Origin of the sequence: Bradyrhizobium sp. UNPF46 (assembly GCF_006658625.1) — a bacterium.
In the GTDB taxonomy this organism is placed as follows: Bacteria; Pseudomonadota; Alphaproteobacteria; order Rhizobiales; family Xanthobacteraceae; genus Bradyrhizobium; species Bradyrhizobium nitroreducens.
The window spans coordinates 1-111,980 of the sequence record NZ_LFJB01000066.1; the positions used below are offsets into that span (position 1 = coordinate 1).

General features: G+C 62.9%; 107 protein-coding genes and 1 tRNA gene (1 of these 108 running past the window's edge). 43 read left to right on the plus strand and 65 right to left on the minus strand.

The window, feature by feature from the left end; genetic code table 11:
• The coding region (locus UNPF46_RS24695) for a GDP-mannose 4,6-dehydratase (protein WP_181770096.1) at positions 1-261 on the plus strand (261 nt) is incomplete at its 5' end.
• Positions 262-351: 90 nt separating this feature from the next.
• Here UNPF46_RS24695 and UNPF46_RS24700 read toward each other — a convergent pair.
• The 4 genes from UNPF46_RS24700 to UNPF46_RS24715 form a co-directional block, all read right to left on the minus strand.
• Positions 352-1,641 (minus strand): WcaI family glycosyltransferase, encoded by a 1,290-nt coding sequence (locus tag UNPF46_RS24700; RefSeq protein ID WP_142251737.1) that lies wholly within the window; start codon positions 1,639-1,641, stop codon positions 352-354.
• Positions 1,642-1,701: 60 nt separating this feature from the next.
• Positions 1,702-2,676: a GDP-L-fucose synthase family protein gene (locus UNPF46_RS24705; protein ID WP_142251807.1), complete on the minus strand. Its 975-nt coding sequence runs from the start codon at positions 2,674-2,676 to the stop codon at positions 1,702-1,704.
• Positions 2,677-2,962: 286 nt separating this feature from the next.
• Complete coding sequence (locus UNPF46_RS24710) at positions 2,963-3,235, minus strand: hypothetical protein (protein WP_246668718.1); 273 nt, start codon at positions 3,233-3,235, stop codon at positions 2,963-2,965.
• Positions 3,236-3,444: 209 nt separating this feature from the next.
• Positions 3,445-4,434 carry an ABC transporter substrate-binding protein gene (locus UNPF46_RS24715; RefSeq protein WP_246668719.1) on the minus strand — a complete coding sequence of 330 codons (990 nt, stop codon included), beginning with the start codon at positions 4,432-4,434 and terminating at the stop codon, positions 3,445-3,447.
• Between the two features lie 393 nt (positions 4,435-4,827).
• On the opposite strand from UNPF46_RS24715, the gene UNPF46_RS24720 reads away from it, so the two are divergent.
• Both UNPF46_RS24720 and UNPF46_RS24725 read left to right on the plus strand, forming a co-directional pair.
• Positions 4,828-6,195 (plus strand): undecaprenyl-phosphate glucose phosphotransferase, encoded by a 1,368-nt coding sequence (locus UNPF46_RS24720; RefSeq protein WP_142251738.1) that lies wholly within the window; start codon positions 4,828-4,830, stop codon positions 6,193-6,195.
• Between the two features lie 7 nt (positions 6,196-6,202).
• A complete protein-coding gene (locus UNPF46_RS24725; protein ID WP_142251739.1) occupies positions 6,203-6,796 on the plus strand; it encodes a putative colanic acid biosynthesis acetyltransferase in 594 nt (197 codons plus the stop codon).
• Here the strand turns inward: UNPF46_RS24725 and UNPF46_RS24730 are convergent.
• Complete coding sequence (locus UNPF46_RS24730; protein WP_142251740.1) at positions 6,785-7,915, minus strand: glycosyltransferase; 1,131 nt, start codon at positions 7,913-7,915, stop codon at positions 6,785-6,787. The genes UNPF46_RS24725 and UNPF46_RS24730 overlap by 12 nt on opposite strands.
• A 106-nt stretch (positions 7,916-8,021) precedes the next feature.
• Here UNPF46_RS24730 and UNPF46_RS24735 point away from each other — a divergent pair, with 106 nt between their 5' ends.
• The 7 genes from UNPF46_RS24735 (at position 8,022) to UNPF46_RS24765 (ending at position 16,641) form a co-directional block, all read left to right on the plus strand.
• Positions 8,022-9,083 (plus strand): glycosyltransferase family 4 protein, encoded by a 1,062-nt coding sequence (locus UNPF46_RS24735; protein ID WP_142251741.1) that lies wholly within the window; start codon positions 8,022-8,024, stop codon positions 9,081-9,083.
• Positions 9,084-9,088: 5 nt separating this feature from the next.
• Positions 9,089-10,366, plus strand: coding sequence for a polysaccharide biosynthesis protein (locus UNPF46_RS24740; RefSeq protein WP_142251742.1), 1,278 nt, complete (start codon positions 9,089-9,091; stop codon positions 10,364-10,366).
• 12 nt (positions 10,367-10,378) lie between these two features.
• Positions 10,379-11,623, plus strand: coding sequence for a glycosyltransferase family 4 protein (locus tag UNPF46_RS24745; protein ID WP_142251743.1), 1,245 nt, complete (start codon positions 10,379-10,381; stop codon positions 11,621-11,623).
• Positions 11,616-12,947, plus strand: coding sequence for an O-antigen polymerase (locus UNPF46_RS24750; RefSeq protein WP_142251744.1), 1,332 nt, complete (start codon positions 11,616-11,618; stop codon positions 12,945-12,947). Before UNPF46_RS24745 ends, UNPF46_RS24750 begins: the two co-directional genes overlap by 8 nt.
• Before the next feature lie 690 nt (positions 12,948-13,637).
• A complete protein-coding gene (locus UNPF46_RS24755) occupies positions 13,638-14,366 on the plus strand; it encodes a class I SAM-dependent methyltransferase (RefSeq protein WP_142251745.1) in 729 nt (242 codons plus the stop codon).
• A complete protein-coding gene (locus UNPF46_RS24760; protein ID WP_142251746.1) occupies positions 14,326-15,717 on the plus strand; it encodes a glycoside hydrolase family 71 protein in 1,392 nt (463 codons plus the stop codon). Before UNPF46_RS24755 ends, UNPF46_RS24760 begins: the two co-directional genes overlap by 41 nt.
• A gap of 177 nt (positions 15,718-15,894) precedes the next feature.
• Entirely contained in the window at positions 15,895-16,641 is a 747-nt protein-coding gene (locus tag UNPF46_RS24765; protein ID WP_181770097.1) for a methyltransferase, read from the plus strand.
• Here the strand turns inward: UNPF46_RS24765 and UNPF46_RS24770 are convergent.
• The 6 genes from UNPF46_RS24770 to UNPF46_RS24795 form a co-directional block, all read right to left on the minus strand.
• The gene (locus tag UNPF46_RS24770) at positions 16,638-17,357 is read right to left on the minus strand and encodes a hypothetical protein (protein ID WP_142251748.1); all 720 of its coding nucleotides are present in this window, start codon (positions 17,355-17,357) and stop codon (positions 16,638-16,640) included. The genes UNPF46_RS24765 and UNPF46_RS24770 overlap by 4 nt on opposite strands.
• A gap of 1 nt (position 17,358) precedes the next feature.
• Complete coding sequence (locus UNPF46_RS24775; RefSeq protein WP_142251749.1) at positions 17,359-19,599, minus strand: polysaccharide biosynthesis tyrosine autokinase; 2,241 nt, start codon at positions 19,597-19,599, stop codon at positions 17,359-17,361.
• A 275-nt stretch (positions 19,600-19,874) separates the two neighbouring features.
• Positions 19,875-20,495, minus strand: a complete 621-nt coding sequence (locus UNPF46_RS24780; protein WP_142251750.1) for a hypothetical protein — start codon at positions 20,493-20,495, stop codon at positions 19,875-19,877.
• A 142-nt stretch (positions 20,496-20,637) separates the two neighbouring features.
• Positions 20,638-22,113: an O-antigen ligase family protein gene (locus UNPF46_RS24785; protein WP_246668720.1), complete on the minus strand. Its 1,476-nt coding sequence runs from the start codon at positions 22,111-22,113 to the stop codon at positions 20,638-20,640.
• A gap of 68 nt (positions 22,114-22,181) precedes the next feature.
• Positions 22,182-22,922: a hypothetical protein gene (locus tag UNPF46_RS24790; RefSeq protein ID WP_246668721.1), complete on the minus strand. Its 741-nt coding sequence runs from the start codon at positions 22,920-22,922 to the stop codon at positions 22,182-22,184.
• 9 nt (positions 22,923-22,931) lie between these two features.
• Complete coding sequence (locus tag UNPF46_RS24795) at positions 22,932-24,134, minus strand: polysaccharide biosynthesis/export family protein (protein ID WP_100180019.1); 1,203 nt, start codon at positions 24,132-24,134, stop codon at positions 22,932-22,934.
• A 277-nt stretch (positions 24,135-24,411) separates the two neighbouring features.
• Between UNPF46_RS24795 and UNPF46_RS24800 the strand changes: the two genes are divergently transcribed.
• The 3 genes from UNPF46_RS24800 to UNPF46_RS24810 all read left to right on the plus strand — a co-directional run bounded on the left by UNPF46_RS24800 (position 24,412) and on the right by UNPF46_RS24810 (position 26,740).
• On the plus strand, positions 24,412-24,975 hold the full coding sequence (locus UNPF46_RS24800) for a hypothetical protein (RefSeq protein ID WP_246668722.1): 564 nt from the start codon (positions 24,412-24,414) through the stop codon (positions 24,973-24,975).
• A gap of 74 nt (positions 24,976-25,049) precedes the next feature.
• Entirely contained in the window at positions 25,050-25,325 is a 276-nt protein-coding gene (locus UNPF46_RS24805; protein WP_100180020.1) for a hypothetical protein, read from the plus strand.
• A gap of 140 nt (positions 25,326-25,465) precedes the next feature.
• Entirely contained in the window at positions 25,466-26,740 is a 1,275-nt protein-coding gene (locus UNPF46_RS24810) for a hypothetical protein (RefSeq protein WP_100180021.1), read from the plus strand.
• 11 nt (positions 26,741-26,751) lie between these two features.
• Here the strand turns inward: UNPF46_RS24810 and UNPF46_RS24815 are convergent, their stop codons facing one another.
• The gene (locus UNPF46_RS24815; RefSeq protein ID WP_142251752.1) at positions 26,752-27,378 is read right to left on the minus strand and encodes a transglutaminase-like cysteine peptidase; all 627 of its coding nucleotides are present in this window, start codon (positions 27,376-27,378) and stop codon (positions 26,752-26,754) included.
• A gap of 194 nt (positions 27,379-27,572) precedes the next feature.
• Between UNPF46_RS24815 and UNPF46_RS24820 the strand changes: the two genes are divergently transcribed.
• Positions 27,573-28,310, plus strand: a complete 738-nt coding sequence (locus UNPF46_RS24820; RefSeq protein WP_142251753.1) for a metallophosphoesterase family protein — start codon at positions 27,573-27,575, stop codon at positions 28,308-28,310.
• Positions 28,311-28,373: 63 nt separating this feature from the next.
• The gene (locus tag UNPF46_RS24825) at positions 28,374-29,036 is read left to right on the plus strand and encodes a hypothetical protein (RefSeq protein WP_142251754.1); all 663 of its coding nucleotides are present in this window, start codon (positions 28,374-28,376) and stop codon (positions 29,034-29,036) included.
• 3 nt (positions 29,037-29,039) lie between these two features.
• On the opposite strand, the gene UNPF46_RS24830 is transcribed toward UNPF46_RS24825, so the two are convergent.
• Positions 29,040-29,489 (minus strand): hypothetical protein, encoded by a 450-nt coding sequence (locus UNPF46_RS24830; protein WP_246668723.1) that lies wholly within the window; start codon positions 29,487-29,489, stop codon positions 29,040-29,042.
• 416 nt (positions 29,490-29,905) lie between these two features.
• Here UNPF46_RS24830 and UNPF46_RS24835 point away from each other — a divergent pair, with 416 nt between their 5' ends.
• Positions 29,906-30,259, plus strand: coding sequence for an Ig-like domain-containing protein (locus UNPF46_RS24835; RefSeq protein WP_246668724.1), 354 nt, complete (start codon positions 29,906-29,908; stop codon positions 30,257-30,259).
• A gap of 31 nt (positions 30,260-30,290) precedes the next feature.
• Here the strand turns inward: UNPF46_RS24835 and UNPF46_RS24840 are convergent, their stop codons facing one another.
• Together UNPF46_RS24840 and UNPF46_RS24845 are read right to left on the minus strand one after the other, a co-directional pair.
• Positions 30,291-30,533 (minus strand): hypothetical protein, encoded by a 243-nt coding sequence (locus tag UNPF46_RS24840; protein ID WP_142251755.1) that lies wholly within the window; start codon positions 30,531-30,533, stop codon positions 30,291-30,293.
• Between the two features lie 69 nt (positions 30,534-30,602).
• Positions 30,603-30,848 carry a hypothetical protein gene (locus UNPF46_RS24845; RefSeq protein WP_100180027.1) on the minus strand — a complete coding sequence of 82 codons (246 nt, stop codon included), beginning with the start codon at positions 30,846-30,848 and terminating at the stop codon, positions 30,603-30,605.
• A gap of 173 nt (positions 30,849-31,021) precedes the next feature.
• Between UNPF46_RS24845 and UNPF46_RS24850 the strand changes: the two genes are divergently transcribed.
• A complete protein-coding gene (locus UNPF46_RS24850; RefSeq protein WP_142251756.1) occupies positions 31,022-32,236 on the plus strand; it encodes a hypothetical protein in 1,215 nt (404 codons plus the stop codon).
• A 15-nt stretch (positions 32,237-32,251) separates the two neighbouring features.
• Here the strand turns inward: UNPF46_RS24850 and UNPF46_RS24855 are convergent, their stop codons facing one another.
• The 3 genes from UNPF46_RS24855 to UNPF46_RS24865 all read right to left on the minus strand — a co-directional run bounded on the left by UNPF46_RS24855 (position 32,252) and on the right by UNPF46_RS24865 (position 33,411).
• The gene (locus UNPF46_RS24855; protein ID WP_246668725.1) at positions 32,252-32,488 is read right to left on the minus strand and encodes a hypothetical protein; all 237 of its coding nucleotides are present in this window, start codon (positions 32,486-32,488) and stop codon (positions 32,252-32,254) included.
• Between the two features lie 176 nt (positions 32,489-32,664).
• Entirely contained in the window at positions 32,665-33,081 is a 417-nt protein-coding gene (locus UNPF46_RS24860; protein WP_100181471.1) for a hypothetical protein, read from the minus strand.
• A gap of 42 nt (positions 33,082-33,123) precedes the next feature.
• Positions 33,124-33,411, minus strand: a complete 288-nt coding sequence (locus tag UNPF46_RS24865; protein WP_142251757.1) for a hypothetical protein — start codon at positions 33,409-33,411, stop codon at positions 33,124-33,126.
• Between the two features lie 964 nt (positions 33,412-34,375).
• Between UNPF46_RS24865 and UNPF46_RS37660 the strand changes: the two genes are divergently transcribed.
• The 3 genes from UNPF46_RS37660 (at position 34,376) to UNPF46_RS24880 (ending at position 37,406) form a co-directional block, all read left to right on the plus strand.
• A complete protein-coding gene (locus tag UNPF46_RS37660; RefSeq protein ID WP_174719187.1) occupies positions 34,376-34,549 on the plus strand; it encodes a hypothetical protein in 174 nt (57 codons plus the stop codon).
• A 737-nt stretch (positions 34,550-35,286) separates the two neighbouring features.
• Positions 35,287-36,873 carry an EAL domain-containing protein gene (locus UNPF46_RS24875; protein WP_142251759.1) on the plus strand — a complete coding sequence of 529 codons (1,587 nt, stop codon included), beginning with the start codon at positions 35,287-35,289 and terminating at the stop codon, positions 36,871-36,873.
• Between the two features lie 167 nt (positions 36,874-37,040).
• Positions 37,041-37,406 (plus strand): VanZ family protein, encoded by a 366-nt coding sequence (locus tag UNPF46_RS24880; protein ID WP_097662768.1) that lies wholly within the window; start codon positions 37,041-37,043, stop codon positions 37,404-37,406.
• A 40-nt stretch (positions 37,407-37,446) separates the two neighbouring features.
• Here UNPF46_RS24880 and UNPF46_RS24885 read toward each other — a convergent pair whose 3' ends face one another.
• The 13 genes from UNPF46_RS24885 to UNPF46_RS24945 form a co-directional block, all read right to left on the minus strand.
• Positions 37,447-37,893: a CHRD domain-containing protein gene (locus tag UNPF46_RS24885; RefSeq protein WP_142251760.1), complete on the minus strand. Its 447-nt coding sequence runs from the start codon at positions 37,891-37,893 to the stop codon at positions 37,447-37,449.
• Between the two features lie 136 nt (positions 37,894-38,029).
• Entirely contained in the window at positions 38,030-38,311 is a 282-nt protein-coding gene (locus tag UNPF46_RS24890; RefSeq protein ID WP_100180033.1) for a hypothetical protein, read from the minus strand.
• A 111-nt stretch (positions 38,312-38,422) separates the two neighbouring features.
• A complete protein-coding gene (locus UNPF46_RS24895) occupies positions 38,423-38,869 on the minus strand; it encodes a hypothetical protein (protein WP_100180034.1) in 447 nt (148 codons plus the stop codon).
• A 138-nt stretch (positions 38,870-39,007) separates the two neighbouring features.
• Positions 39,008-40,732 carry a chemotaxis protein gene (locus UNPF46_RS24900; protein WP_142251761.1) on the minus strand — a complete coding sequence of 575 codons (1,725 nt, stop codon included), beginning with the start codon at positions 40,730-40,732 and terminating at the stop codon, positions 39,008-39,010.
• 5 nt (positions 40,733-40,737) lie between these two features.
• Complete coding sequence (locus UNPF46_RS24905) at positions 40,738-41,829, minus strand: protein-glutamate methylesterase/protein-glutamine glutaminase (protein WP_142251762.1); 1,092 nt, start codon at positions 41,827-41,829, stop codon at positions 40,738-40,740.
• A 17-nt stretch (positions 41,830-41,846) separates the two neighbouring features.
• Entirely contained in the window at positions 41,847-42,701 is an 855-nt protein-coding gene (locus UNPF46_RS24910; RefSeq protein WP_100180036.1) for a CheR family methyltransferase, read from the minus strand.
• Positions 42,702-42,843: 142 nt separating this feature from the next.
• Positions 42,844-44,643 carry a methyl-accepting chemotaxis protein gene (locus UNPF46_RS24915; RefSeq protein WP_100180037.1) on the minus strand — a complete coding sequence of 600 codons (1,800 nt, stop codon included), beginning with the start codon at positions 44,641-44,643 and terminating at the stop codon, positions 42,844-42,846.
• A 54-nt stretch (positions 44,644-44,697) separates the two neighbouring features.
• Positions 44,698-45,186, minus strand: a complete 489-nt coding sequence (locus UNPF46_RS24920) for a chemotaxis protein CheW (RefSeq protein ID WP_142251763.1) — start codon at positions 45,184-45,186, stop codon at positions 44,698-44,700.
• Positions 45,187-45,251: 65 nt separating this feature from the next.
• Entirely contained in the window at positions 45,252-46,952 is a 1,701-nt protein-coding gene (locus UNPF46_RS24925; protein WP_142251764.1) for a methyl-accepting chemotaxis protein, read from the minus strand.
• Between the two features lie 36 nt (positions 46,953-46,988).
• Positions 46,989-47,450, minus strand: a complete 462-nt coding sequence (locus UNPF46_RS24930) for a chemotaxis protein CheW (RefSeq protein ID WP_174719188.1) — start codon at positions 47,448-47,450, stop codon at positions 46,989-46,991.
• Entirely contained in the window at positions 47,450-49,540 is a 2,091-nt protein-coding gene (locus tag UNPF46_RS24935) for a chemotaxis protein CheA (RefSeq protein WP_142251765.1), read from the minus strand. The genes UNPF46_RS24930 and UNPF46_RS24935 overlap by 1 nt, the downstream gene beginning before the upstream one ends.
• Positions 49,537-49,902, minus strand: a complete 366-nt coding sequence (locus UNPF46_RS24940; RefSeq protein ID WP_008142319.1) for a response regulator — start codon at positions 49,900-49,902, stop codon at positions 49,537-49,539. The genes UNPF46_RS24935 and UNPF46_RS24940 overlap by 4 nt, the downstream gene beginning before the upstream one ends.
• Positions 49,902-50,225: an STAS domain-containing protein gene (locus UNPF46_RS24945; RefSeq protein WP_028178231.1), complete on the minus strand. Its 324-nt coding sequence runs from the start codon at positions 50,223-50,225 to the stop codon at positions 49,902-49,904. Before UNPF46_RS24945 ends, UNPF46_RS24940 begins: the two co-directional genes overlap by 1 nt.
• Before the next feature lie 250 nt (positions 50,226-50,475).
• Between UNPF46_RS24945 and UNPF46_RS24950 the strand changes: the two genes are divergently transcribed.
• From UNPF46_RS24950 to UNPF46_RS24960, 3 genes are all read left to right on the plus strand, one after another.
• Entirely contained in the window at positions 50,476-51,606 is a 1,131-nt protein-coding gene (locus UNPF46_RS24950) for an HD domain-containing phosphohydrolase (RefSeq protein ID WP_142251766.1), read from the plus strand.
• Between the two features lie 187 nt (positions 51,607-51,793).
• Positions 51,794-52,462, plus strand: coding sequence for a hypothetical protein (locus tag UNPF46_RS24955; protein WP_174719189.1), 669 nt, complete (start codon positions 51,794-51,796; stop codon positions 52,460-52,462).
• A gap of 20 nt (positions 52,463-52,482) precedes the next feature.
• On the plus strand, positions 52,483-54,633 hold the full coding sequence (locus UNPF46_RS24960) for an adenylate/guanylate cyclase domain-containing protein (protein ID WP_142251767.1): 2,151 nt from the start codon (positions 52,483-52,485) through the stop codon (positions 54,631-54,633).
• A gap of 185 nt (positions 54,634-54,818) precedes the next feature.
• Here the strand turns inward: UNPF46_RS24960 and pobA are convergent, their stop codons facing one another.
• The gene (gene pobA / locus UNPF46_RS24965) at positions 54,819-55,991 is read right to left on the minus strand and encodes a 4-hydroxybenzoate 3-monooxygenase (RefSeq protein WP_142251768.1); all 1,173 of its coding nucleotides are present in this window, start codon (positions 55,989-55,991) and stop codon (positions 54,819-54,821) included.
• Between the two features lie 50 nt (positions 55,992-56,041).
• On the opposite strand from pobA, the gene UNPF46_RS24970 reads away from it, so the two are divergent.
• Positions 56,042-56,941 carry a helix-turn-helix domain-containing protein gene (locus UNPF46_RS24970; RefSeq protein ID WP_142251769.1) on the plus strand — a complete coding sequence of 300 codons (900 nt, stop codon included), beginning with the start codon at positions 56,042-56,044 and terminating at the stop codon, positions 56,939-56,941.
• Positions 56,942-56,946: 5 nt separating this feature from the next.
• Here UNPF46_RS24970 and pcaG read toward each other — a convergent pair whose 3' ends face one another.
• Both pcaG and pcaH read right to left on the minus strand, forming a co-directional pair.
• Positions 56,947-57,573 carry a protocatechuate 3,4-dioxygenase subunit alpha gene (gene pcaG, locus UNPF46_RS24975; RefSeq protein WP_100180047.1) on the minus strand — a complete coding sequence of 209 codons (627 nt, stop codon included), beginning with the start codon at positions 57,571-57,573 and terminating at the stop codon, positions 56,947-56,949.
• Between the two features lie 4 nt (positions 57,574-57,577).
• Positions 57,578-58,366, minus strand: a complete 789-nt coding sequence (pcaH, locus tag UNPF46_RS24980) for a protocatechuate 3,4-dioxygenase subunit beta (protein ID WP_142251770.1) — start codon at positions 58,364-58,366, stop codon at positions 57,578-57,580.
• 98 nt (positions 58,367-58,464) lie between these two features.
• Here pcaH and UNPF46_RS24985 point away from each other — a divergent pair, with 98 nt between their 5' ends.
• From UNPF46_RS24985 to UNPF46_RS24995, 3 genes are all read left to right on the plus strand, one after another.
• Complete coding sequence (locus UNPF46_RS24985; RefSeq protein WP_142251771.1) at positions 58,465-59,385, plus strand: LysR family transcriptional regulator; 921 nt, start codon at positions 58,465-58,467, stop codon at positions 59,383-59,385.
• 77 nt (positions 59,386-59,462) lie between these two features.
• Entirely contained in the window at positions 59,463-60,767 is a 1,305-nt protein-coding gene (pncB, locus tag UNPF46_RS24990; RefSeq protein ID WP_100180050.1) for a nicotinate phosphoribosyltransferase, read from the plus strand.
• A 225-nt stretch (positions 60,768-60,992) separates the two neighbouring features.
• Entirely contained in the window at positions 60,993-62,300 is a 1,308-nt protein-coding gene (locus tag UNPF46_RS24995; protein ID WP_100181473.1) for a GGDEF domain-containing protein, read from the plus strand.
• Between the two features lie 15 nt (positions 62,301-62,315).
• Here UNPF46_RS24995 and UNPF46_RS25000 read toward each other — a convergent pair whose 3' ends face one another.
• On the minus strand, positions 62,316-62,936 hold the full coding sequence (locus UNPF46_RS25000) for a TetR/AcrR family transcriptional regulator (RefSeq protein WP_181770099.1): 621 nt from the start codon (positions 62,934-62,936) through the stop codon (positions 62,316-62,318).
• A 651-nt stretch (positions 62,937-63,587) separates the two neighbouring features.
• On the opposite strand from UNPF46_RS25000, the gene UNPF46_RS25005 reads away from it, so the two are divergent.
• Positions 63,588-66,992 (plus strand): acyl-[ACP]--phospholipid O-acyltransferase, encoded by a 3,405-nt coding sequence (locus tag UNPF46_RS25005; RefSeq protein WP_142251773.1) that lies wholly within the window; start codon positions 63,588-63,590, stop codon positions 66,990-66,992.
• Positions 66,993-66,997: 5 nt separating this feature from the next.
• Positions 66,998-67,705 (plus strand): alpha/beta fold hydrolase, encoded by a 708-nt coding sequence (locus UNPF46_RS25010; RefSeq protein ID WP_142251774.1) that lies wholly within the window; start codon positions 66,998-67,000, stop codon positions 67,703-67,705.
• Here UNPF46_RS25010 and tcuB read toward each other — a convergent pair.
• Together tcuB and tcuA are read right to left on the minus strand one after the other, a co-directional pair.
• Complete coding sequence (tcuB, locus tag UNPF46_RS25015) at positions 67,669-68,775, minus strand: tricarballylate utilization 4Fe-4S protein TcuB (RefSeq protein ID WP_142251775.1); 1,107 nt, start codon at positions 68,773-68,775, stop codon at positions 67,669-67,671. The genes UNPF46_RS25010 and tcuB overlap by 37 nt on opposite strands.
• Entirely contained in the window at positions 68,762-70,153 is a 1,392-nt protein-coding gene (gene tcuA, locus UNPF46_RS25020; RefSeq protein ID WP_100180055.1) for an FAD-dependent tricarballylate dehydrogenase TcuA, read from the minus strand. The genes tcuB and tcuA overlap by 14 nt, the downstream gene beginning before the upstream one ends.
• Positions 70,154-70,310: 157 nt before the next feature.
• Between tcuA and UNPF46_RS25025 the strand changes: the two genes are divergently transcribed.
• Positions 70,311-70,994, plus strand: a complete 684-nt coding sequence (locus tag UNPF46_RS25025; protein ID WP_142251776.1) for a GntR family transcriptional regulator — start codon at positions 70,311-70,313, stop codon at positions 70,992-70,994.
• Position 70,995: 1 nt separating this feature from the next.
• Here the strand turns inward: UNPF46_RS25025 and UNPF46_RS25030 are convergent, their stop codons facing one another.
• From UNPF46_RS25030 to mobB, 17 genes are all read right to left on the minus strand, one after another.
• Positions 70,996-71,751: an IclR family transcriptional regulator gene (locus tag UNPF46_RS25030; protein ID WP_100180057.1), complete on the minus strand. Its 756-nt coding sequence runs from the start codon at positions 71,749-71,751 to the stop codon at positions 70,996-70,998.
• Between the two features lie 8 nt (positions 71,752-71,759).
• Positions 71,760-72,641 carry an NAD(P)-dependent oxidoreductase gene (locus UNPF46_RS25035; protein ID WP_100180058.1) on the minus strand — a complete coding sequence of 294 codons (882 nt, stop codon included), beginning with the start codon at positions 72,639-72,641 and terminating at the stop codon, positions 71,760-71,762.
• Between the two features lie 59 nt (positions 72,642-72,700).
• Positions 72,701-73,897, minus strand: a complete 1,197-nt coding sequence (locus UNPF46_RS25040) for an ABC transporter substrate-binding protein (protein WP_142251777.1) — start codon at positions 73,895-73,897, stop codon at positions 72,701-72,703.
• A 16-nt stretch (positions 73,898-73,913) separates the two neighbouring features.
• A complete protein-coding gene (locus tag UNPF46_RS25045) occupies positions 73,914-74,771 on the minus strand; it encodes an alpha/beta fold hydrolase (RefSeq protein ID WP_142251778.1) in 858 nt (285 codons plus the stop codon).
• The gene (locus tag UNPF46_RS25050; RefSeq protein ID WP_142251779.1) at positions 74,768-75,211 is read right to left on the minus strand and encodes a hypothetical protein; all 444 of its coding nucleotides are present in this window, start codon (positions 75,209-75,211) and stop codon (positions 74,768-74,770) included. Before UNPF46_RS25050 ends, UNPF46_RS25045 begins: the two co-directional genes overlap by 4 nt.
• A 182-nt stretch (positions 75,212-75,393) precedes the next feature.
• Positions 75,394-76,017 carry a HupE/UreJ family protein gene (locus tag UNPF46_RS38345; RefSeq protein WP_246668727.1) on the minus strand — a complete coding sequence of 208 codons (624 nt, stop codon included), beginning with the start codon at positions 76,015-76,017 and terminating at the stop codon, positions 75,394-75,396.
• 29 nt (positions 76,018-76,046) lie between these two features.
• Complete coding sequence (locus UNPF46_RS38350) at positions 76,047-76,472, minus strand: hypothetical protein (protein WP_246668728.1); 426 nt, start codon at positions 76,470-76,472, stop codon at positions 76,047-76,049.
• Between the two features lie 18 nt (positions 76,473-76,490).
• Positions 76,491-76,964, minus strand: a complete 474-nt coding sequence (gene ybaK, locus UNPF46_RS25060) for a Cys-tRNA(Pro) deacylase (protein WP_142251780.1) — start codon at positions 76,962-76,964, stop codon at positions 76,491-76,493.
• A gap of 296 nt (positions 76,965-77,260) precedes the next feature.
• On the minus strand, positions 77,261-80,029 hold the full coding sequence (gene fdhF / locus UNPF46_RS25065; protein WP_142251781.1) for a formate dehydrogenase subunit alpha: 2,769 nt from the start codon (positions 80,027-80,029) through the stop codon (positions 77,261-77,263).
• Positions 80,026-81,729: an NADH-ubiquinone oxidoreductase-F iron-sulfur binding region domain-containing protein gene (locus UNPF46_RS25070; protein WP_142251782.1), complete on the minus strand. Its 1,704-nt coding sequence runs from the start codon at positions 81,727-81,729 to the stop codon at positions 80,026-80,028. The genes fdhF and UNPF46_RS25070 overlap by 4 nt, the downstream gene beginning before the upstream one ends.
• Positions 81,730-82,013: 284 nt before the next feature.
• On the minus strand, positions 82,014-82,295 hold the full coding sequence (locus UNPF46_RS25075; RefSeq protein WP_100180065.1) for a hypothetical protein: 282 nt from the start codon (positions 82,293-82,295) through the stop codon (positions 82,014-82,016).
• 90 nt (positions 82,296-82,385) lie between these two features.
• Positions 82,386-84,038: an OFA family MFS transporter gene (locus UNPF46_RS25080; RefSeq protein WP_142251783.1), complete on the minus strand. Its 1,653-nt coding sequence runs from the start codon at positions 84,036-84,038 to the stop codon at positions 82,386-82,388.
• Positions 84,039-84,385: 347 nt separating this feature from the next.
• On the minus strand, positions 84,386-86,410 hold the full coding sequence (locus tag UNPF46_RS25085) for a sensor histidine kinase (protein ID WP_142251784.1): 2,025 nt from the start codon (positions 86,408-86,410) through the stop codon (positions 84,386-84,388).
• Complete coding sequence (locus UNPF46_RS25090; RefSeq protein ID WP_100180067.1) at positions 86,403-87,836, minus strand: sigma-54-dependent transcriptional regulator; 1,434 nt, start codon at positions 87,834-87,836, stop codon at positions 86,403-86,405. Before UNPF46_RS25090 ends, UNPF46_RS25085 begins: the two co-directional genes overlap by 8 nt.
• 140 nt (positions 87,837-87,976) lie before the next feature.
• The gene (locus UNPF46_RS25095) at positions 87,977-88,210 is read right to left on the minus strand and encodes a sulfurtransferase TusA family protein (protein ID WP_100180068.1); all 234 of its coding nucleotides are present in this window, start codon (positions 88,208-88,210) and stop codon (positions 87,977-87,979) included.
• A 47-nt stretch (positions 88,211-88,257) separates the two neighbouring features.
• The gene (locus UNPF46_RS25100; RefSeq protein WP_142251785.1) at positions 88,258-89,514 is read right to left on the minus strand and encodes a molybdopterin molybdotransferase MoeA; all 1,257 of its coding nucleotides are present in this window, start codon (positions 89,512-89,514) and stop codon (positions 88,258-88,260) included.
• Between the two features lie 9 nt (positions 89,515-89,523).
• Positions 89,524-90,051 (minus strand): molybdopterin-guanine dinucleotide biosynthesis protein B, encoded by a 528-nt coding sequence (gene mobB / locus UNPF46_RS25105; protein ID WP_100180070.1) that lies wholly within the window; start codon positions 90,049-90,051, stop codon positions 89,524-89,526.
• Between the two features lie 243 nt (positions 90,052-90,294).
• Between mobB and fdhD the strand changes: the two genes are divergently transcribed.
• From fdhD to UNPF46_RS25120, 3 genes are read left to right on the plus strand one after another with little or no spacing between them, the layout of a single operon-like run.
• Entirely contained in the window at positions 90,295-91,185 is an 891-nt protein-coding gene (gene fdhD, locus UNPF46_RS25110; protein WP_100180071.1) for a formate dehydrogenase accessory sulfurtransferase FdhD, read from the plus strand.
• Entirely contained in the window at positions 91,166-91,822 is a 657-nt protein-coding gene (mobA, locus tag UNPF46_RS25115) for a molybdenum cofactor guanylyltransferase MobA (RefSeq protein ID WP_142251786.1), read from the plus strand. Before fdhD ends, mobA begins: the two co-directional genes overlap by 20 nt.
• A 39-nt stretch (positions 91,823-91,861) precedes the next feature.
• A complete protein-coding gene (locus UNPF46_RS25120; protein ID WP_246668729.1) occupies positions 91,862-92,686 on the plus strand; it encodes a P-loop NTPase family protein in 825 nt (274 codons plus the stop codon).
• Positions 92,687-92,822: 136 nt separating this feature from the next.
• Here UNPF46_RS25120 and UNPF46_RS25125 read toward each other — a convergent pair whose 3' ends face one another.
• Entirely contained in the window at positions 92,823-93,122 is a 300-nt protein-coding gene (locus tag UNPF46_RS25125) for a hypothetical protein (RefSeq protein ID WP_246668730.1), read from the minus strand.
• 110 nt (positions 93,123-93,232) lie between these two features.
• Between UNPF46_RS25125 and UNPF46_RS25130 the strand changes: the two genes are divergently transcribed.
• Positions 93,233-93,463: a hypothetical protein gene (locus tag UNPF46_RS25130; RefSeq protein WP_142251788.1), complete on the plus strand. Its 231-nt coding sequence runs from the start codon at positions 93,233-93,235 to the stop codon at positions 93,461-93,463.
• On the opposite strand, the gene UNPF46_RS25135 is transcribed toward UNPF46_RS25130, so the two are convergent.
• Genes UNPF46_RS25135 through UNPF46_RS25150 form a run of 4 tightly spaced genes read right to left on the minus strand, consistent with a single transcriptional unit; the run spans position 93,430 to position 98,555 of the window.
• Positions 93,430-94,560, minus strand: coding sequence for an FAD-dependent monooxygenase (locus tag UNPF46_RS25135; RefSeq protein ID WP_142251789.1), 1,131 nt, complete (start codon positions 94,558-94,560; stop codon positions 93,430-93,432). The genes UNPF46_RS25130 and UNPF46_RS25135 overlap by 34 nt on opposite strands.
• Before the next feature lie 44 nt (positions 94,561-94,604).
• Positions 94,605-96,554 carry a molybdopterin biosynthesis protein gene (locus UNPF46_RS25140; protein WP_142251790.1) on the minus strand — a complete coding sequence of 650 codons (1,950 nt, stop codon included), beginning with the start codon at positions 96,552-96,554 and terminating at the stop codon, positions 94,605-94,607.
• Between the two features lie 12 nt (positions 96,555-96,566).
• Entirely contained in the window at positions 96,567-97,673 is a 1,107-nt protein-coding gene (locus tag UNPF46_RS25145; RefSeq protein ID WP_142251791.1) for a molybdopterin-binding protein, read from the minus strand.
• 54 nt (positions 97,674-97,727) lie between these two features.
• Positions 97,728-98,555 carry an ABC transporter substrate-binding protein gene (locus UNPF46_RS25150; protein ID WP_502705501.1) on the minus strand — a complete coding sequence of 276 codons (828 nt, stop codon included), beginning with the start codon at positions 98,553-98,555 and terminating at the stop codon, positions 97,728-97,730.
• A 273-nt stretch (positions 98,556-98,828) separates the two neighbouring features.
• Between UNPF46_RS25150 and UNPF46_RS25155 the strand changes: the two genes are divergently transcribed.
• Complete coding sequence (locus UNPF46_RS25155; protein WP_142251792.1) at positions 98,829-99,722, plus strand: substrate-binding domain-containing protein; 894 nt, start codon at positions 98,829-98,831, stop codon at positions 99,720-99,722.
• A 100-nt stretch (positions 99,723-99,822) separates the two neighbouring features.
• Positions 99,823-101,037, plus strand: coding sequence for an ABC transporter substrate-binding protein (locus UNPF46_RS25160; protein WP_100180078.1), 1,215 nt, complete (start codon positions 99,823-99,825; stop codon positions 101,035-101,037).
• Between the two features lie 137 nt (positions 101,038-101,174).
• Here UNPF46_RS25160 and UNPF46_RS25165 read toward each other — a convergent pair whose 3' ends face one another.
• The gene (locus tag UNPF46_RS25165) at positions 101,175-102,137 is read right to left on the minus strand and encodes a TAXI family TRAP transporter solute-binding subunit (protein ID WP_142251815.1); all 963 of its coding nucleotides are present in this window, start codon (positions 102,135-102,137) and stop codon (positions 101,175-101,177) included.
• Between the two features lie 106 nt (positions 102,138-102,243).
• Here UNPF46_RS25165 and UNPF46_RS25170 point away from each other — a divergent pair, with 106 nt between their 5' ends.
• The 4 genes from UNPF46_RS25170 (at position 102,244) to UNPF46_RS25185 (ending at position 106,119) form a co-directional block, all read left to right on the plus strand.
• Positions 102,244-103,218, plus strand: coding sequence for a Bug family tripartite tricarboxylate transporter substrate binding protein (locus UNPF46_RS25170; RefSeq protein ID WP_142251793.1), 975 nt, complete (start codon positions 102,244-102,246; stop codon positions 103,216-103,218).
• Positions 103,219-103,568: 350 nt separating this feature from the next.
• A tRNA-Ile gene (locus tag UNPF46_RS25175) sits at positions 103,569-103,644 on the plus strand.
• Between the two features lie 185 nt (positions 103,645-103,829).
• The gene (locus UNPF46_RS25180; RefSeq protein ID WP_142251794.1) at positions 103,830-105,017 is read left to right on the plus strand and encodes a hypothetical protein; all 1,188 of its coding nucleotides are present in this window, start codon (positions 103,830-103,832) and stop codon (positions 105,015-105,017) included.
• Positions 105,018-105,111: 94 nt separating this feature from the next.
• A complete protein-coding gene (locus UNPF46_RS25185) occupies positions 105,112-106,119 on the plus strand; it encodes a hypothetical protein (protein WP_142251795.1) in 1,008 nt (335 codons plus the stop codon).
• Between the two features lie 128 nt (positions 106,120-106,247).
• Here the strand turns inward: UNPF46_RS25185 and UNPF46_RS25190 are convergent, their stop codons facing one another.
• Together UNPF46_RS25190 and UNPF46_RS25195 are read right to left on the minus strand one after the other, a co-directional pair.
• Positions 106,248-106,580 (minus strand): helix-turn-helix domain-containing protein, encoded by a 333-nt coding sequence (locus tag UNPF46_RS25190; RefSeq protein WP_246668731.1) that lies wholly within the window; start codon positions 106,578-106,580, stop codon positions 106,248-106,250.
• Positions 106,577-106,897 (minus strand): type II toxin-antitoxin system RelE/ParE family toxin, encoded by a 321-nt coding sequence (locus tag UNPF46_RS25195; RefSeq protein WP_246668732.1) that lies wholly within the window; start codon positions 106,895-106,897, stop codon positions 106,577-106,579. The genes UNPF46_RS25190 and UNPF46_RS25195 overlap by 4 nt, the downstream gene beginning before the upstream one ends.
• Positions 106,898-107,140: 243 nt before the next feature.
• Between UNPF46_RS25195 and UNPF46_RS25200 the strand changes: the two genes are divergently transcribed.
• On the plus strand, positions 107,141-107,410 hold the full coding sequence (locus UNPF46_RS25200; protein ID WP_142251797.1) for a hypothetical protein: 270 nt from the start codon (positions 107,141-107,143) through the stop codon (positions 107,408-107,410).
• Between the two features lie 34 nt (positions 107,411-107,444).
• Here UNPF46_RS25200 and UNPF46_RS25205 read toward each other — a convergent pair whose 3' ends face one another.
• Positions 107,445-107,783 (minus strand): hypothetical protein, encoded by a 339-nt coding sequence (locus UNPF46_RS25205; RefSeq protein ID WP_142251798.1) that lies wholly within the window; start codon positions 107,781-107,783, stop codon positions 107,445-107,447.
• Positions 107,780-108,718, minus strand: coding sequence for a non-homologous end joining protein Ku (gene ku / locus UNPF46_RS25210; RefSeq protein WP_142251799.1), 939 nt, complete (start codon positions 108,716-108,718; stop codon positions 107,780-107,782). Before ku ends, UNPF46_RS25205 begins: the two co-directional genes overlap by 4 nt.
• A gap of 169 nt (positions 108,719-108,887) precedes the next feature.
• Here ku and UNPF46_RS38565 point away from each other — a divergent pair, with 169 nt between their 5' ends.
• The gene (locus tag UNPF46_RS38565) at positions 108,888-109,016 is read left to right on the plus strand and encodes a hypothetical protein (protein WP_007600646.1); all 129 of its coding nucleotides are present in this window, start codon (positions 108,888-108,890) and stop codon (positions 109,014-109,016) included.
• 27 nt (positions 109,017-109,043) lie between these two features.
• Here UNPF46_RS38565 and UNPF46_RS25215 read toward each other — a convergent pair whose 3' ends face one another.
• Positions 109,044-110,456 carry an NAD(P)/FAD-dependent oxidoreductase gene (locus UNPF46_RS25215; protein WP_181770098.1) on the minus strand — a complete coding sequence of 471 codons (1,413 nt, stop codon included), beginning with the start codon at positions 110,454-110,456 and terminating at the stop codon, positions 109,044-109,046.
• A 428-nt stretch (positions 110,457-110,884) separates the two neighbouring features.
• Between UNPF46_RS25215 and UNPF46_RS25220 the strand changes: the two genes are divergently transcribed.
• A protein-coding gene (locus tag UNPF46_RS25220; RefSeq protein ID WP_142251801.1) for a hypothetical protein crosses the window boundary here: on the plus strand, positions 110,885-111,980 show its 5' portion. 23 nt of this gene lie beyond the right edge of the window; the window shows 1,096 of its 1,119 coding nt (coding positions 1-1,096); the start codon lies at positions 110,885-110,887; its stop codon lies off the right edge, out of view.

Genomic DNA, 111,980 nt, shown 5'->3' on the forward strand with positions numbered 1-111,980 from the left:
GAGGGAAGCGGCGTCGACGAAAAGGGATATGACGCCAAGTCCGGGAAGTGCATCGTTTCGGTCGATCCGCGCTATTTCCGCCCCACCGAAGTCGCGACGCTTCTTGGTGATCCGTCGAAGGCCAAGCAGAAGCTCGGCTGGGAGCCCAAGACATCGTTCGAAAGCCTGGTTCGAGAAATGATGAAAGAAGATCTCGAATCCGCAAAACGGGATGAGCTCATCAAGCAGCACGGCTTCAGATATTATCCGCGCCATGAGTGACCGGCGGCGAGCGTAAGAACAGGAGGGCGGGAAGCAGAAATGCTCTCCTGCCCTTTTCAATTTACGACGTGTTGCGCCGACTGCTGATCATCACGGCTGGGGAACGACATCCTTCACTGGAATTGAGACGGGTGTGGGCGACAAAGCGGGCTTTGGCACCTTCAGGGCTGCCATGTCTTCAATCCAACGCCGGACGATCGTTCGACGATCCCAACGCTCGACGGAGCGCCTTCGCCCCTCAGCTCCCAGCTTTTCGCAAAGCGCGGGGTCCTTACTTAGGCTCTCAATTGCTGCGGCGAGCGCCGGTGTATCGCCTGGGGGAATGACCAGCCCAGCACCTTCGACTTCAGCGGCAAGGCCGGTGCCTTGGCTCGCCATGGCAATGACCGGTCGCCCGGATGCGAGAACCGCCCCGAGCTTTGAGGGCAGCACCAGATCGGCGGCCTCTGCCTTCTGAGGAATGAGATGAAAATCGGCCGTCGCCATCAATTCATTGAAGCTCTCGGCAGGCTGCAAGCCCAGGAAATGGACTCTCGAACGGCCGGCCGCCATTTCGATCAGCTTTGACTTGTGAGGGCCCTCTCCCGCGAGGATGAAATGAATGTCGGGGCGCCTCTCTTCCAAGGCGGCAGCCGCATCGATTGCAAGGTCCAGCCCCTGCTTGTTCGACATCGTGCCTGAGTAGAGCCCGACAATCGCGGTGTCGGGAATGCCGAGCTGCTGGCGATATGTGGTCTGCCTGGAGGCAGGATAGATCGCGGCCGTATCGATCCAGTTTCTCACCTCGGTTATGCGCTCTGCGTCCAGCCCCTTGCCGCGCAGGCGATCGACCATCTGCGGGGAGATTGATGAAACCCTGTCAAAGGAGCGAAGAATAGCCGCTTCCGTCTTCAGCATCACCGTCCGCAGCTTCTCGTTCTGGAGCAAGCCCAGATCGAAAGCCGCATCGACTTCGAAGTCCTGCACATGGAGCCAAGACTGCGCGCCAATCCGCCGCGCAACGAAGGAGACCAATGCAGCGGACGTCAACGAAGGGGCGACTGAGAGCATGATGTCGGGACGCCAGCTGAGGGCCTCCTTCACGACTGGCAGCATGCTGCTCAATGCAAAGGATGCGTGATGAACCAAACGCTTCCCGCCCGATGGCTGCGCAGGCACATAGATCGGCGTGCGCGTAACGCGGACGCCATTGATACCCGTTGCCCTGAAATAAGACGCACTAAATCCATGCGGAATCTTCCAGGCGGGATAATAGGGCGGCGCGGTGATCACCCGCACTTCGTGACCTTCGTCGACGAGGCTCTCGCACAGCTCCGTATTGTACTTCGCTACGCCAATGAGATCGGGCGCATAATTGATGCCGACCAGCAGAATACGCATCAATGGAATCCAAGTTGCTATTCAAGATCAAAAATTTGTTCAATCGAAGTAGTGAGCAGCTCAGCTCGCCCGGCTAACCTCCAGATGACGGCCATGGCCCTGAAGGAAGTCGTCATACGCCGAGGCGAGTCCTGCCCGGAGCGAGGTGGTAGCACGCCAGCCGAGCGCTCGAAGACGCGAACTATCCAGCAGCTTGCGCGGCGTCCCATCCGGCTTGGACGTGTCGAAGATCAACTTGCCTTCGTACCCGACAACATCCGCCACGGCCGCAGCGAAGTCTGCGATCGAAACCTCATCGCCACTGCCGACGTTTATCGGCAGATCGCTCGAATAATTCTTCAGAAGAAAAACGCAGGCGTCCGCAAAATCCTCGACGCTGAGAAATTCGCGGAGCGGCGTGCCCGTGCCCCACACGGTGACTGTCGGCGCCTTGGCAAGCTTGGCTTCGTGGAAGCGACGGATCAGTGCAGCCGGCACATGACTATGGTCCGGATGATAATTGTCACCGCGGCCGTAGAGATTGGTGGGCATGGCCGAGATGAAATCATCGCCGTATTGCCGGCGATACGCCTGGCACATCTTGAGGCCGGCAATCTTGGCGATGGCGTACCATTCGTTGGTGGGCTCAAGCGGCCCCGTCAGCAATTCGCTTTCGGCCATCGGCTGCTTGGCGTGCTTGGGATAGATGCAGGACGAGCCGAGAAACAGCAGACGCTGCACGCCAACTGCGTGACTTGCGCGGATCACGCTCAATTCCAACGCAAGGTTGTCGCAGAGAAAGTCGACCGGGAAATTGTTGTTGGCTGCAATGCCGCCGACCTTTGCAGCGGCGTGAACCACGACCTCGGGACGATTGGCCTCGAGCCATTTCAGCGTGGGCTCTTCTTTCGTGAGGTCCACCTCGCGCCGATCGGCCGTCAGCACGGTGCAATTCTCTGACGCAAGCCTACGGACGACAGCCGATCCGACCATGCCCCGGTGCCCCGCGACAAAGACACGCTTGCCCGTGAGATCGTAGGTTGAAGCCCCTGTCATCGCATCCTCTACAAGCATCGGTTCGCGGGGATCATCACCTCTGTGAGTTCCAGCCACCGCTGCGTCACGCAATCACGCTGCCGATGCAGCCCCACCAAACAGCTAACACAATCTTCACCATGCGACAGCCTGTTCCGACCAGGCAAAGATATTCATGGTGAACCTGCGCCGCGCGCACAAATGGTCGGCACACGATGAAACAAAAACGAGCAAGGCAGCCGCATCGGCCGTGCGGCTGCCCTGGAAGATCGTTGAAAGCGGCAGCCGCCGCTTGGTTAGCTCAAGCTCAGTATGCCCGGCGCAGGACGGGACCGACAGGCGCGCAGACCCGGTCCATGTACCAGCCATAGGGCGTCTCGACCCGCACCAGCGGGCAACGGCGCCACGGCGCGTAGCGGTAGGGATAGGGCTGCGCCCAGAACGTCACCGGCGTCGCCTGGCTTTCGCCCGTGAGCAGGGCAGCCGGAGCGGGCATCTGCATCGCGGCGTTCGCTCCGCTCGCTGCGCAGAACGTAGCAGTCGCGGCCAAAAGGCCTGCTCGCATCAACGTCTTAAACATCCAAAATAGCTCCTTGCCCCTTGCGGAGTTGATCCCCGACCGTGCGCGTCAGATCCCAGCCGACCGACGTCACCGGATCGCAAGACCACTCCGCGACCAGCCCAAATAGTGAACCGAACTTTACCAAGGCCACCGGCGCGAATGCAACCGATGCAGGGGTCCCCGAAGGGCCTTGGGACGATATGGCGCGCAAGTGTGGCTTCTTGGTCCTATTTTTCCTCGCTCCAGGCGCCTGGGGCGGCGAGATCGGGCGATCGTCGGTAAACGTCCCGGAGGAACTGGTAGTTGACGGACTGAGCCAGGGGCACGTCTTCCTCACCGAGCTTGGCAAAGAGCAGGATATCCCGGAGCGTCCGCCAGCGACTCTCGTCATAGTCGCCGATCCGCCCGCCCGTCGGAAGCACCAGCGGGCGCTGCTGCTGCAGTTCGAATCTCAGTCGCTCAGGGTTTAGCCTGGCAGGTCCCGTACCAGCGAGGACAGGCACGCTCCGTGCATAGTCCGCGTAGGTGAATTGCCATCCCCGAATGAGGCCCTGAAGGGCATCGGCGATCATGGATGGCTGTTCATGGACGAGAGCGTTGCTCGCGAAGTAAACCAAGCCAGGCACATGGATACCGTAGTCTTGCGGTTTAATGACATTCAGCTTCACGAAAGCGGAACTGGCGGGATCCGGTTGCTCGTCGATTGCCGCGATGATGGCATCGACTTCACCGGCGCGCAGGGCTTCGAAGCTGTCACGGTCTGGGACTTTGGTGATCTGGCTTCGAGGAAGTCCGAGCTGCGCCATCATGGCATCGAAAACGACGTCGCCCTCGCTCGCCCGGCGGTACCCGACCCGCTTTCCGACCAGATCAGCCGGCCGCCGCAAACCCGAGCTTTCGAGCGTGAAGATCGCGACAAAAGTATCGAGGAAGCTTGCGGCAAAGGCCGTGACGGGAACGCCGCGCCAGGTCGCCAGCAGGAACTTGTGGCCGCTCGTCACGCCGATGGCATGTTGGCGTGCAACAGTTTGGACGAAGTCCGGGTCGGGTTGGGCGGCCAACTCAATGCGGGAGGAGAAATAGTTCTGCCTGGATGCAGAGAGCTCGCCGGCGAACCGCGCCGCGTATGGCCCGTCCAACAGGAGCTTGACCGCGGCCGCAGACGGAGCCGTCGAAGTTCGTACGGATACCGCATCAGGGCGAAGCAGGAGAAGCATAGTTCCCACCAATGCCGCAGCAGCAAGGCCAAAAGCGAGGGTGCGCTTCCCCTTCGGCCGGGGCCGCCGCCGGGACTGGGTTCGAGACAAAGAGGACTTCCTAACGGGTTGTGAAATTTAACATATCAGTCGAGGCGAGATGGGCTACAATGCAGCGCGTGGGGTAAGGTTAATTTTTCCTTCGCCTTGTTTTAACAGCGATTTTGACCGATAGCACGGCTTGTTCGGGTAAATGAATTTTGCGTCAATGGGCTTGGCAGGATGACCATTCTTTCCACTCGACCGGTGCCCGTCGCTGATACTACGACGGAAATCACCGTGGTCGCGCAAGATACGGAGACCTCCACAGGTTTTGCGTCACGCTGGCTGCGGCCTGTGGTTGTCGAACGGGCGATGGCTGTGGCCGACGCGGCGCTGATCATGGTCAGCGGGATCGGCTGCGCGGTCGGCTATCACATCGCGACAGCGGGCACGCTCGGCAAGGCGGACGTCTATGCGGCGGCGAGCGTGATGGTGGCCGTCAACTTCGTCCTGCTGACGGTCGTGCAGCATGGCTATCGCCTGAAGAACATCACCAACCTGCCCCGCACGTTCCGGATGACGCTGACGACGTGGACCGGGCTGTTCGGGGCGCTGCTGGCGATCGCCTTCACGATGAAGGTCAGCGACGAGTTCTCCCGCGGCACCACGATCTCGTTCTATCTGGTCGGCCTTGCCGTCCTGCTCGCCTGGAAGACGCTGGCGGCGCGCTGGACCGCGCACGCCTTGCGCACCGGCGCCTTCGCCAACGGCCGCGCGATCATGATCGCCGAGTTCGGCCTTGCCAGCTCCTCCAACGCGGTCGACGACCTCGGCCAGCACGGCTACCGCCTGATGCGGGTGATGGAAATCCGACCCAAGGACCTCGCTTCGCCGCTGCTGCTCTCATCGTTGGCGCCGCGCTTCGAGGAGCTGATCGCTTACGCGCGCGAGAACCGGGTCGAGCACGTCTTCCTGCTGATGAACTGGGGCCGGCAGCACGCGATCGACAGCATTCTGGACGTGCTGAAGATCCTCCCCATCCCGGTGCACCTGGTGCCGGACCCCCACGCGGCGCGGTTCCTGCGCTATCCGCTGGTCTCCACCGGCAACACCTTCACCGCCGAGCTGCGCCGCGCGCCCTTGTCCTGGAAGGAGCGCGCGCTGAAGCGGGCGCTCGACCTCGTCGGCGCCAGCGTTGCGCTTCTCGTGTTCGCACCGGTGATGCTGGTGACCGCAGCTCTGATCAAGCTGAGCTCGAAGGGCCCGGTGTTCTTCCGCCAGACCCGCCACGGCTTTGGCGGGCGCGCCTTCAAGATCTTCAAGTTCCGCACCATGCGCGTGCTGGAGGACGGCCCGAAGATCAAGCAGGCTGAGAAGAACGACCCGCGCGTCACGCCGATCGGCAAATGGCTGCGCAAGACCTCGATCGACGAGCTGCCGCAGCTCTTCAACGTGCTCAAGGGCGACATGTCGCTGGTCGGCCCCCGCCCGCACGCGGCCGCCCACAACACCGAATATGAGCAGATCATCGGCAACTACGCCTTCCGCCACCACGTCAAGCCCGGCATCACCGGCTGGGCCCAAGTTAATGGTTACCGCGGAGAAACCCGCACGCTCGACCTGATGCAGAAGCGCGTGGAGTATGATCTGTGGTACATTAATAATTGGAGCTTGTGGTTGGACCTGAAGATAATGCTGGGCACGGCGATGGTGACCTTCACACGACCAACCGCTTATTGATGTAGTCATGAAAAGCGATGAGCGACCCAGGTTTCAGGACCTCTCCCGATCAAAAGCGCCGCCGGGTTTTAGGGGCCGCTCAGGTCTGATTGTCCTGCTTTGGCAGAGTGTCCAACAAACGCTGTTCGCCTTGTCACCTCAGCCCGCCTATGCTTGGCGAAGGTGGCTGCTACGGCTGTTTGGCGCCGAAGTCGGCCAAGGGGTGCTCGTGCGCCCCACGGTCCGGGTAACCTATCCTTGGAAGGTGAAGCTGGGAAACCACTGTTGGATCGGAGACAATGCCGAGCTGTACAGTCTTGGGCCTATAACCATCGGCAACAATGCAGTTGTGTCTCAAAGATCTTACTTGTGCGCCGCTACACATGATTACAAAGATATAATATTTCCGCTCACCGCTCAACCGATCCTAATCGAACACGAAGCGTGGGTGGCTGCCGATTGTTTTGTTGCCCCAGGCGTTACGATTGGCGCTGGCGCAATTGTTGGCGCGCGAAGTACTGTTCTTCGGGACGTTGCGCCCGGAACAATCGTTGCCGGTTACCCTGCCGTTTTTAAGGCTAAACGGATGCCGAACTGCGCTTCGACACAATTAGAGCAATAAGTAATTTTCGCCGGCTGTATCACTTTGCAGATAGCGAAACAGTCGCGCTTCAGCGAGCTGCGAACTCTCGTACAATTCAGCAAACCGACTGGCGGTTATGCGCCGGAGCAAGTCGGCTTCACCTTTTTCATAGCGAAGCATCAAGGATTCGATATGCTGAGCGGCCTCGTCAATAAATACTTCTCGCGATGGAGCAACGAAAGAGTTCGATAACAGCATATCATCCGAGATACAGCCTTTAGCGATGGAAACCACCGGCACGCCGTGAGAAAGCGATTCGAAAAGGACATTTGGTTGGGCCTCATTTATGTAGTTCGTCGGAAAAGCGAACGCGGATAAGGATGAAAAGAATGCCTCCTTCTCGTCGCCGTACAAGGGCCCGACCCAAATGATCGGATGCCGACACCGGGATATGCGCTCGTTGACAAAGTTCGCGACCTCTTCAGAAATGGCCGGTCCAGCTATCTTCGCTTCGAACGTTAGGTTCCGTGCGGCAAGTTCATCAAGCAGTCCAAAGAATTCAGCGATTCCTTTCTCAAAGGAAATATTGCTCAGATACCCAATTGTAAAAACCCGAGGGGCGGGCGCGAGAGGCGAAACCGCCAAGTTTGAACGCCTCGCGTTGCTTAAGACGTAGCCATTCACGATGCCGTAGCGGTCACCGAATAAGGCTTTCATCCGATCGCAAAGGAAGGCATGAATGGCCAATCTTCCTGTAACGACCACAACCAGCCGCATCAAAAGCGAATTCTGGTCGATATATGCAAACGAGTGATGGGAAAGAATGATCTTCTTTACTCCTCTCAACCTAAGCGCGAGAAGGAATAGAAGGTCAAAGAGGAGACCCACGCCTCCATCTAGCACGATGAATATGCGCCTCCGCCTACGCCCCAACAAAAGGCGCAAAAGGACCCCCATACTGGCTCGTACTTTTCGCCAGTATCCTATCATTCCGTCACGATCGTCTCGGCCGGGAAGAAACAAGCATTCAAGCCAGCCCCCCCCCAATGCTTTCGATAAATACACCGAGTAGGCCGACTGCCCAGTGACGGGCGGCGGAAATGGAGCTATCAAAGTAATTGACTCAGCCACGCTGTGACTGCGCTGCTCAGGATTCATGCTAAATCTTGATAAATGCGAGGAGTAGCAGTGGTAGGTCTAAGCAATTGAGGTATATCCCGTTATACGAATGGGCTGTCAATCTCGCTCGTAGGCACGAACCGCCATGTTCGCGCTGGCCTCGAATAGTCTCGAAAACTCAATGAAGATAGCGATCTTTTCAAGCTCGTTCAGCCCAGCCGTCGGCGGCATGGAAACTCTGTCCGAAACCCTTGCCGTAGAATTCGTCCGAGCCGGCCATGGGGTCAAGCTCATTACAGACACCGCGGGGGAAGAAGGCGATCGATATCCGTTTCCTGTTCTCCGTCAAATCACATCTGGCCGACGATTTTCCATCTATCGCCAAAGCGACGTAATTCTCTCCCTGCCTCTCAGCCTGCGGCGCGTTACGGAGCAATTGCTCTCACACCGCCCTATCGTTGTGCATCATCCGAACCCTTTAGTGGGTCGCAACGGACGCCCTGGGCTAAACCACCTTGTGAAGCAGATCATAAGAAGGCGAATGATAAACGTCGTTCCTGGACAATACATGGCGCGCTCTATTCAACGCTCGATCATCATTCCAAATCCTTACAACCATCACCTTTTTGAATACCACGGCGAAGACAAGCCTGGCGACGTTCTCTTTGTTGGCCGCTTGGCGACTGTTAAAGGAGTGGATACGCTTCTTCGCGCGATCCGAAAAGCTTTGGAAGCCGTTCCAAACTTTCGAACAACCATAGTCGGAGAAGGACCGGAGCGCGAGCGCTTCCTCTCTCTCTCTCAACAGCTCCAACTGGGCAATTTTGTAACGTTCGTCGGCGCGATGCGCGGACAAGAGCTTGCCAGTACGATGCGGCAGCATCGAGTCATGGTTGTACCCTCTCTTTACCAGGAGCCGTTTGGTATCGTTGCGCTTGAAGGTCTCGCAAGCGGCTGCCTCATGATCGTCTCCCAACGTGGCGGCCTAGTTGATGCGGTGGGTCCACACGCCCTAACCTTCGAAAACGGAAATGCGGAGCAGCTGGCAGATCGCCTTATACGCGCCTTGCGAGATCCCGGTCTTACTGAAACGCTCCTGAAAGGCTCACAGCACCATCTACACCTTCACCGCGCTGATACCATCGCAGCCCGCTACTTGGAAGCCATGAAGTCAACCGCGACTAACACGGCAAATTCGTTGCAATGAGGTATGTGAACACGACAGCACCCATCCGACGCTTTCTTGGCCAGTTCAATCTTCTGAGTTGGAATTTAGTTGGGTTCGGAGCAGGCGGGACCGTGGCACGGGTTCTCGACCTCGGCACAGGTATCATCATCGTCCGCTCAATTCCTCCAGAAAGCTACGCTTCCTATGGGCTTATGGTAGCCACAGTACCCGTTTTTTCGATGGTACTGACATCGGGCGTCCTACCAACACTATGGAGTTATGCAGCCAGGCGCGACTGCACTGAAGCATACCTAACTGCCATCCGAACGAATGCCGCAACCAGCCTTCATCAGGAAAACCGCTGGCTTTATTGCGTCTTTTTGTTCATTTCGCTTTTGCTGATGATGCAGGTAGCCGAAGGATTGTTCCAGATCGCCTTCGGCGCATTTGTAATTGTCGCGCTGTCAATTGTCGGCGCCCACCAAACAGTCAACGATGCAGTGCTACAGCTCGGTCATAGACAGATGGCGGTAGTTGGCGGCGCACTTATCCAGTCCTGTGTGCGCCTCGCTGCACTCCCGTTACTCTCTATACAATATCAAGCTGCCAATCTGATGATGGCCACGGCGACCATCGCAGTTCTGCTGAACTACGCATTCTGCCGACGACGGCTGCGGTCTGCGGTCGAGTCTCGCTCCGATATGGCTCTTGACTTTAGTTCGGAGGTGAGAAGCATTCGCCGGCGAAGTATTCCGACGGATATCTTTCAGGCTGCGTCAGGCCAGTTCTACTACTGGGCCCTCGCGTTTTTTGCAGGCCCTGTAGCCGTCGCTGGCTTTGCAGCAATAACGAGGTTAGGTCAGCTAATGTTTCCGCTAACGCTATTGTTCCGCGGGTTCTTTGTACCTGGCTTTGCAAAACTTAAGAACGTCACTTCGCTCCAGAGGTATTTCTTTGCCTTACTATTTTTGACTGCGATAGCCACAGCTCCAATAGTCTCAATCCCGCTGCTGTGGCCTGAATACGTCCTTAAGGTGCTGGGACCGCACTATATCCACCTTGCTGATGCGCTCGTCGTTTACTCGGCAGGAGTGCTCTTTTGGGTAGTGGGCGACCTTGCAGATCAACTCCTGCGCAGTCGAGGGCTCATGCAGCCTCCCATCTGGAGTGTTACCCTCGATTCTATTGCTTTCCTATTCCCCTTGATCTTGGCGGGTGAAGTTACTGTTCTCCTGACATTCTGGTCATTTCTGTGCATTGCTTCAGTGCGATTGACGCGCATCGTTTGCTTCGCACTGCTATCTCTTAGGCGCGGGAAATAACGGCAGAGAACAATGGACAATGTGAAGTTACCAATCGGAGTTTTTCATCCGGGCACTCAGCACTCGTGGCAGACCGCACGGGCGCTCCAAGAGATCGACGATCTTGGATGGTATGCAACCGCGATCTTCTGGGCCAAAGACAGATTGCCGTACAATTTGATTCCTTGGCTTCCTACTGGCATCAGAGAACGTGTAACCGCCGAACTGCGCAGGTTTCATCATCCGATGCTGGATCTGGAGCGCGTAGAGACCTTCGCGGGTACGGAGTGGGCGATGAGACTCAGCGCTAGGCTCGGATTTCGTCGGTTGGCGCGACGGCTACAACTGGCTAGCAACCGAGCATTCGCTCGGCCGGTCGAGCGATTAATCGACAAGAAACCAGTTCGTGCCGTTTGGGGATACGATCAATCTTCTCTTGAAGTTTTCCGCGCCGCTCGGAATTGTGGCGTGAAGACGATCCTCGACCGGACCATCGGTCATCCTATCGTACACAATCGCATTCTGAGCGAAATATACAACGACTACCCCGAGTTTTTTACTTCCGCACCTCATTTGATGAGCCGACAGTTCATTGAGCGAGCGGAAGAAGAGCACTCGCTGGCCGACACTATACTTGTCGGCTCACAATTCTGCTCTGACACGCTTACGTCCGGAGAGGGTGCACCAGTCGACCCACGAAAAGTACGGATACTTCCTTACTGTTACGACGAGATTTTTTTTCCAATCAAGAGGCCACGCTCAAGATTTAGGCATCCGATACGATTTCTTTTTACTGGTTTGGCGGGTCCACGTAAGGGAATTCATCTCATTCTGAAGGTGTTTGAACGAATTCCAGAAACTGCCGCTACACTTACTATCGTCGGCGACCTCCAAATCCCTCGCGACACTTTCGCGAAATATTCAGACCGCGTGACAGTCCGTCACACCGTACCGCGACCCGATGTAGCTGCGCTCATGGAGAGCGCAGACTGTCTGCTGTTTCCAAGCTATTTTGAAGGTGCAGGTATTGTGCTGTACGAAGCGATGGCCAGTGGGCTGAGCATAATCCAATCGAAACACGCGGATGTCGTATTGTCGGACAATTCCGAGTTGTTGATGACGGATGTGACGGAGGAAGAGCTTCATCGATGTGTACTGGCAGTTATTGATCGACCTGAACTTCTCGAACAGCAAAGCTTAGCCGGCCTCGCTTCCGTTCGAAAGTTCTCCTATCGCGCTTACCGTGAGCGCGTAGCTGAGGTAGCTCGCCTTGTATGACTTGCATCTCTTATTCTCACTCGCGCTTTGGCTCTTTCTTTTTGCGATATTTTTAGCGAGTCGATTCGCATCAATATTCCATCCTCTTGCTTTCTATCTGGCCTTCCACGGACTTGTTTTTGTCATTCGTCCGTTTTTTCAATACTATCTTGAGTTAAACCATGTGTATGAACTGTACGGATTCTGGCCAGACATCTCGGTAAAGCATACGGCGCTCTTTGTCGCGAACCTTGGGTTGGCATGCTTCTTCTGCAGCTCAGCTCTGGTCGGCAATGCACCAATGAGATTCTGGGATACCAGCCGGCTTGCGCTGCAAAATCGACATGGGCCTTCTCTTGTGCTAGGGTTAATCCTCGTATCGCCACTTATCGCTCTATCAATCCGCTATGCCCTTAGTATCAATTTTGGCACACAAGACTTGCGGAATTTGACCCGCGATGCAGCAAGTTTCCATACAATTTATACTGATACATCCGCCTATCTTGTTGATTCCAATCTTATGCTCGGGGCCTTTGGTGTTGCCATAGCTTGGGCGTATCGATTTAGGCCGATTTGGCTACTGCCATTTTTTTCCTTCGTTCTGCTGCGCCTCTCAGTCGGCTGGTCACGATACACCTTCATCATGACGACTATGGGTCTCGGATTACTGTTTCTCTTCAACGAGCGAAAGAAGTGGCTCAAGAAGTGGATGTTCGTCGCGGGCTTCGGCGTCCTCATTGTCTTCAGCGCGCTCTCCTCACAACGGGCGTTAATCGCTAACTGGATAAAGGGAGAAGACTCGAAAGGGCTACAATACAATCAAACTAGGCGGAATTTTTTTGACAGTCTGGACTTCGCAAATTTGGAGTTCGTGGAGTATTTAGTAAATGTGGTTCCGGAGCAAACTGGAACGTTCAACTATTTCTCTAACAGCCTCGAGGTTTTCACAGCTCCGATTCCGCGAGTATTTTGGCCTGAAAAGCCGGTGGGTCCACCAGTTCGGTTCTTTAACATTAACAACTACGGATTTCCTGTTGGCATTACCTACACCTTGATAGGTGAAGGTTGGCAGTCATTGGGGTACGTCGGCGTTATGGTCTGGTGCTCACTGGCAGGATTGCTTTGGGGATGGATCTATCGCTGGTTCGTTCGTCACAATCAATCTACGTTTGTAACGCTCTACTACTGCCTGTGTCTTCCACTTTCCCTACAATGGTTTCGAGATGGACTTTTACTCTCTCTTGTAAAATTTCCTCTGTTTTTCGTGTTGCCAATAGCTATCGCCCAGATATTGAGTAGGTTTGAGATCCCTACTCGCATCAAGCGAATTGGCGCGAATACATGATGACCTTCATTCGACTCGCGACCCAGGTCGCCATCTGGCCGCTTCCCTGGTGGTTTCGCAGACTTGTCCTGAAATTTCTGTTTAGATACGACCTTTCAGACACGTGCAAAGTCGGGTGGTCCATTCTCTTGGTAGATAAGCTGTCGCTTGGACCTAGCACCCGCATTGGTCATTTTTGTATTATAAGAAACATCGCTTCACTCACCTTGTCTGAAGGCGCTTCGATCGGCAACTTCAACAAGATCGCCGGTGTCCCGCTAAGCGAAACAAGATCATTTCGAGAGGAGTGGGATCGTCGGCCGGAACTAGTGCTTGAACGACATGCAGCCATTACTAACTCACACATCCTTGACTGCACCAATAAGGTGACAATTGGTGAGTTCGCTACTTTCGCAGGCTGGAGGAGTCAAATACTGACTCATTCGATTGATTTGTCGACGTCAACCCAGCGATCTGCACCCGTTCATATTGGCGCGTACAGCTTTGTGGGGACAGGGTGTATTGTACTGAAGGGCGCAGCACTTCCAGCTCGATCGCTCTTATCGGCGGGCTCTGTGTTAGCGACGGCGGAATCTGAGACGTGTGCTCTTTACTCTGGGGTGCCCGCATCGAAGGTGAGAGATCTCAATCCCAATTCTCGATACTTCGTTCGAGAGCAAGCCCGAGTACTTTAAAGCCTAAGGATGCAACATGACCACTGAAGTCAATTTTGACAAATATCAGACGTTGGGTGCGTATCATTGGACTTTGGGCAGCAAACTAGGTCTAAGATACAACGCCCCCCTTATGGCTCGATATGAAGTTGCTATCTCAAAAGTGCCAACGTCGGCAAAATCTGTGCTCGATTTTGGTTCTGGTGATGGCTTTCTGTCGTATCTTCTCGGTGCGAGACTGCCAAATGCGACGATCGTCGGCATCGAGTATGAAGAGTCTGGCATCGCCCTAGCGAGAGCAAAGATTGCTGAGAAGAGAATACCCAACGTTTCCTTCGTTTTAAATCAGGACTCTAGACTCCCATTTCCCAACGAACATTTTGACGCGATCGTTATGGCTGATGTGATTGAACATCTACCGAATGTCGGTGAAGTCTTGCAAGAACTGGAGCGCGTACTCCGAAAAGACGGAAGAATTGTCGTCACGACACCGCAACGACAGGAGGGATCAAAATGGGATAAACGACACATCTTTGAATTCGATACGGCTGATCTTTCTCGCGAGATGCAAAAATTCTTCACGAATGTCCGGGTGTTTGGATGCTCGCGAATGAATATCGTCCGAGCTTGGCAGAAGAAACGGCTAATGCGCGCGGTCCTTGAGGTCGTAACCCGAAGCGGGCTGAATGTCTTCACCAATGAGGTAGAGAATCCCGATCGGAGTTATGGGCAGCTTACTGCAATCGGCGAAAAGACCGGGTCTTAAGTTGGCGCTACAACGGCTCTGCTCAAGTTTACTGCTGGCGCTCGCTCTCTTGGGCATGAGCATCGCTTCTTCTAAGGCGGAGGAAGCTCCTGCGAAGCTGGTTCTTGCACACTACATGGCTTGCTGCCCTCGGGCTGGGTTGGACGCTTCGGTTGAGGACTATGCCCGCGAAATTGAACTCGCGAGCGCAAGCAAAATCGACGGTTTCGCGATAAATTTTGGTTCGCCCACCCGTCACCCATCCCATCTGAAGGTAATCGAGCGACTGTTCCAAGCTTCGGAACGCTTTCCGCATTTCAACTTGGTACTATCATTTGATCAGACAGATGCTGAAGAGGCTGTACAGCTAATCGCCCGCTATGCATCGCACCCAAATTCACTGCGTAAAAGCGGCAAACTGGTTGTATCCGGCTGGGGCCAAACGCCGAACTGGGCAAGTGAGCTTAGAAATAGGATGAGTGAGCGCGGTATCGACATTTTTCTTGTTCCTCACATGAACTACCCTTTGCTTCGGCGAGGAATTCACTTGGGATCTGAAGCCCTCGATACTTACGTTGCAAGAACGGTCCTGCAAGAGTCCCCTGATATTGACGGCTTTTTTACGTTTGCCGCTGGAGGACCGTATTCACAAATGGCGCAGTCCATCCGCGAAATCGCACCTCTCGTACACTCAAGAGGCAAAATCTTCATGGCAGGAATTGCACCCTTTTATCGAGGCTTGACGATAAACTCTCGAGTATTTGAGAGCGATGGCTTCAAAGGAATGCAGCAACGGTGGCTATCAGCGATCGAAGCTGGCGCCGACTGGATACAGTTGGCGACTTGGAATGATTGGAACGAGGCCACCTATCTGGAGCCTTTTGAAGCTCCACTGCATAACATATGGGCGGTGCCCGCATGGCAGCATCTTCCCGACCACGGCGGCTTTCTTCAAGCAAGCCGATTTTATATTGATTGGTTTAAGACGGGAAGCCGTCCGGACATCTCGAAGGACGAACTCTTCTACTTCTACCAGCTCCATCCTAAGGAGTCCCTTGGAGTTGTCGACTTCGCTCCGGTGGTACGAGGGCGGCCAAAGTTTGCTGATCAACTTACGGACCGTATACACTTCGTCACGTTCCTCAGCGCGCCGGCTGTTCTGGACGTAGAAGTCGGAGGCAGCCGCTACAAGATCCAACTACCTTCGGGTGACCACATTTCTTCCGTCCCAATGGCCTTGGGCAACATAGTGCTCGCTCTGAAGCGGAACCAGCAACTCGTGACCGGAGGCACTCTTTCTCTACCAGTTACCTCAGATGCCACTACTGGAAACTTCAACTACTTTAGTGGACAGCTCAAGATAGAACGCTGACTGCTTGATTAGGGGATCTTTATGAGCGATCTAAAAAGAGCGTTCTTAGAACTGCGACGCTCGCCTACCGTCACCGAGCGGATTTATCTAATATCGCCGTTGTTGCTAGCGCTACTTAAAGACCTTGCTCGTTCAACGGGCATCTCGGCGGATCGAGATCGGCGGCTGAGAGAGCGCATGGCGACACAAGTCGCTAGCGAAAACCGATTCTTCTCTAACAACGGTGAACACTTAGAAGACAGTGCTGTGGTCGCGCAAGGTCCCTTCGCCGGGTTGCGATATGGTATGTTCTCGGCAGGAAGCCTGCTAGGAGCCAAAATCTTAGGCTGCTATGAACATGAAATCGCACCTTGGTTCCAAGAAGCAATCTCAGAGGCACGCTACGACTGCTTTGTGGATGTTGGCTGCGCCGAAGGATACTATGCAGTCGGGATGGCAGTACGATGTCCAAACATCCAGGTGCATGCGTTTGATATTGACAGCAAAGCTCTGGAGCTCGTTGATCGTTTGGCAGAGCTCAACGGAGTCAGAGCATCGATCTCAGTCGCAGGTGAATGTAATGAAACTCTATTGAACGATCTACTCGAGCGGGCTAGGTCAGCTCTTGTGCTGTTGGACATTGAGGGCGCTGAGGATAAGTTACTTGACCCAATTGCTGTGCCAGCACTGACTCGATCTGACATTATCGTCGAGTTGCACGAACATAAGGCCCCCGGCTCAACGTATCGTATATTGCAGCGATTCTCTCATACCCACAAAATAGATGCGATTGCTGCAATGCCTGATGAAAAGAAACTTGCAGTGTTGGACGAAAAGAGTAGGCCAAAAGATATTAGTATTCTGCGCGAGGGCCGGAGGTTGCCCCAGTTGTGGTTGAGGATGAGAGCCTACAGATCAGAGGCTGATGTACGCGCAAAATGCTAGTACCACGACCTCTTACGCACCTCTACCCCGGGCAGTGAAATCTTTATCCCTTCATCTGCCAGTCGCTGCGCAAGCCGTTCCCGCGCCGAGATGTCTGCACACTCCAAACCGGCGACCAGTTGATCACGATGCGGCCATCCCACTCCCACAAGGGACGTGAAAGCCTCATCAATGAACTCAGAATCTACAATGTTACAAAATTCGGAGATTGCCGACTTAGCCATGCGACTTTCCAGAAGCGGAAACGCGACTAGGGCTAATCGATTGCGCCGTAGCGCAATCCATCCCTCCCGCGGACCCGTGGCGTATGATTGCTCTAGAAAGGTTAGGTTGTTCTGGCCAACACCTTCTCGACTGACGCTTCCTGAGTAGAGCGTCAGCCATAGAAATGAATCCATCGGATTTGATGAAATGGAATTTCTGACGTATTGCTCAGCGATGGCAGTCTGTTTATCCGCCTCTTGTCCGACTTGCCCTTCCGCGATGCCGAGGTGGACAAAAGCAAGAGCGCGAAGCTTTGATGACTTTACCACCGTCCGTATTGGCTCGGCTTCTAGGTGCGCCAGCACGTTAGCCAGAATGCCGGGCCGGAATCGTTCACCAGCAATGATGTGGTCCACGATCTCGTGTGTCGCCGAAGCAGAGTGGAAGATGGGCAATACGGTAGTTGACCACCAGAATCCGGCGAGGCCGAGCACTAGAAGCGCGGATCGCATGCTACTCCACGTACCCATACCGAGCGTAATATTTCTGATAGTAATAACGGCCGTGATAAGATTCGTAGCGCGCCAGCAGCTTTGTATCTGCCTTGTTGAGAACCACTCCAAGTAGCTTATCTTGAATTGCAGGTGCGTTGCGTAGGTTGTGCCGCACCACGTCAGTCTTTGTTTTTCCCCATTCCACCACGAATACGTAAGTATCAACCAGGGTCGATGTAACGCGTACGTCCACCACAGGCGCCATCGGCGGCATATCGAGCACTACGTATTCATATTGCGATCGCAATAAAGTCACCACCGCTTGCATCGCTTGAGAGGCCAAGACCTCGTTTGTGTGCAGAAGCTTGGACGTCGAGCCCGCGGGCAACACCGCAAGTCCGGTCTGGGGATCCACGCTAATTACATCCTGAAGCTGCGCCTTCTGAGCTATCAGATCAACCAAGCCAATACTGGCGTCGGGCCTTAGGGCTCGCGATAGCGAGGGATTACGAAGATCGGCATCGACCAAAATGACTTTATGACCTGAATGCGCCATAAGCTGTGCGAGGTTTGTGGAGAGTGTGCTTTTGCCCTCGTTGGGCAAAGTTGAGGTCACAGCAAGCACGCGATGTTCCCGCACGACGGAGTTGAGATCGAGCGCCACCTTCAGCGACCGTACCGCCTCAGCAAAGCGAGAGAGAGGCTGGTCGACGACATAACGCAGTAAATTTGGCTGCGCGTCTTCCTTTTGCTTGGTGAAGCGAGTCGACCCAGCTGCATTGATCTTTGGTAGGATAGCAATGCAGTTGGTACCAAGTACCTCCTCCACCTGACCGGTGGTGCGGAACACCCTGTCCGTCAGTTCGCGCGCAATTGCCACCCCAAGGCTCAGAATGAGCCCTCCAATAAACGCAACTCCCAGCAGAAATGGGGTTTTCGGATAACTCTTGGCCAGCGGTGTGGTCGCCGCGCTGATCACACGCGCTTCTGTAATTGGAAATGATTGCTGCTGTACGCTTTCCATGTAGCGCTGCAGGAAATTGTCGTACATCGCTTGGTAGGACTGCGCGTTGCTCTCAAGCTCGCGAAGCTGTACCTGCGCCTGGTTGGTGAGCTGCGATTCCGAGACAACATTGTTCAGGCTGGATTTGATCGCCTCCTCGCGGGTCACCGCGATGTCGTAATCGCTCTTGTAAGACTCCTGGATGCGCTTGAGCTCATCCAGGATATTCTTCTTGATCTCCGCCATCTGCCGGCGCAGGTTGACGGCGGCGAGGTGATCTGAGCCGTATTTCATCGACCAGATCGATTCCTTCGAAGCCAGGTCGACATATTGCCCGCGCAGCTTGACGATTGTGTCGTTCTTCAGCGCGTCAGCGACGCTCGCGTCCGGAATCTCCTGCTTAAAGATGTCGTTCAAGCGGTCGAGCCTTGCCTTGGCTTCGGCGGTCGCCGCATGCGCCATGATCAGCTGACTGTTTACCTCGGCAAGTTGCTGCTCGTTTATCAGCCCCTTGCCGGTGGCGATGATGTTGTTGGCAGTCTTGAAATCGACCACTGCTTTCTGTGCCGCGGAGGCCTGGGTGCGCAGCTCCTTGATGCGATCCTGGAGCCAGACGCTGGCGCGGCGAGTTGCCTGATACTTCGCCTCGAGTTGATCGACGATATAGGCGTCGGCGATCGCGTTGGCGATCCGCGCCGCTTTCTGCGGGTCTTTCGAGGTGAAGCCAATCTCCATCACATAGGTGAGTCCGAGCCGCTTGATTGTACGATTTTTCTCGAATAGCCCCAGCGCCTTGCGCGTCAGCTCAAACTCTGACGAGACGGGCCTGGACGAGAACAGACTGGTTGCCGCTCCAATGATTGTGCCGACTACTCCGCCGCCGGAGCCGACAAATTCAGGATCATCGATCAAGTGCAAGTCCCGAATCACAGCAAGACTGATGTTCTCGGATTTCAGAATCTCGACCTGAGTCTCCACCGTTGCGGAATCAATTGCGATATCGCCCAGCACGGATTGCTGCTGGAACAGCTGCACCTTGCGCGTGTCGATCACCATCGACGCCGTGGAGGTGAATTGCGGCGCGGCGGTGAAGAGATAGAGCAGCGCCAGGATCACGCAAGCCGAGACGATCGCGACTATGGTCGGGAACTGGCGGCGGACGATGTCGAGATAGGAGGTCAGCGTCTGCGACGGGGAGCCGTCGGCCTCGGCGAAATCACGGTTGATCTCCGAGGTCGGCTTGTTCACCTGCAACATCTAGCAATTCCTGAAAATGGATCGATTTTTCGTCTTGGGATCAATGCTGGCCTAAAGCCTGTCGGCAATCCGGAGCAAACCGGATGCCAAGGGTAGCGCGCTGCGAGCCACACTAGCACAAGCCGGCCTGCAATTGAACGCGTTCGATGCAGTGCAATGCGCGCTTTGCGGGACACTTTGCCAGAAGCTTAACGGCGCAAAAAGCAAAGCGGCGCCCGCTGGCGCCGCTGCAGTAAGGTGTCACGCAGCACCGGCCGCGAGGGCCGGTTCCGGTCTCAGCGCCGCGGACTTGTGCTGTTGGTGGTGCCGCCGACGCCACCGCTACCGCCGTTGGGCGCGTTGTTGTTGGTCGTGTTGTTGCCGAATCGGACAAGGCCGCCGCCACCACCGCCGGTAGCGAATCCGCTCGTCCCCGTCGGTCCACCCGCGCCGGTGCCGCCGCCGCCCGCACCGCCGCCGGTCGCGGCGATTGCGACGTCGCCGGTCGCGGCCTGGTAGGCGGCGATCACGTCGGCGTTGCCGGTGCCGGCGATCGCGGCCTGGATCTCATTCGCGTAGGCCTGGTCGGTCTGCGCGGCCATGCGGGCGACCTGGGCGAGGCCGGCGACGATGCCGCGCATCTGGTCCTTGGTGGTCGCGGGATCCTTCAGCAGCGCGATCAGGCCGGGAAGCGTGGTCGGATCGGAAGCGCCGAGGTCGCGCACGCGCGAGATCAGCTGCGGGCCGCCGGTCGGATATTGCTGCAGCAGGCTGCTGGGCGCGGCCTTGAAGTCGGAAATGACGGTGGCCGGCAGCTGGCGCTGCGGCGGGTAAACGGCGGCGCTGGCGGCCGACTGAAGCGTCACGGCGAGGGCCGCGGCGGCAGCCATGCGAAGCGCAATCCTGATAACGCTCATAAACAAACCTCCAAAAATCAGCTGCCCCGAATTGCTTCCTCGGCCCGGGCAAATGGCTGTGCTCGTTGCAGGAACGTAGCGGAAGAGGAAAGGGCTGTCCACTTATTCTAAAGACTTCGTAAACGGCGCAACTGCTTCAAATCTAGACACTTTTATGAAGCTGAGGCACCCGGCTCGGGGCTGCGTCCACGGTTGCCGGACGGCCCTCGCCTCGCCGGCTGGTGGGGTCCGCCCCCGCCGCCGGCCGGCCTTCCTGCGTGCGGAAGGACTGCGAAAGGCCCGCGCCGAAAAGCGCAAAGAACGGAATGCTGTAGCCGGGCACCTGCAGGGTGAAATCCAGGCACGAATGCAGCAGCGACAGCGTCGCGGTCGCCGCTGCCGCGAGCGGGATGATGGCGTCGCGCCGCCGGGTGAACACGCCCCGCGCCAGCACCAGCAGCATGATTGCCCAGCCGAGCGCCACCAGCAGCGCCATGGGGATGCCCACCTCGGAGGCAAGCTCCAGCGGCGTCGAATGCGCGGCGTCCCAGACGCCGCGAATCGAGATGTTGGGGCTGCGGTACGGCGGGAACGCCCATTGGAAGGTGCCCATGCCGGTGCCGAACCAGGGATTGTCGCCGATGATCCGAAGTGTCGATTTCCAGGCCTCGATGCGGCCCTCGTCGACCAGGCCCTGGCTGTCGAAGCGGCTGGAGACGCGGCCGCCCAGGAGTTGCAACAGGCCGAGTGCGACGGCGATGCCGGAGCCCAGCGAGATCCAGATGCCGGTGCGCGGCGGCAGGTCCTTCCGCAGGAACAGCGTGAACGAGACGATCATCGCGAGCAGCGACAGGCCGACGCCGGCGCGCGAGGTCGTCATGAACATCGCCATCAGGCAGATCAGGAGGCAACCGAGCTGCGGCAGGATCTGTTTTGGCGGGATCGTGCGCAGATCGAGCGACAGGCGCCGCCACTCGATGTGCCGCTCCGGCAAGCGGCGGCGGACGTCCTCCAGGATCAGCAGCATCCAGATCACCGCAGCCGAGCCGAAATAGGCCGCCGCGGTGTTGCGGTTGATGAAGGTGCCGGTGACGCTGCCGAGATACGCCGTCTTGTCCCGCCACAGGATCATGGTGGGCTCGATCAGGAACGAGAGCACGCCGTAGAGCGCATAAGCCGCCCCCGAGATCGCGATCACCCACAGCATGCGGCGCGCGCGCTCGCGGTTCGCGCCGACGGTGATGCCGAGCACGACGGCGAGGATGTTGGCGAGCGGCGCACCAAGCGCGAAGAACGCCTCGTTCTTCACGATCGAAGCAGAGGGCGCGATCGGCACGCCGAGGAGATCCGAGGCCTGCTTCCAGATCGGCTGAAACGGCGCGAGGAAGGGATGGTCGGAGAGCTGCTCGTGCAGCACGAAGGCGTAAGCGGCGACGATCACGCCGATGCCGGCGAGCAGCCACAGATGGGGCGCGCGCAGATCGCGCGTCGGCGCGAAGATCACCGCGATGCCGAGACAGAGGCACCAGAACGCGATGGACAGATCATTGGTCGAGCCGAACGGGAACGGCGCGCCAGCCACCACTGAGAACAGGATGAAGGTCGCGGGCAGGCTCCACGACCAACGAATCCTGGACAAGCTGATGTCGGGAGGCCAAAGGCGCATCGTGGTGTCTTGCGAGCTTTCTTGCGAGCTTTGCTCTGAGCTTAGAGGAAGCAATCGATCGGATAGATCTTCAGATCGACGTTGAGGCGGCTGTTCCGGGTCTGCGCCCGGAAAGCATAGAATAGCCCAAAGCTATCACTCCCCTGATCGAGTTTTATTCCAGGGGTTAATTCGTCAGGCGGGACCAGCACGCCGATGTGCCGGTTGATGGCCGAAATCTCGATCCGCCCGTCCCCCTCGCCAAAATGCCCGCCGAGCTGCGTCACCGTGACCTTGGGCAGGCCGCGGCGCTGGTGGCAGACCTCCTCCTCCCAGAGCTTGGTCTGCTGGACCAGCGGTCTGCCCGCGCCGTCGGGGATGACGATGTCAGGGAAAGACGGACGCAGCATTCCGAAGAATTTGCTCTCCTTGGAGTTCGCCGACAGCCGGACCGTGAAGGACAGCTCGCCCTTGCTTCCCTTCAGGCGCGACAAGATCGGAGCATCGGGCTCGGCCGAGACCATCACGTCGATGCGGTGGCGAACGCCCAGCTCCGCGGCCGCGCCGAGCGCCGTCCCGGCCGGTGCGAGCCCGAAAGCGAGCAAGACGAGGGCCGGAATTCGCCCAACTGTTCGAAAGCGCATACAGCCCCTTGCAACACAGCGGGGTGACGGATGACCGGCGCCTGCTGAGTGGCGCCGCGATCCCAGCAGGGATCCCGCAAGCCCGACAATATTGATCAGATCGCTAAACGAAAATGGCACCGGGACAAGGCCCCGGTGCCATCGCTGTTGGTCGATCAAGTCGGCGTCTTACGGCGCCAGCTTGATGTTGTTGCGGAAGATCAGCGCATCGTTGCTGAGGTTCACGGCATCGCTGCCGGTCGCCATGATCACCCGCATGTAGTTCAGGAACTTGGCAACTTCGACGTTGCGCGAGTTCGAGACGTAGATGATGTCGCCGTTCTTCATCATGACCTTGGTGGCCAGGAAGAAGCCGCCCGGATCGCGGAAGTTGACGTTGAAGATGACCGGGATCGTCTCCGACGTGTACTTGCTCACGTCGATGCCGAGTTGGGCCGCAACCTCGCGCGGCTCGCGGCGATAGAGATACACGGCAGCGGGATCGGCCTGACCATCGAGGAGACCACCAGCCTTGCCGACGGCTTCGCCGAGGTTGATGCGCCAGGCATCGAAGTTGAACTCGCCGCTCTGGCCGCTGGCGCCGAACGCCATGAACTTCTGCTGCTCGCGATAGACGTAGATGCTGTCATCGGGACGCACATAGACGTTGTTCTCGGGCGCCATCACGAGATTCTCGAACGGCACGGTGGCCCGCCGTCCGCCACGCTCCAGCATGACCCAGGTCTCGAAGCCCTGACCCTTGATGCCGCCGGCGCGGGTGATCGCATCGAGCACCTTATCCTTGGCGCCCGCCGCGCTCGCGGGGTAACGCGCCGGCGAATTGACTTCGCCGAGCACGCTGATGAGCTGGGTGCGCTGTGACGACATCGAAACCACCGCCTGCGGCTCGATGGCGCGGTTACCGATTTTCTCGATGATCGAGCGCTGGATCTCCACCGCCGTGCGGCCCGCGGCCTTGATCTGGCCGGCATAGGGCACCGTGATGAAACCGTCATTGTCGACCGACTGATCCGGGATCGTCACATAGTTGCCGGGACGGACGCCGGCTTCCGCCGGGATGAACAGACCGCCTGCCGCCGCTTCGAAGATGGTGACGCTGACGACATCGCCGATGCCGAACACGATGCTGGCGGGCGGACGGCGATCGGTGAACACGCCGGCAAGCCCCTTGGGCTCATGCGTGTGCAGGATCTTCACCGTGGCCGGATTGAGCGGCACCAGCTCATAGGCCGGCGCGCTTTCCGTCTGAATCTTGTTGTTAACGTCGTCCGTCAGCGGACCGGAGCCGGGATTGGTCGAGCAGGCTCCGAGCGCCAAAGCGGCGGCCAGAAATGCCGGCGTGAATACATAAGCTTTGGCAAATGAATGCATGAATCGCGCCCCAGGAGACCCCAATTACCTTGAAGTGGTACGGCGACGCGGGCAGTGCGACAAGGGTTCGTGAATGGTTAACGGACGATCGGTCACCGACTGTTGCGTGCGGGCCACGTTTTGGATCTTGGTTTAACCCTTTGTGACCATTTGTTGTATTTCGTGTGCCTGGTCGGCGAGCACTCCGCCCAAGCGAAGGGCTCGGCGCGTCGGCGCCGGCCTTCTTGACCTCGCCGCCGTCTGCTAAAGGCTGGAACCCGCAAGATAGGATTTCCTCGTGCCTGGCCTCCTTCTGTTCACCCTCCTGGCAGGATCGTTCCTTGGCGGCGCAGACCGCCCCTTCGGCGCGGCGGGTCCCTGCGCGCGGTCCTCGTGCACGGGTATCCCCCTCGTGGAAGTGGCCGCACCTGCCCCCTCCTCCGTCTGGAAGTTCAGCCGCACGCAAGGAGTTAAGGAGGGCGAAAGCTTCGCGGCCATCACGAAGACCGCGGACACCACCCAGTCCGATCCGGACTTTGCCGGCCTCATCGTCCGCTGCGCGCCCAAGGGCAAGATCGACGTGCTGGTGGCCTTGATCAGGCCCTTTCCGCCGCGGAGCCATCCCAAGGTCACCATCGCCACGAGCGGCGGCGGCACCCTGACCGTCGAGGCCAGCATGACGGCCGCTGGCGCTGCGGTGCTGCTGCCCGACGAGATCTCGGCCTTTGCCGGCGGCAAGTGGCAGACGACCGCCTCGCTGTCCCTGATCGTCAAAGAAAGCGACAGCGAGATCAAAGGCGTGGTCGCCCTGAACGGGCTACGGGAGGCCTATCACTCGCTGCTGGCAAATTGCGGTCAATAGGCCAAATTTAGCCATACAGCTTAAGGGTCTTTTTAGGGTGGGGAACCTAGGGTCCGAGACACGGAGTGTTTCGGATGACCGCGCTTTTGATTTTCAGCTTTCTGGTAGGTGCCGTGCTGGGCCAACGCTTTCGCGTCCTGGTGCTGCTGCCGGTCACATTCGCCCTGGTGCTCACGGTGCTGCCGGTCAGCCTGATGACCAGTCTTGGCGTCCTCGAAGGCCTGAAGGCTGCGGCCTTCGCCGCCATGGCGCTCCAGGCCGGCTACCTCTTCGGCTCGGCCGCCCGCTTCAGCCTTGCCGCCGCCCGCGCCGCACGCGTGTTTGCCCGGCCGGTCAAGAGCGCGCGCTGATCTCTCTTTGCGATCGACCTTTCGCGCGCATACGAAGGGTTGGCAGGCAAGTTGTTGGCCCGAACCGAGCTTCGCTTGAAAAGCCCCCGCTCGCTTGTATGGTGACCTGACCGTTTCAGGATTCCCTTCGAGCGCGCCGTTTGTCCCTCGCTTATTTTGCCCTCATCGTTTCCATCGTTTCCGCTTCCGCTCTCGAAATCGCCGGCGCCAAGTTCGGTGCGCAGCTCGGGACGATGGCTGCCGCGCTCAGCCTGCTGGCGGCCACGCTAAGTGCGCGAAAGGCCGATTACGACCACTATATGCGCGCGACTTCCTGGGGGCGCTGGATCCTGATCGCGATCCCCGTTCTTGTCGCCGCCCAGCTCGCCCCGCTTCCATTGAGCTTGGCGCACCCGATCTGGGCGAGCGCTCGCGACGTCCTTGGTGGCCTCTCGCTCGGGCCGATCACCGCCGATCTCGGCTTGACCCTGAATGCATTGATGCTGGCGCTGGCCGCGACCGCGCTGCTCGGCGTGACCATCGTGGTCGTCCGCGATCGCGGCCGCGCCGAGCTGGTCCTGTTCGTCCTCGGTGGCGTCACCGCGGTCTCCGCCTTGACCCTGGATCTGCATCGTCTCTCGCCCGCAGTTGCAGGAACTGCCGCAACGTCCGAGTTCGCGACGACCCTGGCCGGTTTCGGCCTCGTCCTGAATCTGGCGATCATGCAGCTTGCCGCCGAGCGGGCCGAAACGCGTCATTCGCTGGTCCGCTCGATCGTGCTTGGTCTGCTCGGCCTTGCGGGAGCCTTGATCAGCGCGGCTGCGGTGTTTGGCTTGTCCGGAACCAACAATGCGGTCGCGGCAGGCTTCGGCATTGTGTTGATCCTGCTGATCCTCGTCATCCGCCGGCTCGATCTGTCGCCATTGGCCGCCAGCGCGCTGGCGGCCGCCGCGCTGATCGGGGCCGCCATTGTCCTGACCTTCATGTTCGAACAGAGCTCCGGGCCGATCCTCATGCGGCTCACACCCGATATGGGGGCGGAGACGCGCGCGGCGCTGGAGCGGATGTTGGCGGATACGCGCTGGTTCGGCGCGGGCGCAGGAACCTTCTCGGCCATCGCCAGGATCTATCAGAGCGATGCCGGCGCGGCCCTGACGGCGCCGTCGACGGCGACAGCGATCTTCGCCGGCATGGGAGCGATCGGTCTCGTTGTCTCGCTGGTGGCAGGCCTGATCGCGCTGGTGCGCCTGTTCTTCGGCGCCTTGCAGCGCGGACGCGACTCGTTCTTCCCTGCGGCCGCCGCGGCCTGTCTTCTCTTTGCGCTGGTCCAGAGCTTCGCAGGGCCAGGATTGCTGCGGCCCGCGGCAATCCTGTGTCTTTCGGTGATCGTGGGATTGGGGCTGTCGCAGAGCGTCAGCCAATCCTCGTCACGATAGAGCGCCGATCATCAGACCGCGCGGTCGCCAAGTGAAGCCCAGTAGTTCGGGTTCTTGGGCGACTGGATGCGAACCCAGCGATAGGGCTTCTTCGACCACGGCAGGATGTGGCCGGAGAGATTGTCCAGCACGAGATCGCCGGAGAAGGTCCGCACCACGACGACGAGATGATGCTCGCCCCAGGTGGTCACGACCTCGCTGAGCAGCACCGAACGCGCCGGAAAGCCCTTGGCGATCAGCTCGTGGCGTTTTGTCACAGCGTAGTCGTTGCAGTCGCCGCTCACCGGATGCAGCAGCCATTTCTCGCCGCGCAGCCCTTCCAGATTGGCCTCGGGACGGATGGCGGTATTGACCTGCTGATTGACCTCTTGCATCTGCGCCAACCGCTCGGCCGTAAGCTTCAGGCGACCGCCCCGGAAGACGATCTGCTGCGGACGCGGCTTGCACTCGTCCTTGTACTTCAGGCAAAATAGCGTGAACGCCATCGGCGCCAGCGTCGGCTGATCGAACTTGATGTACTGGATGGCCCCGCGCAGCCCCATCGGCGCACCGACGAAAGCGGCTTCAGCGCGCTGCTGCACCCCCGCAGCAACGACGATGGCGGCCACGCCCGCCAGGAACTTCACAACTTTGCGCATGTCGCGCTCCCCATTTCTTGTTGGGAAGACGCTACGCGAGACGTCTTGAAATACGGCTCAAAGGCCGCGCGATCCTTTAATCAAAATGCGGGCACCTTTGTCGGAAACAATTAAGAATACCGATGTGTGACTTGTTCTGCTAAGAGCGGTCACGACGTTCCGCTCGTGACGCTGGATGCGATTCGACCGACCTGATGGGCCTTTCCTCACGCTTTCGAAAGAAGACCAAGCCGCGGCTTCCCGACGGCATTCGCGTCTATGCCATCGGGGACGTGCATGGCCGCGCCGATCTGCTTCAATCCCTGTTAACCGTGATCGACGCGGATCTTGCCCGCTCGGCTCCCGAACGCGCCATCCAGGTCTTCCTCGGCGACTATGTCGATCGCGGCCCGGACTCACGCGCCGTTCTTGATCTCTTGATCGCACGCTCGAAATCGCACGAGACGGTTTGCCTCAAGGGCAACCACGAGATCTTCCTGCTCGAGGTCCTCAAGGACCCCGCCCGCCTGCAGGAGTGGCGCCACTATGGCGGCCTGCTGACGCTGGTCTCCTACGGCATCACGCCGACCATGAACCCGACCGCGGAACAACAGGTCGAGCTGATCGAAGGATTGAAGCGCGCGCTTCCCCCCGAGCACCTGGCCTTCCTGCAGCAATTGCCTTCGTCGTTCACCTGCGGCGACTTCTTCTTCGTGCATGCCGGCGTCAAGCCTGGCGTCCCGCTCGAGCGGCAGAAGGACGAGGACCTGCTCTGGATCCGCGAGGAGTTCCTCGCCTCCGAGGAACGCTTCGGCAAATATATCGTCCACGGTCATACGCCGGTCAGCGTGCCCGATATTCGCCCGAACCGCATCAATATCGACACCGGCGCCTACGCGACCGGAAACTTGACGCTGCTGACGATCCAAGGCGATAGTCTGATGGCAATTTAAGAGCTTCGGCTGCCCTTCGAATCCCCTATTCGCTCCGCCCTCACAGGCCTCGTCGATTTCACCATGAACCGCATGATCCCGCTTCGCGTCATCGGCATCTGCACCGCGGTCTTGCTGGCGCTTCATGCCGCCATGGCGTTCTACGGCGATGTCGTCCGACCGGATTTTCGCGCGAGTGATTTGTTCTCGGGCGAGATCCCGCCCGAGAAGGCCAAGCTGGCGGCCGGCGGGGTCCTGGCTTCGGTTTCGCTGGATGGCGACCTGCTCGCGAATTACGCGGCGGCGAGGGCCGCCGACGTTCTTCACCACCCAGCAATCGATGCCGGTGGAAGGGCCGGCGAGAACAAGGCCGCCCAGGCCGCCATCGTCACGGCCTTGAATATCTCGCCGATCAGGCCCGCGCTCTGGCTCACGCTCGGCACGCTGCAGGCCCAGGCCGGCGAAGCGGCGACGCCTGCGGTGAAGATGTCCTATCTGACCGGATCGGTGCCGATCGACGTCGCCTTCGCGCGCGTGCGGACAGTGACCTCCAGCGCGGCCGCAACGGACGAGGAGATCAAGCTGCTGGCGCAATCCGACATCCGCGCCGCACTGGCCAATCGCTCCCGTTACGAGCCGCTGCTGATCGCGGCCTATGTGCAGGCGACGCCGCAGGGCAAGTCGCTGCTGCTCGAGACCACGAAAGTGACCGATCCCAAGTTCAACGAGATCCTGCGGCGGTACTGAGCCTCAGCGCACCGATTTCGGATTGACCGGCACGAAGTCCTGATCGCGGCGCGGCTGGTCGGATCGCCCCTGATAGACGAACATGCCCTTCTTGGTCGTGACGATGTCGCCTCGCTGCAGGCTGTCGTCGCGAAGCAGACGTTCGGTCGCGACGAGGTCCGGGTCTTCCGGGACAGGCTTGTAGAGCTCGGGATGCTCCCGCCGCTCGCGCGAGACCTCCTTGGCGCGGCGGCGCGCGTCCTCGATCCGTTGCCGCCATGCGTCGCGCGTCACTTCCGGCTCGCTTGGCGGAAGATAGTCGCTGAGCGAGGGCTCGGGTTCGCTCTGAGCACGACATGAGAGCGGACCGCTAACATAGACGGCAAGTCCGACAGCGGCGGCCACGATCGCCTTGACCGGCGCATCTCCCGGCATCCGGCGATCTGATACGGACTTGCGGCGCGTGAATTGCACTCCGGTGACTCCAAGGACGACCAACAGCAGTCATAGGCCGCCGCAACTTCAGCTCATCAGGTTCCCAATTGCAAGACGGTGGATCCGCAGTCAGCTGCTTTGGCCCTGAAGCTTCGGGTCCGGCTCACAAAAATCGAAAAACAACCCCATGCACAGTAGACGGCCCGAGCCAAATCAAAGGGTTACCAATTTCCCGAAATCGAAGCCGCCTTCCGAAATTCAACTTGACCCGTCGGACAAAACCGGAGGCAGAATGGTTTGGTTCCAAGCCAGGCCGACGGATCGTTGCTGTATCCGAGATCGCCTCAAATGATCAGAGACAGGCAACCGGCCCCCTTCTAAGACCTCATTAGCTCATTGCTGCTAGCTTTCGGCATCCGCTCGTGGGATCGCCGACAATGCGCGCAGGACCAATATTGTTGCTAGCCGCTGCCGCTTTCGCTGCGTCCTGCCTCGCTGCGCAGGCGAGCCCGCTCTGCATCAAGGAGCGGACGCCGTTCGCGCTGTCGCACGACACGGTGAAATGGACGATGTCGATCGCGCCCGGCGCGGAGTGCATCCAGGGCCTGCGTTGGTCGTACATGCAGATCTTCAACGTCTCGGTCGTGAGCGGACCGTCACGCGGACAGTTGGCCGTGGTTGGCTCCGGCTTCCGCTATTCGGCCGAGAACCAGACGCACGGCACCGACAAGTTCACGCTGCTGATCTCAGGCAAGAACCGACACGATGCAGGGACGTCAACCCTGGAGGTCGAGGTCAACCCGCAATAGCTCAAGACATGCCGAGGGGTGAAAGGCGCGACTAGCGACGGCTCGACCCGCTGCCCCGGGTCCTGTTCCCGTAATAGGGCCGCGCGCGTCCGCCGCCGGTCGTCACGGGCGGCTCGATCCGGCTCGGAATATTGCGCGTCGCGTTGGGGGGCGCGGGCTGCGACGGATTGACGATGGTCACGTTGCGGTTGGGCGTCGATGGATCGTTGACGCCCTGGGCCCAGGCAGCTGCGGGCACAAGCATAGCAATGGCGATCAGAACTGGTCGTTTCATACGATATCTCCCGAGCAAGAACGTCAGGGAGGCGATCACCGTTCCTTCACGGTTCGTTGGGCGGCGGCCTCAGCGGGGAACGGCGACAAGCTTGCCATCGCGCCATACGCCCTGGGCCGACTTTCCAGCAGGCAGGCTGCCCGAGAGGTTCCGAACGGCGGTCGGCCGCGAGGCCGCCTGATTGGTCTGTGCCTTCTTCGTAGGCGTCGTGATGATGCTGGAGCTCGTGGTGTTGGCCTGATCCTTGGTCCCTTGCGCAACGGCAGGCGAAGCCAGGAACGTCAGAACCGAGAGGACTGCTAGAACGCCGCGCATGGTCAAACACCGGAATGAGGAGCTCCGCGAAATGTCACAGGTTTTCCCCTAAAAGCAAGCATCTTCGAACGACACGAGCAGCCTGGGCGTGCCGGGACAGCTGTCTCCGTCGCGACGTCTCGAGCGGAAAATCCTAGCGAAATGGCCTCATCCGGGCTACTTGATCGGCCTTGATGACCGACTCCGGTGAAACCGCGGACAACGCTCCTTCGACGCAGCAGATCAAAGCCGGGTTTATCCGTCTCCTGTCGAGCCGAATCCGCGCCGTATCCGACGATCCCCAGCAGATGCGGGAGATTGTCTACGAGCTGGCGCGCGTCAAGCTGATGGAGCAATTCACGCACGCGGACGCGCGGGAATCGCGCGAGCTTCAGCAGGTCCTCGAACGCGCCATCAAGGAGGTCGAACGTACCTTCGCGCGCAGCGCTGCAGCGGAGGCGCCAAAGGCCGGCGCGACAGCCGCCGTTTCGGTCCCCCCACCGGTCGCCAGCACTCCTCCCCCGCCTATTCCGGCATCACCCGTTTCGGCTGCACCGCCTGTTCCGAAGGATGCGGGAGCCCCGCGCCGTCCCGTGGCACCGCCGCCATCGCTCGATCAGCCCAAACGGAGCGGCACCTTCACCTCTCTTGTTCGACTGGCCGGCATTCTTTTGCTCATGGCCGGAGCAAGCGCCGCGGTGATCTTATGGCCCCGTTTGAAGACGCAGGTGGCCGCACTGACACAATCATCGCGGCCATCCGGGCCGGTGCCGACCAGCCCCGAGCCCCCGCCGGCCGCCACGGCGACCCCAACGGAGAACGAGCCTGTCGAGCGGTCGCCCGACACCACAAAGGAGCCGGCGCCCGCTGCACAACCCTCGATGCCTTTGCCGACGACCTTCGGCGTCTACGCGTTGAACGAGGGGCAATTGCAGGAACTGAAGCCCGTCCCCGGAAAGATTCCTGACCGCCGCGTTGCGATCTCAGCGGCCATAAGCACGCCGAGCGCAACGACACTGACGAGCGGAGACGTCAGATTCATCGTGTTCAGACCGGACGGAAGCATCGAGGCAAGCGTGACCGAAGTCCGCGTCGTCGCCAAGGTGTCGCGGTCAATGGGCGTTGATGCCTCCGGCAAGGCCGCCATGGTCAGCGCGGGCGATTCCTGGGTCATTCGCAGCATGTCCTACCCCTACAAGGTGGGGCCGGTCGAAGATCAGCAGAGGATGCTGCTGCTGCAACCGGAGCAGGACGGCTTCACGCTGTCGCCCGGACGCTACGTCGTCGTCGTCAAAGGCATGGGCTACGATTTCACCGTGGCCGGGACCGTCACCGATCCCAACCAATGCGTCGAACGCATCAATGCGGCGAACGGCGCGTTCTATTCGCCCTGCCCGCCGCCGCGCTAAAGCGATAGCCGACGGCTATTTGCCGGGCTTGCTGTCCTTGGACGGCTCAGCGGGCGCGTCGTCGACCTTGCCGTTGTTCGCCACGCATTTCTGGAAGTATTCACGCTGATCCTTGGCCGTTCCCTTGGCGCTGCCGGCCGCGGGGTTGCCGATCTGCCTCGGAGGGAAGGCCTTGGCCACCGCCGCATCGCAGGCGCGCGCCACTTCGACGGTAATGGCCGACGCCGTCACCGGCGCGGCCAATGTCAGCACACATGCCAATCCAACCAACCTTCGCATATCCCTGATCGGCACCTTGTTGCTCCTTCAAACCATGAGTGCTTGCCGGAACCATAGCAAAAAGGATCGACGCGCCAAACGGCAAAGCGGCGCCGAATTGTCACGCGGTGCGTCTCGAAGGATGGCCGCAGAGCGCGCGGCTGCCTATCCTAGCTGTTGAGCTGCGGCGGCTTGAAATCCGGAAAGCGCGTGAGCATTGCGGTCTTGACGAACTTCAGATGCGCAATGCTGCTTGCCAATTCCTTGAGCCGGCGCTGGCCGTTGGAGATGTCGGCAGCGAACAGATCCTGGTGATGATTGTCCAGCGCCTCGCGCTCGAGATACTCGTCGGTGCCGTTTCCGAAGGTGACGGAAGCACGCGCAAGCGCATCGTCGACACGTCGGTTGAGCCCGACCTGCTCTCTCTCCGCATCTCGTAGTGCCGTGTCGATCGCAGCCATGACGGCGCCGATCCTTGCGCGGTCCGTCTCCGCATCACGCTCGGCGGAGCGGGCCTTGAAGCCCTTGTCTTCACGGCGGGAGCCGAGAAGGTTGTGCGCGCGCGCTCTCAGGAACAGCTGAAACATGTGGGCCATCCCCATTGTCGAGATCTAAGCCGCTACCATCGGTCAGACATAGTTAACAAAGCCTGAATCCTGCGCCCGCCCCGCCTGGCTTTGTGCGATCCAAGCCCGCCAGGCGCCTTCGTGCTTGGAATAGAGCTCAAGCCATCGGACGTCGTCAACCGGGGCGACTTTACCCATGCCGGATTCGGCCATGAGCTGCACTGTCTCCATTGGCGCAATATCCAGGGCTTCGAATTCCGCCGTCTCATCCAGCGAAAGGCCGATCAGAACGCGGTGCCCCTGCGCATCAACGAAATACCTGCGCGGCGCGTTGTGCCGTTGATCAATCATTTGAACGACCCTCGTTCATGATCCAAGGACCTGGAAGGTCTCTCAGATGCCGGCCATAGCTACAAACAAACGCAATCGAAATCATGGCGCAAGTCGCCGCGCCCAGCAACGCAATCAGCCACGTCATCTAACGCCTATCCGCGCGCCCTCGGAAATATCGAGGGCTCAAGCTTGCCATGAACTGATCCGTCTTAAATTGCCTTTCCAAAGCGCTCAAGGACGGCGACAGATTAACCTAACTGCGCATGGTTATCCGAGCCGGCGGCAGGGCAAGGTCGGCGTGCGCTCACATCGCGTCCATGGCAGTGCCACTACGATGGATGCTCGCCCTGCTTGGCTCCCATCGCTGCCCGGCTATATGGCGCATAGAGACGAAATCGTGCCGACCGTTTGCGCGAGCGCCGCGCCCGTAGGCCATAGCCGCAGCCAAAGCCAGCTGCGAAGATCGAAATCAGAACCAGAATTGCAAGCATTTGGAATGTTCTCGATGTTCGGAACGTTCCTCCCGATACATTTCAACGCGATGTTGTGACGGGTTCAAGATCATCGGCGATGAAACTTTTAGCAGATATCTCGCACTATCCGACGGCGAAATCCAGCCGGCGAATATTAAGTCTTGTTTCTCCCGTCGAGCAGCCTCGAACGAAGCGGCTCAGCGCGCAGCGGTCTGGTACCGCCGCGATCTGCACGAGAGGACGATATGTTTCTCGGGCGTTTCCGGCAGCCGTCGCAGACAACAATTCTGACGAAGCACCCGTGGTTATACCGAGCGTCCTGCATCAACATCCTGCCGGTAAGGTTGAGAGGTTAGCTTAATCCGCGTTGTTTGTTGCGAAGTCTCACCAAACGCATATCCATCTTCGCACCAGGCTCCCCCAAGCTTGGCCCCACCCAAGCAAAGCCGTCGAGCGAACATGGGTCGCTTGGCGGCTTTGTCATTGTGTCGAAGAGGATCATTTCGGTTATGGCGCGCAAGCCCTGGTCGTTCAAGGAAGACCGCCGGCTCATGGAGTTGGCCAAGTCTTCGGCTTCGCTGGAAGAGGCGGCGAAAGTTCTCGGACGCTCGCCTGATGCGATCAAGCGCATGGCTCTGCGGCTTGGTCTTTCGTTGAAGTCGAAGCCGGGCAAGAAGAGCTAGTCCGGGAACAGCTCCTCGCGGCCAACAGCTTTCCTTATCCGCCGTTTCGGCAACACTCCAAGCAGAGCACGTGAAGCCTTGCGCCTTGCAGCACGGAACCAGGGCAACCGTGAGGTGTTAACACCAGACGTCGCAGTGAGGTCTGGCAGTGCTCCATTTTGCCATTTCCGCAATGTTGATTTGGCTGGCGATCAACATCGCCTTCGTCGTGCTCCGGCTGCGGGCCGCCCGCGGTCCCGCCGCGGCCCACACCGTTGAGTCCAGCAGACCTTATCCAGAAGCGATCGCGGCCCGCCCACGGTGAACCGGGCTCAGCGCGCTGCCTTCGGTCCCCCGGGGCTGTTGAGCCTAATTGCGCGTCTTCTTCTGTGAACCCATCCCTGGGCTGGTTCCGTAGTTGGGGGTACCCGTCCCCTTGAAAGCTCCACCCATACTGTCCGAGCTGGAATTCGTCGCTGTGCCGCTGCGGGTGGACGAGGTGGGCTGAGTGCCCGACGGCTGGTCTTTGGTTCCCTGTGCCCAGGCCGCGGAGCTTCCGACGACTAACGACAGGAGGAGGCTTAACGTCCTGATCATACTGCTCAACTTTCCATGCGTAGGCCGCGCGACCATTGGCCAGGCAAACCACTCGGAGCCCTTCCGGACCGGTCTGGCCGTTAAACCCTATCTTAGCCCCCTCTGGCTAGGATCATTCGCAAGATCAGTCCCCAGCCTCTCCTGAATTCCGCCCGGACCGGATGAGACTCCAGCGAGCGAACCTTCCATTTGTGGCGCTCGTGCTTGCGAGCACGATTGCTTTTGGGCTGGCAGGCCATTTCGCGGCAGAGGCCGTCATCCGCCACCAGCAGGTGCACCAGCTCAACGAACTGACCGAGGTCGTCCTGCGCCGCTCCGAACTGGCCGTCGATTTTGCCGTGGCCAGCCTCGACGAGCTCGCCAAGCGTGATCTCGCCAGCTGCGCGCCGGCAGCGCTGCAAGCCGTGCGGCTCCATGTCTACCAGCGCTCGGCGATCAAGGACGTCCGCCTCGTCAATCCGGACGGATCGGTGATCTGCTCGGCCTATTCCGAGACGCTCGAGTTCGACAAGGGATGGGCGGATCGCCGCGACATGCTGCCCTCGCACGACAGGAAGCTCTCGCTGTTCCGCGTCGAGCAGTTCGGCGGCGACGCATTGGGCGTGCTCAGGGACGTCAATCGGAGCTCGGCGCTGGTCGCCATTGTCGGCATCAACGCCGGCCTGTTCGATCTCATGCCCGCCGAGCTCCGCGCGCACAGCGAAGTGGTCCTCGCCTTGAGCAACGGCGAGAAGCTCGGCGCATTCCGGCTCGATGCCGACAGGCCGCTGCCAGGGCCGATCAGCTTCGACAGGCATTCCACGCGCTTCCCGCTTCACGCCACCATCCGGCTCGAGCGTGCAGTTCTGTCGAGCTGGAACAGCGAGTCGTATTGGCCGGCGCTCGCGCTCGCCCTTGGACTTGGTGCGCTCTTCGGCATGCTGCTGGCGCGCAGCCGCCGGATGGAAGGGCCGGTCGCCGATCTCGATCGCGCCCTCGCAGCCGGCGAATTCAAGCCGTACTACCAGCCCATCTTCGAGCTCGCCACGGGCCGGATCACGGGCTGCGAGGTTCTGGCGCGCTGGGTTCGTCGGGACGGCACGGTGGTGCCGCCCATGAACTTCATTCCGCTGGCCGAATCCAGCGGGCGCATCCAGGCGATGACTTGGCAGATCCTGAGGTCGGCACTCTCCGACCTGCAGACCGTCTTGAGGGCGGACAAGAGCTTCAAGATGTCCGTGAATGTCGTGCCCAAGCACCTGCTGAGTGCCGGCTTCGTCGAAACGCTGCGCCGCACGGTCCTGGCGTCCAGAATATCCGCGCGCCAGATCGTGGTCGAAGTGACCGAACGCGACGAGCTCGACGATCTCACGCACGCGGCAGCCGTGGTGGCCGAGCTGCGTGACCACGGCTTCCGCGTCGCCATCGACGACGTCGGCGTTGGCCATAGCGGGCTGTCGCGGCTGAAGGGGCTCGGCGCCACCGCGATCAAGATCGACAAGTTCTTCGTCGACACCATCACCGTGGACGCATCGACCACGACGATCGTCGAGATGCTGGTCGCGCTCGCCAAGGACTTCCGGATGACGGTCGTTGCCGAAGGCATCGAGACGGAGGAGCAGCGCCGCGCCCTGATCGCGTCCGGCGTCGAGGAAGGTCAGGGCTATCTCGTCGCCGCACCGCTTCCGTTTGCCAAATTCAGCGAGCTCGTCGAGTCACGCCGCAACGCCTCGGTCGCCGCGCCGTCCGGCGATGTCCTGGTGGCCTGACCGGCTCAGCCGGAGGACCTCTCATCGTGCGCCACGCGCGCTTCCACGGCTCCGATGCCCCGGTGGCGGCTGGCTTTCGACCGTTCGCGCCCGAACGACGGCGGGATGCCTTTAACGATATTCTCGTCTTTCAAAGCGGGATGGCAGCCAAGCGGCTATGGTAGGCCATGCGTCGGAATCACCTCATTGCGGCCGCGGCCATCTGCCTCGCTCTCATCGTCTATGCCACCCTGGCAAGACTGGCGGGACGGCCGGCGCTCATGGGGCATAGCGAGGCCTACTGGATCGTCGTCATCGAACGTTTCAGCGCCTATGGCCTGCTGGGTTTCCTTCTGGCCTTCCTGTTGCCCGGCAGGCTGGTCTTGGCCTGCTCGCTCGTCTTGGCCGTCGCAACGGGGCTCGAAGTCCTGCAGGCGCTGACTCCCGATCGCGATCCGGGCTTTTTGGACGTGCTGCAAAAGGCGGCGGGCGGGACCGTCGGCGTCATCCTCGCCCAGACAATCCTGGCCTTCCTGCCCCGGCCGCCCGCCTGAAGCGCACGGCGCTGACAATCTGTTCAGCGCCGCAGTCCTCCTACTTCATCATCTGCCCGCGCAGCTCGCCGCCCGGATTTGCGGCCGTGTGGATGTTCGCATACCACTTGCCGGCCAGCAGATCGGCCGCCTGCGTGTCCGTCAACGTGGCATTGCCCAGGATCGGGCTTTGCACCGTCTTGAACGGCAGCGCGATGCCGGCGTTCTTGCCCGCTTCGCTCGGACCATGGAAATGAGCGCCCATCGCCGGCCCCGTGAGATCGGCATAGGTGACCGTATAGGTCAGCACTTTCGTCTCCGTGTCGAACGTGGCCTCGGCCTTGCCTGAACCGGTAGAGCTGTTCGGCGGCACCTCATTGCTGCCCTTGAGGTCGGCCCGCAGCTTGACGACGTCCGCACGTGACGGCGCGGCCGTGATGGTCAACAACCCGCCGAGCACCGCCGTTCCCAACAAAGTCACCCCGACCCGATACTTGGCGTTCCTCATGGCATTCTCCTGCGGGCTCCATGACCCGTCTCGGTTGAAACCCCGGTTCCGGCCATATCTTCCGGAGACGAGACTATGCCTGATTCGCGAAAACCTATCGGACGTCCAGGTGCATCCGAGCCTGCGAGGCGAGTGCCTAGGCGGCCCCGCGCTCGCGGAACCCGGTTGGCGCCAGTAGTTCGGCCATGTGCCTGTGCGTGCTCTGGAGCGCGGCGATGGCGCCGTCGAGATCGAAATCCGCTTCGCGGATCGATGCGAAGAACTTGGCGGTCAGCGCGAGGTCGAGCTTGACCCGCGTCGCGCCGTCGCGGCTCTTGCGGCGGTCGAGCGACAAATGCATGGCCCGTAGTCTGGCTTCCGCCGGCGTGCAGCCGCTGAGCGTCGCCAGTTCGTCGTATGTCATCCAGATCTGAGGCATGTTCTCGTCCGTCCCTTTGAAAGCGGCCTCATCCTTAGCCGTCTGCGCCTAAATGCACCGTTGTCGCGCCGCGGTCGCAGCCCGTTTCGCTGCGACAGCGTCAACGCAAGACTAAGATGCGGGAGGCCGCGGAGGTGCCGGGAAATGACGCGGCCGCGAACGGCCGTCGAGACCCTTGGGCAGTTTGTCATTGAGCTTCACGACGGCGCCGCGAGCTTCCGCAGCCGGCGCATCGTCCTGGCTGTAGATCAGCGTCACCTCGAACATCACGTCGGGCGCTTGCCTCGCCGTTCCCGAGCACGTCGCCATCGCACCGCTGCACACGCCCGCGAGGTTGACCTCGACTTCGTCCAGACCGAACACGGTCGGTGGCCCCTCGGCATGGCGCCGCGTCGTCAGGACGGCCGTGAAGCGCTGCTCGTCATCGAACCGATAGGAGCCGCCATAGGTGAAGAAGCTGTCGCTGCCGGAGATGCGTCCTTCGGCCAGATGCACGATGCCCGTGCCCTGGGCGCGCGGGGTCCTGAACCAGGCCGCGTATTTGCCTTCTCTCAGCATGGAAACACCCGTCGTAAAATTTACTGGTATTTGCAACCAACTCTGGGGCGCGACAATGACCGTGGTGGCGAGCATTCCGCCACGGTTAACGCCCTGCAAAGCCGACCCGTCAAATTGCCGCCGCCCGAGGCGGCGCCGTCAGAACAATTCGATGCCGTCGTCCGCGGTCTCGACCGCCTCGACCCGCCGCGCGGCGGCGGTCGACTGAAGTCCGAGCGCCTGCAGGACGTCGCGATGAACGTCACGCTCACGCTCCATCGTGTAGCGTGCGTAGAGATCGTCGAGGATCGCCTGATCCTGCATCTCCGGCTGGAGCCGCTGCGCGCCGCCGCTCGCGGTCTCGAGCCGCGCGGCGACTTCGGGCAGAGCCGCGGAGCTGTCGCCGAGCGTGGTCATCTGGCCCTGGGCCGAATTCATCAGCCTCTCGAACTCCGCGCCTTCGTTCACGAGCCGGGTCATCAGCTTGCCGAGCCGTTCATTGCCGGCCTCGACCTCGCGCAGGGCCAGAAGGATTTGCGGCTCGAGCTTGGCCAGCTGCGTGGGATCACCCTGCACGCGAAGCTCCTTCAGCTCATGGGCCGAGCGCTCGATACCGTCGAGCACGGGTCTCAGGCGCCCGGCTCCCGCCGAGACCTGGTCGGCGGTCGCCTTGAGCTCGTTGGCGATGACGACGAAGGCGCTGCCGCGGCTGCCGAGATGGCTCGCCTTGAGCCCGGCATTCATCCCGATCAGCGTGATGTCGACCGTCGCCTCGGCAAGCCCGGCGATCGCCTGGCGAAATCTTGCCAGCGTGTCCTCGACGATCGCGAGCGCTTCGTCGACCGAGCGGCCCGCACCCTCGCAGGTGGCGATCAGGCTCGACGCATGCGCCAGCGTCTGCTTGATCCGAGTCAGGAACGACGAGCCGTCCTCCTCGCCGCCAAACAGCGTACGGCCGTGTCCGGCGACGCTGCCCGCATCGCGCAGGATGGTGGTCAGCGCGCGGACGATCTGGCCGACATCGCCGCCGAACTCGCGCTGGGCATCCCTGAGCTGGGCCGCCTGCAACTGGCAGATCGCGCGCACGCCGTCATCGCTCGCAACAGGTTCGGGGACGAGGCTCGGCGCGGCGTCCGACGCGAGGCCGAGGCCGCGGGCCACGTGCTCGAGACGCTGACGCGTGCTGTCGCCTGCCTGCAGCGAGATGATCGCGCTGCCGACCGCCTCGGCGATCTTCCTGGTGCTCGAACCTGCGCGGTCGGCCAGATGGCTGCTCTTGCTGCGCTGGTCGCGCAGGCCGGAATAGGCCGCGCCGAGCTCGGCGCTCTCCGACATCAGCTGGGCCCGGTAGCGGCTCTCGAACTCCTTCTGGCGGCCGGAGGCGGTTGCGACCGCCTCGGACAGGCGCTGCTGGTCCCGCGCGCAGCCCTCGATCGAGCGCTGCACGGCCCTGCCGAGATCGTAGGCCTCCTGGGTGAAGGCGAGAAAGCCCTCGCGGTCGCCGTCGAGGGAAGCCGCCTCGATCCGAGCACTGCGCGCGATGATGGTGATCATCCCGATATGCTTGAACAGCGGCTTGAGCAGCGAGGACGCCTCCGCCGTGCTCTTGCCGATCGTCTCCAGCAGCGCGCTCTCCGCCGGCAGCGCCTGCGCCAGCTCGCTCAGCCGCGCGGCAATCTCCTGCAACGCCGTCGCGGCGCCCTCGATCTCGGCACCGGAGAGCTCGCCCGAGAGCGTCGCCAAGCCCTGGTTCAGCTCCTTGAAGATGAGATGGCCGCGTCCGAGCTCGTTGCCGACGCGCGCGAAGACGTCCTCGATCCGCGAGGAGACGTCCTCGATCGCGGCGGTTGCCTCAGCGAGCGTGCTGGCCGGAACGACCGACATGACCATCAACCCGCCACCGCAGCGTGCCCGGCCTGATACCAGTGCATGATCTCGCGCGGGATATGGTGCAGCGAAACGACCTTCTCGACACCGCCATAGGCGATGGCCTCCTTGGGCATGCCGAACACCACGCAGCTCTCTTCGTCCTGCGCCCGCGTCGAGGCGCCGAGCTTGCGCATCTCCAGCATCCCGCGCGCGCCGTCGTCGCCCATTCCGGTCATGATGACGCCGAGCGCATTGGCGCCGGCGTGCTGGGCCGCCGAGCGGAACAGCACGTCGACGGAGGGACGATGCCGCGACACCGGCGGACCGTCCTTGATCGCGATCTGGTAGCGCAGGCCGATACGCTGGAGCAGCATGTGCCGGGCGCCGGGCGCGATATAGGCGCAGCCCGGCAGCACCGGCTCACCATCCTCGGCCTCCTTGACCCTGATCTGGCAGACGCTGTCGAGCCGTTTGGCGAACGCCGCGGTGAATCCGGCCGGCATATGCTGGACGATGAGAAGCGGCGGACAATGCGCCGGCAGCATCTCGAGGACGTCGTTGAGCGCTTCGGTGCCGCCCGTCGAGGCGCCAATGCACACGATGCGTTCCGTCGTCGGCCGGGTCTTGCCCTGCACCGGTGGCGGGATGATGGCGTCGGCCGTCAGCTTCTTCTCGATGACCCGACGCTCCGAACGCGGACGCACCCGCGCGCGCGCCGCCGACTTCACGGCCTCGCGCAGCCGGGTCGAGCATTCGAGCAGCGCCTGCCGCGTGTCGATCTTCGGCTTCGGAACGATGTCGACCGCGCCCGCCTCGAACGCCTCGAACATCACGTTGGAGCCCTCTTCGGTGAGCGAGGAGCAGATGATCACCGGGATCGGACGCTGCGCCATGATCTTGCGCAGGAACGTCATGCCGTCCATGCGCGGCATTTCGAGGTCGAGGATCATGACGTCGGGAATCTCGTCCTGCAGACGCTTCGCTGCCACGAACGGATCCGAGGCCGTTCCCATCACCTCGATATCGCGGTCTTCGGACAGGATCGTCAGAAGGATTTGGCGCACCGACGCCGAATCGTCCACGATCAGCACGCGAACTTTCTGCTTCGGCATTTTGGGCGGCGCTCCGGCTAGACTTGGAAAATGGTTGGCTGAACCTGCTTCAGCCCAGGCACGGCACTGTGAATCATCGATTCCGAATGTCCAACCAGCAAATAGCCGCCCGGGCGCAAATGGCTGCACAACTGCTCCACCACCTTGCGCTGCGTCTCCCGTTCGAAATAAATCAAGACGTTGCGACAGAAAATGATGTCGACGTCGCGGTCGACCGGGTAGGACTTGTCCATGAGGTTCATCCGCATGAAGTGCGTCATGCGCCGAAGCTCCGGCACGACCCGCACCTCACCGCGCGACTTGTCCCGCGACGACGAAAAGTACCGCTTCACGAATTGCTCCGGCACGGGAGCGAGCACGTCGCGGGTGTAAATCGCCGTCTTGGCAAGGCGCAGCACCGCGGTCGAGATGTCGGTCCCGAGAATGCGGTACTGGAAACGCGAGCCGTTCCGCGTCATGTCGTCCAGCACCATCGCGGTGGTGTAGGCCTCCATGCCGGTGGAGCTCGCCGAGCTCCAGATCTTCAGGTTCGCGTTCTTCCGTCCGTGCGACCTCAGCAAGGCAGGAATGGCGATGTCCCGCATGAACGCGAAGTGCTGCGGCTCGCGGAAGAAGTCGGTCTTGTTGGTCGTCACCACATCGATGAGATGGGTGAGCTCGGTGTCGAAATGGTCCGCCTCGAACAGGTTCTCGACATATTCGTTGAGATCGGAGAAATTAAGCGCGCGCACGCGCTTGTGCAGCCGTCCCTCCAGCATCAGCCGCTTACCCTGAGGCAGCTTGATGCCGACCTGGCCTTCGATCAATTCGGCGATGGTCCGGAAGTGGCGGTCGGACAGATGCACGGCCGTGTCCTGTATGGCAGGCATCATGGCCGACGGCCCTCGTCCGGGATGGCCGCCTGCACTGAATGTCGGGCCATCCTGGCCATGTTGAATCCCACGCGTTCACGTAACCACTGAAAGCGAACCGGTCCGCACCGAACGAACCGGTCCGCAGGCGCCCTCGCGGGTCCTAGCGCTGGAAATCGGCGTCCCGATCATCCTCGCCGTCATGCATGTCGAAGGCGAAGCCACCGCCACCGGCGGCCTTCACGGCCCGCGCCGGCTTGGCCTGCACGACCTTCTTGGTCGGACGCTCGACGGCCGCCATGGTGGCAGCCTTGGCCCGCAGCTGACTGACCGCCCGATCGATCGGCGCCGGGCCCCGTCCGCCCTGCTCGATGCGGAAATAGGCAATCGTGGACTGCAACTGCTCGGCCTGCGAGGCGAGCTCCTCCGAGGTCGAGGACACCTGCTCGGAGGCGCTGGCGTTCTGCTGACCGACCTTGTCGAGCTGCTGGATCGCCTGGTTGATCTGAGCCGAGCCGACGTCCTGCTCGCGGCAGGCGGCGGTGATCTCCTCGACGAGTTCGGCGGTCTTCTTGATGTCTGGCACGAGCTTGGCGAGCATCGCGCCGGCCTCCTGCGCGACCTTCACGGTCTCGGACGACAGCGATCCGATCTCTGCCGCGGCGGCCTGGCTGCGCTCGGCGAGCTTGCGCACTTCGGAAGCGACCACCGCAAAACCCTTGCCGTGCTCGCCGGCGCGGGCGGCTTCGACCGCGGCATTGAGCGCCAGCAGGTCGGTCTGCCGGGCAATCTCCTGCACGATCGTGATCTTCTCGGCGATGGTCTGCATCGCGTCGACGGCGCGGCCGACGGCTGCGCCGGAAGCCTCCGCGTCCTTGGCGGACTGCGCGGCGATCTTCTCGGTCTGGTTGGCGTTGTCGGCATTCTGCTTCACGTTCGAGGCCATCTCCTCCATCGAGGAGGACGCTTCCTCGGCGGACGAAGCCTGCTCGGTCGCGCCCTGCGACAGCTGCTCGGCGCTGGCGGAGAGTTCCTGGCTGCCGGCGGAGACGTTCTGGGCCGCGGTGAGCGCTTCCGACACGATCTGGCGGAGCTTCATGACCATGCGTTCCAGTGCGAGGCCCAGCGTGTCCTTGTCCGACAGCGGCTTGGCTTCGACCATCAGGTTGCCCTGCGAGATCTCGTTGGCCAGGGCGGCGGTCTGGTTCAGGTTCACCGTCATCGTATTGAGTGACTTGATGAGATCGCCGATTTCATCATTGCTGGAAGACTCGATCTTCTGGCTGAGATCGCCGATTGCCACGGCGTCAGCGAGGCTCACCGCGCTGGAAAGCGACCGACTGATGTTCAGCGCCATCCAGACCGCGGCACCGACGGCGATCACCAGCGAAGCGAGAATCAGGGAGAGCAGAATGATCGTGGCGCGGCTCCCCTCAACTCTGGCCTGTTCGCTCTCGGCGGCCATCTGCTTCTTGACATAGGTGATGTAATCGCTCGCCGCGTTGAGTGCCGGCGTGGTGGCCTTCAGGCCTTCGGTCATCGAGCGCTCGCCCGCCTTGGCGCGATCGTGCTTTGCCAGCGCGAGTGTTTGATCCTGGACGTTGTTCGCATTTGCATATGCCGCAGCGAACGTCTCGATCATCTTCCTGCCGGTCTCGCTTGCGCTGCCAAAGACCTCGTCCTTCACCTTCATCGCGCGCTCGCGGAGCTGGGTGATCTGGGCGATGAATTTGTCCTGATCGGCATCGGCAGCCAGGATGGTGTTCTTTTCCGCACGCACCTGCAGCAGCACGGCTTCCTGAAGCTCGCCGACTTTCGCCAACCGGCCGGCCCGGGCCGAGAGGTGCTCGGCCGTCGTGACCATCTCGTTCAACTTCAGATACGCGACGCCGCCGGCGATCATGGACAGCAGGATGACGACGCCGAAGGCGCTGGCAAGCTTGGCTTTGACGGTGAATCTCATGTCAGTCTCGTTGGTTTCAAATTGGGGGTGCTTACGCTCACGCGATACAAAAACTCAGGCAGCCCGCGGCGCATCCGCGCCGGCCTCGCGCGCTTCCGGGATCCTGTCGTTCGCCATCAGCTTGGCGAGATCGAAGATCACGACGAACTTCTCGCCCTTGCGGCCGATGCCGGCCGCATAGTCCGACTGCCACTTGCCGCCGACTTCGGGCACCGGCTCGATCGCCTGCTCGTCGATGTCGGTCACCTCGAAGACGCAGTCGGCGACGAAGCCGACGCCGACCAGGCGATCCTTCATCGGCACGTCGAGGATGATGATACGGGTGGCCTCGGTCGCGGCGATGCTGGGCAGGCCCAGCTTGGTCCTGAGATCGACGATCGGATAGCCGCTGCCGCGCACGTCGATCATGCCGAGCAGGAAGTTCGGGGCGTGCGGAAGCCGCGAGATCGGCCGCATGTCGAGGATCTCACGGACATTGCGGATGCTGATGCCGAACGTCTCGCCGGCAAGCCCGAGCGTCAGATATTGCGAGGTTGCGGCCATGATGCAGTCCGGGGTTCCGAGGGTTTGGAAACGAGTGCGGTCCGGCACGAGGCCGGACCGATTGATCAGCGTTGGAACTCGGCGTCGCGATCGTCTTCGCCGTCGTTCATGTCGAAGGCGAAGCCACCGCCGCCACCGGCGACCTTCATCGCACGCGCCGGCTTGCGGGCAGGCATCGGCTTCTTCGCTCCGCGATCGGCGGCCGCCATGTGCGCGGCCTTGGCGCGAAGCTGACCCACGGCGCGATCGATCGGCTCGACCACCGCTTTCCCCTTGCGCGCGCCGTCCTCGATCCGGAAGAACGAGATCGTGGACTGGAGCTGCTCGGCCTGCGAGGCGAGCTCCTCGGACGTCGAGGACACCTGTTCGGACGCGCTGGCGTTCTGCTGGCCGACCTTGTCGAGCTGCTGGATCGCCTGGTTGATCTGGGCCGAGCCGACATCCTGCTCGCGGCAGGCCGCAGTGATCTCCTGCACCAGCTCCGCTGTCTTCTTGATGTCGGGCACGAGCTTGGACAGCATGTCCCCGGCCTCCTGCGCGACCTTCACGGTTTCCGTCGACAGCGTGCCGATGTCGGCGGCTGCCGCCTGGCTACGCTCGGCAAGCTTGCGCACTTCAGAAGCCACCACGGCAAAGCCCTTGCCATGCTCGCCGGCGCGCGCGGCCTCGACTGCCGCGTTGAGGGCGAGCAGGTCGGTCTGACGCGCGATCTCCTGCACGATAGTGATCTTCTCGGCGATGGTCTGCATCGCCTGGACCGCACGGCCGACGGCAACGCCGCTGGCTTCGGCATCCTGGGCAGATCGCGCGGCAATCTTCTCCGTCTGGTTGGCGTTGTCGGCGTTCTGCTTCACGTTCGAAGCCATCTCCTCCATCGAGGAGGAGGCTTCCTCGGCCGACGAAGCCTGTTCCGTCGCACCTTGCGAGAGCTGCTCGGCGCTGGCGGACAGCTCCTGGCTCCCCGCTGAGACGTTGCTCGCCGCGGTGAGAGCCTCCTCAACGACCTGGCGCAGTCTTTCCACCATCGTGTTCAGGGATTTGACGAGATCGCCGATCTCGTCATTGCTCGAGATATTGATTGTTTGGGTAAGATCTCCGGCCGCCACGGCGCCGGCGAGGCCGACCGCACGGCCGAGCCCGCGGGAGACGCTGAGGGAGATCCAGATCGCAGCTATCAGGCCGATCACGAGCGATGCGGCCACCGCCGAGATCAGCATGACGTGGGCGCGATTGCCGTCCTCATGCGCCAAGGCAGCCCGGTCAGCCATGTTCTTCTTGACGTTGTTAACATAGGCGTTGGCGGCGTCCAACGCCTCGCGGACCGCTTTGCGAACCTCGATCGAAGACTGCTCGACGGCTTTCGGCCTGTTCGACCGGGCGGTCTTGAGCGCTTCGTCCTGAACGGCATTCATCCGGGCGTAGGCGGCGCCGAAATTCTCGATCAGCTTCTTGCCTTCCGGGGAGGCCGCGGCGTGAATCTCTTCTTTCAGCTTGAGAAGTGCCTCGCGCTGCTTGCCGATCTCGGCGACAAAACCATCCGCTTCGCTATCGGGCGCCAAGAGCAGATTCTTCTCGGACCGAACCTGGGTCAGGATCCCCTTCTCGATCTCGGCCGCACGGTCCATCCGGCCGGCGCGCGACACGAGATTGTCCGCGGTGTCGATCATATCGCTGAGCTTCACATAAGCGAGGCCGCCCGCCGCCATCGAGAGCAACAGGACCACGCCGAACGCGCTGGCAAGCTTTGCCTTGACCGTAAATCTCATGTTCAGCCCCTACCGATCTCGCCCCGAGATCGCATTTCAATTCAGGATACGTTCCATGTTCGGAACGATGACGAACTCTTCACGCCACTTCGCAATGAAGCGAATGAACTCCGGCTTCCAGTGCATGCCGACCCGCGGCGTCTGCTGCACGTCGGTCTGCGATATCTCGGTGACCTCGTAGACCTTGTCGGCGGTGACGCCGACCAGGACAGGCTCGCCTTCGAGCTCGAGCTCGATGACGACGATGCGCGTGTCGGCGGAATCGTCGAGCTGCGGCATGCCGAAGCGAATGCGCAGGTCGGCTAGCGGAATGACGTTGCCGCGCACGTTGATCACGCTGGGAACGAAGGCCCGCGCACCTGCCACCTTGGTGACGGGAACGGGATCGATGATCTCGCGCACCAGGCCGGCGTCGAGCGCGAATTTCTCTTCGCCGAGGCCGATCATTACGACCTGCATCGCGCCCGACTGCCGCTCGCCAGTCAAACCCTCGTTCATCACGCCGCCTCGCTGATGTGCTGCTTTTCGACCTTCGACTGCGCCAACGCGACGAGCTGCGCCACGTCGAGGATCAGCGCTGCCGTGCCGTCTCCCAGGATCGTTGCGCCGGAGAAGATCGTGACGTCGGAGTGCAGCTTGGAGAGCGACTTGATCACGGTCTGGTGGTTGCCGATGATCTGGTCGGCAACGAGACCGACGTGGGTTTCGCCGGTCGAGATGATGATCGTCTTCTGGTGCCGGTCGGGCGCACCGGATGCGGTCATGATCTCGCGCAACCGGAGGAAGGGCACGAGATTGCCGCGCACGTTGAGGAAGTTGCGGCCGCGGGAGCGCTCGTCCTCGGCGGTCAGCTCGATGCATTCCTCCACCGCGGACAGCGGAATGATGTAGCGGCCCTCGCCGACGCGGATCAGGAGACCTTCGATGATCGCGAGCGTCAGCGGCAGGCGCAGCGTCACGGTGGTGCCCTGGCCCGGCCGGGTCGACAGGTCGATCGTGCCGCGCATGTTCTCGATGGTGCGCTTGACGACGTCCATGCCGACGCCGCGGCCCGACAGCGCCGAGATGGTCTGCGCGGTCGAGAACCCTGGGTGGAACAGGAACTGGTGGATTTCGTGATCGGTCAGCACGGCGCCCGCCGCGATCAGCCCCTGCTCTTCCGCCTTGGCACGGATGCGCGCGGTGTTGAGGCCGCCGCCGTTGTCCTTCACGGTGACGAGCACCTGCGCGCCGGAATGAACGGCGGCGAGCTCGATGCGGCCCTGCTCGGTCTTGCCATTGGCAGTGCGCGTCGCGGTGTCCTCGATGCCGTGGTCGATCGCGTTGCGGATCAGGTGCACCAGCGGATCGGCCAGGCACTCGATCATGGTCTTGTCGAGCTCGGTGTCTTCGCCCGAGGTGACGAATTCGACGGGCTTGGACAGATCCCGTGACAGATCGTGCACGAGGCGGCGGAAGCGGCCGAACAGCGAGCCGATCGGGACCATGCGCGCGCCCATCGTGGTGTCGCGCAAGGACGAGGCGAGACGCTCGATTTCCTCGGCGATCATCTTGATCGAGAGGTCCGAGCCGGACGAAGCGAGCTGGGTCAGGCGCGCCTGCGCGATGACGAGCTCGCCGACGCGGTCCATCAGCTCGTCGAGACGCTCGGCCTGAACGCGGACCGTGGCGATGCCGCGATCGTCGCGCTTGGCCTCGGACTTCGGTTCAGGCTTCGATTCGGATTTCGGTTCCGCCTTGGCGACGGGTTGCTTGGCGACGGGCTGCTCGGCGACGGGCGCGGCAGCAGCCTCGACCACCGGCGCAGGCATTTCGGCCGCGGGAGCCAGTTCCTCGTCGAGCAGCTGGAACAGCGGCGCCGGCGCAGGCGCTTCGGAGTGCTCCAGGCGCGAGAGCGTCAGCTTCATCTCGTCCTGCACGAACATGAAGACGTCGTCGATCGCATCCTTGTCGCAGGCCGCGTGCAGCTTGACGTCCCATTTGAGATAGCAGTCTTCGGGATCCATCTCGTCGAGGAAGGGGATGCCGTCGGTAATCGGCACGACGAAGCAGGGGCCGAGCTTGCAGAGATCTTCCAGCAGGTCGAGCGGGTTCGAGCCGTTGCGCAGGATGTGGGATTCGAATTCCAGATGGAGATGCCAGCCGGCCTGCTTGCTCTCAGCCGGAGCCAGCGCGGGCGCCTCGGCGATCTCGACGACCGGAGCGGCAGGCTGGTCGGCCGAGACGAAGCGCTTGAGGTCGTCGAGGATGGCCTCGCCGATGATGTCATCGGTGGACTGGGGATCTTCGATCAGCGCCCGGATGTAGTCCTTGGCGGCGAGCGCGACCGAGATCAGCTCCTGCGTCGGCCTGATCTCGCCCTTGCGGACGCGGTCGAAAGCGGTCTCGAATTCGTGGGTGAAGGAGGCGACCTTGTCGAAGCCGAACATGGCGCCCGAGCCCTTGATGGTATGCAGGGCGCGGAAGGCGGAATCGACCAGCTCGCGGTCATCGGGACGCTGACCGAGATCGAGCAGGGCTCCCTCAAGAACCTCGAAGAGCTCGCTGGCTTCCTGGCGAAAGACCTCGGTCGGATCCATCCCACTCATGCGCGCACCAGCTTGCCGACCACTGCTAGCAACTGCTCCGGCTTGAAGGGTTTGGTGATCCAACCGGTGGCGCCGGCGCTCTTGGCTTCCTGCTTCACCGTGTCGTTGGATTCGGTCGTCAGGAACACGATGGGCATGCCGACCGCGCTCGGGAGCTTGCGCAACGCGCGGATCAACTCCAGCCCGTTCATCACGGGCATGTTGAGGTCGGTGATCACGAGGTCGAGCTTGCCGGCCTGCGCCTTGGCGAGCCCCTGTGCGCCGTCGCCGGCCTCGATCACGTTGTGACCGGCCGGCTCGAGCACGACCTTGATCATCTGCCGGATGCTTGGGGAATCGTCGACCGTGAGAATCGTGGCCATCAGGTGCCATCTTTCTTTTGCGGGAAATGCTGATCGATCATCGCCTCGCTGGCGAAGCCGGCACGGCGAAGGGTATTGCGAAGGGACTGCGAGAAGGAGGTCAGGACCACCGGACGGCCCTGGGCTTCGCCCGTCTTGGCGGTCGACAGCAGCAGCTGGATCGAAGTCACGTCGGCCTTGTCGACGCTCGAACAGTCGATCTCGAGCCGCTCCTGCCGGCCGAACGCCTCGCGAATGAGCTCGTAGACATTGCGAATGGCCGCGATGCTGCAATCTGCGGGTAACCGCAACGACCACTTCGGCTCCGTGGGATTGAGCGCCATCGCGGTATCCGCCTTTGTAAAAATTCCGATACTCGTTTGACGCGAATCGGGTGAGCAAACCCCTAACGCGGACATCCGTACAACTACGGGTCACATTGTCCTGGAATTCGCGCAGGCATGTGCAGGCGTAAACAGCCTGAAATCTCACCCGCGACGTGGTGGCCGACGCGGCGCATTTGCTTCACGTTAAATTCGCTCGGGTTATGCGTGGAGTCCGTGCCTTTGCCAGCGAAGAGAGCCCCGGCCGCCGATGCTGACCCAAGCGCTGCTGGTTGACGACAGCCGATCCGTCCTCAACTTCCTGAAACGCCACATCGAAACCGAAGGTCTGGTCGAAGCCACCACCTTCCTCGATCCCGTGGAGGCGCTGGCCTGCGCACGCGAGCGCGTCTTCGACCTCGTGCTGGTCGACTACGAGATGCCGCATATGGACGGCATCAGCTTCATCCGCGTCTTTCGTACCTTACCCGGCTGTGCCGACATTCCGATCGCGATGATCACCTCGCGGCAGACCGACGACGTCAAGATGGAAGCGCTGCAGGCCGGTGCAACCGATTTCCTGCCCAAGCAGCCGCAAAGCGTCGAGATGACGGTGCGCCTTCGGAACTTGATTCAGCTCGGTGCAGCCGTGCGCAAGCTCAACGACCGTGCCGCGCATCTGGCCAGCGAAGTCGAGGCCGCGACGCGAAAGCTCGGCGAGCGGGAGGAGGAGATCATCCTGCGGCTCGCGCTCGCGGTCGAATTCCGCGACAACGACACGGGCGAGCACACGCTGCGGGTCGCCCGCTACAGCCGCATCATCGCCGAGCAACTCGGCCTGCCGGCCCGGCTCTGCCGCGACATCTATCTCGCCGCGCCCCTGCACGACGTCGGCAAGGTCGCCATTCCCGACAATATCCTGCTCAAGCCCGGCAAGCTCACCGACGAGGAGATGGCGGTGATCCGGACGCATGCGACGATCGGGGAGCGCATCCTGGCCGATTCCAGCTGCGAGCTGATCCGGCTCGGTGCGCAAATTGCCGCAGGCCACCACGAGCGCTGGGACGGCGCGGGCTATCCGAACGGCCTCAGGGCGGATGAAATCCCGGTCGCCGCGCGCGTGGTTGCGGTCGCCGACGTGTTCGACGCCCTGACGACACGGCGGCCATATAAGGAGCCGATGCCGCTCGAGGTGGCGCGCAATTACCTGGCCGAGAACAAAGGCCGGCAGTTCGATCCAGCCTGCGTCGAGGCCTTTCTGTCGCGCTGGGACGAGGTGATCGAGATCGCCACCGGTCGGCGAACGACGCCCTTTCAAAAAGCGGCGCCCCCTCTCGCTCCCACTTTGGAGAGTGCAGCGGAGAAACGTCCGGTCGACGACCAGCCGATCCCGGCCGCTTGACAGCATCCACCCGCCAACACTTTGCCGCGACTTGATTTTTCTCCGGTCGCCGATTTGAACCTCTTCCTGATAGAGTGCACCAATATCAAAGAGTGATTCCGGTCACACTTGCCCGGGCGATCCGCTGCTAGGCATCGCTCCGGGACGGGGACCAGCAAAGTATCGGTCGAATGGAATGAGAAGACCCATGAGAAGCCTGATCGGCGCTGTCGTCGGCGCGTTGTGTATTGCGGCCCCCGCCTTGGCAGAGACGCCGGCCGCGATCGTCGAGGATGTGCAAGGCAAGGTCGATGGCGTCGAGTTCATGGACTACGTCGCTGCGGGCAAGATCATCAAGCTCGGACCGAAGGCCAGCATCACGCTCAGCTATCTCAAATCGTGCCTGCGCGAGACGATCAGCGAAGGCGTCGTGCTCGTCGGCGCCGAGCAAAGCACCGTGCAGCTCGGCGACGTCCAGCGTGCCAAGGTGCCCTGTGACACCAAGGCGGCGCAGCTCTCCGAGCGCGAGGCGAACCAGAGTGCGGCAACCACGTTCCGGACCATGCGGTCCGACACCAAGGCCGCTCCGTCGAAGCTGCCGACGATCTACGGCGTCGCTCCCATCGTCCAGGCCAAGAGCGGCAGCACGCTGGTGATCGAACGCACCGACGGCAAGGAGCCCACGATCAGCGTACCGCTCAAGAACGACGTCATGACCCGCGGCAAGTTCTATGATTTCGCCAAGGCCGGGAAGTCGCTGACCCCGGGCGGCAGCTATCTCGCGAGCATCGGCAGCAAGCGTTACACCTTCCAGGTCGACGCCAGCGCCACCGCCGCGCCGACCCCGATCATCGGCCGCCTGTTGCGGCTCGAATAAGCAGACCTAGCGACGGGGCGATGCGGCGGATCGGGGGACGGGACATCGTTGCAACGATCCTGATTGCGCTCGTTGCGGGCGCAATCTTCACGTCTCCGCCGCTGCAGACCCTGCAAGGCCTCTCGCTCGACATCCTCACGGCGCTGCGCGGCAAGCTCGTCCGCGATCGCCGCGATCCCGCGACGTCGCCGGTCGTCGTCGTGGCGATCGACGGGGAGACGTACGAGACCCCACCCTTCCAGGGATCGCCGACGCAAACCTGGACGCGCGAGATCGGCCGGGTGCTCGCCAGCATCACCGAAGGCGGCGCCAAGGTCATCGGCTTCGACGTCATCTTCAAGAATTCGATCGAGCAGTCGGAGATTCCCTTCGGCGACACGTCGTTCGGCGCCCGGCTGAAGGGATTTGACCGGGACTATCTGATCGCGCTCCGGCAAATCTCCGACAGCGGCAAACTGGTGCTCGGCGAAATCCTCAGCAACGACCATCCGGACGTGCCCTATCGCGCACAGCAGGTGGCCGTGCGCAACACCGTGCGCGCGCTCAATGTTCACACCGACCCTGACGACGTCATCCGGCGCATGCCGCTGAGCTTTGCCATCGAGGGGCGACCGGTCCCCGCGATGGCGGTCGAGCTCGCCGCCCGCGCGACGGGCGCAAAGCCGGAAATTGCGCCGTCTGGCGCGACCGGATTGTCCGGCTATGCGATTCCGAGTGCGGTGCCGAATACCGTGACGCTCAACTTCCGGGGACTGGGACGCGACATCCCGACCTACTCCTTCGTCGATCTGCGCGCCTGCGTCGAAAAGGGGGACCGCGACTTCTTTCGCCGCGCGTTCGACGGCAAGGTCGTGCTGCTTGGCACGATCCTGAATTTCGAGGACCGCAAGCTCACCTCGATGCGCCTGTCCGGCGGCTACGATGGAACGCCGGCAGAGCGGTGCGCCCTGCCCGCGCCGGCAAGCCCGCCGCAGAAAGCCCGCAGCGACGTCGCGGGTGTCTTCGTGCACGCCACGGTCGTGCGAAACCTGATCGAGCACGACGCGGTCACCGAGCTCGGCCTTCCACTGCGCACCATCCTCACGATCGCGTTTGCCGCGATCATCGCCTGCGCGGCCTGCGCCTTCGCGCCGACCACCGCCGCGATCGTCTGGCTCGCATCGACCGCCGTCTATGCGGCGATTGCCGTCGCTGCCTTCGTCCACGCCCTGGCACTGCCGCTGACCGAGCCGACGCTCGCGAGCCTTGCGGCACTGGCCTCGATGATCGGCTACCGCTTCGTGCTGGCCGACCGCGACGAGCGCTTCCTGCGCAAGAGCTTTGCCCTCTACCTCGCGCCCGAGGTCATCGAGACCATGGTCGCCTCTGGCAAGATGCCCGCACTCGGCGGCGAGATGCGCAACGTCACCATGTTCTTCTCCGACCTCAGCGGCTTCTCGTCCATTGCCGAGACCATGACGCCGGGCGAGCTGGTGACGCTGATGAACGAATATCTGTCCGCCATGACCGACATCATCGAAAGCCATGGCGGCTATGTCGACAAATATATCGGCGATTCCATCGTCGCGATGTTCGGCGCACCGGCCGACGATCCCGCCCACGCACGCAACGCGGTTCGCGCCGCGCTGAAATGCCACGACAAGCTGGCGGAGCTCAATGCCGATCACCCCGCCTTCGCCGGCCATCGTCTGTCGCACCGCATCGGGCTGAACAGCGGCGAAGCCGTGGTCGGCAATATCGGCTCGCGCCGCCGCTTCAACTACACCGTGATGAGCGACACCGTGAACGTCGCCTCGCGGCTCGAGGGCGCCAACAAATATTACGGCACCGCGATCATGGCATCGGAATCCACGATGGCACAGACCGGCGATGCCTTCGCCTGGCGCGAGCTCGACGCGATCAGGGTGCTCGGCCGCGGCGAGGCGGTCAGGGTGTTCGAGCCGTTGGCGGAGAAAGGGGCGGAGAGCGCCGATCAGGCAAAGGCGGCTGCAGCCTATGCGGAGGGGCTCGCCCGCTGGCGCGCGCGGGATTTTGCGAAGGCAGCCGATGCCTTCGGCCAGATGGCGGACGTCGATCCGGCGTCGGCTCTGTTTGCGAAGCGCGCACGTGCGCTCGCTGCAAATCCCCCGCCCCCGGACTGGACACCGGTCAATACGCTGGAAGGGAAGTAACGGCGCTCTTACCCTCCCCTGGAGGGGGAGGGTCGGCTCACATTGAGCGCAGCGAAAATGTGAGACTGGGTGGGGTGACAGTCTCTCCTCATCGAACAGCGGCCGTGTGGAGAGATCACCCCACCCCGCTCGCGCTGCGCGCGATCGACCCTCCCCCTCCAGGGGAGGGTGAAGTGAGCATCACCCTAAAACGGCAGTCCCACATAATTCTCCGCGAGCAGACGCTGCGCCGTCTCCGACGAAAGCAGATAGTCCAGCTCGGTCTGCTGCAGCCGATCCTCGTAGTCGAGCCGGTCGGGGAAGCGGTGCAAGAGCATCGTCATCCACCAGGAGAAGCGCTGCGCCTTCCAGATCCGCGCCAGCGCCTTGGCGGAATAGCCTTTGAGGCCGGAATCATCGCCGCCCTGATAATGCGCGAGCAGAGCGTGATAGAGATAGTAGATGTCGGACGCGGCGCTGTTCAGACCACGTGCACCTGTGGGCGGCACGATGTGCGCGGCATCGCCGGCGAGGAACAGCCGGCCATAGCTCATCGGCTCGGCGACGAAGCTGCGCAGCGGCGCGATGCTCTTCTCGATCGACGGCCCCGTGATCAGGTTGCCCGCAACATGCTCGGGCAGACGCCGCTTCAGCTCGGCCCAGAACGCATCGTCCGACCAATCCTCGACCTTGTCGGTCAGCGGCACCTGGACGTAGTAGCGGCTCAGCACCTGCGAGCGCAAAGAACAAAGCGCAAAGCCGCGCTCGTGCTTCACATAGATCAGCTCGGGCGACACCGGCTTGGTGCGCGACAGCACGCCCAGCCAGCCGAACGGATAGACCTTCTCATATTCGCGCAGCACGTCCTTCGGAATCGACCTGCGGCTGACGCCGTGGAAGCCGTCGGCGCCGACGATGTAGTCGCAATCGACGCGGACGGCCTCGCCGTTCGACCGGTAGGTCACGTAGGGCCGGTCCGACGTCAGATCGTGCGGCGTCACGTCCTCCGCATTGTGCACGACCTTGCCGCCGAGCCGGTCCCGCGCCTCGTAGAGGTCGCGCGTCAGCTCAGTCTGGCCATAGACCAGCACCGAATTGCCGCCGGAATGCTTGTGCAGGTCGATCTTGGACAGCACGCCGTCATGGGCGATCTCGAACCCGGTGTGAATCTCACCCTCGCGGTCCATCCGCTCGCCGCACTGCGCCTCGCGCATCAGCTTGGCGAAGCCGTGCTCGAGCACGCCGGCGCGGATGCGGGCGAGCACGTGATCGCGGCTGTACTTTTCCAGCACGATCGTGTCGATGCCCTTGAGGTGCAGGAGCTGGGACAACAACAGCCCGGACGGCCCGCCGCCGATGATACAGACCTGAACTTTCATTTTTGCGTCCTCCCGTCGGCACTTTTTTGCAGATTTGATGCCGCAGACCGATGGAGGGTTTCGCCATTGTCTTGTACTATTCGAACATGAGAAGCGCAGCCCCCGCGATCCGGATCTACAATCTGTTCGGCGAGTCCGGCGATCTGCCCGACGTCGTGCATTGCGAGACCATCGCGTCCCGCTCGGTGCTGCACGACTGGACCCTGGCCGTGCATCGCCATGCCCGGCTGCACCAGGTGCTGCTGATCGAGCGCGGCGGCGGCGAGGCGACGCTGGATGGACGCGTGGTGCCGCTGAAGCCGATGCAGGTCGTCAACGTGCCCGTCGGCCACGTCCACGGCTTCCGCTTCGAGCCCGACACGCAAGGGTGGGTGCTGACCATCGCCGCGGAAATCCTGGACGAGGCGCTGCTCGCCGCCGAGGGCCTGCGCGGTGCGCTGTCGCGCTCGGCCGTGGTGCGCGGCACACCGCAGATCCGCGCCACCATGAAGCAGATCTTCGCCGAACACGCCGCGCGCGATTTCGGCCGCGCCCATGTGCTGCGCGCGTTGTCCTCCGCCATGATCGGGCTGGTGGCCCGCGCGCTCACGAGCGAGAGCGGCGGCAACGGCACGGTCGAGTCCAGCCTGTTCCGCCGCTTCGAGGCGCTGCTGGAGCAGCACCATCTGGAACGCTGGAGCGTCGCCGACTACGCCGAGGCGCTGGCCGTGACCCCGACGCATCTCAACCGGATCACACGGGCCGCGACCGGCGACACCGCCTCGCACCTCATCCTCAACCGGATGATCCGCGAGGCGCGGCGCAACCTCGTCTACACCAATTTGCCGGTCTCGACGATCGCCTACACGCTCGGCTTCGAGGACCCCGCTTATTTCAGCCGCGTCTATGCCGCAGCCACGGGCGTGTCACCGCGCGCCTTCCGCGCGCAGCTCCATGGCGAAGAGGCCTAGACGCCTCACACGTCGAAGAACACCGTCTCCTCGGGCCCCTGCAAATTGATCGTGAAGGCATACACGACCTTGCCGGCGCGCTCGCCGCGCTTGGCGATCAGCGTCCCGCGCCGGGACGGCTGCTCGATCAAATTGAGCACGGGGTCGGCGGCGTTGGCGGCTTCCTCATCGGAGAAATAGAGCCGCGTATTGAGGCCGATGTTGATGCCGCGCGCGACGATCCAGACGTTGATGTGCGGCGCGCATGTCCGGCCAGCTCTGTCGGTGATCGCGCCCGGCTTGATGGTCTCGAAGGTCACGAGACCGCTCTCGAAGTCGGAGCCGGCGCGGCCCCAGCCGCGAAACTCCTGCTCCAGCGCGCCGGCCGAACGATCGGCCGGGTGATTGTAGCGACCCGCCGCATTGGCCTGCCAGATCTCCAGCAGCACGTCGCGCAGCGGCGTGCCGGTGCCGTCGAGCACCTTGCCTTCCAGCGTGATGCGCTCGCCCTCGGTATTCGGCGTCACCAGCACGTTGGAAAAATTCTTCTCGAAGATGTCGAAGCCCGCCATCGCCGGGATCAGGCCGATATGGACATAGGGTCCGGCGGTCTGCGACGCCGTTTCCTTGAGATAGTTGAGCGGCTGCGGCATGGGTTCAGTTCCCCGCGGTGCGATTTTCAAAATAGGTGGAGCGCTGGCCGCGCAGCACGATGTCGAAGCGGTAGGCGAGCGAGTCGAACGGCGTCGAGGCGTTGAGATCGAGCGGCGCGACCAGGCGATCGAGCGCATCCTTGTCCGGGATCGTCGTCAGGATCGGACAGATCGGGATCAGGGGATCGCCCTCGAAATACATCTGCGTGATCAGCCGCTGCGCGAAGCCCGAGCCGAACACGGAGAAATGGATGTGGGCGGGACGCCAGGAGTTGACGTAGTTGCGCCAGGGATAGGGGCCCGGCTTCACGGTGCGGAAATAGTAATAGCCGGTGTCGTCGGTCAGGGCGCGGCCGCAGCCGCCGAAATTCGGATCGATCGGCGCCAGATAGGTGTCCTTCTTGTGCCGGTAGCGGCCGCCGGCATTGGCCTGCCAGAACTCGACCAGCGTGTTCGGCACGCCCCGGCCGGTCTCGTCGACCACGCGACCATGGACGACGATGCGCTCGCCGACGGGATCGCCGTCCTTGGCGTAGTTGCGGATCAGGTCGTTGTCGAGCGGACCGAGATCGTTGTGGCCGAACACCGGCCCGGTGATCTCCGAAATCGAATTCTCCAGCGACAGCAGCGCCTGCCGCGGCGAACGCAGCACCGAGGATTTGTAGCCGGGCGCATGTGCGGGCGGATGGATGGAGCGATCACGCTGGAAGAAGCCGCCGTCGCCGAGCGGCGGCGTCAGGGGCTCGGGACGGTTGAGGCGGGGATCCCGCAAGGCTGGCGCCTGGGCATTCATCGTGTCTCTCCCTTCGGCGCCCGGGTCCGGACGCGGCTTATCGGGAGATCATGGCGCGGCCTATTCCCTGAATAAATAGATCAATTATAATATATTGCATGAAAGAAATCGATCATTTGGCCCTCGACGGCCACGCGCTCGAACTGTTCCTCGCCGTGCTGGAGGAGGGATCGGTCACCGCGGCGGCAACGCGGCTCGGCCTGACGCAATCCGCCGTCAGCCACGGGCTGAACAAGCTGCGGCGGATCGCAGGCGATCCGCTGTTCGCGAAATCCGGCCGCGGCATCGTCGCCACCGCGCATGCCCAGGCCCTCGCCGCGAAGGCACGGGCGCTGATCGACGAGATGCGAAGCTTTGCCGGCGGCGTCACGTTCGAGCCGGCCCGCGCGCAGCTTTCGCTGACGATCGCCGCCAATGATTTCCAGCGTGATCTGCTGCTGCCGCGGTTCTTCACCCATGTCGCCGCGCAGGTGAAGGGCCTGAACCTGCGCGTGATCCCCTCGCAGTCGCCCTCGCCCGCGATGTTGCGCGAAAACCGCTGCGACGTCCTGATCACGCCACTGCCGCCATCCGGTGTCGATATCGTGCAGAAGCGCCTCTTGAGCGATCATTACGTCTGTTACTTCGATCCCAAGATGCGCGCCGCCCCGGCCGGCCGCGGGGCCTATCTCGCGGCGCGGCACATTACGGTCGTCTATACCGACAATGAGCGGCTCGACTTCGACCGCCGGCTGGCCGCCAACGGTCTTCACCGCGACATCGCGATCTCCGTGCCGAGCTTCTCCGGCGTGCCATCCTTCCTTCGCGGCTCGCAGATGCTGGCGAGCATGCCGAGCCTGCTGGCGTCGGGGATCATGCGCGGCTTCGCGCAGACGCGGATCCCGCTGGCGTCGCGGACGCAGACGCTGGCCGAGCTGCCGATGTTCATGGTCTGGCACCAGCGCTATCAGAAGGACCCCGCCCACCGTTGGGTCAGGAGCCAGCTCGAGGCGGTCGCCGCGACGGCCGCCAGGGCGTGATTGAGGTGCCGCCCTCCGCAAGACAGCCCTTCCCAAACCCACTGGTTGCGCAGGGAGAGCCACGCTAAAATACGCCCATGACAGTGACCGACATTGCGAGCCGGACCTACAATCACAGCTGGCGGCTGGATCCCATCATCCGCAGCCTGCTCGACACCGATTTCTACAAGCTGTTGATGTTGCAGATGATTCGGGAAGATTACCCGGATCAGAAGGTAACCTTCTCGGTCATCAACCGTTCGCGTCATGTGCGCCTCGCCGACATCATCGACGAGAGTGAGCTGCGCGCCCAGCTCGACCACGCCCGCACCATCCGCTTCACCAAGAAGGAGCTGATCTGGCTCGCCGGTAACACCTTCTATGGCAAGACCCACATGTTCTCGGCGGACTTCATCCGCTGGCTGGCCGAATTCCGCCTGCCCGAATACGAGCTGCGCAAGGTCGAGGGCCAGTACGAGCTGCATTTCCACGGGCCATGGACCCACACCACGATGTGGGAGATTCCGGCGCTCGCAATCCTCAACGAGCTGCGCTCCCGTGCCGCGATCAAGGGCCGCGGCCGCTTCGAGCTCGACGTGCTCTATGCCCGCGCCAAGGCCAAGCTCTGGACCAAGGTGGAGCGTCTCCGCAAGCTCGAAAATCTGCGCCTATCAGACTTCGGCACCCGCCGCCGTCACGGCTTCCTCTGGCAGCGCTGGTGCGTGGAAGCCGTGAAGGAGGGCCTTGGCTCGTCCTTCATCGGCACCTCCAACGTGCTGCTGGCGATGGACAACGATCTCGAAGCCATCGGCACCAACGCGCACGAGCTGCCGATGGTCGCGGCCGCGCTCGCCAGGGACGACGAGGAATTGCGCTGGGCGCCCTATCGCATCCTCGACCAGTGGCGCCAGACCTATGGCGGCAACCTCCTGATCGCCCTGCCCGACGCCTTCGGCACCAAGGCCTTCCTGCGCGATGCGCCGGAGTGGGTCGCGGACTGGACCGGCTTCCGCCCCGACAGCGCGCCCCCGATCCAGGCCGGCGAGGAGATCATCGCCTGGTGGGAAAAGAAGGGCCGCAATCCCAGGGACAAGCTGCTGGTCTTTTCGGATGCCATGGATGTCGGCTCGATCGAGGAGACCTATCACCACTTCGCCGGCCGGGTGCGGCTCTCCTTCGGCTGGGGCACCAACCTCACCAACGACTTCGTCGGCTGCACGCCGGACGGCTCGTTCAACCTCGATCCGATCTCGCTGGTCTGCAAGGTGTCGTCGGTGGACGGCCATCCCGCCGTCAAGCTCTCCGACAATCCGGAGAAGGCGACCGGCATGCCCTCGGAGATCGAGCGTTACCTGCGCGTGTTCGGTGACGCCGGCCGCGTGCGCAAGCCGGTGCTGGTCTAGCCCGGCCCTCACCTCTTTCGTCAACGCACGCACGACGGATGTGACACGCCGGTTCACCCCATTCCCAGGTATTTGAAGCAATCTGCGGACATTCATTTCACGACGCCTTCACCCTGCAATGCTGTCCTCCGCGTCTTTCAGATCGAGTTAAGCAACCATCTCATCTACTTTGCGTTGCAGGCGCAGCGCTCCGATGGGGGCATCGCCGATTTGGGGAACGTCAGAGTGTTTCGCAGAACAGCCATGTCGATGAAGGAACGCAGCTTCCTTCACGTCATCAAGCTCGTCTCGCCTTTCGTGATGGTCGTCGTGCTCCAGGCGGCGATCGCGGGATTCAGTCTCGAGGTGATGTCTTCGGTCCGGGCCTATGTCGCGGGTGAAGCGTTGTGGTCGCGTTCGCAGAAGAACGCCGTCTATTTCCTCAATCTCTACCTGCATTCGGGCGACGCCAGCCAGTTCGCGCAATACCAGGCCTCGCTCGCTGTTCCCATCGGCGACGAGTTCGCGCGCTGGGCGCTCGAGCGCGATCCGGTCGACGTCGAGGCGGCCCGCATCGGCTTTCTGCAAGGCGGCAATCATCCCGATGACGTTCCGGGACTGATCTGGCTGTTTCGCTATTTCAACCGCGTCAGCTTCCTGCAGGAAGCAATCCGGGAGTGGGCCGCTACCGACCCCATGCTGCTGGAGCTGAGCGTCTTCGGCGAGGTCATCCGCTCTGAGTGGGACAACGGTCCTGTTCGGGACGCGCGCCGCCTGCAAGTGCTGTCGTCACGGCTCTCCGAGCTCAACGCCCAGTTCACGGTGCATGCCAACCGATTCTCGACCGTCCTCGGCGAAGGCTCCCGCGCCATCAAGCTGACGCTGACCGGCATCAACATCGTCACCGCCATCACGCTCGTCCTGCTCCTGATCTGGCACACCCGGCGATTGGTGCTGCAACGACAGGCGTTCGAAGACGCCTTGCATGCCGAGAAGGAACGTCTGGCCTTCCAGGCGTCGCACGACTGGCTGACCGGCCTGTCCAACCGCCGCGCCTTCGAGGCGCGACTGCAAGGCGAGCTGGACGTTGCCGCGGCAGGTTCGCTGAGCCTGATCCTGCTCGATCTCGACCAGTTCAAGAACGTCAACGACAGCTGCGGGCACCTCGCCGGCGATCGCCTGCTCTGCCAGGTCTCGCGTCTCCTGCAACAGGAACGGCGCCCGCACGACCTGGTGGCGCGCCTCGGCGGCGACGAATTCGGCCTGATCCTGCCGCAGTGCTCGCCCGCGAACGCGGTCGATATCGCCGAACGGCTGCGACGCTCGCTGGAGATGTTCACCTTCGCCTGGGACGATCGCTGCTTTGCGGTGACCGCCAGCATCGGAGTCGCCTGCATCGCCGAGGGCAACACCACGCTCGAGGACGCGATGCGGCGCGCGGATGCCGCCTGCTATCGCGCCAAGGACAAGGGACGCAACCGTGTTCAGGTCGACGGTGGAAGACCTGATGTCATCGTCGTTGCAACACGGCCGCGCGAAGCTGCACGGGCCTGAGGTCGCCCGCTCCGTTCACCGCAAAGGCAGAATCCCGAGACCCGTGAGATGGGTGTCGACGAATTGCTCCACCTGCTGACGCAGCATCTGCGGCGGCACGGCGACCATGCGCTCTTCCAGTCCGAGCGAGATGATGCCGTGCACGGCGGAAAACAGGGTGCGCGACAGCAGCGCGATCTTCACGTCGTCCGCGCTCGGTAGCAGCCGCACCAGGGGTGGATGCATCAGCGCGAAAGCATCCATCACCATCTGCAGGATGTCGTCGGGATACGGACGGTCGTCCTCCATCCGGTGCTCGAACAGCGAGCGCAGCAGGTTGGCGTGCTCGGCGAAGAATTCGAGATAGGTGGCCGCGAGCCCGTAGAGCTGGCGCACCGGATCGTCGGCCGGGACCCCGCGCAGCCGGGCCGTGAGGGCCTGAACGGTTTCCCGATTGACGGTCAGGATCACCCCGTCGAAGTCCCCGAACTCGTTATAGACGCTGCCAACGGAACAGCCGGCGGCCTCCGCGACATCGCGAACCTTCAACGATCTCAATCCTTTAGTTGCGATGATGCGGCGCGCGATCTCCAGGATCTGGAGCCGACGCCGATTTTTTTTCTGGTCTCGCAGCGATTCTTCTTGAACATTGTTCATTTTCAAGCTACTCATGTGAACATTGTTCAAATTAACCCGGAGACCTGCAAAATGCAAACCCTCGCTGTTGATATCGCCGCCACCTTCATCGATGACGCCGCCGCTCTCGTGACCGGCTTTGGCCAAGCCCTGCTGCGGGTCGCAATGGCGCCGATCAATCGCATCGCCAATGCCTGCGACGTTGCGGGCGTGCTCGCGGAACGCCGGGCGACCTTCCGGATGTGGCGGGCGAGCCGCGCGCGTGCGCGTCAAGAGGGCCGCCGGTTCGGCCTGCTCCGCCGCCTCTCGCCCTTTCGTCACCTCGCCCATCTCACCTGAGTGACGCGCGACCTGCACAGGCGGGGCGGCTCGAATGCACGAACTGGTTGCAAGAAAGGACTCACCATGTCCCGATGTTCGCGGCCGATCTCGGCAGACTTCAGTGACGCGGTTCAGCTTTTCCTCATCGTTCGCCGCATACCCGGGAAGGCGCGACCAGATATTTTGCGAACCTAACGACACCGCATGGAGACCAACAGGATCAGAGGGACCGAGGGGACAAGGCCGGCCGGCGATCACCGCCCGCAATCGTTCGTCCCCTCCCCTTCCGGTCGTGACGCTCCAAGAACAACGTAACGAACCTCATTCTGCCTTTCCAAAACAGGACTAGTCATGATCAGGGAATTGATGTCGTCACGCCGCTTTGCGCCGCTGTTCTGGGCGCAATTCTTCTCGGCGCTCAATGACAACGTACTCAAGAACGCGCTCGTCATCATCCTGCTTTACAGCGCCGCGACCGGCCACGGCGATGCGCTGGTGACGGTGGCAGGCGCCGTCTTCATCTTTCCCTATTTCATCCTGTCCGGTCTCGGCGGCCAGCTCGCCGACAAATACGTCAAATCCGTCGTGGCGCGTCGGCTCAAATTCGCCGAGATCTTCGCTGCGGGCTTTGCCGCGGCGGGCTTCTTTCTGCATTCGGTGCCGCTGCTGTTCGCAGCGCTCGCGCTGTTCGGCACCATCGCCGCCCTGTTCGGCCCCGTGAAATACGCCATGCTGCCGGACCAGCTCGAGCTTGGCGAGCTGGCGACCGGCAACGCGCTGGTCGAAGGCGCGACCTTCATGGCCATCCTGCTCGGCACCGTCGCCGGCGGCCAGTTCGTGGCCGGATCCGCGCATATGGGCTGGGTTGCATCCGCGGTGGTCGTGCTGGCGCTGCTGTCCTGGGCCTTTGCTTCCCGCATTCCGCAGACGACGCCTTCCGCGCCCGACCTGCCCGTCGATACCAATCCCTGGACCTCGACGGTGAGCCTGCTCAGGACGTTGCACGCCGACCACCGGCTGTGGGACGGCACCGTGATCGTCTCCTGGTTCTGGCTGGTCGGCGCCATCGTGCTGTCGCTGCTGCCGGCGCTGGTCAAGGAGGTGGTGGGCGGCACCGAAGGCGTGGTGACGCTGTGCCTTGCGATCTTCGCGATCGGCATTGCCATCGGCTCTCTGTTCGCCGCCAGCCTCAGCCACGTTCGCCCCAACCTCGCGCTGGTGCCGATCGGCGCCATCATCATGGGGTTTGCCGGCCTCGATCTCGCCTGGGCGATCGGCGTGACCACCAAAGGTCAGGAGATCGCGGCGGTTGATTTCGCGACCTCGTTCGCAGGCCTGCGCATGCTGGTCGACTTCGTCGCCTTCGCATTCGGCGGCGGCCTGTTCGTCGTTCCCTCCTTTGCCGCGGTCCAGGCCTGGTCGGCCGCGTCCGAGCGTGCCCGCATCATCGCCGCCGGCAACGTGCTGCAGGCCGCCTTCATGGTGGTCGGCTCGCTGTTCGTCGCGCTCTTGCAGGCGGCTGGCCTTCATATCGGCTGGATCTTCTTCGGCCTCGGCGTCGCCAGCTTCGGTGCGGTGTGGTTCGTACTGACCAAGTGGGGCAAGGAGGGCGTGCGCGACTTCGGTGGCCTCCTGTTCCGCGCACTGTTCCGTACCGAGATCCGCGGCCTCGAAAACCTGCCGCCTCCGGGAACGCGCATGCTGATCGCGCCGAACCATGTCAGCCTGATCGACGGCCCGCTGCTGCACGCCGTACTGCCGATCGATGCGAGCTTCGCGGTCGATACCGGCATCGCCAAGGCCTGGTGGGCGAAACCGTTCCTGCGCGTGGTCAAGCACTACACCATGGACCCGACCAAGCCGCTGGCCGCGCGCGACCTGATCAAGCTCGTTGCCGCCGGCGAGCCGGTGGTGATCTTCCCGGAGGGACGCATCACCGTCTCCGGCTCGCTGATGAAGGTCTATGACGGCACTGCGATGATCGCCGACAAGGCCGACGCCGTGGTCGTGCCCGTACGCATCGAAGGTGCCCAGCGCTCGCATCTCAGCTACCTCAACTCCAGCCAGATCAAGCGCTCGTGGTTTCCGCGGGTGACGGTCACCATCCTGCCGCCGGTCAAGCTGCCGGTGGATGAAGCGCTGAAGGGCAAGGCCCGCCGCAATGCCGCGGGCGCCGCGCTCCAGGACGTGATGATCGACGCCCTGGTGAAGAACGCGATGCTCGATCACTCGCTGTTCGAGGCGCTCGGACACGCCTATCGCGACCGCGACACCGGCAAGGTGATCATCGAGGACGCGCTCGGCACCAAGCTGACCTATCGCAAGCTGATCCTCGGCGCACAGGTCCTGAGCCGGAAGCTCGAGATCGGCACCGACGTCGGCGAGAATGTCGGCGTGCTGCTGCCGAACTCGGCGGGCGTCGCCGTCGTCTTCATGGCGCTGCAGAATATCGGCCGCGTTCCCGCCATGCTCAACTTCTCGGCCGGCCCGGTCAACGTGCTCGCCGCCATGAAGGCCGCGCAGGTCAAGACCGTGCTGACCTCGAAGGCGTTCATCGAGAAGGGCAAGCTCGACAAGCTGATGGCCGCGATCTCGGCCGAAGCGCGCGTCGTCTATCTCGAAGACGTCCGCGCCTCGATCGGCGTGGCCGACAAGGTCAAGGGCCTGCTCGCCGGGACGACGCCGCGCATCGTCCGCCAGGCCAACGATCCGGCCGTAGTGCTGTTTACCTCGGGTTCGGAAGGCACGCCCAAGGGCGTGGTGCTGTCCCACCGCAACATCCTCGCCAATGCGGCGCAGGCGCTGGCGCGGGTCGATGCCAACGCCAACGACAAGGTGTTCAACGTGCTTCCGGTGTTCCACTCGTTCGGGCTCACGGGCGGCATGATGATGCCGATGCTCGCGGGCATTCCGATCTATATGTACCCCTCCCCGCTGCACTACCGGATCGTGCCTGAGCTGATCTACCAGACCGGCGCGACGATCCTGTTCGGCACCGACACGTTCCTCACCGGCTATGCCCGTTCGGCCCATGCCTACGACTTCCGCACCCTGCGCCTCGTGATCGCCGGCGCCGAGGCGGTCAAGGATCGCACGCGGCAGGTGTTCATGGAGCGCTACGGCATCCGCATCCTTGAAGGCTACGGCGTCACCGAGACGGCGCCGGTGCTGGCGATGAACACGCCGATGGCCAACCGCCCCGGCACCGTCGGTCGCCTGTCGCCGCTGATGGAAAGCCGCCTCGATCCGGTCCCCGGCATCGAGGAAGGTGGACGGCTCTCGGTACGCGGCCCGAACGTGATGCTGGGTTACCTCAGGGCCGAAAATCCCGGCGTGCTCGAAAAGCTCCCCGAGGGCTGGCACGACACCGGCGACATCGTCGCGATCGACGCTGCCGGCTTCATCACCATCAAGGGCCGTGCCAAGCGCTTTGCCAAGATCGCGGGCGAAATGGTCTCGCTGTCGGCGGTCGAAGCCATCGCAACCACGTTGTGGCCGCAGGCCGGCTCGGTCGCGGTGTCAATCCCCGACCAGCGCAAGGGCGAGCGCATCGTGCTGCTGACGACGGAGAAGACCGCCGAGCGCAGCGTGATGCAGGGCCAGGCCAAGGCGATCGGTGCGTCCGAGCTCACCGTTCCCGCCGCGATCATGGTGGTCGACAAGGTGCCGCTGCTCGGCACCGGCAAGACCGACTACGTCACGGCAACGACGATGGCCCGCGAGCAGGCGTCTGCGCCGGAGCGCGAGGTGGCGTAAGCCAGATGCACGAGGCGCCTCATTCAGGCGACGCGCGATGCCCGGGAGTGGTTCTGCTTCACGGCATCGCGCGCACCTCGGCATCCATGAGACGCCTTGAGCGATCGCTCCAGGGGAGCGGCTTCGCGACGCTCAACATCGACTATGCGAGCCGCAGCAAACCGATCGCGGCGCTTGCCGACGACATCCAGCCGGAGATCAGCCGTTTCACCGAACGCACCACGCCGCTACATTTCGTCGCGCATTCGATGGGCGGTCTCGTGGCACGCGCCTATATCGCCAGACATCGACCGCAGCGGCTAGGCGGCGTCGTGATGCTGGGCACGCCGAACGGCGGTAGTGAGGTCGCCGATCTCCTGAGCGGATCTCGCCTCTTCAGAGCCTTCTACGGGCCTGCCGGCCTCGAGCTCACAACCGCGCCCCGGACGAACACCCTGCCCGCCGTGGACTATCCCGTCGGCGTGATCGCAGGCAATCGCTTCATCGATCCTGTCGCCGGCCTGTTCGTCCTCCCGAGGCCGAATGACGGGCGGGTCTCGGTGCAAAGCGCGATGTTCGCCGGCATGGCCGACCATGTCGTGGTGAAGGCATCCCATACCGGGCTGCCGAATCATGCGGTCGCGATCGCACAGACGATCGCCTTCCTGCGCGAAGGCCGATTCCGGCCGTCCGAATCTCAGGAGCCGGCTTCGCTGCGCCGCTCCTGCGCATAGCGCACCAGGGCCGCGAAGCGATAGATGCCGTGCACGAACTTGCCGTAAGGCATCGTGATGAACAACGCGAACACCGCACCGAGATGCAGCGCCAATAGCGGTCCCATGGCAGCGGTCTCACGCAGGATCAGAAGCAGCACGCCGGTAAGCCCGGTCAGGAACAGCATGGCGATGAAGCCGACATCCATTCCGTAGCGGCTCTCGTCCAGCAATTCGGGCGCCCGGCGAGATTTGGCGACGAACAACCCGATCGGTCCGACAATGAGGCCGATCCCGCCGAACGTGCCGAGCACGACGGGCATATCCCACCACGGATACGGCGCCTCACGTCCGAGGAGGTAGTGATAGAGCGTCGCCACCGACGTCGCGGCAAAGCACAGCACAAACCCGTAGAACGTCAGGTGATGGAAAAGCTTCCGCCGGTCGGTCGGCTTGTCGTCCTCGTTGTAGCAGCCGACGCCGCCGCCATGGAGATAACGCAACTCGCCGGCATCACGGATCGCCTGGAAGATCGAGCCGCCGTCGGCTCTGCCGCCGATCGGCGTGCCGATGTCGCGCCAGAAAGCGCGTACGCTCATGACCAGCGCGAGGATGGCATAGAGAAATGCGGCGCTGAACAGTGCAGCCATCGCGTTGTGCGGCATCAGTCTGTAGAACGCACCGGGACCGGTGTGCACGCCAAACAACACGCCGCGGTCGTTCAAGGCCGCAAAACCGAGGATGAAGGCCGCCATGCTGAGTGCAGCGACGAGGCTGATGACGAGGCCGTTGCGCGCGAAGGCGCCGGACAGCGCCTGTGGCCAGGCATAGGCCGCATAGGACTCCGCGCGTGCGACCGCCAGCGTCTTCGGGACGTTGACGTTGAATTCGTGCGGCGGCGAGAACTGGCAGTCGACGTAGCAGGCGCCGCAGGAATGGCAGAGGTTGGCGAGATAGTTGAGATCGCCGTCGGAGAAGGCGCGCCGCATCTCCATCGCGGGAAATACCGCGCACAATCCCTCGCAATAGCGGCAGGAATTGCAGACCGTCATCAGACGGTCGGCCTCGTCCAGAATCCTAGTTCCGTGCATGTTTCGCCGCTTCCCGTCCTGCGATCCGCCCGAACACGCTGCCGATGGTCATGCCCATGCCGGCGGCATAACCCTTGCCGAGCACGTTGCCCGCCATGATCTCGCCGGCCGCGAACATGTTGCCGGACGGCTTGCCGTCAGCCATCAGCATCCGCGCTTCCTTGGTCACGCGCGTGCCGAGATAGGTGAAGGTGATGCCGGGACGCACCGGATAGGCGAGATAAGGCGGCGTCTCGATCCTGCGCGCCCAATGCGTCTTGGGGGGCGTGATACCCTCGGTCACGCAGTCGTCCAGGATGGTGTGGTCGAAGGTGCCGGGCCGCACCGCGGCGTTGAATTCGGTGATGGTCTTCTCCAGCGCGGCCGGATCGAGCTCGAGCTTGCCGGCAAGCTCGGCGATCGTTTGTCCTGCAATCGGCGGGAACAGCGTCGGCATGAAGCTCGTGACCACGGTGGAATCGAAGATGATGTAGGCAATCTGGTCGGGCTGCGCCGCGACCAGCCGGCCCCAGATCGCGTAGCGCTTCGGCCAGATGTCCTCGCCCTCGTCGTAGAAGCGCTGGGCATGCTTGTTGACGACAATGCCGAACACGACGGAATCATGTCGCGTGATGATGCCGCCGTCGAACTTCGGCGCGCGGGCATCGATCGCGACCGCATGGCACTGGGTGGGATCGCCGACCTCCTGCACGCCCTTGTCGAGCAGCATCTTCAGGATCGAGCCCCGGTTATAGGGCGTGCCGCGGATCAGGAAGTTGTCGGCGGCCTCGCCCCAATATTGCTTCAGCCATTCGATGTTGGCCTCGAAGCCGCCGGCCGCGGCGACCAGCGACGTCGCGCGGATCTCGGTCTCGCCCTTGATCGGCCGCTTCAGGCGCGCGGCGAGGAACATGCCGTCCTCGATGACGAGGTCGGTGACCTCGGCGTCGTATTCGACGTCGACGCCCAGCCGCTCCGCGGTCAGGTACAGCGCGTTGAGCATCGCCCGTCCGCCGCCGAGGAAGAAGGAGTTGGTGCGGCCGAGGCTCAGAGTGCCGCCGAGCGAGGGCTGCCAGCGCACGCCCTGCTCCACGATCCAGTTCAGGATGTCCTTGGACTCCCGGATCATGTGGCGCGCGAGTTCCTCATCGGTCTGCCCGCCGGTGACCCGCAGCAGATCCTCCCAGAATTCCTCCTCGGTGTAGGGACCGGTCAGGATTTCGGTCGCGGCGTCATGGGCGCAGCGCATGTTGCGGGTGTGGCGGGTATTGCCGCCGCGGTAGAATTTTGGCGCGCCCTCCAGCACCAGCACCGAGGCGCCGCCGCGGCGCGCCGCGATCGCCGCGCACAGCGCCGCATTGCCGCCGCCGATCACCAGCACGTCGTACTTGCTGCTCATGCCGTTTGTCCGATGCGACCAAGCTCGAAACATTCTACCACGCGGCGGCCACCGGTCGCGGCGGGCGCCATTGCGTACTATTGTATACAAAGATATACATGACTCATGCAAGCGGCATCCCTGCATGGGCAGGATGCAGCCGGCTGGAACGAGGGTCATGGCCAGACGTCCGGTGAAGGCAGGCGGATCGATCGCGCGCGGGGGCGGCGTGGCGCTTGGCGAGGCGGTATTCCGTTCGCTCTGCGAAGCGCTGCAGGCCGGCAGCTATCGCGCCGGGGACCGCCTGCGCGAGGAGGAAGTGGCGCAGCGGCTGAAGGTCAGCCGCACGCCGGTGCGTGAAGCGCTGGGCCGGCTCGCGGCGCGCGGCTTCGTCGAGCCCGCCGGTGGCCGCGGCCTGATCGTGCGCAATCTCGAGATCTCGGAAGTGCTCGAGCTCTACGCCATGCGCGAGATCATGGAGGGCGCCGCTGCGCGCCTTGCGGCGGAGCACGCCTCAATCACCGAGATCGAGGCGCTCAGGGACATCGAGCAGGCCTTCGTCGAGGCCTCCGCGACCGACGCCGCCGAGATGGCGCGCCTCAACCGCGCCTTCCACGAGGCGATCTGCCGCGCCGCGCGCAACCGCTATCTCGACAATGCCTCGCGCGAATTGCAGGACTGGATCGCCCTGCTCGGCCCGACCACCTTCACCGTATCGGGCCGTCCCTCGACCAGCCATGACGAGCACCAGGCCATCATCGCGGCGATCGCCGCACGCAATGGCGACAAGGCCGAGCAGCTCGCGCGCGCCCATATCCGGGAGGCGCTGCGCTGCCGGCTCAAGCTGCTGCAGAGGCAGTAATCTATCGTCGTGCCCGGCGCGAAGGCCGCGCGTCGTCGGCCGCGGCGGCCAGCACGCCATCAAGGGCTTCGGTCGGCCCGCCGAGCGCGCGCGTCAGCCGGATGGCGGCCTTCAACAGCAGTGTGGTCATCGCCTTGATGTTGTCCCGCGTGAAGCGCGGCTTGGGCCCCGAGAGCGACAAGGCGCCGACACATTTGCCACCGGGTCCGAACACCGGGCAGGCGAGCCCGGCGCAATCGGGATCACGCTCGCCAAAGGACACCGCCATGCAGCCCTCGCGGATCTCGTCATAGGCTTCGCCTTTCTCGCCGTCGAAGGCGAGGATGACCCGGCCCGCCGCGCCGCGGTCGAGCGGCAGCAGCATGCCGGCTTCCACCCGGTCCAGCGTCGAATGCTGGGAATCGACGCGAAAGACGCAGAGCCGGCGCCTGGCGTCATGCCGCACGTGGAATGAGGGGCTCTCGGTCCCGTCGGCCACGAGCTGACGCAACAGCGGCATCACCCGGTCATGCATGTTGTTGCTGCGCTGGTAGACCGCACCGAGCCGGAACGGCGTCGGACCGAGATGGTAGCGGCCATCGGCGAACTGCACGAGATAGCCGAACTCCTGCAGCGACGTCATCAGCCGAAGCAGCGTGCTTTTGTACATCTTGGTGCGCCGGGCGAGCTCGGCCAGCGTCATCGGCTCCGGCGCATCCTCGAAGGCCGCCAAAATGCTCAGGGCTCGGTCAACGGCGGCGACACCGGGCGAAGGCATCGGGTCTCCTATTGGGGAAATCCAGAGGGATCGATCAGCTTGGCGATGACGGGAAAATACGCATCGCCCATGCCCTTGTCGATCGTCTCCTGGAAAATCTCGCGCATCAGCGCCGCGCCGCGCAAGCTCAGGCCGGCCTGGGCGCCCAGCTCCAGCGCGTAGGACAGATCCTTCATGGCATATTCGGTCGAGAAGGCCCGCAGCGGAAACTCCTTCGCGATGATCGCCTTCATGCCATGGTTGCGCAGCGCGAAGCTGTCTGCGGAGCCCTTCGACAGCGTCTCCAGCAGCAGCTTCGGCTCGACGCCACTGTGCTTGGCGAGCGCGACGGCTTCGGCCAGCGCGTTGACTGTCTCGAACAGCACCATGTTATTCAGGATCTTGGTCACCTGCCCCGCGCCGGTCCCGCCGCAGAGCGTGACATCGGTGGCAAAATGCCGGATCAGCGGCTCGACCACAGCGAACTGCTCGGGCGTCGCACCAACCATGACGCTGAGCGTGCCGTCCTGCGCGGCCTGGCGTGTGCGCGCGATCGGAGCATCGATCCAGAGTGCACCGTTGTCGGCGAGTTGCTTGGCGAAAGACCGCGTCTGGCCGACATCGGAGGTGCCAAGATCGATCACGGTCTGGCCGCGCCTGATCGCCGGCAGGATGCCCTCGAAGACGGACGTCACGTGCTTGGCGCTGGGCAGACACAGGAAGATCGTCTCCGCACCGGCGACCACATCCCCGATCGACTTCGCCGCGGTCGCGCCGTCGGCTACGATCCGCGCCAACGGCTCCGCATCGAGGTCGAACGCAAGCACCGTTCGTCCACTCTTGCGCAACAGGTTGCGGCAAATCGGCTCGCCCATGACGCCGAGACCGATGAATCCAATCGAACCAGACATTCCGTATTCTCCTCGAAATCCTGCGACCGGACGGCGACCAAGCCGTCCGGTCGCCGCACTTACTTCACCAGCGGGCAACCACCCTCGCTCATCGGCCGGAAAACCTCCCCGCCCGGCTTCGAGCTGACGACCCGGTAGAAATCGTATTTGTACTTGGATTCCTCCGGCTTCTTCACCTGGACCAGGTACATCGTGTGCAGCACGCGCCCGTCGGGGCGGATCGCGACATCCTTGTTGTACATGTCGTTGACCTTCAGCTCGTGCATCTTGGCGGCAACGGCCGTCGTGTCGGTGGTGCCGGCGGCCTTCACGGCGGCGAGGTAGTGATGGACGCCGCTGTAAACACCGGCCTGCACCATGCTGGCAACCTTGCCGTCCATCAGGCCAGCGTAGCGCTTCGACCAGGCGCGGGTCTGCTCGTCGAGATCCCAGTAGAACGAGGTCGTCACCTGCAGGCCTTGCGTGACCTTCAGGCCGAGCGAATTCACGTCGGTGATGAAGACGAGCAGGCCGGCAAGCTTCTGGCCGCCCTCGACGACGCCGAACTCGCCGGCCTGCTTGATCGCGGTCTGCACGTCGGCGCCTGATGTCGCGAGACCAACGACGTCGGCCTTGGAGCCCTGCGCCTGCAACAGGAACGAGGCGAAGTCGGCGGTGCCCAGCGGATGCGCGGCCGAGCCGATCACCTTGCCACCGGCCGCCTCGATGAACTTCGTGGCGTCGCGCTGCAGCGCGTGACCGAAGGCATAGTCGGCCGTGACGAAATACCAGGTCTTGCCACCGGCACGCGTGATCGCGTCACTGGTCAGCTTCGACAGCGCATAGGTGTCGTAGTTGAAGTGGAAGCTGACTGGCGAGCAGGATTTTCCCGTGAAATCGGACGAGCCGGGGCCGGAGATGACGAAGATCCTGTTCTTCTGCTTGGCAACTTCGAGGATGGCAAAGCCGGCGGACGATGCCGCGCCGTCCGCGATCATGTCGACACCTTCGTTGTCGAACCACTTTCGCGCCGTGGCCGAAGCGATGTCCGGCTTGTTCTGGTGGTCGGCCGAGATGATCTCGATCTTCTTGCCGAGCACCTCGTTGCCGAAATCTTCGGCTGCGAGCTTTGCGGCCGCAACCGAGCCGCGTCCGCCATTGTCCGCGAACACGCCGGACTGGTCGTTGAGCACGCCGATCCTGATAACATTGTCGGCCGCAATTGCGGCACTCGCCTGCACGGCCAGAACGGCCGCCACCACCCAACGCAACTTCATAACATACGCCTCCCGTTTACAACTTCTGCTTATCGAGGATGTCTTGCAGCACCGGCGCGATGTAGCGGCGGAACTGGTCAGGGTTTTCGCTCATCGGAAAATGGCCGAGCCGCTCCATGACGGTCGCCTTCGCGCCGGGGATGCCGGCGGCGGTGCGCAGCGTGTCCTCGGGCGTGCAGGAGAAGTCGTACTCGCCGGTCAGGAGGTAGAGCGGACATTGGCTGACGTCGATGGCACAGGTGCGTCCGCGCAGTTCGCCATCGACGCGATAGAAATAGAGATCACCCTTGAAGATGCCGGGGCCGCCCTGCTTGTAGCCCCACAGCGTTTCATTGCGCGCGACCTCGGGGCCGTTTGGCGCGATCAATCCCGACACCAGGGCAGCGCAGATCTCGCCGCCATGAACGTCGGGCCGGTTCAGCCACGCCGTGTCGTACCATGGCTGCTGGAAATCCGCGGCCTCGAGCCCGATCAAGGCGCGGAAGTCGTGCGCATGCGCGATAGCGAGATTGAGCACGATACGGCCGCCGATCGAGCAACCCATCACCACTGGCCTGTCCAGCCCGAGCGCCTTGCAGAACGCGCGGATGGTCGCGGTGTAGCTGGCAGTGGTCAGCCGGTATTCGCTGCCAAATTGGCTATCGGGCGGATTGGACTTGCCGTGCCAGGGCATGTCAAAGGCGATGACGCGGAAATGCTTGGTGAATTCATCGTCCACGAGCAGGTGACGCCACTGCCGCGCATCCGAGCCGGCGGTATGGAGGCAGACCAATGGGATGCCGCTGCCGTTCTCCTCGAAATAGATCCGGTTGACCTCGCCATCGATCTCGACATGGACGTAGCGCCCGACGATCGGCTCTACAAAGCCGTTCATGACACACCTCCAAAGGCGCTCCGCCGGGGCAGCGCCAGCAGGTCCTTGAAGTACTGAAGATGCGTCATGAACGGATGCAGATCGCCTTCGAGCGTTGCCTGCCCACGCTTGGTCAACGCCAGGAGATCGTGCCATCCCGCCGGCGGCATCGTCTGCCAATAGGCGGCGAACGCGGCGGGCGTCGCGCGATAGGCGAAGCGCCAGGAGCGCATCAGCACCGGCGTCGGCGTCATATCGACGATCCGGCCGGCGCGGATCGCGACGTGAAAGGGCTGCGTGCTTGGCCCGAGCAGACAGTCGACGTCCAGCCACCGGCCGCGCGCAGTCAACGCCGCATCGCGCGCCAGCAGATCGGGGATCGCCTTGAAAGCCGCAAGAACGGCGTCAGGCGTGAATGACACCGGCGGATCGGCGTCGCGGCGAACGCATTCGGATTCCATCGTTTCATCCCTTGAAGCCGTCGTTCTGTCAGATAGAACGATATTCTATTTCTAATCCAGATCTATACAGGGCTCGCGAGCGAACTCAAGTCCACACCGCAATCGTGGGAAGGAATGCCCCTGCAGAGGAGAGAGGCCTGACGCGCGACGATGGAATGTGGAGCCGGACGCGTGGCTCGCGATCAAGCCTCGAAGACGCGCATGATCAACCAATAGCTGCCCAGCAGGCTGATTGCCGCTGATATCGCATAGACCGGCCTTGCCGCCCTCACCGGTTCGACGCGACCGGCCGCGGTAAGCCGGTCCAGCAGCCCGAGCACCTGCAGCACAATCACGACGATCGCGATCTGCCCGATCTCGACGCCGATGTTGAAAGCACCGAGAGCCGGCACGATCGCATTCGGCGGCAAGCCGACTTCACGAAGCACGCCGGCAAAGCCGAAGCCGTGGATCAGGCCGAACAAGAAAGCGACGCGCCAGCGCCTGTCGATATCGCGCGAGATAAAATTCTCGACGGCCACGACGATGACCGACGCTGCGATCGTCGGTTCCACGATGCGGCCGGTGACGACGACGAGATCCAGCGCGGCCAGCGACAAGGTGATCGAGTGTGCGACCGTGAAAGCGGTGACGATCTTGATGACGGGGATCAACCGGCAGGCCCACAGCATCGCGGCGATCAGGAAGGCGATGTGATCGTAGCCAAGGAAAATATGCTCGATGCCGGTGAGCAGATAACGCTCGACGGTCGACCACGACGACGGCGCCGCCGAAAGCGTCACCGTCGTATGGCCCGCGTCGAGCAAAGCTTGCGTTTCGGACTTGTCTCTTGCGATCAGAACGACATGGCGAGCGGCCGTATCTCTCCCGTCAGCACGCTGGAGCGGTAGACGATGTCGCCGGCCCCGGTGCAGGCGAAACGGGTGCGATAGATGACACCGTCGCCATCGGGCAGGATCGCGACATCGCCGCGCGGGCAAGCTGTGCCGTCGCTTATCACGGCCAGGTGCGTCTCGAAATAGCTGAGGATCGCAGCTTTGGCCGCATCGATCGCGGCCGGATCGACCGTGTCCTGCCGCGCATCGTACACCTTGGCGCCGATCAGGCGATCGATATCGCTGCCCTTCAGGCCCAACTCGACCCTCACCGTACGATCTCCGGCCAGCGCGACACGAGCCGTCACAAGGTTGACCTGATGCGCCTCAGCCGACAGGCAGAGCCCGAGCAGAGCCGCGAGCCACAGGAACTGCGGCCGAATCATGATTGCGCTCCGCCGTCCTCACGCCAGCACATCGGCGGCGACCGCCTTGAGGACATCCCGCACGTCGGTAGGCTTCAGCCGTACCTGCAAGCCGCGCTGGCCACCGTTCAGATAGACGAGGTCGTGGGTGAGCGCGCTCTGCTCGATCACGGTCGGTACCTGCTTGCGCTGCCCGAACGTGCTGATGCCGCCGACCTTGTATCCGGTGACGCGCTCGGCCTCCGGCGGCTTCATCATCTGCGCCGACTTGCCGCCGACCGCAGCGGCGAGCTTCTTCATCGAGACTTCCTGGTCCGACGGAACGATCACGCAGACCGGCTTGCCGTCGACCAGCGCCATCAGCGTCTTCAATACGCGCCCTGGGTCCTCACCGAGCGCGGCCGCCGCCTGCAGCCCGATGCTCTCGGCGTCGGGATCATAGTCGTAAGTGTGAACGGTGAAGGCGACACCGGCGGCTGTGAGCGCGCGCGTGGCTGGGGTGACTTTGGACATGGACGATGTTTACCACCGTCATTGCGAGGAGCGAAGCGGCGAAGCAATCCGAAATCCCGTCGGAGAGACAGTCTGGATTGCTTCACTCGCAATGACGGTTTGGCAGCTATGCCCGCCACACATTCAACCGTCGTCCCCGCGCACGCGGGGCCCCATAACCCCAGGGAGGAGTTTGGCGAAGACCCGGCGTCAGGGACTGCGACCGTCGGCAGTCGATAGATCACGCGGTATGGGTCCGTGCGTTCGCAGGGACGACACCGTTGGTTTGGCGGCACCGCGCCGCCAAACGATGGCTCTTACTCCGCCGCGTCCCGCATCTCCGCCCGCTCGGCGCGCGCCGCGCAGAACTTGAACTCCGGGATCTTGCCGAACGGATCGAGCGCCGGGTTGGTCAACAGGTTCGCCGCCGCCTCCGCGTAGCAGAACGGCATGAACACCATGTTCTCCGGCACGTCGCGGTCCGAGCGGACCTTGACCTCGACCGCGCCGCGGCGGGTCTCCAGGCGGATGAAATCGCCGGGTGCGAGGTTCTTCTTGCGCATGTCCTTCGGCGACATGAAGGCCACAGCCTCCGGCTCGATCTGGTCGAGCACCTGCGCGCGGCGCGTCATCGAGCCGGTGTGCCAGTGCTCCAGCACGCGACCGGTCGACAGCACCATCGGATATTCGTCGTCCGGGATCTCGTCCGGCGGGATCACCTTGGCCGGCACGATCTTGCCGCGCCCGCTCGCGGTCGGGAAGCCCGTGGTGAAGATGATCTCGTTGCCGGGCACGTCGGGGCCGTCGACTGGATAGGTCACCGCGCCTTCGCGCACGAGGCGCTCCCAGGTGATGTTCTTCAGCGACGGCATCAGCTGCGCCATCTCGGTGAAGACGTCGCCGGGACCGGAATAATTCCACGGCAGGCCCATGCGCTTGCCGATCTCCTGGATGATCCAGAGATCCTGCCGCGCATCGCCCGGCGGCTTGATCACCTGGCGCGCGAGCTGCACGCGGCGATCGGTGTTGGTGAAGGAGCCGTCCTTCTCCGCGAAGGCCGAAGCCGGCAGGATCACGTCGGCGTGGAACGCGGTCTCGGTGACGAAGAGATCCTGCACCACGAGATGATCGAGCATGGCAAGCGCATGGCGTGCATGCTGCAGATCGGGGTCGGACATCGCGGGGTTCTCGCCCTCGATATACATGCCCGTGATCTCGCCCGCATGGATCGCGTTCATGATCTCGACCACGGTCAGGCCGCGGACGGGATCGAGATCCTGCTGCCAGAGCTTTTCGAAGCTGCCGCGCAGATCGTCGCGGCTGACCGGCTGATAGTCCGGCAGGAACATCGGGATCAGGCCGGCGTCGGAGGCGCCCTGCACGTTGTTCTGGCCGCGCAGCGGATGCAGGCCGGTGCCGGGACGGCCGACCTGACCGGTGATCAGCGCCAGCGCGATCAGGCAGCGCGCATTGTCGGTGCCGTGGACATGCTGGCTGATGCCCATGCCCCAGAAGATGATCGACGATTTTGCGCGCGCGTAGGTCCGCGCGACCTCGCGCAGGGTCTGCGCCGGGATGCCGCAGATCGCCTCCATCTTCTCCGGCGTGAACTCCTTGATCTTCTCCTTGAGGTCCTCGAACCCTTCGGTGTAGCCGGCGATATACTGGTCGTCGGTCAGGCCTTCGGTGATGATCGTGTTGATCATCGCATTCAGCATGGCGACATCGGAGCCCGGCTTGAACTGCAGATGTTTGGTCGCATGCCGCGACAGCGTCTGCCGCCGCGGATCCATCACGAACAGTTTCGCGCCGTTCTGCTTGACCGCATTCTTGATGAAGGTCGCGGCGACCGGATGGTTCACGGTCGGGTTGGCGCCGATCACGATGATGACTTCGGCATCCATCGCAGCCGCGAACGGTGCCGACACCGCGCCTGAGCTCAGACCTTCGAACAGCGCCGCCACCGAGGAAGCGTGGCACAGGCGGGTGCAGTGGTCGACGTTGTTGGAGCCGAAGCCGGTGCGCACCAGCTTCTGGAATAGATAGGCCTCTTCGTTCGAGCCCTTGGCTGAACCGAAGCCGGCCAGCGCCTTCGCACCCTTCTCATCGCGGATCTTGACGAGGCCCTTGGCGGCGATGTCGAGCGCTTCTTCCCAGCTCGCTTCACGGAAATGGGTGAAGGGATTGGCGGGATCGACCTGGTCGTTGGCATCCTTCTTCGCATTCGGCAGCCGCACCAGCGGTTTTGTGAGACGATGCGGATGGTGGATGTAATCGAAGCCGAAGCGACCCTTGACGCAGAGACGATTGTGATTGGCGGGGCCATCGCGACCTTCCGCATAGATCACCTTCTCGTCCTTGACCTCGTAGGTCACCTGGCAGCCGACGCCGCAGAACGGGCAGAGCGAATCCACCTTCCTATCGGCATAGGTCACGCGGGTCTGCTTGTCGTCGAGCATCACGGCCGGCATCAACGCGCCAGTCGGACAGGCCTGCACGCATTCGCCGCAGGCGACGCACGTGGACTCGCCCATGGGATCGTCGAAGTCGAACACGATCTTGGAATCGTGATTGCGATACGCCATGCCGATGACGTCGTTGACCTGGACTTCGCGGCAGGCACGCACGCACAGGCCGCATTGGATGCAGGCGTCGAGATTGACGCGCATCGCCGGATGGCTGGCGTCGGTCGCCCAGCGCTCGGCGGCGGGGAAGCGGCTCTCGGTGACTCCCGTGGTCTCGGCCCAGTGCCAGAACTTCGAATCGGGATCGTGGCTGGTCTCGCGCGCCGGCTGGTCGGCGACGAGCAGCTCCATCACCATCTTCTGCGCAGCGGTCGCACGAGCGCTTTCGGTCTTCACCTTCATGCCGACCGACGGCGTGCGCTTGCACGACGCAGCCAGCACGCGCTCGCCCTCGATCTCGACCATGCAGGCGCGGCAATTGCCGTCGGGCCGATAATCGGGCGCGGGTGAATAGCACAGATGCGGAATCTCGCGGCCCTGCCGCTTCGCCACCTGCCAGATGGTCTCGCCGGGCTTGGCCTCGACCTGCTTGCCGTCGAGCTCGAATGCAATCTTGGTCATTCCGCCGCTTCCTTGAACTCGTCAGGGAAATATTTGATCACGGTGGCCAGCGGATTCGATGCCGCCTGTCCGAGCCCGCAGATCGAGGCATCGCGCATCGCCTGGCTCAATTCCTCCAGCAGAGCGCGGTTCCAGACCGGCTTCTGCATCAGCTGCGCCGCCTTCTGGGTTCCGACGCGGCATGGCGTGCATTGGCCGCAGCTCTCGTCCTCGAAGAACTTCATCAGGTTCAATGCGGCCGCACGCACGCTGTCCTGCTGCGACAGGATCACGATCGCGGCCGATCCGATGAAGCAGCCGTATTTCTCCAGCGTGCCGAAATCGAGCGGGATGTCGTCCATCGACGCCGGCAGGATGCCGCCGGACGCACCGCCCGGCAGGTAGGCGTAGAATTGATGGCCATCGGCCATGCCGCCGCAATATTCGTCGATCAATTCGTGCACGGTGATGCCCGCCGGTGCGAGCTTCATGCCGGGATTCTTGACGCGCCCCGAGACCGAGAAGCTGCGCAGGCCGTGGCGCTCATGGCGGCCGTTGCCCTTCCACCACTCGGCGCCCTTCTCGACGATGTCGCGCACCCACCACAGCGTCTCGATGTTGTTGATCAGCGTCGGCAGGCCGAACAGGCCGACCTGGAATGGATAAGGCGGCTTGTGCCGGGGCAGGCCGCGCTTGCCCTCGATGCTTTCCAGCAGCGAGGATTCCTCGCCGCAGATATAGGCGCCGGCCCCGCGGCGCATGTGCAGGGTCGGCCCGCCCGGCGGCAGCTTTGCGATCTCGCGCTCCAGGATCTCGCGCGAGGCCGGATATTCGTCACGCAGATAGATGTAGACGTCGGAGGCCTGCACCACATGCGCGCCAATCAGCATGCCTTCGAGGAAGCGGTGCGGATCGCTCTCGAGATAGACGCGGTCCTTGAACGTGCCGGGCTCGCCCTCGTCACCGTTGATCGCCATCAGCCGCGGGCCGGGCTCGCCGAGCACCGCGCGCCATTTGCGTCCCGTCGGGAAGCCGGCGCCGCCGAGGCCGCGCAGCGAGGCGTCGTCGAGGCCCTTCAGGAGGTCGTCCGTCGGCAACTCGCCCGACCGCACGCGGCCGAGCAGCTTGTAGCCGCCGCCGGCAACATAGGCGTCGTAGTCGATGTATTTGGGCAGATGAGCGTGGGTGTCACCGGCCTTGGCGGCCGCCATCACGTTGGCGACGGTCGCATGGTCGACGAAATTGTGCCAGACCTCCGCGGCCGGCGCGGTGTCGCAACGCCCGACGCAGGGCGCGCGCACGACGCGGATGCCGGGGCCCGAGGCTTCCTGCAGATCCGCGAGCAGCTTCTCGCCGCCGAGCATCGCGCAGGTGAGAGAATCGCAGACACGGATCGTCAGCGGCGCGATCTCGGGCTCACCTTCCTTCACCACGTCGAAATGCGCGTAAAAGGTCGCGGTCTCGAACACTTCGGCGAAGGCGAGCTTCATCTCGTCGGCGAGCGCGGCGAGATGCGCAGCCGAGATCTGATGATATTTGTCCTGGATCAGGTGCAGATATTCGATCAACAGATCGCGCCGGCGCGGCCTGTCGCCGAGCAGTTGCTCGATCTCGTGCGCGGCGGTGGGATCGACCTGCCGCCCCTTGGGCGTGGCCTTGGCTCGCTTCCGCCCCTCGCCCGGATGCTCGAACGAGCGGACCTCATGCACGTCGTGGCTCATCGATTCGTCTCGATCCCGTCTTTTAGAACGACTCCAGTTCTAGCTTCTGGCATGCCAGATGCCAAGAAGATTATCATGCTCGCGGAAGCAGTTAAGCGCGACCCAAGGGCAACCCTGGATCGCTGCCCGGATACGGCCTTGCGTTCGCCCAACGCGCCAACTGCTAGAACGAAGCCTGAATTGGTCTGGAGATCAATAAAGGCTTCCCATGCTGCGATAGCGAAATCGTATCGACTCCCGCTCCGAGGCTAGAGGTGACCCTCCATGCCCCGATGCTGATGGGGTCAGCTCTTGCCCATGCACTCCTCAATATAGAACCAGCGATCGTCGCCCGCGAGGCCCTTGGCCTTCACGTCCTTGCGGCACTCCCTGAGCTTCGGCTTGTTGGCACTCCACTTGGCCTTCATGTCCTTGAGCTTCTGCACCGTCAGCTTGATCTTGCCGGGCTTGGCCTCGGTCGCGGCGGGCGGCGTTGCGGCCGGTGCCGCCGCGGTCTGTGCGGATGCGGATTGCAGGGCGCCGGCGACGAGCAGCACGGCGGCTGCACAAACGAGTTTACGAACCATCGAATTCCCCCAGGGTGATTTTGAAACAAGCGAAACGACCGGCGGGAGCGCGCGCATGGTGTGCTCCCGCCGCTCGCGACGAATGGGCGATCAGAATATCTTGACCGCGCTCTCCAGCGTCTTCCACACGCCCCAGAGCAGGGGAACGCCGACGAAGGCCCAGAACAGCGCCGCCTTGGCGTCAAGCCCGCCAAATCCGATGCCGTAGGAACCGTGCGGGCCCGCGGCTGCAGCGCTGGCGCTCGCCGCCTGCAGCTTGGCGACATCGGCCTCCTTCATGTGCCACTTCGAATCGACCGGCTTGATCAGGTAGTTGCAGATCAGGCCCGCGATCAGCATCGCGCACAGGATGTACATGGTGGTGTTGTAGAGCTGATCGCGCGGCACGCCAGCCGCGAGCTGGAACTCGCGGATGTAGTTGACCACGACGGGGCCGATGATGCCCGCGGTGGACCATGCCGTCAGCAGCCGGCCGTGGATGGCACCCACGAACTGCGTGCCGAACATGTCGGCGAGATAGGCCGGCACGGTCGCAAAGCCCCCGCCATACATCGACAGGATGATGCCGAAGCCGAGCACGAAGAGCAGCTTCGAGCCCATCGCCGCGAAGGTCGGCGCCAGCGCATAGAGCACGATGCCGAGGATGAAGAAGGTGTAGTACGTGTTCTTGCGTCCGATCTTGTCCGACAGCGACGCCCAGAAGAAGCGGCCGCCGATGTTGAACAGCGACAGCAATCCGGCGAAGCCCGCGGCGATTGCCGCGATCTGCGCCTTCTGACCGGCATCGAGCGCGTTGAAGCCCACGTCCGGCAGGCCGATCAGCTTGCCGGCGAAGATCTCCTGCAGCATGGGTGAAGCCATGCCGATCACGCCGATACCCGCCGACACGTTCAGGCAGAGCACCCACCAGATCAGCCAGAACTGCGGTGTCTTGTGTGCGTCATTGAGATGCACGTTGTTCTTCGAGATCATCGCGTTGGCCTTGGACGGCGGGGTCCAGCCTTCGGGCTGCCAGCCGGGCGGCGGCAAGCGATAGCGGAACGCGCCGATCATCATGAACACGAAGTAGATGACGCCCATCGCGACGAAGGTCTCCCAGACGCCGACCGACGTCGGGGTCTTGAAGTAGTTCATCAAGAGGTTCGCCAGCGGCGCGCCGATCATGGCGCCGCCGCCGAAGCCCATGATGGCCATGCCGGTCGCCATGCCGCGGCGGTCCGGGAACCACTTCACCAGCGTCGACACCGGCGAGATATAGCCAAGGCCAAGACCGACGCCGCCGATCACGCCCGAACCCAGCCACAGCAGCCAGAGCTGATGGGTGTAGACTCCGATCGCACCGAGGAAGAGGCCGCCGCACCAGCATAGCGCCGAGACGAAGCCGGCCTTGCGCGGTCCCACGCGTTCCAGCCAGCCGCCCCAGACCGCAGCCGCGATGCCGAGCAACACGAAGAACAGCGTGTACATCCAGCCCATGCTGGCGACCTTCCAGTCGCAGCTGGTCGTGAACAGCTCCTGCAATAGCGAAATGTCACCGCAGGTCTTCGGCGCGGTGACGCCGATCGCACGCGACAGCGGCAACCAGAACACCGAGAAGCCGTAGGCCATGCCGATGCAGAGATGGATGCACAGCGCCGCAGGCGGCACCAGCCAGCGATTGAAGCCGGCGGTCGCGATCGTGCGTTCACGATCGAGGAAGCCGGAAGCACCAACCGGTGCAAGTACGGTATCGGCAGTCGTCATCAGCATTACCTCCCAAGCGCGGCCTTGCCGGCACATCGGTTTGAAACCGGTCATACGCGTGCTTGGCAGCCGCGCATGACAGGTCCGTCTTCATTCATGCCGAAGTGGAATCGTATGGCGCGCATCGCGTCTTGTGCGCCGAGCAAGCAACTGATCGCGGGCGATGTCCCTTCGCCGGCCAACAGCGTTGCAGTGACGGCTATCGCGCCCTCATCCCCCCTCAACACCCTGTCTCGAGATGAGCAACGCGCGTGCCAGAGGTCGCATCGTGTTGATTCAACGGCTTCCCGCAGCGCAACGTGCCACGTCGGACAAAATGTCCTGAATTCCCGAGACAAAATGTCCAGTCAGGTCGCTTCCGGCAGCCACATCGTGAATGTACTTCCGGAACCGAGGTGGCTCTCGGCCGTGATCTGTCCGCCCTGGCGCTTGATCAGGGTCTGGCTGATGGAGAGGCCCAGTCCGGTGCCTTGCCGCCGCTTCGTGGTGTAGAAGGGATCGAATATCTTCTCGATCACCTCATTGCTCATGCCGACGCCGGTGTCAGTGACCTCGATGGCGACGCCTTGATGGCCGTCGCGCTCGGCGTCGAAGGAGCGGAGCGTCAGGGTCCCGCCGTCCGGCATGGCGTGGATCGCGTTGACGATGAGATTGACCAGGACTTGCTGCAGTTCGTTCCGGTTCATCAGCACGAGCCGGCTGGCGCGGTCGTCCCTGACCACGGCGATCTCTGTCTTGTTCAGAAGATGCTGCACCAGCGGCAGACAGTCGGAGATGACGCTCGCAGGCGCATGGCGCTCGACATAGCCGGCATATTCCTCCGGCCTTGCAAACTGCAACAGCTTGGTCACGATCTGGCTGATGCGGTGAATCTGCTCGTCGAGCAGGCGAAATTCGACCTTCGCCTTGTCGGCGTCGGCCCCGAACACGCTGCGGACGACGTCGAGATTGCCCTGCATCACCGCGATCGGATTGTTGATCTCGTGCGCGACTCCGGCGGTGATCTCGCCGATCGCAGCCAGCTTCTCGGACATGATGAGCTGCTTGGTGGTTGCCTCGAGCTTGAGATTGGCGTGCTCGAGGTCCCGGGTGCGCTCCAGCACGCGGACGTTCAGCTCCTCGTTCCATTCCCGGAGCTGTCGGTCGCGTTCCTGGATCTGGTCGAGCAGGCTGTCGAGATGAACCGCGACGCGGCCGATCTCGTCGCCCAACACCGGCATCTTGGTCCGGGCGGAGAGGTTCCCGCGCTCCACCTCGCCGATCGTCGCCGTGACACGCTCCAGCGGCATGAAAATGGAGGTCGCCCAGCGCAGGAAGATCGGCACGGTCGCAGCGGTGATCGCGATGAACGCCGCGATGATGATCGCCAGCGTCTGGTATTTCGCCTCGCTGAACGGCTTCTCCAGAAAGCCGACATAGAGCATGCCGACCCGCTTGCCAAAGCTGTCGACCAGCGGCTCGTAGGCCGAGATGTACCAGTCATTGACGACGAAAGCGCTGTCGAGCCAGGTGCGCCCCTCGCCCAGCACAGCCGAGCGCACCGCCGCCGACACGCGCGTGCCGAGCGCGCGACGTCCCTCGAACAGACGGACGTTGGTCGATATCCGCACGTCGTCCAGGAACAGCGTCGCGGTGCCCTGGCTGCCCTCCGGCAGGCTCGCCGCGCGGTAGACGAGATCGTTGATCGTGTCGATGAATTCGAGGTTCTGGTTGAGCAGCGTGCCGCCGACCAGCGCGGCGGCGCCACCGTCGGGCAGCATCGCCCGGCTCGCCGCGTGCACAACCATGCCGCGCGTCTCCGTGCTGCGGTCGGTCGGCACCGCGTTCGGGGTCGGCACCAGGTCCAATCGCGCCCGCTCGGCCAGGGCCGGCGAAATTGCGGCGAGCTCGTCATTGCCGAAAATGTCTACGCCCGTCGCAGCGACCTTGCCCGACAGCGCCGCCATGACGATCGGCCAGTCATGTCTCGGTCGACGCTGCAGCGGCGGCGATGAGGCCAGGACGTCGCCGCGATCGTTGGTCAGGTACAGGAAATCGAGACCGATCTCCTTGCGGGTCTCGTCGAGCAGATCGCGCAGCGAGCCGCGCGCATCCGGTGCCAGCACCTCGTGGAAGCGGGCCGACAGGCCGAGCGCCCGGACCTGGACGCCGGTCTTTTCCAGGATACGAGCGAGATATTGGTGGGCGATGGTGAGATCGCCGTTGACCTTGGAGATCAGGGCCGCGTCGAATTTCGCGTTCCAACGAAAGATCGCAACACCGAGCAGGAGCGGCAGGATGACCAGCATCGGCAGCAAGGCGATCGCGAGCAACCGGAAGCGGACGGAGCGTCTCCGCACAAGCTCGTCGCTGCGGCGGGCACCATCAGACATCCCATAACGCGCATTTGCGATCGATGGTCTTGCGCGACACGCCGAGGCGCCGGGCCGCCTCCTCGCGGTTGCCATTGACCTCCTTCAGCACACCGAGGATGTGACGGCGCTCGAGCTCCGCGAGACTGTCGGCAGGCGCCGACTGACCGTCGTTGCGAGGGCCGGCGAAATCGTCGGGGAAGGCGCCGAGGATCAGCGTGCGCTCGATCAAATTGCGCAGCTCGCGCACGTTGCCTGGCCAGTCATAACTTGCGAGCGCCGCCCGCACCGAGGCGTCGATCGGCACCGGCGGCATGCCGAGCTGAGCCGACAGCTTGCTCATGAAGATGGCGGCAAGCTCCTGCACGTCGTCGCCGCGATCCTTCAGGAGCGGCAGGGGGATCTGCATCACGTTGAGCCGATAGAACAGATCGGCCCGGAAACGCCCGTTTTCGACCTCCTTCTGGAGCTCGGCATTGGTTGCGAAGATGAAGCGCAGGTCGACCGGAACTTCGCGCTCGGAGCCGACCGGACGGACGCGGCGGTCTTCGAGCACGCGGAGCAGCTTGCTCTGCATCGGCAGCGGCAGCTCTCCGATCTCGTCGAGGAACAGCGTGCCGCCATGCGCGTACAGGAACAGGCCCTCACGCCCCGAATCGGCGCCGGTGAAGGCGCCCTTGATGTGGCCGAACAGCTCGGCCTCGATCATATCCGGCGGGATCGCCGCGCAATTCACGGGCACGAAGGGCTTGTCGGCGCGGTCGGATAGCGAGTGGATCGAGCGTGCTGCCACTTCCTTGCCGGTGCCGGATGCGCCGGTGAGGAGAACCGAGGTCGGCAGGCGCGCGACGCGGGCGATGGTCTCGCGCACGCGCAGCGTGGCCGCCGACTGCCCGATCAGATTGTCGCGCAGGAAGGTGCGGTCGGACGAGGCACGCAGGGCGTAGCGCAGGACATAATTCTCGCGCTGGAGGCGGACACGGTCGAGGCATCGGGCCACGGCGTTGAGGATCTGGTTGGAGCGAAACGGCTTGAGCACGAAATCGGCCGCGCCGGCGCGCAGCGCCTGGATCGCGGTGTCGAGGTCGGCATAGGCGGTGATCAGGATGGCGTCGGCGAAAAAGCCGACGGCGCGCTGCTCGGCGAGCCAATCGACGCCGTTCTTGCCCGGCATGATGTTGTCGAGAATGACGACGTCGTAGCGGTTGGAATCGAGCTTGCGCGAAGCCTGGTCGGTATCGGCCGCCTCGTCCACAAGCTTGCAGCGCGGTCCAAGCGTGCGCACCAGGAAATTCCGCATGCCCGGCTCGTCGTCGACGATCAGGATCGAGGCCTGCGCCAGCGCCCCGAACTCCGGCCCTGCAGCCGTCTTGCCGGACTTGACGGCAGGCTCGCGCCCCACCGCAGGACTTGCGGCAACGCTTGCCCTCGATGTTGAGAAAGTCATGCCCGATGTCTTGGATTTGAGAGTTTAGGTTTGAGCTCATTCCACCGCATACAGCGGCGCTTTCGCATTGCAGCGAAGTCCCGGCCGTTCCTCCGCAGCTGCAACATAGTCAAACGTCGCCGCCGTGAACATTCGCCTTTCTACGAGGCGCCGCTCTTTTCGACCAGGAACACGATGCGCGCCTCGTTGCGTTCGGTGATCTCGACCTTGTCGCCGGTCTCGCGGATCAGGTTCGGAATGTCAATCACCGACAAGGGATCGGTGCAATGGACCTCGAGCTGATCGCCCGGCTGTAACGGCTTGAGCGCCTTGCGCGTCTTCAGGGCGGGCAAGGGGCATTTCAGTCCCGTGAGATCGAGCGTCGTTCTGGTCATGGCGGCAACATGGCGGGAGGGAGCGATGGCGTCAACGAGAGGACTCTCTAGAACAGACCCGCATAGGACAAAAAGCCTACGTCCTGCCCCGGCTCGACCTGCGTCACCTCTTCACCGAGCTCGACGAGGCCTTCGGTCTCGACCAGCGAGGACAACAGCCCCGCCCCCTCGCGCGGAAACTTGATGGCCTCGAGCCCGCCGTCCTGCGCGCGCCGCAAGGAAACGCGCACATATTCACGCCGGCCCGCCTTCTTCTTGTAGGTAAACGCCGCGCGCAACGGGATCGGCGTCAATGGTTCCGGCAAGCTGCCCGCCAGCGCCAGCAGTGTCGGCCGCACCACATGGACGAAGGTCACGAAGCTCGCGACGGGATTGCCGGGCAGTCCGATCAGCGGCGTGCCGTCGATGATGCCCATCGCCACCGGCCGGCCGGGCTTGATCGCCATCCGCCACAGCACCAGCGAGCCGATGCTCTCGACCGCGGCCTTGACGTGATCCTCTTCGCCGGTCGAGACCCCGCCGGTGGTGAGGATCAGATCGTGTTGCCCCGCCACCTGCTTCAGGCCGTCCGCAAGCGAGGTCCGCTCGTCGCGGAGAATGCCGAGGTCGCTGACCTCGCAGCCGAGACGGCGCAGCATCGCCATCAGCATGAAGCGGTTGGAATCGAACAGCTGCGAGGCGGCACGCGGCTCGCCGGGGGACGCCAGCTCGTCGCCGGTCGAGAACACCGCAACGCGAATGCGCCTGACGACGTCGAGACTGACAAGTCCGAACGCCGCCGCGAGCGCGACGTGCTGCGGCCGCAAGCGCTGGCCCGCACGGAGGGCGACATGTCCCTGGGCAATGTCCTCGCCCGCGGGCCGGACATTGGCTCCAGGCTTCAGCCCCGGCGGCAGCACGATCCTGCCTGAAGCATCGATGCGGACGTCCTCCTGCATGAAGACGGTTTCCGCACCCGGCGGCATCGGCGCGCCCGTGAAGATGCGCGCGGTGTGGCCGGGCTTGATCGCTGCCTGGGCAAGCCCGCCGGCCTGGATGCGGCCGTCCAGCGCGAGCGCATGCTCGGCGCCAACAGGGAGATCGGCGGTCCGCACGGCGTAGCCGTCGACGGCCGAGTTGGTGAAGGGCGGTAGCGGCAGCGGCGCCGCGACGTCGCGCGCCAGCACGCGCCCGTCCGCCTCGACCAGCGTCACCGTCTCCAGATCGGCGATGGCGCTGACGCGCGTCGTGATGAGACCGACGGCCTCGTCGACCGACATCATCGGACCGCCGAAGGCAAAGCAATCGTCAGAGAGTTGCGCCATGGTGCCTCGTCAGCGTATCGCGGCGCTCTTCGCCACCGCTTCCTCGACCGGCATCGCCGCGCGCAGCAGCAAGGCCGCCGCGCCTTCGATGTCGTCGAGATGGACAGTCGGCAGCCCGGTGTCAATGGCGGTGTCGGTCGCGATCCCGGCAATCCCGGGATCGTCTGGGAACAGCAGCGGCTTTCCGTTTGCCGCGCGATGCACCTCGATCTTGCGATGCGGCTCGCGCTTGAAGCCCTCGACCACGACGAGATCGACGGCGGACAGCTTGCCCAACAGTTCCGGCAGCCGCGGCTCCGCCGCACCGCGCAGTTCGTGCATCAAGGCCCAGCGGTTCGAGGAAGCCACAAGCACCTCGGCCGCGCCGGCCTCCCGATGCCGCCAGGAATCCTTGCCGGGTACATCGACGTCGAACTGGTGATGCGCGTGCTTGATGACCGAGACGCGAAGGCCCTGCGCGTTGAAATGCGGGATCAGCCGCGTCAACAACGTCGTCTTTCCCGCACCGCTCCAGCCCGCCAGGCCGATGACCTTCATTCCAGCTCCGTCTCAGCAGGTCGCATGGTCTGTGGTGGAACCACAGCTCCTCCCCGTCATTTCGAGGTGCTCGTGACAAAATTGCGCAGCAATTTTGCACTGAAGCGACGAAGCAATCCAGACCGTCGCCGGGGAAATAGCCTGGATTGCTTCGCTACGCTCGCAATGACGAACGGAGGGATTTACCTATTCTCGCTCATGCTTATATCGGCTTGACGCGAATGTCATGCTAACCTCACCGCCATGATGAAGATCGACAAAGCCCCGGTACCCCTGATCATCCCCAATCCGGACGATCCGCGCCTGACCCAGAGCGTGATCGGGACCGACCAGACCGGCGCCAGGGTCGAGATCAAGGTGCCGATGGAGCGGCCGCTGACGCTCTACCTGAATGCGCAGGAGATCGTCACCATGATGACGATCGGCGACTATCCGGAATATCTGGCGCTCGGCTATTTGCTGAACCAGAACATGCTGAAATATAATGACGCCGTCACCGAGGTCGAATACGACGACGATCTCCAGGTGGTCGTGGTGCGCACCGAGCATCACACCAATTTCGAGGCCAAGCTGAAGAAGCGCACGCAGACCTCCGGCTGCGCGCAGGGCACCGCCTTCGGCGATTTGCTCGAAGCCGTCGAGAGCGTCGCGCTGCCGAAGGCGGAGCTGCGCACCTCCTGGCTGTACCAGATGACGCAGACCATCAACACCATGCCCTCGCTCTATCTCGAGGCCGGCGCGATCCACGGCTGCGTGCTGTGCAAGGAAGGCGCCCCGCTCTGCTACACCGAGGACGTCGGCCGGCACAACGCCGTCGACAAGATCGCGGGGTGGATGTACCGCCACGGCGTCGACCCCGGCGACAAGATCCTCTACACCACGGGGCGCCTCACCTCGGAGATGGTGATCAAGACGGTGCGGATGGGCATTCCGATCCTGGTGTCACGCTCCGGCTTCACCGCCTGGGGCGTCGATCTCGCAAGGCAGGTCGGCCTGACGCTGGTCGGACGCACCCGCGGCAAGCGCTTCATCGTCCTCGCGGGCGAGGAGCGCATCGTCTACGACCAGGACCTCGCTTACGTCGAGGAGGAGTCGGCGAAGCACAAGCGCAAGGGTGAAGGTGGTGACGACTGATTTTCCGGCCACGCACATTCCACCAACTCTTGGCGTGCTGCTCGCCGGTGGCCTGGCGCGGCGCATGGGCGGCGGCGACAAGCCGATGCGCACCATCGGCGGCCGCACCATCCTGGAGCGCGTCATCGCGCGATTGACGCCCCAGTGCAGCGGATTGATCCTGAACGCCAATGGCGATCCCGCGCGCTTCGCCCCATTCGGCTTGCAGGTCATCGCGGACGACGTGCCCAACTTCCCAGGCCCGCTCGCCGGTATTTTGGCCGCCCTCGACTGGACCGCGACGAACCGGCCGGAGATCGAATGGGTGCTCAGCGCCGCCGGCGACTGCCCCTTCCTGCCGCGCGATCTGGTCGCCCGCCTGCATGATGCGCGGAGCCGCGAGAACGCGCAGCTCGCGGTCGCCGCCTCGGGCGAGCAATCGCACCCCGTGATCGGTCTTTGGAAGGTCGCCCTGCGCGACGAGCTGCGCCACGCGCTCGTCGTCGAAGACCTCCGCAAGATCGACCGCTGGACCGCGCGCTATCCGCTGGCGACGGTGACGTGGCCGACCGCGCCGCTCGATCCCTTCTTCAACGCCAACACGGTCGAAGACATCGCCGAGGCCGAACGGCTGGCGGTGCTGGATGACGCAGCCTAGGGCTTGCACTCATTAGGGGGCTGGCCGACGGATGTCCGCTTGGGCCCCACAGCGCCGGAGAAGCAGCAATCTTCCGATGTCGCTGAAGGGCCAGAAGGAGAAGAGGCTTCGCTGGTGGCGGCGCATGGGACAGGCTATCATCGCCTCGGTATGACCCGGCCTGTTTGCAGCATCCGCTCCGGACTTGTGATCGTCGAAGGGATCATGGGGTCCGGAAAGACGACGAGCGTACGGCGAATCGCCGATCGATTGAATCGATCCGGCATCGCCGCCCTCGGCATCACCGAGGGCGTCAGTCCACATCCGATCCGCTTCGATTGGGATGTGCCGTGGGCGGACATGCCGGCGATGCAGCTGGCGAAATCAGCCACCGCACGCTGGCGGGCCTACGTCAATTCGGCCCAAGTGTCAGAGCGCATCACGGTTGTCGACGGACAACTTTTCCATGGCAATCTGACGTCACTGTTCCTGCTTGATGCCGACACAGCCCTGATTCGTGCCTACATTCATGAGGTGGTGGCTGCCATCAAGCCATTACGACCCTTCCTGATCTACTTTAATCAGGATGACGTTGACCGGGCGATCAGAACGGTTGCTGCCGAGCGTGGCGATGCATGGGTGACATATCAGGTCGACTGGAAACTGAACTCGCCCTATGCCGTCAGGCACGGCCTTGGTGGCATTGACGGGCTCATCGAGTTGTACCGTCACTATCGCAAGCTCACTGACCAGCTTTACGCAGAGCTGGATATCCCGAAGATCAGCATCGAGAACTCGGGAAGGGAATGGTCGAAATACGAAACGACCATCGATACTGTTCTGATGAACCAACCCGGGACTGCCGAGGTTACAAATTTGGATTGATCACGCATCTTGCGGAAAACGCGCTGGGACCGCCAGGTCCGCCTTGGGTCAAAAGCGGTAGCCCGGGCCAGTCAAGAGACTTCCGCTAGTCCCTCTGGAGCCGACATCGCTTAATGAGTAGACGCCCTAAGTCGCCTTAAGATTTTGGAAACTCGTTGAGGAGCTGTGCCCAGACGATCGCGAAGGCGATCAGGCCGCAGACGCCGACCAGCGTGGTAAGCCGCGGCAGCCGGTTGATCGCGACGAGCAGCCACGCCGGCAGGAAGAACAATCCGAAGGTCATGCCGAGCGGGAACACCGCGAGCCATTGAAAGCCGGTGCCGTCGCCCAGCGGGACATGGGCGATGAAATAGAAGGTGTAGAGCCAGAACAGCGTCCCGGCAGCCGCGACGAGCGCGGCGATCTTGCGAAAATTGACGGGGACTGACGCGGTCATGGCCTGGCTCATGCCCCTTGGTCGCGGCAGCAGCCCTTCGAGTTCATAGGGACCTTGAACCGGACCATGCAAGGCCGCGACCACCGACCAGGACATGCCCCGGATGAGCCATGACTGACACCCTTCTGGACGCCATATTCGAAGTTGTCGATTTCGCGCTCGATCTCTCCATCACGATTGACGACACGAAGCGATCAAGCAGGCCGGACACTGTCGAGGTCCCGCCGGATCCGCAGCCGCTGTCGCCCGCCGCGCAGCGCGCGCTCGCCGAAGCCGAGGAACGGGAGCATGCGCGCGAGCAGGCCGCTCAAGCCGCCAGCGGCACCGACCAGGCGTCGTAGCCGTAGACCCAGCTTGTATCGGTCCGCTCCTTCAGCCAGATGTTGGCGCGAGACGTCTCCTGCACCCGGGTCGTGCGTGCTTTGCGGGTTGCCTCGAAGCGGCGGAATGCATCTGCGACGCCATCGCGATCGATGCCGTCGAGGCATCGCGACAACACTGCCGCATCCTCGATCGCCATCGCCGCGCCCTGCGTCATGTAGGGCGTCATGGGATGACAGGCATCGCCGAGCAGGGTCACCTTGCCGTCTGCCCAACGGTCGAGCGCCTCGCGGTCCATGATCGCCCATTTGTGCACGTCGGGGCACGCGGCGAGCACCTTGCCGACCTCCGGATGAAAGCCCTCGAACGAGGCGCGCAGATCGCGCACGTCGCCCTTCGCAGACCAGGACTCGATGCGGAAGTCAGGCTCGGGCAGGCTGGTGACGAGATAGACCTCGCTCCGATCAGGCTTGACGTAATAGATCACGATGTGGCGGTCCTCGCCCCACCACTTCGTGCAGTCGTCGATTGTCTTCCCAACGAGCAGTGTCGCTGGATAGGTCGTGCGATAGGCGATGCGGCCGGTGAACTTGGCCGGCGCTGTGTCGAACAGGATGTCGCGCACCGTCGAATGGACGCCATCCGCACCGACCACGGCATCGGCAACGGTGGTGGTGCCGTCGGCAAAGCTCAAGCGGACGCCCTCGCCGGTCGCGTCGAGACCGACCAGCTTGTGGTTCAGCTTCACGAGTTCATCCGGCACTGCGCTCGCGAGCGCCGCATGCAGATCGCCGCGATGGGCGAGCAGATAGGGAGCGCCGAATTTCTCTTCCGCGCTCTCGCCGAAGATCATGTCGAACTTGATGTCGCCGCTCGTCCAGTCGCGGTTGTTCCAGGAGCGCGGATAGAACGAGTGCTCCCGCATCCGCTCCTCCAGCCCGAGCGCGCGCAACACCTTCATGGCGTTGCAGCCGATCTGGATGCCGGCGCCGACGCGGGCGAATTGAGAGGCTTGCTCGTAGACCATCACGTCGACACCGACGCGCATGAGCGCCGCGGCGGTCGCGAGCCCACCCATGCCGGCACCGACGATCGCAACCGAAAGCGGCCTTGCCATCGCGTCCCCCACCCTGTCGCGCGGCTTGCATGCCGCGTCGTCCATCACGCGGGCCGAAATCCAGCCCGCTCCAGCGCCGCACGCGCCTCGTCTGAGCCGAGGGCCTCAAGAAACGCCCGCACTGCCGGCCTGTCTTTGCGCGCCGTCACCAGCGCGAAGTCATAATGTTCCTCCGCAAGCGGAATGAAACCGAGGCCGGCCGCATGGGCGACCGGCGCAATGGTCATGCCCCAATCGGCGCGCTGCTGTGCGACGGCCGCCGCGACTGCGTTGTGCGAGCGCGGCTGGTTCCAATAGCCTTCCGGCCGCGCACCGCCGAGCAGGCGGTCGATCAGGATGCGCGTGCCAGCACCCTGGTTGCGGTTGACCATGATGCAGGCGGGATCGGAGAGCGCCGCGGCAACGGCCTCCTTCGCACCGAGGCCCTCGAAACGCCGGTCGCCTTTGCGGAAGACAATGCCCTGCATTCGCCGCCAGCCCGTCACGAGCTCGAGCCCATCGACGAGATAAGGCGTGTTGTAGGTCTCGCTCTTGTCGTCGAACAGATGGATCGGCGCGAGATCGCATTCGCCGCGCTTGGCGGCCGCGAGACCACCGAGGCTGCCGACGGCGATCGAGCGCACGGCAAGGCCCGCATGTGCAAGCTGCGCAGTGACGAGATCGAGGCCGGTGCAATGGCTGCCGACGACGACGAGATCAGGCACGCGCACATGCGGCGTGAACAGCGTCACCTCGGCTTTGGTCCCCGCGGGCATCTGGTCGGCGAGCGCGTCGACGCGCAGAAAGCCGTCGGCCTGCGCAAACGACGTGATCGCGCCGGACCCCTTGCCGGAGGGATAGGCGATCAGGCCGTGCTTGCCCTCGACCAGCGAGACCATGACGAATTCGGTGCGGCCGAGCTCGGAGGCGATGCGGACCGGCACGGTCGCGCTCACCTTGGCATCGGAGCGCGGCGGCAGGCCGGCCAGCTTGCGCAACACCGGCACGATCATGTCGTGGAAGGTGAACATTGCCGAGGTCGGAAATCCCGGCAGGATCACCACCGGCTTACCGTCGCACACCGCAAGGCACAGCGGCTTGCCGGGCTTGAGCGCAACGCCATGCGCGATGATGCCGGGCTGGCCGAGCCGGCCGATGATGCGATGGGACAGGTCGCCCGCGCCTTTCGAGGTGCCGCCTGACAGCACCAGCATGTCGGCATCCGCCAGCGCGCCGCGCATGGCAGCTTCGAGCCTGGCTTCATCGTCGGCAATGGCGCCGAGGAAGACCGCCTCGCCGCCATTCTCGTCGATCGCAGCAGCAACGATGGCGCCGTTGGTGTCGTAGATCGCGGCGGGCGGAAGGGCGCCGCCGGGCTGAACCAGCTCGTCGCCGGTGGAGATCACGGCCACGCGCGGCTTGCGCGCGACAATCACCTCGGCAATGCCGCACGCTGCCAGCATGCCGATCTCGCGCGAGCCGATGATGGTGCCGGCGCGCAGCAGCGCTTCCCCGCGCGCGATGTCGGATCCGGCATACGAAACGAACTGTCCAGGCGAGACCGCCCGACGCACGTCGATCGCATCGAGGCCGGCAGGCTGGGTGTGCTCGACCATGACGACGGCGTCGGCACCACGCGGCAACGGTCCGCCGGTCGCGATCGGCGTTGCGGTTCCCGCCGCGACTTGCAGCGCCGGCGCGGTGCCGCAGTGGATGGTCTCGCCGTTCAGCGAGAGGCGCCGAGGAGCGCCCTCGCCGGCCGCGGAAAGATCGGCGGAACGCACGGCGAAGCCATCGACATTGGAACGGTCGAACGGGGGAACGTCGATCGGCGCCGTGACGTCTTCCGCGAGCGCTGCGCCGAGCGCGGCACCGAGCTTGCGCGTTTCGGACGAAAGCGCACGCGGGAACAGCGCCGCCTCGAAGCGCGCCAGCGCCTCCTCGCGCGAGAGGATTTTGAGGAATTGCTCCTGTTCGAGCGCGCTGCGCTCTGGCGGTTTCGGGATCATCGTCATGCGGAACCCATATCACTCCCGCATCAGATAAGCATCGACCAGCTCACCTGCTGCGAATCCCTCGTGATTACCGGGAATGAGCAGCCATGCGTCCGCACGAGCAATCGCCTGGAGCGGCCATTCGCCCACGGCAAGCGGCCTCCATGTCTTATGTTCCTCCGCCAACAGCACGATCTCGGCGATCCCGACGCTCGACGCAATCTTTCGCGATAGCGGCAAGGTCACCTGCCGGCGCGTCCGACGCGCCGAGAGGCGATCGACGAGCGGAAGCACGAGCGCGAACCAGGCTGCGAGCGCCGGATCAGGCGAGCCAGGCAAGGCGACCACGGGAACCCGTCCGAGCCGGCCCACCGCCGCGGTACGCCCAGGCTGGAGCGCGAGGCCGTGCGCCATCACTTCGCCGCGCCGGGCCAGGGCCGCAACGGCGGCATCCCGTTGGCCGACGCCGCTGCCGCCGACCATCAGCAGGAGATCGCAAGCGGACGCATCAAGCGCTTCGGCAATCGAGGCTTCATCGCGCGCACCGGCTTGACGCGTTTCCACGTCCAGTCCCTCTGTACGCGCGAGACCGGCGACCAGATGCATCGTCGCCGTCGCGCCCGGCACGTTGACGATACGCAGCCGGGGCCGCCGCACGCCGAGTTGCTCCAAACCGGCAAGGCGTGCGAGCAGCAGGTCAGCCGTACCGATTGGATAGCCGTCAGCCCCTGCAGGCGTGCATTCCGCGATGTCGCTGCCGGCACGCCTGACGCCCTGCCCCGGCACGCCTTCCGCCAGCACCTGCACGAGCGGTCCCGACACCTCCACGGCGTCGGCGTCGAGCACACAGTCGCATCCCGCCGGCATCGCATCGCCAGCCTCGACCCAATCCGGCAGCTTCGTCAGAGGCAGCGGCGAATAGGAGGACGCGCCGACGAGATCATTGGCGCGGAGCGCCCAGCCGTCCGCGGCGGCAACGTCGTGCGGCGGATGGGCCGCAAGCAGCGGAGTGCCGGCGGCGATGCAACCGGCCGCGTCGGTCAGCGCCAAGTGCATCGGTGCAAGCGAACCGACGCCTTGCAGCAACGCGGCGAGCGCGGTGTCGAGCGGTGTCAGCGATGGCGGCAGGCGCTGGGTCATGCGCCATGGTGGACCATGCATCGCACGGTTTGGCAACCGCCGGCGGTGAGAACGTCAACCGCCCGACTTGCCCGCATTGGGGAAGAACAGCTGCTGTCCGTCGACCTTGTAGCCTGCGATCGCCGCCTGCCCTTCCGGCGAGATCAGCCAGTCGATGAAGGTCTGCGCCAGCTCCCTCTTCACGTTCGGAAACTTCTCCGGGTTGACCAGCATCGCGCCGTACTGATTGAGCAGCCGCTTGTCACCTTCGACGACGACGTCGAGATCGCCGCGATCCCGGAAGGCGATCCAGCTGCCGCGATCCGACAGGACATAGGCATTGGCGGCGCGCGCGGCGTCGAGAGCCGAGGCCATGCCCTGCCCGGCCTCGCGGTACCAGGCGCCCTTGGCGGCCGCGATGTCGATACCGGCGACGATCCAGAGCGCGAGCTCCGCGGCGTGAGTCCCGGAGCGGTCGCCGCGCGTCACGAACGGCGTACCCTTGGCTTCGATCGCCTTCAGCGCCGTCGCGATGTCCTTGCCCTTCACGGCCGCGGGGTCGCTCTTCGGCCCGATCAGCACATAGTCGTTGTACATCACGTCGAAGCGTTTCACGCCCAACCCGTCGGCGACGAACTTCTCCTCCTGCGGCCGGGCATGCATCAGCACGACGTCGGCCTCGCCCCTGCGCGGCCCGTTCAGCACCTCGTCGGCGCGCCGCGCGAGCACGGTCACCTCGATGCCGGACTTGTCGTGGAAGATCGGCAGCAGATAGTCGAGCAGGCCGGACTCCTGTGTCGCGGTCGTCGTGGCGAGGACGATGCCGCGGTCCTCCGCGGCTGAGGCCGCAACGCCCGCGGTGAGACCGCAGAAGAGCGCGAATGCAACGGACAGGCGGCCCATGATCAGGTTCCCATTTTTCGTGACACGATCATGATGATGATCGATTGCGCCGCCCTCGTGACGCGCTTGCGCCGATGCGTTCTCCAAATCGGGAAATTTCGGCAAGGCTGCGCATGCGTTGAGATCGTTCACCAAAGCGGAAATCGCGTGCGCGGATGTGTTGCAAAGCAGCGAGATGATCGGGCATGGTCCTGGCGACACGAACTGATGAAATGCAGAATTCCACCTGCGTCGAACGTCAAAAAGAAGCAAGAATTTGCATAGGAATGCAGGATGGAATTCCTGACGACCAGCGAAGCCGCCGATTACCTTCGGCTCGGCGAACGCAAGCTCTATGAACTCGTCACCACCGGCGCGATCCCCTGCACCAAGGTAACCGGGAAGTGGCTCTTCCCACGGCACGAGCTCGATCTCTGGGTGCTGTCGGGCCTCGCGCGTCCGGCCGGCATGCTGATCGCGGAGCCGCCGCCGGTCGTCGGCGGCAGCCAGGACGAGCTGCTGGACTGGGCCTTGCGCGAATCCGGCTCGGGCCTGGGATCGATGAGCGAGGGCAGCGTGCGCGGGCTCGAGCGCCTGCAGCGTAACGAGGTAATGGCGGCGGCGGTGCACTTCCACGGCCTCGACGCAACCGATGATCTCGCCGGCGCCGCCAGTGTCGAAGCGCTGCGCGCAGCCCCCGACCTGCATGATGTGGTGCTGGTCGCGTTCGTGCGCCGCGAGCAGGGTCTCGTGCTGCCGCAAGGCAATCCCAAGCACCTGCACGGCCTGACCGACGTGCTCGCGCGCGGCGCCAGGATGGCGATGCGGCAGCAGGGCACGGGCGCGCAGATGCTGCTCGACGTGCTGCTGAAGCGCGCGGGGGCCTCGACACGCGATTTGCGCCGGGCCGAGGCCCCGTGCCTGACCGGTCCGGACCTTGCCGAACTGGTCCGCGCCGGACAGGCCGATTGCGGCATCGCCACGCGCGCCACCGCGCGCTCCGCCGGCCTCGATTTCGTGCCGCTGGTCTGGGAAAACTTCGACCTTGCGATGCGGCAGCGCAGCTATTTCCGCCCGCCGATGCAGGCCCTGCTCCGGTTTCTCGGCGAAAGACGGCTGCGGCAGCGCGCCGAGGAACTGACCGGCTACGATCCCTCGCCCGCAGGCCAGATCCGCTTCGCAGCCTGACATTGACGCCCGCCCCCAAATAGTTGCAAAAGAAACCAATTCAGCCGGGGGCACACCCGGGGCAACACCGGCCAACGCGCCGGATCAGGGGAGGACAAGCGTGAATCCAATCAGATTTGGACTGCCGGTCGCGGCCGCCTTGACGGCGGCATTGCTGTCCGGCGCGGCATCGGCGCAGCTTTCCGACGACATCGTCAAGATCGGCGTGCTCACCGACATGAACGGCCCGGCCTCCGCGCCGACCGGCCAGGGCTCGGTGACGGCGGCGCAGATGGCGATCGACGATTTCGGCGGCACCGTGCTCGGCAAGCCGATCAGCATCGTGGTCGGCGATCACCAGCTCAAGGCCGACATCGGCGCCTCGCTCGCGCGGCGCTGGTACGACGTCGAGCAGGTTGACCTGATCGTCGACGTGCCGGTCTCGGCGGTCGGGCTCGCGGTGCAGAACATCGCCAACGAGAAGAAGCGGCTGTTCATCACCCACTCCACCGGCACCGCGGACTTCCACGGCAAGTTCTGCTCGCCTTACGCGATCCAGTGGGTGTTCGACACCCGCGCGCTCGCGGTCGGCACGGCGGACGCGGTGGTCAAGCGCGGCGGCGACAGCTGGTTCTTCATCACCGACGATTACGCCTTCGGCCATTCGCTGGAGCGCGACGCCTCCGCGGTCGTCACCGCCAATGGCGGCAAGGTGCTGGGCTCGGTGCGGCCGCCGCTGGCAACGCCGGACCTGTCCTCCTTCGTGCTGCAGGCGCAGGCCTCCAAGGCCAAGATCATCGGCATTGCGGCGGGTCCCCCCAACAACATGAACGAGATCAAGACCGGGTCGGAGTTCGGCGTGTTCAAGGGCGGCCAGCAGATGGCGGCGCTGCTGGCGCTGATCACCGACATCCACGGCCTCGGCCTGCAGGCCGCGCAAGGCCTCTTGCTGACCACCTCGTTCTACTGGGACATGGACGACAAGACCCGCGAATGGTCGAAGCGCTACTTCGCCAAGATGAACAAGATGCCGTCGATGTGGCAGGCCGGCGTCTATTCCAGCGTGATGCACTATCTCAACGCCATCAAGGAAGCCGGCACCGACGATCCGCTCAAGGTCGCCGCCAAGATGCGCGAAAAGCCGATCGAGGATTTCTTCGCCCGCAACGGCAAGCTGCGCGAGGACAATCTGATGGTGCACGACCTCTGGCTGGTGCAGGTGAAGACGCCGGAGGAGAGCAAATATCCGTGGGACTATTACAAGATCCTCACCACGATCTCCGGCGACAAGGCCTTCGGCCCGCCGGACCCGGCCTGTGCGATGGTGAAGAAGTAGACAGCTAGCAAAACCACGGAATGTCGTCATGGCCGGGCTAAACACTTGTCCCGGCCATCCACGATCTTTCGTGCGGCGCCAAGAACGTGGATGCCCGGGTCAAGCCCGGGCATGACGACCTCGGGTGTGGTCGCGAGCTACTTCATCACTCCAACCTCGCGGAAATATCTCATCACGCCCGGATGGATCAGCTCCGCCCTCGGCGCAGCCGCGACCGTGTTCGACGCCGTGGTCTCGCAGGCCTGGGCGAGCTTCTTGCAAAAAGCCGCTTCGACGCCGTGCAGCGTCTTCGCCAGGCGATAGGCGACATCGTCGGGCAGATCCTCGCGGGTCAGCACGAAGCTCCACGAGCCGAGCGAGGCGATCGGCGCGGTCTGTTGCGGATAGCTGTTCGCCGGCACCAAGAGCGGCTTCAGGAAGGAGTGCTTGGCGCGGATGCGCGTCATCTCGTCCGCATCAGGCGCGATGAAGCGTGCGCCCGACGCGCTCGATGCCACGGCGGCAAAGCCGGGCCAGCCGATGCCGGCGCCCCACAGCGCGGCGACGCGGCCGTCCTCGACCATCGCGGGGCCGTCGCCGGCGCGGTCGAGATAGATCGCCTTGAAGTCCTCGTCCTGCTTGAGACCGAGCCCATCCAGCACATAGCGCGCCAGGATCGGCAGGCCTGAGCCCTTGGCGCCGAACGCGACGGGCTGGCCGACGAGATCGCGGATGGTCCGGTAGGGACTGTCGGCGCGCACCACGAACATGCCGGGGTTGGAATAGATCGCCGTCAATATCTTCAGCCGCACCGGCGCGCGGCCGATGCCGGCAAAGGCCTCATAGGCCGGCTCGCCCGCGACCAGCGCGAGATCGAGCTCGCCCTTCTCCAGAAGCGGGATGTTCTCGTTGCTGCCCTTGGTGTTGCGGGGCGCGATCGAGAGTTGCGGATCGGCCGCGTTCATCACCTCGGCAAAGGCGTTGCCATAGAGCGGAAAGCCGCCGCCGGGTGTCGCAGTCCCCAGACTGAGTGTCGTGATCGAAATGGCCGTGCCTCCGGCTTGCGCAGCAGCGGGGCCGGCGAGCAGCACGGCTGCGAGAACGATGATCGCGAATCTCATGGTCATTCCCGTGGAGCCTGCGTCAACACCGACTTGCGGCGATGTAGGCAGCGAGCCGATTTTGTGAAAGCATGCCCCCAACGACAATAGAACAATGGGAGGCGTCATGTTGCGAATTTTGCGTCGGGGTGTTTTCGGGCTCGCGGTTCTCTCAGGTCTTTTCAGCGTCACCCCTCCGGCCTCCGCCGCCTATCCCGACCGCCCGGTGCACTGGTTCATCGGCTTCGCCGCCGGCGGCCCGGTCGACATCGTGGCCCGGATCATGGCGCAGGCGCTGTCGGACCGGCTCGGCCAGCAATTCATCGTCGAGAACAAGGCCGGCTCCGGCGGCAACATCGCCGCCGCGGCGGCGATCAACTCGCCGCCCGACGGCTACACGCTGCTGTTCGTCGCGCCCAACAACGCGATCTCGACCTCGCTCTACAAGAAGCTGCCGTTCGACTTCATCCGCGACACCGTGCCGGTGGCGAGCATCATGCAGCTCACCAACATGCTGGTGGTCTCCAACGCGTTCCCGGCCAAGACGGTTCAGGAGTTCATCGACTATTGCAAGGCCAATCCCGGCAAGATCTCCTATGCCTCCTCCGGCAACGGCACCTCGGTGCACATGTCGGCCGAGCTGTTCAAGGCGATGACCAAGTGCGACATGATCCACGTGCCCTATCGTGGCTCCGCGATCGCCTTCCCCGACATCATCTCCAACAAGGTGCAGCTGATCTTCGACAATCTGCCCTCCGCGCTGGAGCAGGTGAAAGGCGGCAACGTCCGCGCGCTGGGCGTGACCTCGCCGCAGCGCTGGCCGAGCGTGCCTGACGTGCCCGCGATCGCCGAGACCGTGCCGGGCTTCGAATCGGTCGGCTTCTACGGCATCTCCGCGCCGAAGGGCACGCCGAGCGAGGTGGTCGAGACCCTCAACAAGGCCGTCGGCGAAGTGCTGAAGGACCCGAAGGTGGTCGCCCGCCTCACCGAAGTCGGCGGCCTCCCCAAGCCGATGACGCCGGCCGAGTTCGGCAAGCTGGTCGCGGACGAGACCGAGAAGTGGCGCAAGGTGGTCGAGTTCGCCGGGGTGTCGGTGGAGTAGCTGAGCGGATGGCGCCCCGCGGCAAGTCTGAGAGGGGGCTCGGGAGGGCTCCCTCCATACCAAAAAGTCGCAAAACAACCCCATGCACAGTAGACGGGGCTAGTGATTTCAATGGGTTACGGGAGGCTGAAAACCCGGCCTCCGCATGTCCGCTGCTTCCCGAGGCGGTTTGCTTCGTCGGGCAAAACAGGGGTATACAGGCATCATCGGAGATTTCGGTTATTCGAAATGACGGGTGCTGCCGTACTGGCGTTCCCGTCCGCCCGCGCCAGCATTGCACCCCCGCCGCCATCCCTGTAAACGAACCGCGCACCGTTGCCGGCCGCGTTCCCGCGAGCTGCCTCGCGGCGGGGCCTGTAGCTCAATGGTTAGAGCCGGCCGCTCATAACGGTCTGGTTGCAGGTTCGAGTCCTGCCGGGCCCACCACGCTTCGCCCTTCGGGCTATGCGTGGCGCAGCCAAGCGCAGAGCGAGGGCGAAGCGTGGTGTCCGGCGTAGCTTGAACGAAATGAAGGCGAAGACGGACCGGACTCGACGAATGTACTCTCGAGGGTTCTCCGCTTCAGCTCAATAAATTCTGTGCACTGCCACCTTGATCAGGGATTAAAGCACGTGCCTGCTTGTACAAATGTAGAAACTTGGCGTGCCAGCACTCCGGCTGAGGTGGCCGAATTCCTGGAAGCGAGCAAATCGTCCGACAAACGTACGAGAGAAATACTAGCCGTCCGCGCGAAGTTAAAGCCGGTCGATGTTTACGCTTATCTGAGAGCCCGTTTTGGGAAGCCGAACGGCTTTCAGAACTTGCTGCGCAAAGACGATAGCGACAATATTATTCACTGGGATTTCCAGCTCAAGGCCGGCAACGAAGACGTATACATTTGCGGACACCTTCGGGAGGTTCACTTACTTGTCTCTGAGAAATTATCGGATGAGGCATGGAAAGAGCTTATCAACGCAATTAAATCGGATTTCCGGCGGGTCGCCAAAGAAAAGTCTGCAATCCTAAAGAGCTTAGAGAAATACATCCTTTTTCAGAATAAATACGCCGCGATCGCGAACCTTTGCGCTGACCTGCATGCGGACATCGTAGACTGTCCGGCTCCTGTTGAGACGATCTATCCAGACAATTCAAAGGAAAGCCTAGACGCATCTCGGAAGTCATTTGATGAGCAATCTCGGCGGATCGAAAAGCTTTTTGGCGACTGCCTGAAGCTACGGTTATTGATGCCAGTCATGGCGGAAGCCTACATCAACATGCTCATTCTCACATTCTGCCGGAGCGCCATTCGTAACGACGAACGCGCATACAACGCTTTTCTGAGAACCACTATTCCAGAGCGCTTGGAATTGCTTAGCGTAAACTGCGATGGATTCGCCAGGACAGTCGATAAGGGCGTTCCCGGTTATGCCGAGTTCATGACGATCATCAATCGTCGGAATTTTGCATTGCACGGCAATGTTGATCCCGTCCGAGAACCCATCGAGATAGTCTACTTTGAGGAGCGGCGGCCACTGTTTGTACAATCTGGCAATAGTGTCGAGCTGCTGTTTGACTATATGGAATCACAAGCCGATCCGACCACTCTCTTAGCAGAATACGAGCAACTGCACGGCTTCCTACTAGCGATAACTGATTGTCTTGTCCCTCGCAGCAAGCGCTTTTTCGAGCAAGTGATCAGCGATGCCTATCCCGGGTTTCGCGTCGATTTACGTCGCCCTACACGGCTATTTCCCGATCATTACGTTTGGAGCGGTTTTCCCGGAACACGCTACGATGATCAGCTTGATGTCAAATGGTGATCACATGGCGCCAAACGTAAGTTGCTGACATGCAAGCAGCGAGTATGTATCTTAGCGCGACGCTCGCACGAAGGAGCAGAGCACCCCGCAAGCCATGACCGACAGCGAAGATAGCGGTGCAGGTGACGATGTCCCGGGCGTACCAAAGCGCTCGCTTTCCACCTATGCTCGGCTATGGCAGCTCGAGACATGGCTACGCAGGATGGTCTACGTCGAATTGCGCGCTCTGCGAGGAGATGACTGGAACGCGGACATACCCAAACTCGGGAATTCGTTTCAATCGGACAAACGCCTGATTCACATGCCGACGCCAGAGATGGACGCGCTCAGCTATGCACCACTCTCGACCTTGAAGAAGGCCATTGATGATAGCTGGTCACTATTTTCGCCTTACCTTCCACCGCAAAATATCTGGCAAGCGAAGCTGGAGGAAATATCCCAAATCCGGCACCGTGTAGCTCATTTTCGAGTGGGCCACGAGGACGACCTACAGCGCGTCATCCAGTTTCTGCGCGATCTCGACAAGGGCTTTTGGCATTTCTGTACAAGCTATAACGATGAAGACACCCCGCTGCCACCGGCAGATGATCCGGTGATCGCTCATTTTCTTGATCTCGACCCTTTTCCCTGGACGGAGGTAAGTGACAAACATTGGGCACGAATTGGCATCGCCGATCCTGAGCTCGTCGTTGCTGTATCAATCGAAGTATCGAGGCGTGGCTGGGTTCAGCGGGAAAGTCCGGTGGATGGTAAGCCGGGGTACTTTTATGATGTACGCTTCCATGCACGTGACCGGCGATGTTTTGACTACGAAGGCTTTCTCAAAAATACTCGCGCAATTCACCGTCACTGCGCACACGTTTGCCTGAGCGGTCTGGACAACCACATTCGGCTGACAATCCCCGCGGTGCTAGGGAGCCAGCAGGTTATCCCAGTAGTGCAGCGTTGTCTGGATGTCGCCCGAAACGGGGTTACACGCTCACATTGCCAGCGAGGGAAAGCCCAACGCATTGCTAACGAGTGGCCGGAATATGTTCTTGGCCCGGAAGATCCACTTGGGTTCCTCAACCCCGGAATGCCATGTTCATTCTTCGGAGCGTGATTGGCCATATCCATCAATATGGCTCGAATTACAGTGTCGGTGCATCAAATTCCCGCGCCAGCCAAGCCGCTCTCGTAGCGCTCGCGAGCAATGGCCGCGGTGACATTCCAACGCGTTCCACTCGCCCCTCAAACCAGCTCCAGCCTCAGCGACCGCCCCACCATCCGCGCCGCGCGCTGCAGCGTGGCCAGGGTGACGTTGCCGTCCTTGGGATCGAGCAGGCGGCCGATCTGGCTGCGCGAGGTCTTCATGCGCTGGGCCAGATTGTTGCGGGATATGTTGTTCTCCTTCATCGCCTGCTCGATCTGCCAGGCGAGGACTTCCTTGACGGCGATGGCTTCGAACTCGTCGCGCTTGCCTTCTTCGCCGAGGAAGTCATCGAGCGTGGTGAGCTTGGCAGTGGAGCGAACGGCTTTCTTCTTCGTCACGGTCTTCTTGCCGGCCATGTCGGCCTCCTTCATCTCTCGAACTCACGGCTTCTGCGGCGCGCAAGGGCCAAGTCGTCCGGCGAGGTCTTCTGGGTCTTCTTGATGAACCCGTGGAGGACCAGAATGCGGCCCTGCTGCACGCTGAACAGGACGCGGGAGATCCGGTTGCTCGGCAACGACGTGCGCACCTCCCATAAGCCGTCGCCCAGTGCGCGGCAAAGCGGCATGCCCACCGGCCACCGGTATTGAACACGCATGAGGTCGAGACCTACGGCCCGGCGATCGGCTTCGTCCAGACTTCGCAACCAGTCCCGCACGACCTCGGCCCCGCCCTGCGTGCGGTAAAACACGACGGGTACCTTGCGAGGGCCGCTACCTGCCATTGCCGTCCTTTACGAGGAACATGTACCATATAATGTCCACCCCTTCAATAGGGCGTGGTGAAGCCCCCCCCGCAAACCCAGGTCTTGCACAGATCTCCGCGGAACAGGTGGACAGCACCACACCCTGCGCACCCGGAATCCCTGCTCCGTGCTAATGCGCGGAACGATTTGGAGGCGGCGCGGATTCGTCCCCGACAAGGAGCGATCTCGATGCTGATGACCAGGGATAGACGGCCGGCGATCCGCACGCTGCGCGGATGGGCTCTCAACGTGCTGCAAGAGGCCGGCGCCATCCACGAATGCGAGGAGCATGGCTGGGCCAAGGACCGGGCCGACCCTCACGCCCGCGCACGCGCCATCGATCTCGCCCGCGAGGCTCCGCCGGCCGGTGTTTCTCCCGACGAGGCGATCGCGGAGATCCGCGACGTCCTCGATTCCATCGGAGACATTTGTCCGGAATGCCCGGACGGAGATCGCTGACGCGATATCCGAGCCGCCGGCTTCCGTTCGATGGCTAGTCCGCGGCGGCCTCTCTCCGCCGCTGCACCTCGGCATACCATTCGGCGTAAGGCGTGTTTTTCGCCATGTGCCGGTTGAGATCGGGAGCGCCGTCCGGCCACCAGACCGGGCCGCGCTCGCCGAGGGCGCGCTTCGCGTCGTCGACAGCGCGATGGGCCGCCGCTTCGGATTCGGAATCGGCCGCCGCCTTGGCGTCGCGGACGGCTCGCCGCGCCGTCATCAGGCGCTTGACCAGCTCCGACGTTTCCCGCTCGCCCAAATGCGGATTGGCCATCCGCCACAGGCGTCCGCGGACGACGAAGTATCGTCCGTCCGGCGTCACCGGATGTTTCATGCCGATTTGCGCCGCGCCCCTGAGGCCTGCTTCTTCGCGGACGTCTCCTTGGCCGCCTTCTTGCCCGCGATCGGCATCAGCATTTCCTTCTGGCCGGCCGCGGCCTTCTTCGGCTTCCTGGCCGGCTTGTCCGCCTTCGCGGGCGCGGGCTCCTTTCCGGCTGCCTTGCCGACACTCCGGCGCAGCGCCTCCATGAGGTCGACGACGTTCTCGCCCTTCGGCCGGTCCTTCGGCCGGATCACCTTGCCGGCGCGCTTCTCGTTGATCAGGTCGATCAGCGCGGTCTCGTAATGGTCCTCGAACTTTTCGGGTGTGAAGCGTCCGGCCTTCTGGTTGACGATGTGCCGGGCGAGATCGAGCATGTCCTTGGTGACCTTGACGTCCTGGATGTCGTCGAAATAGTCCTGCTCGCTGCGCACCTCGTAGGGGTAGCGCAACAGGGTGCCGACGAGGCCCTTGTCCATCGGCTCCAGCGCAATGATGTGCTCGCGGTTGGTCAGCACCACGCGCCCGATCGCGACCTTGTCCATCTCGCGGATGGTCTCGCGGATCACCGCGAAGGCGTCGTGGCCGACCTTGCCGTCGGGCCGGATGTAATAGGGGCGGATCAGATAGCGGGGGTCGATGTCCGACCTCGCAACGAACTCGTCGATCTCGATGGTGCGCGTGGACTCCAGCGCGATCTCCTCGAGCTCCTCTTTGGAGACCTCGATGTATTGGCCCTTCTCGAGCTCATAGCCCTTGACGATGTCCTCAGTCGGCACCTCGTCGCCGGTTTCCGCGTCCACCTTCAGATATTTGACGCGGTGGCCGGTCTGCCGGTTGAGCTGGTTGAACGAGATCTTCTCGTTCTCGGATGTGGCCGGATAGAGCGCCACCGGGCAGGTGACGAGGGACAGTCTCAGGAAGCCTTTCCAGTTGGCGCGAGGGGCCATTTACGCGGAACTCCGGTTCGAGGCGACTTTGAGTCAAGACGAACGGCCGGCCCGGGTTCCGACATGGCTTGTGGAGAAAAGGCAGCGTAAGTGTAGGACCCACGTCGCATCGCTCCGCCCTTTCGCCGAGCACCCGCACGAGGCCGCCGTTGGGCGGCAGGAGAATGTCATGACCAGTGAAAAAGGCCCCAACATCAAGAAAAAGCAGAAGTGCAAGAATTGCGAAGGCAAGGGCCTGCTCAAGAAAGGCGACAAGGTGGTGAAGTGCCAGCGCTGCAAAGGCACGGGCGTGCGGTGATGATGAGGGGATGACCTTGCCGCCGCGCTACGTCGCGCGGACCCCGCCGGCGAAATGTTTCTCGACGATATATTTCGAATGGACGACGATCGGCTCCACCAGCTCGAAGTCGGTCGCGCCGCCGACGTAGAACGTCCGGTCGCCGCCCTGCATGCGGGCGAGGTCGGCATAGATGCCGGTCTTGATCTGCTCCGGCGTGAAGTGCTGGAAATAGGTGAACTCGTCGAACGTGTGCCAGCGCGGCTGGCTGGTGTCGATCGTGCCGCCGAGGAGTCTTGTCAGGCGCTTGACCTCCGCGATGACCTGGTCGGTGGTCTGATTGTCGGTGGGCCGCGTGTAGAACTGCGTGAACATGTTGCCGCTATCCTGAAACTGCCGCGCCACCGCCCACGGCGTGCCCTGCTCGGTGAGCGGCAGGACCGGCGCGACGGGCGCCTCCATCTTCATGTCGATCCAGAACGTCGTCATGCAGTACGGGTTGATCTGGATCTCGCGGTTCAGCTTCTGCTCGGCGACATTGGGAGCAAGGCCGAGTCGCGTGAACACATCCTTCGTCAACGGACAGGCGAGCACCAGATAGTCATAGAGCTTGGTGTCCTTGACGATCTTGATCTCGTTCAGGTCCTGCTCGGGATACTCCATCTCGATCCGGACACCGGCCGCCGAGCGCTCGATGCTGGTGATGTTGACGTTGAGGCGGACGTTGACCCGCCAGGACACCCGCTCCCACAGCCGCTGAAACCCGTCGGTGAAGCGTCGCGGCCAGGTCCCGATGATCCAGTTGACCGGGCCGTGACCGAACACCATCGGAAAGAACGTGCGAATGGACATGTAGCGCAGCGCATAGGGCGCCGCGATGTCGTCGAGCTGGCCGTAGCCCATGATCGTGATCGGAAACTGGAACAGGGTTGCGAGCGGCATCAGATCCTGTTTCGCGAGCCAGGCCTTGAAGTCGACGCAGAGCTCTCGGTGCTCGTGGATATTGTCGAGGTAATCAGGCGCGTCGATGATGCCGCGCAGCTGCCAGCGGACATAGAGGTATCGAATCGCCGCCCAGAGGAACGTCCACCACGAGATGGTGGACTTGGTGTAGGGGTCGTAGAGCACGGCCTCCATGAGCGATCGATACTTGAAGCTGCTCCCGTCCGGCGCGATGTCGATCGAGGTATAGGGCTTCTCGGCATAGGTGGTCGCGCCGACCTCTCCTGCGATCTTCAGCGTCTCCTGGTAGGCCCACGTGACGTAGTTGGCGCCGAGGTCATAGCTCATGCCGTCGACGGTGAGGCTCTTGCAGAGCCCGCCGATCTGGCCGAGCTTCTCGAGCACCGTGACGTTGTGAAAGCCGTGCCTGGACAGGAACCATGCGGTCGACAGGCCCGCCGGGCCTGCGCCGATGACGGCAATGCTCGCGTTGCAGTCGACTGCGTCGATGCGGGTCATGAGGTTTCCAGGGTGAGCGCGGATGTGTCGGGCCGATCTTGCGACGATGACGCCGTGATGCGCGACATCGTTCAACTCCAGATCGACCATGGGCCGACAGGCATACTGATGGTTTTACGGCAATTGCGCAAGTACCGGTTGTGCAATCAGCGGAGTTTCCTCAAGCCGTGTCTCCGGCAGGCAAGGCTGTCGGATACGACTGCCGGGGACCGCCCGCGCGCGCCTCGTGCTTCGAGACGGCGCTCGCGCGCTTCCTCAGGATGAGGCTGGTCGGCGTCGGAGCCCGTTGAAACCGCTACCGCGCACTCCGTCCTCATCGTGAGGAGCCCGCCCAAGGCGCGGTCCTGAAGGATGGCGGTCGCCCGCCGTCTTGCCTGTCCGAACCGCACCGCTATTCTGGCAGCATTGCCTCACCGAAGGACATTTGCATGCGCGTCCACGCCCTCTGCCTCTTTCTCGCCCTTGCCGCACACCTCGCCCCGGCCGCGGCGCGCGACGCCAAGCGATGCCCGGCGGATTTCAGCGTCGAACATCGCCTGGAGGCCGAAAGGGAGGCCGCCCTCAATCTCAACGCGCGAGAGCGGGCGGCCATCGCGGATTTGAGGTCCGTCACCATGGCGCCGATCAGGGAGAAATCCGACCGGCACGAGCTCGATCGCGACGAGTACAACCGCCTCACCAAGCAGCGCAGCGACGCGCTCGGCTGCATCGATGCCGACAACAATCTGAAGGAGCAGCAGGCCTACTACAACGAGAAGATCAAGCTGATCGGGGCCGGCTGCGACACGGGCTCGGCCGACAAATTGTACGCCACCTGGCTGAAGGAGGGCGAGGAGCGCAAGGCCAAGGCCTGCGCGAAGGCCGATCTCGAATATCTGGCCCAGGCCGTCAAGCGGCTGAAGGAGATCCAGGCCGACAAGCTCGCCAGGGAGGAGAAGTCCACCCCGGCCGTCAAGACCGTCGATGCCAGCCAGAAGAACGCCCCGTTCTGCGATCAGATTCGCACCGTGACGGGCCACGCGCCCAATTTGTTCGCTGCCATCACCAAAGAGAAGAAGGAGAAGTGGTTCATCGAACCTGGCACGCTCGGCAGCAAGGGCGTCAAGATCAGCGACATCGCGGAAATCGACGAATACGCCACCCCGATTGTCGTCTCGCAGGACTTTCTCGCGGTTCGACCGGAATGCTCCATCGAAGTCGGCACCGAGAAGAACATCACGATCCGCATCGTTCCGACCTACGCCTGCGACTGGCGATACGACAAGACCAACCGCCGCGAGCTCGAGGAGCGCACCGACCGGCTGCTCAATCTCGTTCGCGGCTGCTTCGGTTCGATCAAGGAGGACGGCGAGTTCTACCGGCACCAGTTCGTCGGCGACGATGCGGTCGCCGTCTCGGGCGATCTCCATTATGGCGAAGGCAAGCCGTCCCGCATCTATCTGAAGATCACCAAGCACACGCCAGCCGAAGACCGAGCTTGCATCAATTACGGCTTCCAGCGGAAGGAGCAGGACAAGAAGCTCT

What these genes read in the sequence shown, in the direction of transcription:
- UNPF46_RS24700 (WP_142251737.1), bottom strand. Translation starts at nt 1,641, where the DNA reads ATGCGTATTCTGCTGGTCGGCATCAATTATGCGCCCGATCTCATTGGC.
- UNPF46_RS24705 (WP_142251807.1), bottom strand. Translation starts at nt 2,676, where the DNA reads ATGACAGGGGCTTCAACCTACGATCTCACGGGCAAGCGTGTCTTTGTC.
- UNPF46_RS24710 (WP_246668718.1), bottom strand. Translation starts at nt 3,235, where the DNA reads ATGTTTAAGACGTTGATGCGAGCAGGCCTTTTGGCCGCGACTGCTACG.
- UNPF46_RS24715 (WP_246668719.1), bottom strand. Translation starts at nt 4,434, where the DNA reads ATGCTTCTCCTGCTTCGCCCTGATGCGGTATCCGTACGAACTTCGACG.
- UNPF46_RS24720 (WP_142251738.1), top strand. Translation starts at nt 4,828, where the DNA reads ATGGCTGTGGCCGACGCGGCGCTGATCATGGTCAGCGGGATCGGCTGC.
- UNPF46_RS24725 (WP_142251739.1), top strand. Translation starts at nt 6,203, where the DNA reads ATGAAAAGCGATGAGCGACCCAGGTTTCAGGACCTCTCCCGATCAAAA.
- UNPF46_RS24730 (WP_142251740.1), bottom strand. Translation starts at nt 7,915, where the DNA reads ATGAATCCTGAGCAGCGCAGTCACAGCGTGGCTGAGTCAATTACTTTG.
- UNPF46_RS24735 (WP_142251741.1), top strand. Translation starts at nt 8,022, where the DNA reads ATGTTCGCGCTGGCCTCGAATAGTCTCGAAAACTCAATGAAGATAGCG.
- UNPF46_RS24745 (WP_142251743.1), top strand. Translation starts at nt 10,379, where the DNA reads ATGGACAATGTGAAGTTACCAATCGGAGTTTTTCATCCGGGCACTCAG.
- UNPF46_RS24755 (WP_142251745.1), top strand. Translation starts at nt 13,638, where the DNA reads ATGACCACTGAAGTCAATTTTGACAAATATCAGACGTTGGGTGCGTAT.
- UNPF46_RS24760 (WP_142251746.1), top strand. Translation starts at nt 14,326, where the DNA reads ATGGGCAGCTTACTGCAATCGGCGAAAAGACCGGGTCTTAAGTTGGCG.
- UNPF46_RS24765 (WP_181770097.1), top strand. Translation starts at nt 15,895, where the DNA reads ATGGCGACACAAGTCGCTAGCGAAAACCGATTCTTCTCTAACAACGGT.
- UNPF46_RS24770 (WP_142251748.1), bottom strand. Translation starts at nt 17,357, where the DNA reads ATGCGATCCGCGCTTCTAGTGCTCGGCCTCGCCGGATTCTGGTGGTCA.
- UNPF46_RS24775 (WP_142251749.1), bottom strand. Translation starts at nt 19,599, where the DNA reads ATGTTGCAGGTGAACAAGCCGACCTCGGAGATCAACCGTGATTTCGCC.
- UNPF46_RS24780 (WP_142251750.1), bottom strand. Translation starts at nt 20,495, where the DNA reads ATGAGCGTTATCAGGATTGCGCTTCGCATGGCTGCCGCCGCGGCCCTC.
- UNPF46_RS24795 (WP_100180019.1), bottom strand. Translation starts at nt 24,134, where the DNA reads ATGCATTCATTTGCCAAAGCTTATGTATTCACGCCGGCATTTCTGGCC.
- UNPF46_RS24805 (WP_100180020.1), top strand. Translation starts at nt 25,050, where the DNA reads ATGACCGCGCTTTTGATTTTCAGCTTTCTGGTAGGTGCCGTGCTGGGC.
- UNPF46_RS24815 (WP_142251752.1), bottom strand. Translation starts at nt 27,378, where the DNA reads ATGCGCAAAGTTGTGAAGTTCCTGGCGGGCGTGGCCGCCATCGTCGTT.
- UNPF46_RS24820 (WP_142251753.1), top strand. Translation starts at nt 27,573, where the DNA reads ATGGGCCTTTCCTCACGCTTTCGAAAGAAGACCAAGCCGCGGCTTCCC.
- UNPF46_RS24825 (WP_142251754.1), top strand. Translation starts at nt 28,374, where the DNA reads ATGAACCGCATGATCCCGCTTCGCGTCATCGGCATCTGCACCGCGGTC.
- UNPF46_RS24840 (WP_142251755.1), bottom strand. Translation starts at nt 30,533, where the DNA reads ATGAAACGACCAGTTCTGATCGCCATTGCTATGCTTGTGCCCGCAGCT.
- UNPF46_RS24845 (WP_100180027.1), bottom strand. Translation starts at nt 30,848, where the DNA reads ATGCGCGGCGTTCTAGCAGTCCTCTCGGTTCTGACGTTCCTGGCTTCG.
- UNPF46_RS24850 (WP_142251756.1), top strand. Translation starts at nt 31,022, where the DNA reads ATGACCGACTCCGGTGAAACCGCGGACAACGCTCCTTCGACGCAGCAG.
- UNPF46_RS24860 (WP_100181471.1), bottom strand. Translation starts at nt 33,081, where the DNA reads ATGTTTCAGCTGTTCCTGAGAGCGCGCGCGCACAACCTTCTCGGCTCC.
- UNPF46_RS24865 (WP_142251757.1), bottom strand. Translation starts at nt 33,411, where the DNA reads ATGATTGATCAACGGCACAACGCGCCGCGCAGGTATTTCGTTGATGCG.
- UNPF46_RS37660 (WP_174719187.1), top strand. Translation starts at nt 34,376, where the DNA reads ATGGCGCGCAAGCCCTGGTCGTTCAAGGAAGACCGCCGGCTCATGGAG.
- UNPF46_RS24875 (WP_142251759.1), top strand. Translation starts at nt 35,287, where the DNA reads ATGAGACTCCAGCGAGCGAACCTTCCATTTGTGGCGCTCGTGCTTGCG.
- UNPF46_RS24880 (WP_097662768.1), top strand. Translation starts at nt 37,041, where the DNA reads ATGCGTCGGAATCACCTCATTGCGGCCGCGGCCATCTGCCTCGCTCTC.
- UNPF46_RS24885 (WP_142251760.1), bottom strand. Translation starts at nt 37,893, where the DNA reads ATGAGGAACGCCAAGTATCGGGTCGGGGTGACTTTGTTGGGAACGGCG.
- UNPF46_RS24890 (WP_100180033.1), bottom strand. Translation starts at nt 38,311, where the DNA reads ATGCCTCAGATCTGGATGACATACGACGAACTGGCGACGCTCAGCGGC.
- UNPF46_RS24895 (WP_100180034.1), bottom strand. Translation starts at nt 38,869, where the DNA reads ATGCTGAGAGAAGGCAAATACGCGGCCTGGTTCAGGACCCCGCGCGCC.
- UNPF46_RS24900 (WP_142251761.1), bottom strand. Translation starts at nt 40,732, where the DNA reads ATGTCGGTCGTTCCGGCCAGCACGCTCGCTGAGGCAACCGCCGCGATC.
- UNPF46_RS24905 (WP_142251762.1), bottom strand. Translation starts at nt 41,829, where the DNA reads ATGCCGAAGCAGAAAGTTCGCGTGCTGATCGTGGACGATTCGGCGTCG.
- UNPF46_RS24910 (WP_100180036.1), bottom strand. Translation starts at nt 42,701, where the DNA reads ATGATGCCTGCCATACAGGACACGGCCGTGCATCTGTCCGACCGCCAC.
- UNPF46_RS24915 (WP_100180037.1), bottom strand. Translation starts at nt 44,643, where the DNA reads ATGAGATTCACCGTCAAAGCCAAGCTTGCCAGCGCCTTCGGCGTCGTC.
- UNPF46_RS24920 (WP_142251763.1), bottom strand. Translation starts at nt 45,186, where the DNA reads ATGGCCGCAACCTCGCAATATCTGACGCTCGGGCTTGCCGGCGAGACG.
- UNPF46_RS24925 (WP_142251764.1), bottom strand. Translation starts at nt 46,952, where the DNA reads ATGAGATTTACGGTCAAGGCAAAGCTTGCCAGCGCGTTCGGCGTGGTC.
- UNPF46_RS24930 (WP_174719188.1), bottom strand. Translation starts at nt 47,450, where the DNA reads ATGAACGAGGGTTTGACTGGCGAGCGGCAGTCGGGCGCGATGCAGGTC.
- UNPF46_RS24935 (WP_142251765.1), bottom strand. Translation starts at nt 49,540, where the DNA reads ATGAGTGGGATGGATCCGACCGAGGTCTTTCGCCAGGAAGCCAGCGAG.
- UNPF46_RS24940 (WP_008142319.1), bottom strand. Translation starts at nt 49,902, where the DNA reads ATGGCCACGATTCTCACGGTCGACGATTCCCCAAGCATCCGGCAGATG.
- UNPF46_RS24945 (WP_028178231.1), bottom strand. Translation starts at nt 50,225, where the DNA reads ATGGCGCTCAATCCCACGGAGCCGAAGTGGTCGTTGCGGTTACCCGCA.
- UNPF46_RS24950 (WP_142251766.1), top strand. Translation starts at nt 50,476, where the DNA reads ATGCTGACCCAAGCGCTGCTGGTTGACGACAGCCGATCCGTCCTCAAC.
- UNPF46_RS24955 (WP_174719189.1), top strand. Translation starts at nt 51,794, where the DNA reads ATGAGAAGCCTGATCGGCGCTGTCGTCGGCGCGTTGTGTATTGCGGCC.
- UNPF46_RS24960 (WP_142251767.1), top strand. Translation starts at nt 52,483, where the DNA reads ATGCGGCGGATCGGGGGACGGGACATCGTTGCAACGATCCTGATTGCG.
- pobA (WP_142251768.1), bottom strand. Translation starts at nt 55,991, where the DNA reads ATGAAAGTTCAGGTCTGTATCATCGGCGGCGGGCCGTCCGGGCTGTTG.
- UNPF46_RS24970 (WP_142251769.1), top strand. Translation starts at nt 56,042, where the DNA reads ATGGAGGGTTTCGCCATTGTCTTGTACTATTCGAACATGAGAAGCGCA.
- pcaG (WP_100180047.1), bottom strand. Translation starts at nt 57,573, where the DNA reads ATGCCGCAGCCGCTCAACTATCTCAAGGAAACGGCGTCGCAGACCGCC.
- pcaH (WP_142251770.1), bottom strand. Translation starts at nt 58,366, where the DNA reads ATGAATGCCCAGGCGCCAGCCTTGCGGGATCCCCGCCTCAACCGTCCC.
- UNPF46_RS24985 (WP_142251771.1), top strand. Translation starts at nt 58,465, where the DNA reads ATGAAAGAAATCGATCATTTGGCCCTCGACGGCCACGCGCTCGAACTG.
- pncB (WP_100180050.1), top strand. Translation starts at nt 59,463, where the DNA reads ATGACAGTGACCGACATTGCGAGCCGGACCTACAATCACAGCTGGCGG.
- UNPF46_RS25000 (WP_181770099.1), bottom strand. Translation starts at nt 62,936, where the DNA reads ATGAACAATGTTCAAGAAGAATCGCTGCGAGACCAGAAAAAAAATCGG.
- UNPF46_RS25005 (WP_142251773.1), top strand. Translation starts at nt 63,588, where the DNA reads ATGATCAGGGAATTGATGTCGTCACGCCGCTTTGCGCCGCTGTTCTGG.
- UNPF46_RS25010 (WP_142251774.1), top strand. Translation starts at nt 66,998, where the DNA reads ATGCACGAGGCGCCTCATTCAGGCGACGCGCGATGCCCGGGAGTGGTT.
- tcuB (WP_142251775.1), bottom strand. Translation starts at nt 68,775, where the DNA reads ATGCACGGAACTAGGATTCTGGACGAGGCCGACCGTCTGATGACGGTC.
- tcuA (WP_100180055.1), bottom strand. Translation starts at nt 70,153, where the DNA reads ATGAGCAGCAAGTACGACGTGCTGGTGATCGGCGGCGGCAATGCGGCG.
- UNPF46_RS25025 (WP_142251776.1), top strand. Translation starts at nt 70,311, where the DNA reads ATGGCCAGACGTCCGGTGAAGGCAGGCGGATCGATCGCGCGCGGGGGC.
- UNPF46_RS25030 (WP_100180057.1), bottom strand. Translation starts at nt 71,751, where the DNA reads ATGCCTTCGCCCGGTGTCGCCGCCGTTGACCGAGCCCTGAGCATTTTG.
- UNPF46_RS25035 (WP_100180058.1), bottom strand. Translation starts at nt 72,641, where the DNA reads ATGTCTGGTTCGATTGGATTCATCGGTCTCGGCGTCATGGGCGAGCCG.
- UNPF46_RS25040 (WP_142251777.1), bottom strand. Translation starts at nt 73,897, where the DNA reads ATGAAGTTGCGTTGGGTGGTGGCGGCCGTTCTGGCCGTGCAGGCGAGT.
- UNPF46_RS25045 (WP_142251778.1), bottom strand. Translation starts at nt 74,771, where the DNA reads ATGAACGGCTTTGTAGAGCCGATCGTCGGGCGCTACGTCCATGTCGAG.
- UNPF46_RS25050 (WP_142251779.1), bottom strand. Translation starts at nt 75,211, where the DNA reads ATGGAATCCGAATGCGTTCGCCGCGACGCCGATCCGCCGGTGTCATTC.
- UNPF46_RS38350 (WP_246668728.1), bottom strand. Translation starts at nt 76,472, where the DNA reads ATGATTCGGCCGCAGTTCCTGTGGCTCGCGGCTCTGCTCGGGCTCTGC.
- ybaK (WP_142251780.1), bottom strand. Translation starts at nt 76,964, where the DNA reads ATGTCCAAAGTCACCCCAGCCACGCGCGCGCTCACAGCCGCCGGTGTC.
- fdhF (WP_142251781.1), bottom strand. Translation starts at nt 80,029, where the DNA reads ATGACCAAGATTGCATTCGAGCTCGACGGCAAGCAGGTCGAGGCCAAG.
- UNPF46_RS25070 (WP_142251782.1), bottom strand. Translation starts at nt 81,729, where the DNA reads ATGAGCCACGACGTGCATGAGGTCCGCTCGTTCGAGCATCCGGGCGAG.
- UNPF46_RS25075 (WP_100180065.1), bottom strand. Translation starts at nt 82,295, where the DNA reads ATGGTTCGTAAACTCGTTTGTGCAGCCGCCGTGCTGCTCGTCGCCGGC.
- UNPF46_RS25080 (WP_142251783.1), bottom strand. Translation starts at nt 84,038, where the DNA reads ATGACGACTGCCGATACCGTACTTGCACCGGTTGGTGCTTCCGGCTTC.
- UNPF46_RS25085 (WP_142251784.1), bottom strand. Translation starts at nt 86,410, where the DNA reads ATGTCTGATGGTGCCCGCCGCAGCGACGAGCTTGTGCGGAGACGCTCC.
- UNPF46_RS25090 (WP_100180067.1), bottom strand. Translation starts at nt 87,836, where the DNA reads ATGACTTTCTCAACATCGAGGGCAAGCGTTGCCGCAAGTCCTGCGGTG.
- UNPF46_RS25095 (WP_100180068.1), bottom strand. Translation starts at nt 88,210, where the DNA reads ATGACCAGAACGACGCTCGATCTCACGGGACTGAAATGCCCCTTGCCC.
- UNPF46_RS25100 (WP_142251785.1), bottom strand. Translation starts at nt 89,514, where the DNA reads ATGGCGCAACTCTCTGACGATTGCTTTGCCTTCGGCGGTCCGATGATG.
- mobB (WP_100180070.1), bottom strand. Translation starts at nt 90,051, where the DNA reads ATGAAGGTCATCGGCCTGGCGGGCTGGAGCGGTGCGGGAAAGACGACG.
- fdhD (WP_100180071.1), top strand. Translation starts at nt 90,295, where the DNA reads ATGATGAAGATCGACAAAGCCCCGGTACCCCTGATCATCCCCAATCCG.
- UNPF46_RS25125 (WP_246668730.1), bottom strand. Translation starts at nt 93,122, where the DNA reads ATGACCGCGTCAGTCCCCGTCAATTTTCGCAAGATCGCCGCGCTCGTC.
- UNPF46_RS25130 (WP_142251788.1), top strand. Translation starts at nt 93,233, where the DNA reads ATGACTGACACCCTTCTGGACGCCATATTCGAAGTTGTCGATTTCGCG.
- UNPF46_RS25135 (WP_142251789.1), bottom strand. Translation starts at nt 94,560, where the DNA reads ATGGCAAGGCCGCTTTCGGTTGCGATCGTCGGTGCCGGCATGGGTGGG.
- UNPF46_RS25140 (WP_142251790.1), bottom strand. Translation starts at nt 96,554, where the DNA reads ATGACGATGATCCCGAAACCGCCAGAGCGCAGCGCGCTCGAACAGGAG.
- UNPF46_RS25145 (WP_142251791.1), bottom strand. Translation starts at nt 97,673, where the DNA reads ATGACCCAGCGCCTGCCGCCATCGCTGACACCGCTCGACACCGCGCTC.
- UNPF46_RS25150 (WP_502705501.1), bottom strand. Translation starts at nt 98,555, where the DNA reads ATGGGCCGCCTGTCCGTTGCATTCGCGCTCTTCTGCGGTCTCACCGCG.
- UNPF46_RS25155 (WP_142251792.1), top strand. Translation starts at nt 98,829, where the DNA reads ATGGAATTCCTGACGACCAGCGAAGCCGCCGATTACCTTCGGCTCGGC.
- UNPF46_RS25165 (WP_142251815.1), bottom strand. Translation starts at nt 102,137, where the DNA reads ATGAGATTCGCGATCATCGTTCTCGCAGCCGTGCTGCTCGCCGGCCCC.
- UNPF46_RS25170 (WP_142251793.1), top strand. Translation starts at nt 102,244, where the DNA reads ATGTTGCGAATTTTGCGTCGGGGTGTTTTCGGGCTCGCGGTTCTCTCA.
- UNPF46_RS25185 (WP_142251795.1), top strand. Translation starts at nt 105,112, where the DNA reads ATGACCGACAGCGAAGATAGCGGTGCAGGTGACGATGTCCCGGGCGTA.
- UNPF46_RS25190 (WP_246668731.1), bottom strand. Translation starts at nt 106,580, where the DNA reads ATGAAGGAGGCCGACATGGCCGGCAAGAAGACCGTGACGAAGAAGAAA.
- UNPF46_RS25200 (WP_142251797.1), top strand. Translation starts at nt 107,141, where the DNA reads ATGCTGATGACCAGGGATAGACGGCCGGCGATCCGCACGCTGCGCGGA.
- UNPF46_RS25205 (WP_142251798.1), bottom strand. Translation starts at nt 107,783, where the DNA reads ATGAAACATCCGGTGACGCCGGACGGACGATACTTCGTCGTCCGCGGA.
- ku (WP_142251799.1), bottom strand. Translation starts at nt 108,718, where the DNA reads ATGGCCCCTCGCGCCAACTGGAAAGGCTTCCTGAGACTGTCCCTCGTC.
- UNPF46_RS38565 (WP_007600646.1), top strand. Translation starts at nt 108,888, where the DNA reads ATGACCAGTGAAAAAGGCCCCAACATCAAGAAAAAGCAGAAGTGCAAG.
- UNPF46_RS25215 (WP_181770098.1), bottom strand. Translation starts at nt 110,456, where the DNA reads ATGACCCGCATCGACGCAGTCGACTGCAACGCGAGCATTGCCGTCATC.